This window comes from Brumicola blandensis, assembly GCF_031846165.1.
In the GTDB taxonomy this organism is placed as follows: Bacteria; Pseudomonadota; Gammaproteobacteria; order Enterobacterales; family Alteromonadaceae; genus Glaciecola; species Glaciecola blandensis.
Genome location: NZ_JAVRIE010000003.1, coordinates 115,343 through 230,685 on the forward strand (window position 1 = coordinate 115,343; position 115,343 = coordinate 230,685).

Genomic DNA, 115,343 nt, shown 5'->3' on the forward strand with positions numbered 1-115,343 from the left:
GCGGTGTCCTATGTGTCAGAACCAGAATATTGCTGATTCTGATGCGATGATTGCTCATGATATGCGTCGCAAAGTATACAACCTGTTGAAAGAGGGTAATTCTAAGCAAGACGTTATCGACTTTATGAAAGAGCGTTATGGCGACTTTGTATATTACCAACCGCCAGTTACACCAGTGACAGTATGGCTTTGGGCTTTGCCTGTGATTTTCGCCTTCGTGATGATGGGCGTGTTTATTTATCGTCGTAAGACGGAAGTGCCTCAACAAGATATCGCAGCGAAACTTGATGCTGCTGACAAACTTCTAAAGGATGAATAGTGAGTAGTTTCTATTTATATTCTTTTTTATTCGCTGTAATCGCACTGGGCTTTGTTGCCTACCCGTGGTTTAAGGATAGAAATGCCAAGCGTCGCTTTGAAATATCCAATGCGAACGTCATTAAACAACGTATCGAAGAAATTCAACGAGAGGCCAAAGAGGGTCTAATTGATGTAGATGAAATGCAAACTGCCATTGATGAGATGAAACTAGCCTTAGCCGAAGAATCAGCGTTTCAACAAGCTCAGCAAGAAGAAGCAGAAAAGACCACAATCGCAGCACGTTCGGCGAAAATCCCCTTAATTATAGGTGCAGTTCCCGCATTGTTAATCGGTGCATGGACTTATTACGATGCTAATCAGTTGTCGGGTTTGAAGGATTTAGTCGATGCTACCAACAATATAGAGGCACTTAGCCAACGTATTTTGGTGCAGCAAGCAAACGACGTGGCGGCGGAAGAGTTTAACAAGTATGCATTAGTTATCCGCCAGCAATTACGCAAAGACCCAAGCGATGTGAATGGTTGGCAATGGTTAGGTAGACTCAGAATGACCTTGGGTCAAGGCGAAGAAGCCTCTCAAGCATTCGATAAAGCCTTGGCGCTAACGCCAGATGACCAAGCTATGCGGATGAAATATGCGCAAGCGCTCATGATGATGGGTGAAGAAGAGAACTTACAAAATGCGCTTAGGCAGGTTGTTTATCTAACGCAAGTTGACCCTCAAAATAGGGATTATCGATTGCTGCTCACTGTGATAGCCGCGCAATTAAATGATGCAGACACCGCATTTGAGAATTTCGCTTTAATTAAAAACCAATTATCGGCTAACAGTACCCTCTACGTTTCCTTAGTGGAGCAGCTGAGAAAGATGGGGGCCCCTGAAACTCTACTAGCCTTGAATGGTGCACCACAAGGAGTTCAGGCCGCTGAATCTGCTGATAGCCAGTTAGATGTTCAAAGAGGGTTCAGAGTCGAGGTATCTATTGCAGACGCATTAAAAGCCAAGCTTCCTGATGATGGTTTTTTAATTGTTTTCGCTCAGGATGCAAATTCTGGCGCTAGAATGCCTCTAGCGGTTAAACGACTGCGATTGCCTAGCTTTCCAATCAGCGTAGATTTAACGACAGCAGATGCAATGATTACAAATTTTTCATTGAAAAATGCTGAACAAGTCACTATAACTGCCCGTATATCCAAGGACGAGGATGTGATGACAAGCTCTGGCGAGCTACAAGGTTCTTTGAGTAACCTGCCAGTCATCGACGAATTAAGGTCGATTCAATTAACCATTAACGAGGAAGTTCAGTGACAAATTCATTAAAAGTATTGGCCTTAGGCTTCGCAATTATTTTGGGCGGGTGTGCAAGCAGTGCCGCAGTATCAGAAGCCGATGAACCAATGCCAACTGAAGCGCAAGCAGGCGCAGTTGAAGTGCAAGACGAAGGTGGCGTTAGCGATCCTTTTGAGCCGGTTAACAGGGTTGTTTGGGACTTCAACTATGAAATTCTTGATCGCTTTTTAGTGAAGCCTCTAACCAAGGGCTATATTTATGTGACACCTCAGTTTGTGCGCACCGGTCTATTAAATGCGTCCGAAAACTTAAGTGAACCTGCGAGTGCTGTGAACAACTTACTGCAAGGCAAAGGCAATGACTCTCTGGTGAGTGTAGGGCGTTTCTTGGTGAATAGCACCGTGGGTATCGTCGGTATTTTTGATGTCGCCTCAGAGTTGGGTTTAGAGCGCAAAGAAGAAGATTTTGGGCAAGTACTTGGCGTATGGGGTGTTGGCACAGGTCCCTATTTGATGTTGCCAGCCTTGGGCCCAAGTGACTTTAGAAGCTTCACCGGTGATATTGTTGACAATGTTTATTGGCCAATGACAGTGATCGAAGACCCCTATGTTATTGCATCAAATGTAGTAAAGGTCCTTGAAACCAGAGCTTCGTTGCTGGACCAAGAAGAAACCTTGAATCGTTCATTAGATCAGTACTTATTCGTCAGAGACGCTTACTTCCAACGCTTGGAATTCCAAGTGAAAGACGGCAAAGTCAAAGCTAAAACCGAAGAAGAATTACAAGAAGAAGAGGACGATTTCTCGAACTTCGAAGACCTCCTAAAAGACATGTAAGAAAAAGGGGGTCAGAGTTAATTTAAAAAGGGGTCAGAGTTAATTTCGCAGTGCTCTTCCAAGTCTGAGAAGTCCTTTACCAATAGAAACGCGCTTTTCGGCATCCTGCCCGCTCCCAAACGGCATCCTTGCCGTTTGAAGGTTTCTATTGGCAAAGGCCTACTCAAACTGCGAGCACTAAGAAATTAACTCTGACCCCTTTTTAAATTAACTCTGACCCCTTTTTTGCTATTTATAACCGTTGGGGTTGGTCGACTGCCAGCGCCAGCTGTCTTCGCACATTTCTTTTAAGCCTTTGTTGGCTGTCCAGCCTAATTCTTCAGCGGCTAGTTTAGGATCTGCGTAACACGCAGCTACGTCGCCACTACGACGAGGGGTGATTTTGTAAGGGACCTTTTGGCCAGAAGCTTTCTCGAAATTAGTGACCATTTCTAAGACACTATAACCTTGTCCTGTGCCCAAGTTGTATGTCACTAAACCCGCTTTATCTGAAAGCTTATTAAGGGCTTTCAAATGTCCATTCGCTAGGTCATCAACATGGATGTAATCGCGCACGCCTGTGCCATCAGGTGTATCGTAGTCGTCCCCAAATACGCTTAAGAACTCGCGCTTTCCTGTCGCAACTTGGGTGATGAATGGCATAAGATTGTTTGGGATACCATTTGGATCTTCACCAATTAATCCACTTGGGTGGGCGCCAGCCGGATTGAAGTAGCGTAGCAATACGATATTCCATTCGCTATCAGCTTTGTATAAATCTTTGAGCATAAGCTCGACCATTAACTTTGATTGCCCATATGGGTTAGTAGGCGTTCCTGTGGGCAAGTTTTCGTTCAAAGGCAACACAACAGGGTCACCGTAAACAGTTGCAGATGAGCTAAATACAATGTTCTTAACGCCATGCTCAGCCATCGCTTTACATAGATTTAATGTGCCGTAAACATTGTTCTCGTAATACATCAGTGGCTTTTCTACAGACTCACCTACCGCCTTCAAACCCGCGAAGTGGATAACTCCATCAATTTTGTGCGAGGTGAAAATTGTATTCAGCAAGTCGGAATCTCTGATATCGCCTTCATAAAGCTTCGCCTGCTTTCCAGTCAGCTTTTCCACTCGCTTTAAACTTTCGTCAGAAGAGTTTGAAAAGTTATCAAGGATAATCACCTCGAAGTTAGCGTCTAGTAATTGGAGTACTGTGTGACTGCCAATATACCCTGTGCCGCCGGTGACTAAGATTGATTTCATATTTTGCTCCCTGATTAACGATTGAATCTTTATATTATCTGATAAATGTGACAAATGCGCTACTGTAAATATTTGGCACTAATAGAATATTGAATAGGTTTCACGAGTATTGGATATAGAAGCAAGATTAGCGCCGCCCAGACCATGGAAGTCCAGTCAGTCGATATACGCAATAGAAAGATAAACACAGGGATCAGTACGCATAGTTTTAATACGTTTAAGAGTGTTTTTTCCGGTACGCTCATTTTTTTAGCTGCGTCTTCTAACAAGGCCATCCTCTCAGTTAGAGGCTTTCCTTCAAGTTTTGGAATGTTTTTTGTGGATGTATAGATTTTCAATGGATGTACCTTCAGAAACAATGCTTGGTAAAAGTACTTTTATAGCGCTTTTATTGAAATAAGATCGTTGTTCTTACTTTGAATACCAGTAAGGATACATCAGACACCTGATTAATTGTATGTTTTAGGCACAAAAAAAGCAGTGTCGTTAAACACTGCTTTTTAATTCTTGTTAGCTTTTAGTTTTGTTCGAAAGTGTTAGCTGGCTTCTTCTTTCTCGGCCAACTTCTCCCATTTGCCTGTTTTCAGCGACAATAACAGCAATACAATGCCGATTGCCACACTGAAGTAAGTGATTTGTAAGTACAAACCAGGCATTTGGTCAACTTGTTCTGGGTCGAATTTACCAGCAAAGATACCAGCGATGATACTTCCCATTGAGTAGGTTAGAACGAACACGCCCATCATTTGACCTGCAAAACGCTTCGGAGATAACTTGCTCACAGCACTTAAAGCGACTGGGCTTAACCATAATTCACCCACAGTATGAAGGAAGTATGTTGCCACCAACCAGTAAGGAGCTACTTTCAGGCCGCTTGCAGCAAGCTGTGCAGCAAAGAACATGACGATGAAGCCAGATGCCATGATGATTAAACCAACAGCACACTTCACACTATAACTTGGCTCGATCATTCTCTTACCGAGTGCCATCCACATATATGCAAAAAATGGTGACAGTATAATGATGAAGATTGAGTTCGCGGACTGGAACCATGCAGGTGGAATTTCGAAATCGCCAATCATGCGTTGCGTATAATCTTGACCGAATAAATTCAGCGACGAACCTGCTTGTTCAAAACCAGCCCAGAAACACGTTGATGCTAAACAGATTAGGAATAGTGCTCCCATGCGCTTCTTCTCATCAGCGTTAAGATTACCGCCAAAATAGATGTACGCAAAATAAACTAAAAATATTGTTGTGATTGCCACGGCGACTTGTTTTGCGACAACAACAGGATCGAAACCAATAACGTTTGTGTAAATTAGCACTGTTAATACAGCCAAACCGATAATGAAGCCAACAATTGCAGTATAAGCTTTCTTTTCTGCTTGTGGGGTGAGGGGAACGACAGGTTTATCAGATACACCTTCGATGTTATTGAGTGTCAATTTGTATTGAATCAAACCGAGACCCATACCAACCGCTGCAGCACCAAATGCCCAGTGATAGCCCATGTTTACTTGTAAGTAACCGCACACACCGTAACCAATCAATGAGCCAATATTAATACCCATATAATAGATTGTGTATGCACTATCTCGGCGAGAATCTGTTGGTGAGTATAATTGACCAACCATAGCACCAATGTTTGGCTTTAAAAGCCCTGTACCTAAGACTACAAAAATTAATCCGATAAAAAATGTAGATTCAGAAGGGATTGCAAGAATAATATGGCCGATCATGATGATTATTCCGCCATAAAAAACTGCTTTTTGACCACCGATTAATCGGTCAGCTATCCAACCGCCAGGCAATCCAAAGAAATAAACTGCACCGGTATATAGACCATAAATTGCAGAAGCTGTTGCGACTGTTAAGCCCAAGCCACCTTCTTCCAAAGCCAACACCATGAACAGGACTAGCAGTGCACGCATGCCGTAGTAACTCATGCGTTCCCACATTTCAGTACCAGCTAACGTAAGCAGACCCATAGGATGACCCACAAAACGTGTGTCATTTTCTCTTTCTATCGTCATTTTTGTTCCTTGATAACTATTGTTGTTATTTTTATTTGTTCGCCCGCATTATGCAGTGATAGTCACAAGAGTTGCAAGTTTGTTAAAAAATGGCCTTGAATACGTAATCATTCGAAAAAGGGCCAAAAGTTTACGAATAGGTGTGACAATTCGTGTGGTTTTAAGTAGGATCTCGCCCCAATGGAAAAATCTGCAAGGTTGCAGGAATTTTGGAAGCTAGTTTTTAATGAAAAAAGTCCTTTGTGTATTCGGTACTCGCCCAGAAGCCATTAAAATGGCGCCCTTGGTAAAAAAACTTGAATCCGATCCTAGATTTGAATCAAAGGTTTGCGTGACTGCTCAACATAGAGAGATGTTAGATCAAGTTCTAGAGTTGTTCGAGATTACGCCAGATTATGATCTGGACCTGATGAAACATAAGCAAACATTGAACGATGTAACATCTAAAATTTTGTTACAAATGAAATCTGTGTTAAATGAATTCCAACCAGATGTAGTGTTGGTGCATGGCGATACAGCGACAACCTTTGCGACAAGTCTTGCGGCATATTATGAGCAAATTGCCGTTGGTCACGTTGAGGCAGGACTTAGAACTGGGAATATTTATTCTCCTTGGCCTGAAGAGGCAAATCGAAAGCTTACGGGAGCAATAACCACTTATCACTTTGCCCCAACAAAAGAGTCGGCTGAGAATCTGCTAAAAGAAAACTATCCTGAATCGTCAATTACTATTACAGGTAACACCGTCATTGATGCATTATTAATGGTGCGTGATAAGTTGAAATCAGACCTTTCAACACTGTCAAAAATGAAAGAAAAGTTTGCATTTTTAGATTCGAGCAAAAAATTAATTTTAGTTACCGGCCACAGAAGAGAAAACTTTGGTCAGGGTTTTGAGAACATTTGTCAAGCGTTAGCCACGACAGCGCTAAAGAATGCTGATGTTGAAATCCTTTATCCGGTACATTTGAATCCAGCAGTACAAGAACCAGTCAACCGTTTATTGTCGGAGATAAAAAACATCAAATTGATCGAGCCACAACAGTATTTGGAGTTCGTTTATTTGATGGATAGGGCAACTATTATTTTGACTGATTCTGGTGGTATTCAAGAGGAGGCTCCGTCGCTTGGTAAACCTGTTTTAGTTATGCGTGATACGACCGAAAGGCCTGAAGCTGTCTCAGCCGGTACGGTTAAGTTGGTTGGCACAGATTCTGATAAGATTTGTTCTGAATTGGAGTTACTATTGAATGATGAGGCGGCCTACAGGGCAATGAGTTTTGCTCATAACCCATATGGTGATGGCACAGCTTGTTTCAAAATAGTTGAAGGCCTTTCAACTGGAAGCCAGTAATTCTTTGAGATGTCCTTACCAGAGAAGTTGAGAAATGAGGTGTTTAGGCCTGTAAGGAATTGTTAAGTGCATGGAAACTCGACCTTAACTGTTGTTAATCGAATTCGCGATGTAACTTTAGACCACATTTTGCTGAAGGCATGAAACGTTCTAAATGCTACAAAATGTCAATGAAATAAGAATATTAAAGCATAAATAGCTTAATGTATGAGGAATTGAATTGTGTTAACTGATTTGTTCATAGGGAAAAATTGTTTGTCAAAGTTATTTCTGAGGACGTTTCTAATTGCTCTCGTATCAATGGCGTCTTTTTTGACCAAAGCCCAAGGATTTGTGCCATCTCAACAACAAATTGAGCAGTTTCGAAACTTGCCAAAAGCCCAGCAGGAGCAATTGGCTCGCCAAATGGGGTTTGATCTATCGATATTAGAAACTGTTAATAATTCAGAAATCAGCGGTGATCGGACTGATCTGATTGATTTTGTAGAGAGAGATATAGACGAGAAACAAGTATCTTCAAAGTTAGCAGAGCAAAGTAATGTTGAGAGCGAATCGGTTAAGCTTAGAGCCTTCGGTTACGACACATTTGGGAATAGAAAAACGCCAGCAATACCAAGCGAATATATGCCAGTACCATCCAACTATATCATCGGGCCCGGCGATTCAGTCCAACTTCAATTATTTGGCAAAGAATCAGGTGACTTTGAATTGAAAGTAAACAACGAAGGTAATATTGATATACCTGAACTAGGACCACTGAATGTGGCCGGAACAAGTTTCAATCAGTTGAAAGAGCTAGTTATACAAAAATATGAGCAACAAAAAATTGGAGTTTCGCCGTTTATCTCTATGGGCCAATTACGAACTATTCAGATTTTCCTAGTTGGCGAGGTCTATCGGCCTGGGCCATTAGTTGTAAATGGACTATCGACAATTACAACAGCATTGATAAACAGCGGTGGCGTGAATGAAATTGGTTCACTAAGAAATATAGAGTTGAAACGTAAAGGTATCACAGTTTCAAGTTTTGATTTATACGACTTGATTGTATTCGGTGACACATCTAAAGATATTAGACTTGAGCAAGGCGACGTACTTTTTGTTCCAACTGCCAAAACTGTCGTTTCGGTAGATGGGGAGGTTAGAAGGCCTGCAATTTATGAAATGGAGCAAGGTGAGACTGTTACTGATTTGTTAACCTTTGCGGGAGGTTTTTTACCCAAGGCAGACAAGAATTCCCTGCAGCTAATAAACAATTCGTACAACTCTGGCCTGACTATTCTGAATGTTTCAAGTGATAATAGCGCATCAATGAGTCATAAATTAAGAAATGGCGATTTTTTGCGCGTTCCTTCCGCACGTCAAGAATTTACTAACGCTGTAAGTGTCAGTGGCGCCATTAATTTGCCTTCAATCATCGCTGAAGATGGACTAAGCCTCAATAATCTAATTACAGAAAGAACTATATTATCTAACACTGATTTAACGTATGGCTTGCTAGTCCGGAAGGGGCGACTAGATGAGCAAACTCAGATTATTCAATTTAAGCCAGCGGAAGTCTTAAATGGTTCATTTAATATTGACCTTGAAGCTTTTGATGAAATCTTAATGTTCAATAAAGAAACAGCTAGCACAAAAGTTACTACTGAACCAGCACCCAATCAGGATTTAAGAACGGAAAAAGTTGGCTCGATAGAACACAATAGTGATTTTGTAACAGGAATAGAATCTGACAGGTTCACCACAAGTGTTTTTGAACGTTCAGATTCATCAAGATTTTCCCGACAAATCTTATTAGCGCCGCTAATTGCTAGATTGGAAAACGAGGCGAGTAGCAAGTCTTCTTTACAGTTAGCAGAAATTACAGGTCAAGTTAAGCATCCTGGAATTTACCCAATTACTAAAAATTACACGTTGAAAGAATTAGTTACTGCTGCTGGAGGGCTTACTGAATCGGCGTATTTAGGTGCGGCAGAGCTCTCTAGGGTAGACTTTACTGATGGGCTCTATAATATCAAACACCAAAAGGTCAATCTGCTTTCTGAATTGGAAGCGCCAAGAAGCGAACAACTGCAAATTCAGTCTAAGGATGTCTTGAATGTTGTACGTATTCCTCAATGGTACGAAGAAAATATAGTTGAATTAAGAGGGGAGTTTATTTTTCCTGGTCGATACCAAATAGCAGAAGGTGAAACACTTTCTAGTGTTATTGCTCGCGCTGGAGGATTAACCGTTAATGCTAGTCCGCTAGCCGCCGTTTTTAGCCGAGAAGAGCTGAAACAAAGAGAGCGTGACAATATCAACAAAACTGTGGAGAACTTACGTCAACAATTAGCGAATAATAATTTAAGCAATAGTCAATTCTCCAAAACAATAGACTACCAAAACGCTATGACAGTTCTAAATGATCTGAGCAGCGTAGAGCCAGCTGGCCGAATGGTAATTGACATACCAGCGATAGTAAAAGGTAATACGTCAGCTGATATTAAAGTGAAAAATGGGGATGTGTTAGTCATTCCGAATATTACTCCTGCCATATCTGTAATAGGCGAGGTCTTTGTGGCGACGACCAATATGTATGATCCAGATTTAGATGTGAATGATTACATTCAATTAGCTGGTGGAATACGAGAGTATGGAGACCAGTCCAAAATATACATTGTCAAGGCCAATGGTTCTATCAAAGTCCCGAAATCAAATTTTTGGTTCACTCAATCGGACAAAAACTTATTAGAGCCCGGAGATACCATTGTTGTGCCACGCGACGTCACTAATTATGACAATATTTCACTGTGGCAAGGGGCTACGCAAATTCTATATCAAACCGCTGTTGCTTTAGCAGCAATAGGGAGTTTATAGATGTTATCTAATTCTTCTACTAATATGACATATGAGTCTAACAAACCAATTTATAGCGATAGCTTTAATATCCAATTTTTGTTGAGGTCCTATTGGGCTAATCGCTTTTTGGTTTTAATCTGTCTAGCTTGCGGGACTGGTTTAGGTATCTTATATGCATTGGGGTTGCATAACGTATACGAGTCTAAAGCCGTTCTGATCCCTGTGCAAAGTGATAGCGATAGTCAGTTGAATAGATTAAATAGTCAATTCGGCGGTATTGCTTCCTTAGCTGGAATAAACCTTAGTGGCGGCAGTTCAGTGGATAAGGTATCGGTTGCTCTTGAAACTATCAAGTCTCGTAAATTCTTAGGAGAATTTATAAAGGAAAAAGACATTTTGGTTCATGTGATGGCGGTCAAGGGGTGGGATGTAACGAATAATGTGCCGATATACGATGATGAGGTTTACGACAAAGCATCTGACAGCTGGATTAGACATTATAAGTTTCCTAAAAGTCAAACGCCGACATATCAGGAAGCAGCTGAAAGATTTTCAAAGATGTTCATATTCAGTCATGACTCGGAGTCAGGAATAATTAACGCTTCCCTCCAGTTTTACTCTCCCAAGATTGCGCAGCAATGGTTAGTTCAAATTATAGAGGAACTAAATACAACGATTAAGAATATTGAGAAGAGTGAGTCTAATGACAGCATTACTTATCTGAAGAACCAAGTCGAGAAAACAAATATTACTGAAAATAAGGCATTACTCTACGAAATGATACAAGAGCAAACAAAGAAACTAATGTTCGCAGAAATTAGAGATGAATATATTCTACAAACTATTGATCCGCCAAGCATGCCAGAAGTCAAAGTAGGACCGAAGAGGCCGTTTATAGTGATATTGAGCTTACTTATAGGGTTATTAGTTTCGACAATTATAATAATATTAAAAGCTCTTATTTCTCCAATTTACAAAAAAAAATTATTAAAAAATTAGGGATCTTATGAATTTTTATCCAGATTTTAAAAAACTAGAAATAGTTATTGTCGGACTCGGTTATGTTGGATTACCTCTTGCAACCCATTTTGCAAAGAGCGATATGGTTGTAATTGGTTATGATACATCACAAAAAAAGATAGATGAATTTAGACGAGGCGTTGATAGTGCACAAATTTTAACAGTGGAAGAGCACTCTTTTCTATCCAGTATTGATTTTCGTTCCAATCTCACTAACGGAACAAATAAAAGGGTTTACATTGTTACCGTTCCAACACCTGTTTCGCGAGATAAGGTGCCTGACTTTTCTCCTTTGATTTCAGCCTCTAATTACATTGGTTCTATTCTAAATCCTGGAGATATCGTCGTGTACGAATCAACAGTTTACCCAGGAGCAACTGAATCAATCTGCGTACCTTTATTAGAGAGGAAATCGTCCTTAGTTTTTGGAAAGGATTTTTCTGTCGGCTATTCACCAGAGAGAGTTAACCCGGGAGACAAAACCCGCACTTTGGATAAAATTATAAAGGTCGTTGCTGGCTCTGATAAAGAAACAAGCTCTTTACTTTCGGATTTGTATGGGAAAATAGTTAAAGCTGGAACTCATATGGCATCTTCTATCGCTGTAGCTGAGGCTTCAAAGGTTATTGAAAATATTCAGAGGGATGTCAATATTGCATTGATGAATGAGCTACACAAGATTTTTGATAAATTACAAATAGATATCAATGAAGTGGTCGATGCAGCAAGCACAAAATGGAACTTTATGAACGTCAGACCGGGATTGGTCGGAGGGCATTGTATAGGCGTAGATCCCTATTACTTAATCCACAAAGCAAAAGAGGTTGGATTAAACCCAGAGCTGATAGAGTCAGCAAGGCTGATAAATGAAAACCACATTGAATACGTAATATCAAAACTTTTAAAGTTCGCAATTAGAAATAAGATATCACTTTCAGAATCTAAAATTCTATTCTATGGTCTTGCATTCAAGCCAAACTGCGAAGATTTGAGGAATTCAAAAGCTTTTGACGTTCTCAAATCTCTCAATGATTTGGGTCTGCAGCCAGCAGTTTTCGACCCTTTTCAAACTACTGATTTACGTCCTTCACAAGAGTATGATTTGATAATTTGTGTTACTAAGCACTCCTCTTTTCAGAGTGATATAAACTCATTAGTGTCAAATTCGAGCACTACTCTAATTTATAATTTAATATGATGGTAGAAAAATGAAAAAAGCACTTATTACTGGTATTACAGGCCAAGACGGAAGTTACTTGGCTGAATTTTTACTTGAAAAGGGATATGAAGTCCATGGAATGCGCAGACGCAGTTCACTATTCAATACAGCTCGTATCGACCACCTCTATAAAGACCCTAGTCAAGAGGCAACCAATTTATTCTTGCATCATGGTGATTTAACGGACAGCTCAAGTATTCAGAGAATTGTGGCTGAGGTGCAGCCAGATGAAATATATAATTTAGCGGCTCAGTCTCATGTCGCAGTTAGTTTTGAAGAGCCAGAATATACAGCTAACTCTGATGCACTTGGTACACTGCGTATATTGGAAGCAATAAGACTTCAAAACTTAGAGAAAAAATGTAAGTTTTATCAAGCTTCAACGAGTGAACTATATGGTCTAGTGCAAGAAATTCCGCAAACGGAGAAAACACCTTTCTATCCAAGAAGCCCTTATGCTGTAGCAAAAATGTATTCATACTGGATTACGATAAATTATAGAGAGGCATACGGTATTTTTGGGTGTAACGGAATACTGTTTAATCATGAAAGCCCCAGGCGGGGCGAAACTTTTGTGACCAGAAAAATAACTAGAGCTTTAGCTCGCATTAAGTATGGACTTCAAAAAAGGCTTCTGCTTGGCAATATGGATGCTAAACGAGATTGGGGTCATGCGAAAGATTATGTTGAAATGCAGTGGCTTATGCTGCAACAGGATAGTCCTCAGGATTTTGTTATAGCTACTGGTGAGCAATATAGCGTTCGCGAGTTTGTAGAGATTGCAGCTAAGTTCATAGATTTGGAAATTGAATGGAGAGGAACTGCAGAAGAAGAAAAGGGATATGATCAAAATGGTCGATGTATTGTTGCTGTCGATAAAAAGTACTATAGACCAACTGAAGTTGAGACATTGTTAGGTAACCCTAAACTGGCTAAAGATTTATTAGGCTGGACTCCGAAGATTAAGTTTAAAGAAATGGTTGAAGAGATGATGGAAACGGACCTCAATGAAGCAAAAATTGCATCGATGGTCAATGCCATGGAGAATGAACCAAATGAAAAGTAATAGTATTTCTTGGGCCAACATTAAGTATTTTGGAAATGAGCTAGAGTACGCCAAAGAAGCATTGGATTCTCGCTGGATATCTGGTGGGGACTTTGTGTCAAAATTTGAAAAAGAAGTCGAATCTGTATACCGAGGCAAAGCGTTTGCGGTCAGTAACGGAACAGCCGCGCTACAACTAGCACTGCAGGCATTATCAGTTACGCCCGGAGATAGAGTTATAGTTCCTTCGTTTTGTTTTCAAGCAGCGGGCAATGTTTTGCTTCAACTAGGAGCAGTGCCTGTTTATTGTGACGTTGAGCTCAGTTCATGGAATCAGAGCTTGGGAAATATACAAAAAGTATACGATAAATCTATCAAAGGAGTGCTTTTAGTACATAATTATGGTGGATGTCATGATATAGAAAAAATATCTAAGTGGTGTAAAGAAAAAAGCTTATGGCTTTTAGAGGATTGTGCTGAAGCTTGGTTTAGTATGTGCAGTGGTAAGTTATTGGGCCAATTTTCTGATATCGCAACCTTCAGTATGCATGCTGCGAAAACGATTACATGTGGTGAGGGAGGTCTCCTAATAAGCTATAGAGAGGATCTCAATGAACGAATTACTCAACTTCGAAGCCATGGGTTAGTAGGAGCCCCTAGGCCGTACATGAACCAATTAGCCGGAAATAACTATAGACTGTCAAATATTCATTCTGCGATTGCTTTGGGACAACTTGAAAAACGAACAGATATACTTGAATATCAAATTGCTAGGCAGAAAAAATATACTTCTATGCTGGGGGAATTAAAGTTTGGTCAATTGCAACATTGTATAGGTGATGGGATACAGCTCTGGGCTATTGGATTTCAGCTTTTTCCACATATGCTCACCATTAGTAGAGATGATATAATGGACCTAATGCAAGTTTCAGGAATTGCAACACGCCCAGGTTTTTACTCTACAGATAAGTTGAATTACCTAAACGATGAGAGTTCATACAAAAACTCCAAGTGTTTATCTGACGATATTATTGTTTTTCCATGTGGTTCAGATCTGACAATGACTGAAATTGAGCGGACGTGCCAAATATTTATTGAAATAGTAAAAAATAATACAAAGTATTCTGTGATGGAGCCTTCCTCTAGCGAATATATGAGCTTATTGGGTGAGCTGGTAGAGAATGTTAGGAGCACGGATGAATCTTTCAGATACTTTGATAGTCGAGAATTGTCAATCGTGGCTGACCATGATGCTAACTTTTTATTTAATTTACACGGGAAAGCTGTAGCATATGGACATCTCGAGTCTGAGGGGGCTGATACATGGCTCGGGGTCTGCGTTCATTCCGGTTATAGGAATCAATCTTTTGGTTCAACAATGCTAAAATTACTTCTCGCTACTGCTGTTCGACAAAATATTTCTGTTGTTTCTTTGACTGTAGATATCAATAACCCAAGCGCCATTCGGTTATATGAATCTTTTGGTTTTGTTGTTATTAAAGAAGACGATACATTCTATAAAATGCAAAAAGTGTTTTAATGAAAAAAAGAATACTGCTTATTTCTCCCTTCTCTGGAGATGAAAAGGCTGGTCATCCCAATATAGATGATCAGTTTTTTATTCAATTTTTAGAAAAAAATAGAATAAAGTCCAGGTATATTACGTCAAAACATGTAAGGGACTGTTTCGCTAAGAATCAAACAACTCAGATCAAATTTGAAGACAATGCAGAGCTGAACCCAAATTCATTTTTGAGCTGTTTAAAGTATCTACTCTCATTAAACAAAAAAATAGAAAATGATATTTACTTTTGTGGCTTTTCTGAAAAGCTACTTTTGGCTGCCTATCTAGTTTATTTTTTTAAAGAGTCAACGTTTACACTCATTGCTACGAATAATTTCGGTAAAAGACGTGTAAAAAAATATGGCACACTACTCAGCTTGTTTTATAAAATTTGTAGAAGGAAAGTTAAGCTAATAGTAACGCATTCCACATTTGAGAAATCTTTAGTTGAAAAGAAGTTTAAATTGCCTGCAATTATTAAGAGGCATCACCTATGTATTCCTCGCTCTTCTCTATCCCCAAATAGAAACGATAGCGTAATAACTTCTCTGAACGTTGGGTTTATGGGCCCAGATAAACTCGAGAAGCCGGTCGGTGATTTCTTAGGTTTAATCCTTGCAGACAAAAAAATGACCCACAACTATTTTATAGTTAATTGTAAAACTTCGGATATTCCGAACGAAATTTTATCTCGTAAAAATGTCGTTGTAATAAATAAATGGTTAACACCCAAAGAATATGATGAACTCTATTCTTCCTTTTCTTTCGCATTTATGGGACACGATGAAAATTTTGAAGGCAAGTTGAGTGGGAATTTGTGCGATTCTTTTGCATTAGCTGTTCCATGGATAAGTAAAAAAATTGAACCCTACATAGAATTATCGGAATTATTTGAACAACCAATTTGTTTGTTTTACGAAAGTGGAAACATGCTAAGTCTACTTGATGCTTTGGAGGAAAACAAAGTAGTTGAAATGAAAGGTTACCTTGCTAAAAAGTCTAGCGAGTACTTTAATGTTGATGCTGTTGAAAGCAGCTTGTCTCTAGTTTTTGCAGATTAGGTTATGAAAAGGATTTTCAGCAGCAGTGCTATTAGTTTGTTGGCAGCGCTAGTGAGCTATTTAATACTGGTCGTGATAAGTAGAAATTTTGAGCCTTTAGTTGTAGGTAAATATTTGTATTTAGTTTCAATCAGTATTTTTTTCTTGCTTTCTATCGATCTTGTTGCCGAACAGTGTTCAACGCACTTTGCAAGAAAATTTAATATTCACATCGAAGTTTTAACATATAACTTATTACTAATAAGGTTATTTCTGGCTATAGTTCTAATGACAGTTTTAATTCTCATTGAAACAGTTTTCGATTGGAATAAATTGAGTGGTCTTTTTTATTTTTTAATCCCGCTACTATATATCTCACCAGTATTTGAGTTTCATAGAAAAAACCATATATATGCGACCCTGCTATTATTTGAACGAGCAGTATTTCTAAGTTTTCTATTTTTATTAGTAATGCACGATTTAAAAGATATCCCAGAATATATTTTTGTTTCTTTGATGCTTTCAACTTTCTTAAGCTTCCTTTGCCAACTCATTTTAATTCGAAGATTTGATATAAAGCGCAGTTATAGATTTTGCGGTTTCGTATTATTAAAAACCTATGTTCTTTTATACCTTCCAGTATTCTTGATTGGTATTTTGCAGGCTACATATGGGCACTTCAATCGCTGGGTTATCGAAAGCCATTTCGGCTTGGAGGAGTTTGCTAAAGCATCAATCGGATTAAGTATTGTTAATTTATTTTTTATTATACAGAAACAAATAGACAAGCATTTTCGACAAGAAATTTTTGAAAATCATAGCCGGACTCACAGTAACAAAAAAGTTGTTTATAACTACTTAGTTTTCTTTACAGTTCCATTAATCTTTGTAATAGCTACAACGTTTGTGGTCGGTGATATTTTTATTTTATATGTATTTGGTGAAAACTGGATAGGCGTTAGTGAGTATTTGAAAATTCTTATTTTTTCCATAATACCAGTATCTATAATTCGCTTGACAGACATTTTTGTGATTACTCATGGTCTAGGCCGTAAAACTTTGAATATAAATATATCTATGTTTGTATTATTTTTAATAATTTCGTTTATTTACATCGACTATTTTGATGCCATTACATTTTGTGTTGCGGTTTTGTGTATCCAAGGTTTGCATGCTTTGCTTCAAAGTGCTTACGTTGTCATGAAGGTAAAGAAAATTGACATCAAACTATAAGTGTATTGATAAGAATTTTTATTTTTTTGCAGGCATTCTTGTATTTTTCAGTTGCCAACGTTTTTATTTTTCTGAGATAACTGCAAACCTGAGCATTATTCCATTAACGCTAATTCTGTTGTGTCGACTTCAGTCTAATTATCAGTTTTATTTATTAATATTAAGCTTAATTCTTATGATAGATAAATCCGAAGTAGCATATACTAATACGTTTGCTATTCTTAAGTACTGTATCTATCTAGCTTTTCTTGTTAGCTTGTTGTTTAAAGTGATAAACCCTTTAGCCTTCCTCTTATGGGCTGCATGGTTTACGTTTATAATATTTATAAGTATTGGGAACATTGAATATATTTCATTAAACGTATTTATTAGGGACCTTATTTTCATCCTTTCATTTATCGCGTTGGTAACTAGATATAGTTCGCTTAAAGATATGGAGTTTGAGAAATTAACAGATTTCATATTTTATGTCAGTCTTGCAATGTTATTATCCGAGCTTATAAATATAATGCTTTTCTATAACTATTTTGGAGGTGATTATCTTTCTTACTCTCCCATGAAAATTCTCGCTGTAATGGCCTCTTTGATTGCTCTAATTCGCAAAAGAGTGGTGATATTTCTTTTTTTATTGATACCAACTATTTTTGTATTAGTAAATTTCCAAACCAGAATGATTTTTGTTTTTTATTTGATTTGTATTGTTTTAATTACTATGCACAAAGCTTCTGGTTGGCTCAAAGTTGGATTTTTCGTTTCTGTCGCAGTGTTTTTAATACCAAGTGACCTATTTGCTCAATTCAGAGTCTTAAATATATTTTACTATTTATTAAATGGTGAAAGTTTTCTTAGCCTGCTGCAAGAACTGGACCCAATTCGAACAGCTGAGCACAAAATTATAGCTAATCAAAATATTTTCTCATTACTGTTCGGTAACGGCATTGGTGTCGGATATAGAGACTATTTAGGATTATTAGATTTTGTTGATATTAGTGATAGTGCTTTTTCTGAGGAAGAATTGAAGAATAAACTTTTTTTTAGACTTCACGATTCATGGATATACATTACACACTCCTTTGGATTGAGTGTATATTTAGGTTTAAGTTATTTATGTTTTCGTGAGATATTGGGGAAAAGCTCTGAGCAAAATAGTAGAACTATAAGTATCGTTTGCCTTTTATTATTAAACTTAAGCACATATTCAGCAGGAGGAGTTATGCTTCTTACGTTATTGTTAAGTGTTTTGGTGTACAAACCAGTTTCAAGTCCAAGTGAACGACTGAATTAGATAATAATGTAAATTTAGAAAGTGAGTTATTAAAATATGATAAATCAAATATCGGTGTGTATACCGATAAAAAATGATGCTAAAAACCTAGACTCTTTATTAAAATCAATCAGCGTATCTGATATCGACAACTTAGATTACGAAATTCTAGTATGTGATGGCGGCTCAGATGACGGCCCATTTGAAGTGGTAGATAGGTGGTCTAAAACTCTTAACATTAAATTTATTGAGTCTTTAAATGGTACTGCTAGTATCAATTTGAACAAAGGAATAAATGAAGCTAGATTCAAAGTTTTTTGTCGAATCGACTCACATTGCAAAGTATCTTCTAATTTCTTTTCGCTAGGGTTGAAGCAACTAAACTCTGATAGTGCGAATATTTGTGCTGTGGGACCTATAATTGATGTGACGCCAAGAAGAGTCAATAAAAAAACTGCTAATGCAATCAGTCATGCTTTTGTCTCTCCATTCTTTATGGGACCAAGTCGTTTTAAGGCTTCGAAGCTTTTTCAATCTGAAGCGCGTAATGTTGATACACTCTATCTTGGTTTCTTTTTTACTGATGACTTGAGAGCTATTGGAGGATTCAATGAATTAATTGCAAGAAAGCAGGATATTGATTTGCTTAAACGGTTAAGGTCATATACAAAAAAGAAATTACTACAGAGCACTGAACTAAGAATTGAATATATTCTTAAGCAAGATACAGTTCGAACAATTCTGAAACGCGCATATACTCAAGGGAAGCTGACAACGAAGTATTTAAACAATGTTAGACTTCAGCATTTGTTGCCTATCACTGCTTTTGGACTTTCGCTAATCGCAGCCATTCTAATCCCCTCATATGTTTTATTATTCGTTTGCCTTTACTTTTTTGTGTCAAGTGTTTTTTTATACTTTGAGTCAAGATCTGTATTTATCGCGTTCAGTTATAGTTTTCTTTTTCCAGCATGTCATAGTTGCTTTGTTTTAGGTAATTTTAAAGGCTTGGTTGACTTAGCTATAGAGAAGCTCCATAAAAAAAAGAAAAAGGTGAGTAATGAAATCTAAGCGGGTTTGTTTTCTTGTAGATCATTCTCTGGATCCGAGGTTGAGAAAAAGAGTATCGAGCTTTATTCTGCGCGGTTATTCTGTGGTAGTGTATTCAGACACGCAAAAGGGTGAATGGCTCGCAACCTCAGACTGGGCAAAAAACGCTGAGTTGAGAGAATATAAAGGATTAGGAACGGATTTGGATTTCTCAATTTTATATGTAAGTGGAGCGAAGGTATTTATTGATAAATTTTGGGTTCTACGTAGATTTAAAAAAAATTCCTATATAATATCAGAAATTCCAGACTTACCACTGCGATATAGCAATAATATGTTAAACGTAGCCGTGGGCTGGATATTTAGTTTGTTCGTTAGATCTGTAAGTGATTCAATTGTGTTGACTTCGCAAGGATTTATCGAATTTTTTAGAACCTTCAATAATGTGTCTTTTATTGAGAATATTCCTAACCGTGAGCTAGTTGAGTCTTTCAAGTTAGCATTTAATAAAGGCGTGAGTGAAAGTAAATGTAAGATAAAATTAGGGTATGTAGGGGCGATAAGATATTTAGAGCAACTTCATATGGTCTTGGAGTATTTGTATTCTTTAGGCGATAGTTCAAATATTGAGCTTCATATCTATGGAGGTCCAATTAATAAATTTGAGGGATTGGTTAATAAATACCCGCATTTTAAAAATATGATAAATAACAATGTATTTGTGCACGGACCGTATGATTATGAAAATGAAATTGTCCAAATTTACTCTAGTATCGATGTCGTTTTAGCGAATTATGATGCTAGTCAGTTAAACGTGCGGTTAGCCCTGCCAAACAAGTTATACGAGAGCTTGTTATCGCAGAAACCAATCATCGTGTCAAAAAAGACATTCTTGTCTGAGAAAGTTAAAGAACTCAATATTGGATGGTGTGTTGAATCATCCCAACAAAAGCAGACCACTTTTAATGAGCAAATGGATGCTATCGTTAAAGAGTTAAAATCCTCAGAGTTCACTTATCCGCAAAAAAGTTACTTCGATGAGTTGGAATTACAAGAGAGTCAGTTCTTTTCTAAGTTAGAAAGTAGCGTTTCTTTTTTCAATAAAAATGTATGAAGCGAAGTAGATGAGAATTCTAATTACAGGCGCAAGTGGGTACATTGGTTCTTGTGTTTTTGCGTATATGGAAAAACTTGGACATATTGTTCATGGAATAGCTAAAAGTCCTAGTAGCCACCCAAATATATACGCTATCGATTTAACGGATAAGACTAAAAATGATGAAGTTGCCATTCTACTGGGAAATGCTGACCTTGTTGTTCATTGTGCAGCATTACTACACAACAAAATTAAAGACGAGGCCGGCACGGCTGAATTTTACGAGACTAATGTCCTAGCGACAAAGCGACTATTTGGTATGGCGCAAAAGCTAGAGGTGAAAAAGTTTGTTTTTTTAAGTTCCGCTCTGTCTGTACTATCTCATTCTAGGTTCATAGTTGATGAAAAAACTCAACCAATCCCAAAAAGTGAGTTTGCAAAATCCAAATTGCAGGCTGAAATGGAAATATTAAACTTATACGAAGAAGGTCGAACGGAACCTATTATTTTGAGGTTACCTCTCGTTTATGGCTCAAATCCGCCCGCGAATTTAAGGCTTTTGGAAAGGTTAACTACGCTGAATCTGCCCATACCTTTGGATGCCGTTGAAAATAAACGAAGTTATATTGGTATGGATAATCTATTGGATTTATTAGCATATCTTGTTGATGCAAAAATCACACGCCTTGACTCATATCCAGTTTACTTCGCCACTGACGGGAGTTCGCTCTCAACGAGGAAGTTAGTGCGCTATATCGCAGCGGCTAAGAATAGTAAAAGCGTCTTTTTAAAGGTTCCGAAAAGCCTATTGAAATTGGGTTTGTTGTTAATTGGAAAGCGAAATATGATTCCGTCGTTGTTGTATGATTTAGAGATTGATGACAGTAAAATTCGAAAATTATTAAATTGGAGTCCGAAGTATACTCCGCAGCAGCTATTTGAAATATATTTTAAGGAGCAACAAAGTAATGATTAGAACTTTGGATTTGATATTTTCCTTTTTAGGATTAGTATTCTTACTTCCCGTAATGGCTATTATTTCTATTTTGATCATGGCATTTGATGGGCCTGCAATATTTTCTCAGAAACGGTTAGGCAGAAATAAGAGGGTATTTACTCTTTATAAGTTTAGAACAATGAAGCTAAATACTGAATCTAAGGCAAGCCATTTGGTCGCTTCCTCCTCGATAACCGGAATTGGGAAGTTTTTACGAAAAACTAAGCTGGATGAATTACCTCAACTTTTTAATGTGTTGACTGGTGAAATGAGCCTAGTTGGGCCGAGGCCAAACTTAGAAAGCCAAAAAGAGTTAATAAACGAAAGAGATGTGAAAAATGTTTTTAATGTGAGACCTGGTATTACTGGCTTGGCACAGATTAATCATATTGATATGTCTAACCCGAAGAAACTGGCGACAACTGATTCCGAAATGATTGCTAACCTCACAATAAGGTCATATTTTTATTACATCTTGAAGACAATCACTGGAGGTGGAGCTGGGGACGCGGTAAAGTAGTTTGGAAATTCATGAGCTATATTTGAAATATATTGTCTTTAAGGCGTTAAATGAAAAACAGCATAAACAAAATTTTTAATTCCTCGAGAAAATCAAAGCGGTTTATTACGTTGGTAGTGGACTCTATTTTTATTGTAATTTCGTTCTGGTCGGCTTTAGTAATCAGGCTTGATAATCTATCGGCATTTTCAATTGCAAACTATTGGCTAATTCTATCAGGATTGTTACCTATAAGCCTTTTAATATTCATTAAACTTGGCTTATACAGAGCGGTACTTCGTTACATGAGCTCACAAGCTGTATGGGCTGTCGTTGCTGGAACGATGCTATCCACAGCGGCTTTAGTGCTTATCGCATTCTTCTCTACAACAACAGTCCCAAGAACAATGCCACTGATCTACTGTGCATTGATATTGCTAACAGTGGGCGGTGCAAGACTATTAGTTAGAGCTCTGGTAAGTCAATTCACGGGCACAAATAAACGACCAGTAGTAATCTACGGGGCCGGTTCCGCCGGTCGACAATTGGCTACTGGAATCGCAATCGGCCCTGAATATTATGTGTCGGCATTTATTGATGACGACGCGACAAAGTACGGGTCTGTAATACAAGGGATCCCTGTAATTTCATTAGTTGAGCTAAAAGCCCTAATTGATGCTGGTAAAGCTATCAAGGTGCTACTTGCCTTGCCCAGTGCGTCCCGCTCTGAAAGAAATCGAATCATCAATTCACTAGAGAAGTACCAGATAAAAGTACAAACAATTCCAGGAATAGCCGATGTAATTGAAGGGAACTTCAATGCATCTGAGCTCATTGATGTCGAAATTGAAGACTTACTAGGTCGGGAACCCGTCACACCATTGCCGCAGCTAATGTCGCAAAACATTACTACAAAAAATGTAATGGTTTCCGGTGCTGGTGGTTCCATAGGGTCAGAGCTTTGTAGACAAATATTAAAATTTAAACCAGCTAAATTAGTCCTGTTCGAGCTAAGCGAATTTGCGCTATATCAGATAGAAAAAGAGCTTGGTGAATACATTAAAATAAACGGTCTAAAAACTAAACTATTGCCATTGATGGGCTCTGTACAACGAATCAATCGAGTCGAAAATGTCATGAAGGCATTTGAGATAAATACGATATATCATGCGGCAGCATATAAACATGTACCTCTAGTTGAACATAACGTTGTCGAAGGCATTAGAAACAATGTTTATGGTACATATTACACAGCAAAGGCGGCGATTAACGCTGGCGTTGAAACATTTGTTCTGGTCTCTACTGACAAAGCGGTAAGACCTACTAATGTTATGGGAGCTTCTAAACGCATGGCTGAACTTGTTCTCCAAGCATTATCTGAAGCTAAATTTAATAAGTCGACACGATTCTGTATGGTCCGGTTTGGTAACGTGCTCGGGTCTTCGGGGTCTGTCGTTCCCTTATTTAGAAAGCAAATTCAAGAAGGCGGACCAATTACGCTAACACATGAAGATATCACCCGTTTCTTTATGACTATTCCTGAAGCCGCTCAACTCGTTATTCAGGCGGGCGCGATGGGTAAAGGTGGTGATGTTTTCGTATTGGACATGGGTGAATCAGTCAAGATCAAAGATCTTGCTGAGAAATTAGTTCGTTTATCTGGTTTAGAAATAAAAGATGATCAGAACCCTAACGGTGATATTGAAATTCAATGCACAGGTCTTAGACCTGGTGAGAAATTGTATGAAGAATTATTGATTGGCGAGAACGTACAAGAGACATACCATGAAAGAATAATGACAGCTAATGAAGCGATGCTTTCATGGGAAGATTTAGAACCATTGCTCGATAAGCTAGACAAAGCCTGTCACGATTTCGATCATGAAAAAGTTCGCAGCATACTTTTAAACGCACCTACTGGTTTTAATCCTACTGATGGCATATGTGATTTAGTTTGGGCTGCTCGAAATGAAGATGAAAAAGTAGAAAAGCTTCCCGCACAGGTGATAACCTTACCAAGCACGAAATGATGAGTGGGCTAAAAAAATATTTCGGTAAATGAACGAAGAGAAGCTCTCTTCCGTTCAATTTTAGAAAAACAAGGAAAAGTAATGAAAGTAACAGTCTTCGGCATCGGCTATGTCGGCCTAGTCCAAGCAGCAGTGCTAGCGGAAGTTGGCCATGACGTTGTTTGCGTCGATGTTGACCAAAACAAAGTAGATAATTTAGAAAAGGGAATCATCCCAATCTACGAACCGGGACTGACACCATTAGTTACATCTAATTTCGAGCAAGGTCGTGTAAAATTCACGACAGATGCTGAAAAGGGTGTCACTCACGGCGAAGTCGTATTTATTGCTGTCGGCACACCGCCAGACGAAGATGGCTCAGCAGACCTCAAATATGTGCAAGCAGTCGCCAAAACGATAGCAACGCACATGCAGAAGCATAAAATCATCATCAATAAGTCTACCGTGCCTGTTGGCACTGCTGACAAGGTTATTGCAACTGTATCTGAAACCTTAAAAGAGCTAAATAAAGACCTCACTTTTGATGTGGTCTCAAATCCAGAATTCCTAAAAGAAGGTGCTGCAGTCAACGACTGTATGCGTCCAGATCGAATTATCCTAGGTACCGAAAGTGAGTTTGCAGAGAAGAAGCTTCGCGAGCTATACAGCCCATTTAATCGCAATCATGACAAAATTATAGTCATGGATGTGCGCAGTGCTGAACTAACAAAGTACGCGGCAAACTGCATGCTAGCAACCAAAATTAGCTTTATGAACGAGATGTCCAACTTAGCGGAACTCATGGGGGCAGACATCGAGAATGTGCGTAAAGGCATCGGTAGTGACCCTCGTATAGGCTATCAGTTTATTTACCCTGGTTGCGGCTATGGCGGCTCGTGTTTCCCCAAAGATGTGCAAGCGCTCGTTCGCAGTGCAAACGGTGTTGGTTACAAAGCAAAGATACTCGAATCAGTTGAAGCAGTTAACTACCGTCAAAAAGAGAAGCTATTTGATTATCTTATGGACTTTTATAAAGGTGATCTCAAGGGAAACACAATCGCTTTGTGGGGCCTTTCATTCAAACCAAATACGGATGATATGCGAGAGGCTTCTTCACGAGTATTGATGGAGAAGCTTTGGGAGCAAGGAGCAAAGGTGCAAGCCTTTGACCCTGAGGCTATGGAAGAAACTCAGCGTATCTATGGCAACCGTAGTGACTTATCACTAATGGGGACCAAGGAAGCTACCTTAAATAATGCAGACTGCTTAGTCATTTGTACTGAGTGGCAAGCTTTCAGAGCGCCAGATTTTGAGTTGATCAAATCAAGTATAAAAGACCCTGTAGTATTCGATGGAAGAAATTTATTTGAGCCATCGCTAATGTCGGAATACGGATTGCATTACTATGCCATCGGCAGAGCGCTATCAGTTAAAGCGCACTAAGTAAGTAAAGGAATTTAAAGCAAATGAGTCAAGTAAAGAAAGCAGTTATCCCAGTAGCAGGTCTCGGTACCAGAATGCTTCCAGCAACAAAGGCAATTCCAAAGGAAATGCTACCTGTCGTTGATAAGCCACTTATTCAGTATGTAGTAAATGAATGTGTGCAGGCTGGTATAAAGCAAATTGTATTGGTAACTCATGCGAGTAAAAACAGTATAGAGAATCACTTTGATACATCATTTGAATTAGAAGCGACGCTTGAAAAACGTGTAAAACGCCAGTTGCTTGAAGCTGTTCAGGCTATATGTCCAAAAGACGTAACTATCATGCATGTGCGACAAGGTGTTGCGAGTGGCTTAGGGCACGCGGTAATGTGTGCGTATCCGTTAATTGGAGATGCGCCTTTCGCTGTAGTCTTACCAGATGTCATTATTGACGACGTGGCAAGTAACCCGAAAAAGGACAACTTAGCGGATATGGTTGCTAAGTTTAATACAAGCCGTGTTAGCCAAGTCATGGTTGAACAAGTTGCTCAGGAAGATGTATCCAAATTTGGTATTGTCGATCTTGAAGGCAAGGAACTAGCGCAGGGTGAGTCAGGTAAGATGCATAAGATGGTTGAAAAGCCAGACTTGGAAGATGCACCCTCTGATCTAGCTGTGGTTGGGCGTTACGTATTGTCTGAAAAAACCTGGGATCTACTAAGAAAAACACCACCGGGGGCGGGCGGCGAAATCCAATTGACAGATGCTATCGATGCGCTAATGGAGCATGAGCAAGTTGATGCCTATTATATGAAAGGTAAAAGCCATGACTGTGGTAGCAAACTTGGTTATATGAAAGCGAATGTTGAATATGCGATGCGTCATCCTGAGCTGGGTGAAGAATTCACAGAGTATTTAAAGTCCCTATAGCTCGACTATAACTGTTTGACTAAACCCCGATAGTAAAAACTGCCGGGGTTTTTTATTGAGAATAAATCCTAAACCTTAACCATCTCGCTGATCTTAGCGACCATCTTCACTCCAATACCTTTCACATTGACCAACTCATCAACGCTTTTAAATTCGCCATTCAACTCTCGGTATTTCACAATTTCTTCAGCTTTTTTCTGCCCAACGCCAGGCAGGGCCGTTAACTCACTCGCATCAGCTGTATTAATGTTAATTTTGTATTCCATACTCTCACTTGTAGCAATCATTGTTCGAGCGCTAAGAGATGAAGTATCACCGGGTCCGAATGAAGCAACTGCTGGGTTAAAACTGAAAGCAGAAGCTAGAGCAATACTTGCAAGTATTAATTGAAGGTTTTTCATGGGTAATTCCTTTTATATTTAAAAATTCTAAATCGGTGTGCACGTGCACAGATTCATCATATGAGAGCTAAAAGCTTCACGAAACTGTCTACCAGAATGGTTTTTAAAATAGCCTGTCTGTTTTCTGTTCGTCAAAACGGTGACCCCGATTATCTCTAGTTTGTTCTAGTCCATAGACTTATGCCTGATATTTGACGCTCACATCTATCACTACAGCTCTATTGGTCTATATAGTGGCAAGATATTTACATTTTATTGGTATGGAATGTGCTACAACTAACCAAGTTTACATTGAAAAAGCATAGAGGTAGGTGAATGATAAGGATTAACAAAATCATCGCCGCAGGAGCTATATGAGTAGTACAAGTTTAAAAGAAAAGGTAGTGCATCTATTGATAGTCGCAATAGGGCTGATATCTAAAAATACTGCTGTTGCTACTTTTAGGTTAACAAATGCGATTAGACTCGTTCCCCTAACGTGGGTGATTGCTTACCTTGGAAAAAAGGTTGCCAAACGTAATATAAAACAGTACATCGACATAGGTACTAACGATGGTTACGAACTTAAACAAATAGTAAAAAGCATTGGACCGTTTCGCGAGGTTCATTGTTTTGAACCTAACCAGACGATTGCAGCAACACTAAAATCGGAACTCAAAGATGTACATGTTCATGCTATTGCGTTGGGGAAATCATCAGGCGAAGCGTTTCTTAGCACTCCAATAAAAGAGGGTGGAGAACATCAATCAAGAGCAGCCTCAATAGTGCTGGATCATGAAAACAATACCTTTGGTAATGATGTCCAAAAGGTGATTGTTAAAAACCCTAGAGATACAACAGTTAATTGGCATATTCCTTCGCTAATTAAAATCGATGCAGAAGGATCGGAGCTAGAGATATTGAATGAGCTGATCGACATTATCGACGAAAACAGTGTTGTTTGTATTGAGGATCATTGGGCTATTTTGGATTTTTCAGAACAAAAAGCATATAAGGCTTCTTTAGCCCATATTATTACACGCCTAGAAGACAATGGCGTTCATGTTCTAAAGTGGATGTGATTATGTTGATGTCTGATGTTGATTTTTCACTGAAAAGTGACTGTTGATGCTTAAAAGTGATTCGATAGAAAGCGTACATTTCATTGAGCCTGGGAAGTCTTATCTCCCAGAGTTAGACGCTTACACTGAATTCCTTACAATGCGTGGCATAGGAGTTTCACGCCATACATCGATCGATACGGTGCCGAGCAATGCCGGTGTCATTTGGGTTATTTGCGGAAGCGCCCCTGCTATTCCAAGCCGTTTCAAAAAAGAACTCATTGTTGTGCATGAATACGCTTCAGCTAGTGTGGGGTGTTTAGCGTTCTTGAAAGATAGATTTAAGTGTTTGTTTCACTCTAAACCCACCTATAGAGTTTTTTTAAATGAATGGGTAGAAAGACAATTTAATTTTAAAGATAATGTACCCTCCTTTTTGAGAGATATGGGTGTTCCCCATTATTTCTTTACTACTGAGCCCTCTGACAAGCGCTTCGACTATATATATGTGGGCGAAACAAGTCGCCTATTGGCTTTTCGTGATGAGCTTTCAGCTTTGAGCCTAGCCGGTAAATCCCTAGTTATTATAGGTAGTTATAGCAAGAAATTAGAAAATCTTGTTTCTACTTTACCTAATGTAAATTTGCTTGGTCGTAAAAACCAATCTGATATTCCATACTTTCTTTCTAAAGCCAAAGCGGGCTTAAACCTGATGCCGCTGCAAAGGCCCTATATATATCAGACTGCCACTAAGGTTTACGAATATTTGGCCGCCGGTTTACCTGTTGTGAGTAACAGCTATAAATGGATTGATAATCTCTCAAATGAACATGAAGAGGCTATTTTTGTGAGGAATAAACTAAGCAGTCCAGAGTGCTGGAATGAAGTCGAAAATGAGTTAATAAACCATCATGCTGAAAAAGACAGGATTGAAAAATACTCTTGGCAAACGCAAATGAGTTCATTTGGACTTTTGCAAGCATTAAACCTTAAACCTTGAATGAAATGAACGGTCAAAATTGAGTATACAATGGGGAGCCTGAAAGTGTTAATTACAAAAGTAAAAACGAAATTTAAGCAGTTTCTGCGTAGCTTAAAGCTCAATAAGCCAGCTCATAATCAGTTTATTTTTGGTCAAAAACTACTATCTGATATCGCCCTCGATTTTACAATTAAGAATTTGGCGTTTAGCAGCGTTTTAGATATAGGAAGCGGGGCGGGGGTTCATGCAGATATCTTTGCCTCAGAAGGCAAAAGTGTCACGCGCTTTGATTTTGGTAAATCGAGAGCATACACAGACAAAAATGATGTAATTGTTGGTGACTTCGTCAACTATGAATTTTCTGATAAATACGACCTAGTTTGGGCTTCCCATGTTTTGGAACACACCATCCATACACATGAATTTTTGACTAAACTTTTGGCAGTGTCGAGTAAAAATGGCTTTGTCGCAATAACTGTTCCTCCAGCCAAATCTGAGTTTGTAGGTGGTCATGTCACACTCTGGACACCCGCCTTACTTTTGTATCGTATGGTACTGGCCGGTTTTGATTGCAAAGAGGCAGTGGTCCTAAACTACGGTTACAACATTTCTGTTATTTGTCCGGCCAAGCGAAATCAGATGGAAATGAATGATTTGGCATGGGATTTTAATGATATAGAGCGACTGAGTGAATGGTTGCCAGACGATATTGTGCCAAGAATGGATGGTGCTAGGTATGGTAAAACTTATCGTAGCACTGAAACATATCTGTTTTAGTGAGCAATTCAAGGTCACTTACAAAAAAGGTAGTCTTATTTCAATGACCCGCGCAATAACAAATACTGAAGGAATTGCTGAATTCAATATTCCTGCGTCTCTGAATCGCCCCAATGGCTTATCTGCGATGGTTCGAGTGAGAAATGAAGAACTTATGTTGAAAGAGTCTATTGAATCGATTCAAGGCTACTATGATGAGATTGTGATATGTATTCAACCATCTGATGACAATACATTATACGAAGCGCAACAGTTGTCGTTACGTTTTGATAACGTCGTTTACTTTGAATATCCATTTTTGTCTTTACCAAACGGTTCAGGCTATCGCTACCAGGATGATAACTCCGTTTTTTCAAGAACTTACTTCTATAATTGGTGTTTGAGCAAGTGCAAGTATCAAACCGTCACGAAGTGGGATGCTGACATGATTGCATTGCCAAGTTATGCCCGTTTAATTGAAATGCTGAGAAATGGCGCTCAATTTATCATTGAGTACGGTATTGATCTTGCCTTTGACGGGCAGTATATGACTCAAAAAAAATATACTGGCAGCGAAATACGGCACTTTAATGCTCTTAAATCTACCTTTATTAATGGTGATATGTGTGAAGTACTTGGAGTGGACAGTCCCATTGGATCTATCTTTGGGAAAATACTTAGAAAGCAACAAACTCGCTTTTTAAACGAACCTACATACCTGCATTTTAAATGGTGTAAACCGCTGTATTTATCCACTCAAGCTTGGCCGAAGGATTGGAAAGACAATGAACACTTTCAACACTTGGTGAAAAGAACAAATAACCTAATAGAGAGAACCGCGCGCTTCGATTCCGACATAGAGAATACTATTAGCCAAATTTGTCAGAGGATGGCTCGATGAACTCAAAAGTAGCCTTAGGTGTAGGCCTTCCATTCTTCACTTTACTCTCTCTTAGTCGACATTATCGGATGTTAGTTATTCCAATACCGATGACGAAGTTCAGTCGGATGGGTTTTAGCAATCGTTGGGTCAAAAAAATCGTAGCTTGGTGGGGCAACCGACTAATATTTACATGGGGGGCTAGACTGCATGATTTAGATTTATCAATGTCTTCCATTATCGCCTTTGAGGATGGCTTTTATCGTTCCAATGATGTTTGGAAGAAACAACCCGTTCCAGAGAAAATTACCTACGAATTTGGTTACCCATATTACTGTTGCAAAAATGATAGTCGTCTAGCTATTGGCCTGAAATCTTTCGCCAAGTTGGACTCATTACCCAATAGCATTCAAGAAAAAGTAGATAAAGAAATAGGGGCAATTAATGCAGGTCGATGTAAATATGGGTGGAAAAGAATTGGACAAATTGAAGAGTCGATCGCAAACAAAACAATCATGGCAATGCAAACAGAAGGTGACTTCTCCATTACATACTCTCCAAATAAGAATACAAACTTCAAAGAATATGAAAAGGCTTTATCCAAGCATGATGCAGCTCTTATAAAGTTTCATCCGCTAGATCCTAATCGGTCAAATGCGTTGTCAACAATGACTATACAAGAGTTGGCAGCATCTAAAATAAAGTGCTTGTGTGTTTATAATAGCACTTTAGGTTTGGAAGCAATTGCTTGCGGAGTGCCCGTAACATATTATGGAGAAACACCCTTAGAGAATTTAATTGTCGCAGATTCAATTCATTATCCAGTGACGATTTTGCCAAGTGCGGATAACATTCAAAGGATTATTGCAGCATGCTACGTTTGCTATCCCACAAGCTTATAAGAAGCAAAATTAAACGTTATTGCGACATGCATATCTTAGATAACAAGACTGGATTGTTATTCGTAGAGAACCCTAAGGTTGGTTCTACCTTTCTACGCAACATTCTTTATGATAATTACCTTGAAGGAAATGCATCTGCGAGTAATGTCGATGTTCGCAAAATCACGCGGGCTAATTATTCAGTATGTGCTAACAAGTATAATTTCTGTGACTTTTTCTTAAAGTTAAAAATGAAGAAAGACAGTGTTCAAGTAGTTATGTTTCTGCGCGATCCTCTGATGAGACTCAATAGCGCGTACAACGACAAAATAAAGTCTTTTTCTAGCAAGGAATCAGAAGAATCAAAGGCTATCTTTCTTAAGTTAAGAAAGCGATATGAGAATTTTCTCGTTCAAAACAAAGTGAATGATCAATTGGAAAGCTTTATAAATTGGTGTGTGCTTCCAGAAAACGCGAATCCACATTGGGATTTTCAGTATGAAATTGCTCAAAAAGCTTTGTTAAAGCCGACTAAATTGGTGCCGCTGAATAAGATGTCTTCATTTCTATCTCATTACTACACGGTGATAAATCGAGACCCTATTAATCAAAGTAAAAATACGACTGAATGCCTAATCTCGAACGATTTATTAAGTGAGTTAGCGTCAAAGAAGCTCTTAAATGAACAGGAATACTATGAAAAGGCACTTTTATATGCAAAGTGATAACTCACTCAGTGCCGTAATAACGATGGCCTTCAATCAATGATAAAGTTTGCCTTCCAGTCTTTTGCGTCCTTAAAGTTACCGGTCATTCTTTCGTTTGGAAAATACTTGCCGCTAATGATGGCTCTTTTCTATTTTGGTGGGCTCGAGGAGAAAGGAAACCTATTGCTGCTAGTCACACTATTCGGATTGTGCAGAGTAGTGCCGACCCTCCCGATAGGTGGTTACATTATCCGTTGTGCAGTTGATAAAAAGTTAATAGGGCTGCCCATAAGCTACTTATTTTCTTCTCTGATCGTTTTATTTTTGATAAACATTTATTTTTTTGTAATGCATCCAGCTTTACTTAAAGACATCTTTGTTTTTACGCTTTTGGGTGCCTTAGCAGCAAACTACAATATATGTGTTGGCATTTATCAATCGGACATTGATGAGGGAAATACAAGGCAGCAAACAATTTACTTCTTGTTCTTGGCTTTTTGGTCTGTTGCTATACCCGCTCTAACTTACTCAATGAGTAGCATAGAGACGAGTGTTTTCTTTTACTTTATTTGTGTTGTCACTCTGTGCCAATGTTTTAGCTTTTATAAAGTGTTAAATGTTCGGGAGCTTAAAGCATATTTTCAGCAAACATCATCGCTGCTGGGCTTAACAGTGATTGCCCAATTTATCTACAGTATGGGTATCTTTGCATGGATTTCTGTAGATCGTCTGATTATATTAAAGCAAGGCCCAGACTTAGCAGTTAGTCAAGATCACTATGCAATGGTATCGGTTTTCGCTTCAATTTTTGCGGGAGTTGCTAGTACAGTGATAATCGCTAGTCGCAGTCGCTTTTTAAGGGTAGCGCGCCAATCAAATGTGCAAAAAATTTGTTATGCGATAGGTGGCACTATTATCGCTATTTCTGTTGTCACATATATCATCAACCCTTCAGCAATAATTGCGTTTCCTATTTCTCTAAGCCTTCTCGGTATCGTGCTTAGCTTTCTGATGATTAAGGCTCTTGATACAGAACACTCAATGCTTCTTAGTGGACTAATTTTATTCGGTTTTTCAGTATTGGTGTTTATCTTGCTAGAGTATATCTCGTTGGCAAGTGGGATGTTGATAATTTTAGTTGCGAAGTTTTTACTGCCGCTATTTGTCGATAAAGTATTACTTTTTTTGAAATCACGAAAGTAAAAATTAAGAATATAAAAGAGCACAGCCTTTAATGAAAATAGCACAAGTAATTACGCGTTCAGACACCCTTGGCGGGGCGAGCGCGCATGTAAGAGACTTGAGCAATGCGCTAATTGCTCAAGGTCATGAAGTGTGCGTGTTTGTTGGAGGCGATGGTCCTTTAAATGAGTTGTTTGAAAGAAATAAAATTCCAATCAAAAGTGTTACTTCACTAGTACGAGAGCTTTCTCCAGCAAATGACTTCAAAGCTTACTTCGAGTTGAAGAAATTATTGGCAGACTATTCTCCAGATATAGTTGCTTGTCATTCTGCCAAGGCTGGATTGTTAGGACGCTTGGCTGCATCAAAGTTAAACCTACCGGTAGTTTACACAGCGCATGGTTGGCCTTTCACCGAGGGTGTACCAAACCTACGGGCTTCTATCTACAGATATGTAGAAACGTTCATGGCAAACTTTTGTAATAATATAATTACTGTCTCGGATTACGATAAAAAGCTGGCTGTAAGACATGCTGTAGCTGATGAATCAAAAATCCGTGTTATCTGGAATGGTGTGCCAGAAGACTCCTTGATTCAAAATCGAGAGTCAAAAGATAGTGCTACGTTAATCCCAACCATTCTGATGATCGCAAGATTCGAGCAACCTAAAAACTTCTCTTTATTACTTAGAGCGCTGAGTGGACTTACCGATTTAAAATGGCAGGCAAAGTTTGTTGGTGATGGACCGGACTTAACTACTGTAAAATCGCTCTGTGATGAGCTAAGCCTCAATGAAAGAGTCTCGTTTTTAGGTTGGCGAAATGATATTGCAAACCTTCTCTCTGAAGCTGATATCTTTACTTTGATTTCTGATTGGGAGGGCTTGCCACTCAGTATCTTAGAAGCAATGAGGGCAGGTCTACCTGTCATTGCTAGCGATGTGGGTGGCGTTAAGGAAGCTGTTGAGCATGAACAGTCTGGCTTACTTGTTTCAAATAAACAGGTAGAAGAAATTACCACTGCGTTACAGCAATTACTAACGGGTAAGGCTTTACGTAAAGATATGGGAAATAAAGGCCGTGAGCGGTTTAATACTTTCTTTACAGTCGAGAAAATGACAGAAGCCACTCTTAGTGTTTATCAACAAGCAATTGCATTCGAGAAAGGCGAAGGCTAAATCTCACCGTTCAAAGGTTAATCAACTTTCTATTCAAAAAAAACAGCGCTTGGCCCAGTTTTTGCGTTCTAATCCATGAGGAGCGAAATCAAACTAGATTTTTCTATATTTTCATTAAAGGTAATCGCGGTTTCTACCGATAAATCACTATAAGATAAACACTGGAACTTAATCATGAACAAATCGCAGACAATATTCGTTACAGGCGCGACTGGTTTCGTTGGACGGCATTTAGTTGCCGCATTATTAAGTAATGGGTTTAAAGTAATCGTTGGTGTCCGCGACACAAGCAACGTCGATCCGCGTGTCGAAACAAAAAGGTTCGTCTTAAATGAACATACTGATGTTGATTTAACCGGCGTTGACTGTGTTATACATTTAGCAGGGCTTGCACACACCGTAAATGCGAGTGCCGAAAAATTAAATGAGATTAACCATGTGGGGACACAACGTATTTCTCAACTCGCTGCGAAACAGGGGGTTGAAAAGTTTATTTTCTTGAGTTCAATTGGTGTGAACGGTTGCTCAAATGAATCGCCTTTTAATGAAGACTCTGCCGCGAACCCGTTTAACGATTATACGGTTTCTAAACACTACGCTGAGCAAGCGTTAACTGATGCAACAACAAGCTCAAAAATGCAAAGCTTTATTATTCGTGCACCGTTGATTTACGGTAAAGACGCACCAGGCAACTTTCAAAAGCTGATTAAGTTCGCTAACTCAAATATTCCTTTACCATTTGGGCGAATTCAAAATGAGCGCAGTTTGTGCAGTATTTCCAACTTGTGCGACTTCATCATGTGTTGCTGTACAACTACGAATACGGATCTTAAACAGATTGAGAACTTTGTTATCGCAGATAACGAGCCAGTATCGACCTCTGCGTTATTTACTGCAATTTCAGGTGCGCTTGGTAAAACACCGAGATTGGTTGGTGTTCCAAAAACATTGCTAAGGGTCATTTTCAAAGCTACTCGTAAGCAGCAACTAGAAACAAGCTTAATGCATGATCTTACGGTAGATAATACATATGCAAAACGAAAGTTGAATTGGGAACCTCGATTAACACTTATGCAAGAGCTATCAGGACTTAATTTACAAGAACGTTAATAAAAAAGCTCAACAATCAAATGTTGAGCTTTTTTAATTCATTAGTACTAGGTTGTTAAAGAAACTTATTTAAACCTACAACCTCTCCAAAACCGCATCAGTAAACTCAGTAGTTCCGTGCTCACCGCCTAAATCACGGGTAGTGCGGTCACCAGATTCAATCACGTCTTTCAATGCGTTGCGAATGCGCTCAGCTTTGTCTGCCATATTCAAATATTCAAGCATTTGGATAGATGCTAAAATAACAGAAGTAGGGTTAGCTAGATTTTTACCTGCAATGTCCGGCGCTGAACCATGAACAGCTTCAAAAATCGCACAGTCTTCACCAATGTTAGCACCAGGTGCCATGCCTAAACCGCCAACTAAACCTGCACATAAGTCTGACAAAATATCACCAAACAAGTTTGTGGTCACAATGACGTCAAACTGGTGTGGGTTCATAACCAATTGCATACAGCAATTATCAACGATCATTTCATCTGATTGAATATCAGGATAACGTTCGCCAACTTCTCTAGCTACTTTCAAGAACAAGCCTGATGTAGATTTAAGGATATTAGCCTTGTGGACAGCCGTTACTTTCTTGCGGCCTTCACGACGCGCCAGCTCGTAAGCGAAAACAACGATTTTTTCTGCGCCTTCACGAGTGATTTTACTCATCGCTTCAGCTTCAGTACCGTCTTCAGATACAACTTGTCCTAAGCCACTGTACATGCCCTGAGTGTTTTCTCTCACGGTTATGATGTCGATGTCTTCGTAACGCGCTTTAGTGCCTTTAAATGACAGTACAGGGCGCAGGTTGGCATACAACTTAAACTGCTTACGCAAACTTACATTGATGGAAGTGAAACCTTCGCCTACCGGTGTCGTTAATGGACCTTTGAGCGCAACCTTATTCTTTGCAATTAACTCAAGTGTATCGTGAGGAAGAAGTTCGCCGTGATTTTCAAGGGCCATTAAACCGGCATCTGCATAATCGTAGGCGAAGTCGCAGCCGACTTTGTCTAATATTTTGGTCGCTGCATCGATAATATCCGGGCCAATACCATCGCCGCGTATTACGGTAATTCGTTGTTGAGTCATTTGAAAAGCTCCGTTGTTCTGTCGTTGTAGTGTTTTCTAGTCGGAATGTCAGTGGGGTTATTCACTGTGCGAAAGACTTAGTTCTAAGGCGTGGATTTTACCTTAAGGTGATAGGCTTAGATAGTGCCTATCACCAATATTCATATGGCTTATATTACAAACTGACTCGGTAGCACGGTTCGTACTTTGAGCCTGGAAGTTTCATTCGGCCTTGTTCCACAAAAGATGTCAGGAGTACGTCCATTTTTTGCATCAGAGCTGCGTCACCGCTAAGTTCAAAGGGCCCATGATCATGGATCTCTTTGATCCCCTCTGCTTTTACATTCCCGGCAACAATACCAGAGAAGCATTTTCTTAAAGTGGCAGCAAGTGCGGCTTTGGGTTGATCTAGGTGCAAGTCCAGAGTGCGCATGTTCTCATGGCTGGGTACAAAGGGCGTTTGAAAATCTTCTGAGATGTGTAGCGTCCAGTTGAAGTTAATTGAATCGCCATTATCTCGACGATAAGCCTCAACGTTTGCTTTCTGTTCAGATAACAGGGTCGCTACTTTGGCAGCATTACCGACAACAATCGTGTACTTTGCCTGCGCTTCTGGACCGAGTGTGTCACCAATGAACTGATCTATCGCTTCAAAATAACCTTTGCTATTTTCTGGCCCCGTCAGAATGAGCGGTATTTGCTGGTCTTTGTTCCTGTCATCCATTAACAAGCCTAGTAAATATAGGAGCTCTTCGGCAGTGCCCGCACCACCTGGGAAAATCACTATGCCATGCGCGATACGAACGAAGGCCTCAAGACGCTTTTCGATATCAGGCATAATAATCAATTCATTCACAATAGCATTCGGTGGCTCGGCCGCAATGATGCTGGGTTCGGAAATCCCTAAGTATCGACCCCCTTTATTTCGCTGTTTTGCATGGCCAATAGTGGCACCTTTCATTGGTCCTTTCATAGCACCGGGACCGCAGCCTGTGCAGATATTAAAACCGCGCAAACCTAACTGATAGCCCACGAGTTTCGTGTATTTGTACTCTTCGCTACGAATAGAATGACCGCCCCAACATACCACCATATTAATCGGTTGATCCTGGAGGATGGCATCCGCATGCCGGAGCATATCGAAGACGACATGAGTCGTGAGATTGGTCGGTGCATCAATAAGGTTTTTGAAGGCCTCACTGTGCTTACTGCCCATGTATAGCATATCTCGCAGCACGGCGAATAAATGCTCGTGTACGCCCTTGATCAAGTGCCCATCGACGAAAGCAACTTCGGGAGGGTTAATCAGTTCCATTTTTACGCCACGTTCGCGACGTATCAAACGCACATCAAAATCACCATAGGGTGCAAATAAATTATGGTAGTTATCTTCTTCAACGCCGCTATTGAGAACGGCTAAACAACAATTTCGAAAAGTATCGTACAATTCACTTTCTGTAGATTGCTGGAGTAAGCTGACTTCGAGTTGTGATAATTGACTCATCCAACCAACGGGATTGAGTTGCACTGTGGTCATTAAGTGTCCTTATAAATAGTTTTGTTTCGGCCTGCTTCTTTGGCTTTGTATAAATAGGTATCTGCCTGCTCAAAAGCCTGCTCTAGAGTGATTTTGTTTCCGATCTGACTAAGGCCGCAAGAAATAGTGACCGACACTCTTTCTCCTTTAAACTTAAAAGGGAGTCCAGCAACTTTTTTGCGAATAATCTCAATTTTTTCATAGGCTTTTTCAAGCGAAGTGCTTGGCAGAAGTAGCACAAACTCTTCTCCGCCCCAACGGGCAACAAAGTCATCAGCGGGCAAATACTGGCGAATATGCTTGGCAATCACTTGAAGGGTCTTGTCGCCAACCGTATGGCCATAGGTATCGTTAATTTTCTTGAAGTGATCAATATCCATAATGCCAATGCAAAGGTCGTGGCCTTTCTCTTTGGCTTGTTGTACCTCTAGTTGTACTTTTTCTTCATAGGCCATGCGATTCGGAAGCTTAGTTAATTGATCGGAAAGCGCCGCCGAACGCTGGGTAAATAGCTTCTGTTTGTGTGTCACCGCTTCCGCTTCTAATTCTTCTACGCGCTGTTGCATTTGCTTCATCAGCACAATAGTCGCCTTTTGTTCTTGTTGTTCGGCTTTTGCAGATTTGGCCAAAGAGACCTGCATTTTCTCCAGGTGTGCTGTTGCTTGAAGCTTTAAATCATCCAGAGCGTCACTGTCTTTAACCACACCTTCCATGACTGATATTTGTTCATTAATATCAGCATTGTATTGCTCTCTTTTTTCTTGACGCTTTTCTGAATCTGAAATCGTCGTTTTGATGTTGTCGTTAATACTCGTTAGTGATTTGTGAAGCGTGTTGATTAGGCGACTTGTTGCACTGGCTTCTTTAATCACATCACGGATCACAAAACGAATAAGGACTAAACAACACTCCAAAAGTTCTTTCTGATCAAGACCTTTGGTTAATTTTTGATGAATTTCTTTTAGGTTTTTATCTGTTTTATTTGCCACATAAAAAGGCGCTATCAGCTCTTTGAGTTCCTGCGTTATTCTCTCATGCAGAGCAAGTTGCTCTGATGATAACGTAGTGCTACCCGTATCATTGTTTTGTAGCGCTTTGTTATATAAGCCCAATGCTTTCTCAAACTGAGCAAGAGGCGCGACAACTGCGTTTTTGTCCGGAGATAAGGACAAAAGGAAGTCGCTGACTTCACTGCGTACGTCTGGTGAAACACCTTTTAAATTGCTGAGTTTTTTGAGTGCATTTTGAAGGTGTGATACCGAGTCTAAATTGCGCTGTTTAAAGAATTTTGTATCTTTCTTCAGGTTAGCGTTTAGTTTGCTGGTAATTTCTGTAGCTGCATCATAGTTAGGCTTCCCAGATAACTGCTTTTTCAGTAGCGAAAGCTCTTCATCTAAACGAGGGTTAGCGCCTTGATAGAAGTTCGCCATGCTCACAATAAAAATAGAAAGCTTGTCTAAATACTGACGAGCAATCATCAATTGTTTTTTAGGCGAAACTTCGGTCATAACAGTAGCCTTATTGTCTAGCCAGCCTTGCATCAGCATAGGTGGTTTCAAAATTTGAACGGAAGGGGTTAATATCTAAGCCACCTCGACGTGTATAACGAGCATAAACCGTTAGCTTATCTGGTTTACACATTTGAAGTATGTCGTAATAAATACGCTCTACACATTGCTCATGGAATTCATTGTGTTGTCTGAATGAAATCAAATATCGTAGCAAACCTTCTTCGTCTATCTTGTTGCCGGCATACTTTATCAAGATGCTACCCCAATCGGGTTGATTGGTAATTAAACAATTTGACTTTAACAAGTGACTCACCAGAGTCTCTTCAACAGCGACGTTTTTAGTACTCAATAAATTCGGGCTGATATCGAAATCAGTTATTTCAATATCCAAATCATCGATGCACTTACCTTCAAATAGACCAAATTCGATGCTTGAAAATTTCGAAGAGGGAATAACAACGACATCAACCTTCTCTCCAGCACACTGCGATAAGTCGCTCTCTATCGTTTCGGCAACGAGTTGCAGTGAGCCAAACTTACTTTGGTTAAAGCTATTTAAATAAAGCTTAAATGATTTTGATTCAATCAGATTAGGTGAAGTGACAGGGACCTCACAACGCAAGATGGCAACTTGCGGTTTACCCTTTAGGTTGAGCCATGACAATTCGTAGCCATTCCAGATATCGCTTCCATGAAAAGGCAGCTCTGATGGTAATTTAATTGCATCACGGCTCAGTGAGCGAGGTACAGCTTGTAGTAAGCTATTATCATATTCTTGTGAGTATGATACTGATTTCCCCAGTGTTAGGTGGTCCAAAGATGTCTCCTATTGGCAGCTTAATTTTATGAGTGTTGTGTACTTAAAATCCGATTCGCTCTGTCTGACAAAAGGTAAATTAGCTTTGTATGACAATATTGTCGGTGTACTTAAGATTACGTGTAATTTATCATAAATGCTCAATATCATTAACTATGGCAACAAAAAACGATGTCTACGAATTCTGCTGATGCACTCATTTCTTCGCTTGAACAATTTCATACTGCTTATATCGACCTAATAGGCAATGGCGATAGTCTAATGATGACAGAGTTTGACAGTGATTGGTTATCTCCTTGTATACAACTCAGTGAAGAATCATTAGCAACAATGGCAGATGGTTCAGAAGTGCCTTGGAAACCGGTGAAAAGAGATGCGAATTTGAATTTAGATAACCTCGCCAGTGCCCTTGAGATAGACATCGATCCTCAACTGTCTGCTCTTTTTTGTAGCTACTTTAGCCACGATTTGCCAGCGAGGGCACAGCGTGGTGATTTAGATATTATTCAAGTTTGGAATGAAGATGACTTTGAACGCTTGCAAAAGAATCTGATTGCCCATGTGTTGATGAAAAGAAGACTCAAGCAAGACGACACTTTGTTCTTTGCCACTACTGATCAGGAAGAATTCATTATTAGCCTAGACGTAAAAACGGGAAATGTCATGCTAGAGCAGGTGGGCAAAGTACCACAAGAAGTATTGGCACCAGACATTGCTACCTTTATTTCTGGCCTAACACCGCGACCTGTTGTTGCAAGTCTGTAACTTGGTCTTGCAATGTTTCAATTGTTTCGTTTCCTTGCTCAACTTGCGTCGCGAGCTGTTTAACTAACAGCTCAAGCGTTTTTAACCTCTCTGCGGTATCTTTATTAGATGATTGCCCACCTTTGATTTCATTGGTGATCATGACTTTTTTTAGCGAATCTTTGTTTTCTTTCCAGTAACTTAAGCCTTTGATTATCAATGGGATAGGTAGGGGAGTTGTTGATTTGGCTTTTATCATACCGACACTCGGTTGCTTTCCTTTTTCACTAAGTTCGATGCAGATATTAACGACCATTTGTATATCAGAATTCATTCTTTGTTTTCCCGGGCGAATAAGCCTTGAATATCATTAAGGAAATAAACCAATCTGTTAGCGAGTTTGACGAATATTTAGGGTAATTAAAAGAGTTTGTTCAGGCTGAATTCATAAAATTTAGCGTAAGCTATTGATGATGTTGGCGATTTACTTGTTGGTCCAATATTTGTTTAAGAGAATTCTATAAAACTAATTAACGTTCAAAATTGAACGTTTTACAAAACAAACTCAAAAGGATGAAAAAATGAAAGCACTTCTTCTTTCAAGCATTATGGCTAGCTCTTTACTTCTTGGCGGATGCGTAATTTCGATAGGCGATGATGAGGGGGGTTATTCTTATGGTTCAAGCTGGGAAAAGCGTGAAGCAAAGAACCGCAACTACATCTCTGAACTAGACTTAGGCGTGTCTAAAGAGCGTATCATTGACACCTTAGGTGCAGCAGACTTTACAGAACTGACCACTAGCAATGGTGAGAAAGTACAAGTTTTATACTATCGAACTCAACGTATACATGATGACAGTATGACCACGAAAGACGAATGTACACCGCTTGTTTTTATTAACGGTGAACTTGTTGGATTTGGTGAATCAGTCGTCCAAAAATACATTTAGGTCCTCGGACCCTTTCCCGCATGATGGCCAATTGGTCATCACACCATGGCTTTGTACATGCAATGCCGATAGAGCGTTTCGCTCTTTTGCCCTCAGCTTCCCTTGCTTGAGGGCTTTTTTCTTTGATGTAGATCGTTTTGCATTCACTTTCTCATCGTATTGTTAAATAAATGTTAGCGTAATTCCCAAAATGTTTTATTGTATAAGTGTCAGCAGACCGAAACGATATAAAGGAATGAAGTATGACAACTGCCGCTTACAAGCCCGAAATAGATGAAATCAGAGCATGTTACCTAGGCGCCGACGACCTAAAAGTAGCTGCGTCGATTCTATACAATGCTTATTTTGACGATCCTCTCTTTAATGACATTTTTGAAGTTGAGAGAGAAGGTTATGAGAATCGCTTACGCTCAGCCATACGCGAAGAGCTGAATGCTTTTTGGGATGGTAAGCAGCCTATGATTGGTTTGTTTGAACATGGGCGTCTGCTAGCGGTTGCATGCTTAATCAGTCCGGATGCTGCTTTTGGTGCAGGTCGTTATTGGCACTGGCGTTTGAAGATGCTACTCACTGCCGGCTTCCTTGGCACCAAGCAAATGATTTCAAAAGAAGAAAAAGTACGGGAATGCATCCCTGCGAAAGATTACCACATGCTTTCGTTTATTGGTGTTCACCCAGATCATCAAGACATTGGTCTTGGGCATATCTTGATGCGCGGGATTGTTGGTTTGCTTCAAGAAGACAATAAAACAGAAGGCGTTGGCGTATTTGTGACCCTACCTAAATGTCTTTCGTTCTTCGTTGATGGCCAGTTTGAGTTAGTAAAAGAACTAGAAGTGGGCGATATCACTGGCAAAGTGATGTTCCGTAAAAAACTTAAGGGATAAAAGGTGATACTGCTTGTACGACATTTCTTACAAGCGTGTGAGCGAAAGTGCTTTTGTACTACATTCTTTTTCTGCAGCCGAAAAATTAACGCATATAAAACATGGGGTTAAATTTGTCAGTATAAAAAATAAACGACCGGAAATGTAAATATTTTATTTCATCGATAGTAAAAGAAATCCCCCTTGCTAATATAAACCCACCTCAAGGAGACGAGTTCAGGAAGAAATCGTCAAGGTAATGGAAGGTTTCAGGAAGAAACTCTCAGGATAGGGAAGACAAAGGACAACTTCAGGACGAAGATTTTACGTAGGAAGGACTTACGTAACAAACGGATATCATGGAAAAAGGAACCTACACAAGGAGTGTAGCCTGCTTAGGATGAGTGGGAAAAAATGGAAAGGGGTGTAAAGGATTTTATCTGGATGATGTTTTAGCAACGGAACGCTGAGAAGGAAGCTCGAAATTCTTGGAAAAAGGTGAAAACCGGATGTTTTCACCTTTTTTTATGCCTGTAACAAATAGTTTGTTACTTTGGCTTTCAATATACTTAATTTTTAGGTGTGATCCGAAAATTATTTTGTAAGCTGTTTTTACCTTCTATTTCAACGCGAATCTCTTTGGCGTTGGGTCTAATCACGTCGTAGCCCACACTATCAACCTCAATAGTATATTCACCCTCTGGTAGATCAACGAATCGATATGACCCCGTTTCATCACTCAATACAGAAATGCTGGACGTCTCTGATATGCGTATCGATACCTTGTGGTTCGCTAAGCCTCTTACGCCATTCTCATCTTGTATTCTGATATTGCCCAATATTCTAAAAATAGAACTGACTTCGACCGTTTTACCTATAACATTTGTATTTGCGGGCACCGATACCGATATTCTAGAATTTGAAGTCGCTTTCACTTTCCAATCAAAAATAGGTTTGAGTGTATAGTTTCCGGGTAGGATGCCTCTAAAGGTAAACTCTCCATATTGGTCGCTGGCAACAACATAACGTGTTTGAGTCCCTTGCATTAATACCACTGCAGTATAGCCTGCGCCTATTTGATCTCCTTGGTCGCCTATCTTAACCACAACCTCACCACTCAGTGTGCTATTGGAAACTTCTGGCTCAGGTCCTGTCGGTAGGATCTCGATTGGATAGAAGAGCTGCCTATCGTTGCGGCTTTCACTGCACTGCGAAAGGCGCAACGGGATTTCATGTAAATAAGCCATTGAGCCGTAGGTAGGCTGATTCACTTCCATACATAGCTCTTCCCCAAAGGCTGTTTTTATCTTGTATTTGCGCTGAGTAGATTCTCCAACAATGTTAGATTTATCAATATTAAAATAGCTTTCTTCAATATCACAGCTTCCTAAGCCAATAATCCTATCGCCCTCTCGTGCCGTGTAGTTGAAATAATTAACTCTAATATTTGTGCTAACCAAGCATTTTTCTTGACCATTCTTTTGATAAGTAAATTGCCATTGGTTTGCGCTGTTCTTTTGTGACATAAAGCCAAGGCTTGCCGCAGCGGGCAAATTAGTCTTCAGTGAATTGCAACTGGTCGCTGCAACTTCAAAATTGTTTGAATTGCTTGGTATTCTCTGGATGCAGCGGCTATTGTCGAAATTTTTCCATGCATAAATAGTTCTGTTGTTCTCACTCAATAGCTTTGGCTCATGCTCAGCAACTCTGACAGGCCAACCCGCCGTCATTACCTGACGCGCCTTATTACTTTCGTTACACTCCTTCAGCACTAGTGCATTTACACCATTTAAGCCATTCCAAGTAGCGCATAAGCCGGTGTCCGTTGATTTTAAGCGGAAGTAAGAAGGCCCACCTTCATCTTCTAGTTTCTGCCAATGTTGAGAAGTATCTTTACTGATACAAGGAGTCGCTTCGACCACTGGATCGTCTACAGGAGGAGCAAAAGCGTGAGGTACTCCCAAGCAATATGTAGCAAGCGGGCTCTGCATGCTTTGCGCCGTGGCGACTCGAGTAATGCCGTCCTCGTCTTCAGGCTCCCATAACCAAAATTGGTAACGCAAGTCCTCCACGATTCTTTGTTCATATGTCACCGCGTTAATACGGATTGTATCTAACAATTGACTGCCTGCATTTAGATTGGTAGCCACGCCAGACTCTACATCCTGTAGCACCTGTTGCAGCCCCTCGTGACAATCGCTAACAAATAATGGGTTTTTGTTATCAGAGCGATAAAAGCTTCGTAAGCACTTGTCAGAATATGGTAATACCATAATGGTCATTTCAGTAGTACTTGACCACGGTTGATTCAAACGATTTAGTAGGGCAGTGATGCCAGCCAGATAAGCTTCTTCGACCTTTTTTGAGGCATTGCCTACTAATCCGATTACATCAATATCAGGGTGCATAGCGCTGCCCTCTGATACCACTTTTACTGATTCATTGAAAAAGGTTTCAATTGCAGTTTCCGCTTCGCTTACTTTTTCAGTAATTTGTTGAAGAGATGCCTCATCCGTTTCGGCTTTTGCTTCTAGCATTCGCAGAGATAGTTCCATTTTGCCCTTCAAATCAGCCAAATATCGAATGTTTCTTGTGATTGCTTCAGTTTGCAAAGTAACCAGCTGCTGGATTGAATTGGCATTTGCCGTTCTCATATTGCTCGCTATGGTCCCAACTGAATTTAATGCGCCATGCAATTGATTATAGGTAAGATAATCAGTGGCTATGGAGTTGTTATGAGTGACTTGTATGCCGAGTGCTACGGCAGCTTGCATAGAGTCGACAACTGCTCTTTGTTTTTCGCAACGGAAACCGGGGTAGTCAGCATTCGGATCGAAATTACTGATTTCCGCCCAGCTTTTTAAGCGAGCAAGGGTCTCTTCAACACTTAGTGCATGTATGTGAGCGCGTTTGCGCAGTTTGTTTTCGCGTTTGATTAGTTCCGAGACAAGTGGCCATGTATTTGTATATAAGGTATTTGTCGTGAACGGTAGTCCGTTCACGTTAGCTTCATGATAGCCGCGAACATATGCTTGGGTTAGCTCACTATCAATTCGTAATGCAACTTGGTTCCAAGGCTCTGAAGCATAGTATAGGGCCTCGAGATCACTACGCATTCTATTTCTGACACTAATATCTAGATCTTGTATTTGTTTGGCCTCTGCACTGCCTTTCCAAATTTCAGCAAAGGGCGTCCATAGCGCTTTTGCTCGCAAGCTGCTCTCAGGCGCAATATTGTCATCACGCATATTTTCTATTAACACGTTGCAATAGTTTCGGCCCGAGCCAAACCAATTACTTAAAGCACCAATGCCTGCGTCTGCAAAGTTTGCAACATTAGCAAATTGGTCTAATGCCGCTGCACCTAATCCACTGGCAAAGGCTGATGGATCGCCACCTAGTAATGCCAGCGCACTTCCAGCTAATTGAGAAGCTGCTTGAATTGCTTCTGCAGCTGCCTGCGCAGCTATTTGATTGGCTAAATCTAAGCCGGGAATGTCCCCTGCAAAATCAGCGACTTGATCTAAACCATCCCCAAGATATCCAGTTCCAGGAATGCTGTTGATAACATCATTCGCTGTATCATTTACATTCTCAATTGCATTAGCTGTTATTCCTAATGCTTCTTCTACCGCAGCGACGCCTTGGTATAGTTGGCGAGTTGCTTCATTGTCAGGTAGTTGATCTAATAGCATTTCACTCGCTTGAAGCACTGCGCCAGCAGCTAACATAGGTGTTGCCGTTGGGTTATCTCTAAAATCTTGCCAAATTTCCAACATTGACTCGGGGCAGGTGAGCAGATCAGCTGCGCTTGGTAGTTGGAATTCAGAGACTGTTAGTATCTTTGATGCGTCGCTCGCTTTGGTAACATTGAACGAACCGTCCAATGCGATAGGCACATCTATGCAACCTTTTGGTGAACTGTAGACTTGAAGTTGACTGCCGCTAATTTTGAAATAAGCTTCCCTCTCGATAAGACCTCCCCCTATTTTTATCGCCGCGTTTACCTCAGTATCAGCACTAAAATCACTTCGCTCAAAATCGAAGTGGCCTTCAGCTAAAACAGGAAAACCAGAGAACAAAGAGTCCGGTAGTTGAAGGTTTCCGGCTAGTCTGAGGGCTGCAGGGGAAAAGGTGAGTATTGATTGTCGACCGGTCACACTTAAAAATGAATCACTGAATGGTGCCGGTGGTGTAATCTCTCCACTGATCAAATAGCCATCTTTTAAATTGATCCTATATTCACCGCTAGCAAGCTCAGCATTTATATTGCCAGCATGCAAGACCATATCACCAAACGCAATCAGTCCGAGACCAAGTGGCGGTCTCTCTACACCTTCTCGTGCAGGTAAACTATTCCCCGGTGTTACAAAATAAATATTCGGGTTTTTAATACCAATCATTCCAAGGGGTGAATGTTTGAATGCATTCACCATGCTGTCAGATGTGCGTCCAATTTTGTTAGAAAGTGATACTAACGCATCAACTGAATTTAAAATTGTATTGCTGCCTTGTCCTATTGGCCCGGGTATTTGGAAGGTTTCTGACTCAAGCACTGAGAAAATATTTTCCGCTAATGACGAGCCACTTTTCAGTGCGACTTGGAATATGCTATTCACTATTTCTGCTTGAATGATAGGCGAAATAATTAAATCACCTTCCATTGAAGGCGATTTGGCAAATTGAACAGAAAGCTGAGAGGGAGCACCACCAACCCACGCGGTGTCCAAATCAAAAACAAAACGTTTGTCTTTAAAAACAGCTTCTTCGCTGTTTATCGCGACGGTTGTTCCAGTGCCAGCTACACCAATGGAAACCGAAGTGTTTGTGAGTGCAAAATCTTGAAAGCCCATTGGATTTAGCCATTCACCTTCAACCATGGCTTGAATACTGAGACTGCCTGCTGTATCGCCGCCCATGGCATAACCAACACCAATAGTTGTATCAATGCTCTCGCGTATACCAGGTTTGTCTATACGTGGCATTTTCAGCGTGGCTTCTGTACTCAATGTTACTTCGGTTTCTTGACCAGGACCTAGGTTTGTCATTTGAAGTTCTACATCGGCATCCTTGATTTCGATGATTTCTCCCGCAAAATCAGGTAGGGGAGCATCAACCTCACCAAGCGCTACATAAAGATTGATTGAAGGTGGACCGCCAAACACGCCCCCCAAACCACCACCGATAATAAAGTCTCCAGAAATACCAAAGGTTTGCACGGCCTGTTTTATGCCAGGAGGCAATTCATCTGTGTTGGATTTACTTAACAAAGTAATGCCATCTGTTACTCTCAGTTTCTTACCTTTTTCAGGAGAAATGAGACCGCCAAATATGTCATCAAATACTTTAATAGGTAGGTCACCTAAATCAAAATCATCATCTTGTTGTGTACTAATCGCAAAAACGCCTTGAGGCAAAGTGATCTGATCTAAGGGAGGAAGCGGCTCAGTTAACATGTTTCCAATGCTTAAAGGCTGATTGTTTCTGATAAAAAGAGCAAATTGGTCGCCGTCGAAAGCGACCGCTGCTGAACCAACTAAGCTAGTGGTGTTTGCAATATTAAGGTCAATGTTACCCGCCATTGCCTTGTTAGAGATTAGAATTTCACTCATTGCAACATCACCGACGGTATTGAGCAATTGCTCCAAGGCTAGTTCCTGATCCTCTTTCGAACCAGAACCGGTGTAGTTGTCAATGAACCCAGTCGCTTTGCGAAGTAGGGTTGAAAAACGAACCTCATCTTCAACATAAATGATCGGGTCGTAATTAGGATCCTCCAGAGCCATTGATAGTTCACGTCCACCGCAGAGGTCTACTGCTATTTTTGCTTCTACTTTGTCTACTTTGCTTTTTCCTACTAAAGAGCATGTGTACGTATTTTCAACGTTATTACTCGCGCTTACTAGAATTTCGCCAGTGAATCCAAGGTCGCTGACCTCTAAATTAGGAATTAAGGGTGGGTTTTTCCAAATACCTTCAGAAGAAATTTTGTAGTCTGTTTCCGCGTTATCAATCACCATTAGGTCATATGAAATTAATGTACCATCTTGATTGTCTTCAAAGGAAATAGAACCTTTCATAGGTAAACTCAGATCCACTGGAAGTGGTGGCGTCACAGTGGCGAATGACGATATTGTGGCCACGTTGTTTTCTATATTGTTCAGATTGATTGCTGCTGACGTGAAGGTAATGCTAGTGCTTGGAATATTAGGAATTTCCAACGCGCCTAGGGTAAATTCTGCCTCTGAAATTAGTTTGTCATCTGAAGCTATTTCGAAAGTGCCAGACATCAGTAGGCTTGAATCTGTGATAGCGACCACTTCAAAAATAGGCGCCAGAAGGTCTGATTCTTTCAATGTGTCAACATCGCTTAAGCCTAATAAAGTTAGACCTTTAACGACTTTTAAATTTGCATCTAAGGGCAATAAAGCTTGCTGTTGATATTCACGAATAGATTGGCTATCGCCTAATAGCATTCTTTGCAATGGTGCTGGAAGATCTGCGTTAATTGGCAGTATATTACTTGGTGTCTTTGGTTGATATGCAACGAAAGCAGGCGACAACTGCTGGTCAATATGACTCTTTGCCAAATCAGTGTATAACATCGATGGTGTAAGGTAATCAACTCGCCCTGACAGTTGCATATTCCCAGCGAAGTCTTGTTGCAAGTATATAATGCCGCCTGTTCCCTGTTCTGGCCAAGACATTTGCGCGGTGATGCTATTCGGTTCAAAAACTAGGTTGCTCAACTCCCATTGTTTAAGCACTGGTAGCTCACCTAGACCGGGCAAACCACCGACCAAAACTGGCCCTGGCGCTCTGAACTGCCAATCATCATCAACGATATTTCCTTCGCTATCATTGGCGAATTTTCGATAGCCGAACATTTCAATTTCTTCACTGCCTAACGTAATTTTGGCGCTGGTCTCCAAGCCAAACTCACCATTATCAAATGTACTAATCAATAACTTGGATGGCCCAAATGTAGGCTTAATACCGAGTACGTCGATTGTCGAGTTCGGCGCAATTACCTCAGTTGCAGCGGTGAAGCGAGCCTCATAATTTCCGTTGTCGTGCTGTTCGATAGCCCCAATCATTGAAATAGGCGCAGTTAAACCAATCGTATCGAAGATCGCACTAATGTCAGCGCTAAGAGTGCTATTAGGATCAAACATGCTGAAGACTGTCATACCCTTCGCTAACACTGCGCTTTCGTTCAGGTCTAATACGCTCAACTTTTGGCTAGGTATTGCTGAGTCGGGTGTGCCGGTAAATAAGCGACTTAACATAGTAGGTTGTTGTTCGTTTAGGGTAAAATCTCTGCGCTCCAAGTTGCTCAAAGCGATAACGACCGGACCTAATTGCTGTTCCCATATTGAGCTAGGAATACCGGCAACTTCCACTAGGCCATCTATTTTATCAACGCTAGTTTCGAGCATACTTAAATTAAATTGGTCTAGGCGCGCGTATAGTTCAAAGGCAGTACCCTGTATCGGACTTTCAGAAGTTGGTGGACTTTCTTGGTTGGTGTTTTCCACAGTCGATTTAACTACAGAGGTTTCTGATTCTGGTGTTACCAGATAGAATGCGCCTCCTGAATTTTCACTTTCCCAGTCAAGGTTGCCGTAAAACGCTTGTGTCGAAATATACATATCTCGTAAAGACATTTCGCTTGCCTTCGGGACTTTTTCTAGACCGGGAAGTTTAGAAATAAAAACAGGTCCTGGCACGCTAAAATATGCATCTTCAAAATCATAGCCGTCTTGATTTGCATTTAGACTGAGCGTGACTGCACCATCGGCACTTACCGCTTGTTTCCCTATATAACCGACGCCGAAGAACTTCGAAGTGAGCATCTCGGGTGGCGTATTGAGATTACTATCGACTGCGATCGAAAACTCCGTGGTGAATGCTGTTTGCAGAAGGGTAAATTGTGGAATCCCAAAAACATTCTGCCAACCTGCTTGTAGTTGGGGGTCAAAATCAGGGGTTGCGTCGGCTTCAGGTAAGCTGGCCAATGCACTTAATCCGAGTTCCCGTGCCGAATTTCTATCTACAATTGTCGAACCAGCAATTGACACTGAGAGGGCCTCTTCATCCCAGCCTAGCTCTATGGCCCCTAGCATTGCTAATGCGATACCAGGATCTTCTTCCACCGGTAAGCTCACTTCCATACCAGTTATAAGTCTTGCTCGGAAGTTCTCACCACTACGTTGTATGTTAATAGCAGAATTACTAAGGCTTAGCACAGAATCAAGACGAGGTATTTCAACATTTGAGACTTGAAACTCAATCTCAAAATCAAACTTTGGGAGAGCGGCGAGAACATCACCGAGATTTTCCGCCTTGTTCGCCGAAGCGCCGATTTCTGTATCAGAACTAGCGTTATCTTCTGGTTGATTCGTTTCCTCATAAATCGCTTGTAATAACATGTCAGCATCGAAGTAAGCTCTCGCTAAGTAGCCTTGTTCAGGCACACCTAAGGTGCTCAATGCTTCCTGAGTTTCTTCTGTGGCTTTGTTCTCACTATTTGGGTCATGAAAAGCGATAGCACTAATGCCGTCCTCAATGGTTAAAGGAAATAAATCAAAATTGCTTTGAAGATAAGGCCTCAAAATATCCGGCAGATCTTCACGTGTTTCAAATACTTCTCCATCGTCGTTTCCTTGTCTTCCAAATACAACCGATTGGCTAAACAAAAGGCCAGCAAAAGGCGTGTCATTTAACTCGGGCACGTATGTTTTAATTGCGAGGTCCTCATGCATCAGTGCTACAAGCGGCGAGCTAAGTGAATCATTGGCAAAACGGGCAACTTTTACATTTTTACCATTTATTTTTACAGAACCCATTAATAAGTCTGAGCTGAGTGTAATATCTCTTAATTCAATATTGCCGAGCACGGGTATTTGTTCACCAAACACATCTGCTAAGGTTAACCCCGTTTCTAGGTACAAACTCGGGATCACAGTGCTGTTGTTTTTGGCGAGTGCGAGCTCTACTCTGAGTTTTATTTGGCGTTCGAGATCTTGTGCAGACTTAAACTGTCCGAAGCCATCTAAACTGAAATGACTCTCAGTCTGGTCGTCTGATTCAAAGAAATACTCACCATTGATATCCAAGTCGGCAATCGCAACAGCGTTGTGACTAGCCACTTTAGCAACTTCATTGGCATTCACACGGCCTGTGATCACAAGGCTTTTTTCAGCATGTTGATAGCGGACGATTGAATCACTAACAATACTTTCATTGCTGCCTTCTACAGGAAACGTAAGCGCAGAAATAAACGAAAGACTCACGTTATCATCAAGAGACAATTGCCATTCAGCATTAGAAATAACAGCAGGGCCTATTTTTTTATTTTCTAAAGCTTGTGCACTGGCGTACAAGGTAATGGGCTGTTTTATTTCTTCGCCATAAAGTCGAACAAGATCGTCAACGGTACGCTCTGAATCTGAAACAATAGGAGCGGCTGGTGACTCGCTGTAAGTGACATTAGTGAACAGAGTGTTTGGTAACCCGGTTTCTATCGTTAATATTAAGTCGCTGAGTTCAAAAAGATTTGCAAGGCTCGAGCCCTCGGGTATAGCCTGCAAATCGAGCTCACCTATTAATTCAAGGGAGGTAAGTGGAAGATGAGTTTTGAGCTTTTCATTCTGGAAATAGGAGGCTAAAGTGTCTGCTGCAGATTGCGCTGGCAATAGCTCGATGTTTTCATTCGGAACCCACATTATGACTGCATTGAGAATACGCCCCAAATCGGACACACCAGAATCTTGTAAATCAGGTACGTAATCAGCGATCGAAAATGTGTCGTGCCCGAATAAAAGGTTGGGGACATTAGCATTTGAAGGAGTGTATATAGCCAGTTTTGTTGGCAGCCCATTAAGCATCGTTCGACCGACAGTCACGCCATTACTATTTGAAATATCGCTCACGGGAATGTCGGCTAAGGTTTCGGGGAGTTCGTAGTTGTCACCCAAAATCATTTGTAAGGTGTATTGCTCTTCACCGTTATTGTCGTCAGTTGTTATTGTGCGAATAGGAGTTAACGTGGATGAAATTAACCAGTTAAAACTGTTCACTCCCCAGGCAACATCGTTTTCGCCCGCGGATATGTTAAGCGCTCTGCCAACAACGCTGGACCAAATGCCGGTTATTGGGTTACGCCGAGAAATTTTACCACCACCTAAAGTGGCATCTTCAGGGCTTATCACGACATACACGCTACCATTTTTACCGGCTCCTACATCGATACCGGAGGGAGATAGTGGGGTTTGCCTCCATTGTGCATCTGCAAAATAAAATAGCTGATTGTTAGCATCTAAACCCCATAGCGTAGCGTTTCCATCTGAGTCGAGTCGTTCGAGCTGTCCTTCAATGATTTGCCAAGAAATTGCCTGACTCAGTTCGCCATCGCTTATCATTCGTTCGCGCAATTGGCCACTGAGCACAGAGTCAAAATATTCTGAATTATTCGCACCAGCCAGCCAAATAAAACCGCCACCTAGGCTAATATCACTCGCAGTAATATTTAAATCTGTCCAAACAGCGGTATTAGAAAGTGACAAGTACACCTTTCCGTTCGTTGCAATTGCCGCTACATAGCCGTTGTTAGCATCAATACGAGAAAGTTGACCAATATTACCAAAACGTTTCCACTGACTGTTTGCACTGTCCCACTTATATGGGTAGCCATCAAGCCCGACCAACCATGATCCTCCATCATGAGAAAGTGATATATCAACTGCCTGTGGTGCATTGTCTAAAAGCCAATCAGGTGCTTGCGCAAACGCGTTTTGCATCAATATCAAACATAGTTGTATTGAAAGTACTAGTGTTACAAAAACTAGTTCGATTGGATTGCGTCGCTTTATCATTTCTTGTTCTCACTGCGCTTTGAGTCTGTTTTTTGTTTTATCTTTTCTAAGCGTTTTGCTCGCTCAATCCGTTTTTTCTCAACAATGCTGTTCTTCAATATTTCTTCGTTTTGACTTTGTGTTTGCTGAAGCCTTTTACTACGCTCATTCGATTTTTTATCGATATTTGAGGGCTGCTGTTGTTTACGTTCAGCGAGACGTTTTGCACTCAGTCTGTTGGACTGCAGTGTTTGTACACTAAGTTTATTGGCTCTAAGTTTTCTTGCTTGTAATCGTTCAGTCGTCAATGTTGTTGGTTTTAGTGCCTTCTCTTCCTGCTTGTTATTTAATTCGACAAGCTCTTGATTCTGATGAACCACAAAGCCACCATTAGTTAAGTTCTGGCTTTGAAATGGGTTTCCTAACGAGGAGTTATCAAGTTGGTCATCTTGTGGCTGGTTGGTTTCGCTTAAACCTAAATTACTTTCTTCGGGCGAGCTGGTCTGTGGGTTGTTCAATGATTCAGAAAGAATTTCTAAATCTTGCTCTCTGGTTTGACCAATATCATTTGGTAAATCAAAGTCGGGTTCAAGTGCTATTGAGCGATTGGTGTTGTTTAGCAGGCGTCTAGGCTCACTTCTCACTTGGCCTTGTATCGCATTAGTTCTTTGCTCTTCGATAGAAGGGACAACAGATTTTACATTTGAATCGAGAGTCTCAATGTCATTTACGCTATTTTCTCTTTTTTTAGTGTCTTGCATATTGAGTTCAACGAATGTCGGCTCATCAGTACTCTTGATGATGAGCACTTCTTCAAAAGATTTACTCTTGTTATTCAACTCTTGAGATTGTCTATTGCTACCTGTGGAAAACTTCCCCTTATGTTCTTGTGATTTATTTATTACTTCTCTGTCTGGGGATGCATTTAAATCAGTAACCTGAAGTTCTATCGGTATTACAAGGTCTTCAACTTGGTCAGCAACGGTGCCTGTTATTGTCGCTTGGATTTCACCTGTACGCACGATGCTAGTTGCATCGTTGCAGTTGAATTCTACTCTCATGAACTGAGTGTCAGACAGTCCGCCGGGGCTAATAATAAAGTCAATGATGGAATTAAAGTCATTGCTGATAGTGATATTTGATAGTTCAAATTCCTCGTTAGAACTCACATAAATTTCAATATCAGCAAGAACCTGAGGGCATGAACTCTGACCTACTTCGTGTATTGCGTTTATTGATGAAACGCTTGTTATCACCGTGAATATTTCTGGCTCGACGGTAAGGGTAATAGGAATCGTTACGGGCGCAGATACGCCGGTTTCGGGATCGGTGGCGGTGGCGCTTACGCTGCCATTACGCACACCCGCAGTGGCGTCAGCGCAGTTAAAGCTTACATTTAGGGTTTGTGTTGCAGCGCTTCCGCCTGGTGAGACAGAAGCATCAACGACCGATGCCAATTCACTGCTAAGCACGATATTACTCAAGGTAAAGTCGGCACCAGAGCTAATGGTGGTGGCGATGCTAGCTAAGTCCTGTGGGCATGAGTCAACTCCCACTCGATGAGTGGCGGTAATATTGAGGGGGCTCGCGATCACGCTGAACTCTTCGGGCTCGACGGTGAGGGTAATAGGAATCGTTACGGGCGCAGATACGCCGGTTTCGGGATCGGTGGCGGTAGCGCTTACGCTGCCATTACGAACACCCGCAGTGGCGTCAGCACAGTTAAAGCTCACATTTAGGGTTTGTGTTGCAGCGCTTCCGCCTGGTGAGACAGAAGCATCAACGACCGATGCCAATTCACTGCTAAGCACGATATTACTCAAGGTAAAGTCGGCACCAGAGCTAATAGTGGTGGTGATGCTAGCTAAGTCCTGCGGGCATGAGTCAACTCCCACTCGGTGAGTGGCGGTAATATCGAGGGGGCTCGCGATCACGCTGAACTCTTCGGGCTCGACGGTGAGGGTAATAGGAATCGTTACGGGCGCAGATACGCCGGTTTCGGGATCGGTGGCGGTAGCGCTTACGCTGCCATTACGAACACCCGCAGTGGCGTCAGCGCAGTTAAAGCTTACATTTAGGGTTTGTGTTGCAGCGCTTCCGCCTGGTGAGACAGAAGCATCAATGACCGATGCTAGTTCACTGCTAAGCACAATATTACTCAAGGTGAAGTCAGCGCCGGAGCTAATAGTGGTGGTGATGCTAGCTAAGTCCTGCGGGCATGAGTCAACTCCCACTCGGTGAGTGGCGGTAATATCGAGGGGGCTCGCGATCACGCTGAACTCTTCGGGCTCGACGGTGAGGGTAATAGGAATCGTTACGGGCGCAGATACGCCGGTTTCGGGATCGGTGGCGGTAGCGCTTACGCTGCCATTACGAACACCCGCAGTGGCGTCAGCGCAGTTAAAGCTTACATTTAGGGTTTGTGTTGCAGCGCTTCCGCCTGGTGAGACAGCGGCATCAACAACCGATGCCAATTCACTGCTAAGCACGATATTACTCAAGGTAAAGTCGGCACCAGAGCTAATGGTAGTGGCGATGCTAGCTAAGTCCTGCGGACATGAATCAACTCCCACTCGGTGAGTGGCGGTAATATTGAGGGGGCTCGCGATCACGCTGAACTCTTCGGGCTCGACGGTGAGGGTAATGGGAATAACAAGCTCACTGGTGAGTGTTGTAACCTCATCGTTTACTATTAGGCTTATTTCCCCTAATTTGTTTCCTACACTAAGTTCTGAACAGTTAAAGGCGATAGATAAGGTTTGTTGATTACCGCTTTGAGAGTTTTCAATACTAATATCCAGGAGCCCGACAAGTGTATCGTCGATGCTTATATTATTGATGGTAAACGGGAAACCGGTGTTAGTCGAAACAAGTACAGTACTCGCTGTTGAAGGACAGGAATCAACTACAAGCTGATGATTTAAAATGACTTGTTCTGGAATAGCATTGATGATTAATGGAATAATATTGGTTTGAAGTGACAGTGTTATATTGACTTCTTCTATTTCGCCAGAGCTAACATTCTTTGCTATAAAGGTCAGCTTACCACTAATATCACCAACACTCGCTTGTAAGCAATTACCTCTCAATCGAATTGTTTTCTTTGCAGAGTTTTCTCCATTGAGAACATCCACTGCGACCAGTTCGTTTAACTCAGTACTTAGGTTCACTGAATCTATAGCCAACTCGTTTCCGTTCAATAGACTAATGTCGATTTCACCAAAGAAAAAATCGCAAGTATCAGAACCTATCGTTCTAGTTAGCGCTAATTCGGTGCTCGAAACCAGTAATTCTAAGCCCGGGTTTTGGTCATTTGGGACTTGGTCTTGACTTTCATCTCTCTGAAAAAATGTGCTTGGTAATACTTGGTTATTTTCATCGATAATCCAGGGTTGGTCATTGGGACCAAGCGCTACTCTTCTCGTGTTTTCAGTTCTTATAATTTGAAACGTACTCGATTGACTTGCGCGTCGCTTTAGCATGCCAGCAGAGTCTACAATAAATAAACTGCCACCGGGGCCATAAGCAAAGTCAACAATATTTGGTGCTATTGCATTACAATTACTGTCGAAGTTGCATTGAATAAGCTGACTATTTGATAAATACCAGTATTGCTGTTGATCATGAGAAATTTGAAGGTGACTACCTGAGCCAGCGAGTATTTGTGGAGTACTTGAAGCACTATTAAAGTAGTACAATTGCTTGCTGCTTGTACTTACGCCGAGTCCGCTATTATTGTTAGCGCTAACGCTTTCTAAGTTACCAATGCTCGTTAGCGATTGCCATTCACCGAAGGACGATACAACAAACTGCTTGAACTCATTAATGCCAATCAATTCACCATTTGGCAAAGCAGCTATATCTGAAAATTGGCGCCCTAAAGCGTAAAAATTATTTTGTAAATTGGACCACCTTGCTACGCTTTCATCGCCATTCAGTATATAGATAGAACCATCGCTTCCGACAGTAATGTCTTGAGCTGTGCCAACCGACGGTAAAAATTGAATGTTGGTTTCATCTACAATCTCAGCGGGATCTGTGCTTCCATCACCGTCGCCCCCCTCGCTGATAGATACATCTTCAGCTAAACCGCTAATATTCCTTCCGAAAACAGCATTACCGCTAGTGAGTTTCCAAGCGGAGTTCCCATTTGAATAAACAATTGCTCTTATATCGGTAAGATCAGAAACTGGCAGCCATGCTGCTGAGTCAGGGGACCAGTTTGATACTCTACCGTTATTATCAATAAGTTGAACCAGTCCATCTGATGAGAGGCCTATATTTAGTGCATTTTCTGCCAAGCCATACCACGCCCCATCAATATATTGGCTAAGCACTCCTGACGTTGAAACTGACCATACATCGCCATTGGGTCTTATTATTGCGGCTCTCGCTTGCTCACCTAAGTTTTCCCACGTACTTCCATCATTTCTACTTATCGCCACAGTAGATTGGTTTGTAGTAACAACTACGTTACCGTCACTTCCGGAATAAACTGTGTTCGCGCCATCCGCTACTTTTGTCCATGATTGAGACATAAAGTAGCCTAATTCTCCTGTTTTCTTAACGGCCCAAATACGGTTTTGGTTGTCGACATGAACATCAATATACTCGCCGGGCATGATTGATTTTTGTAAATCAAAATGTGAAAGTTTTACAAGCTGGTCTTCTAGATCGATATAAAAAAGATCGCCAAGTTCATTACTCGCAATGACCTTAGCCTCGACATTGGCGTTTCGCCATTCAACGTTCACATTTAAGCTTTGGGATTGAGCACTGCTAATCCAACATAGCATGCTAATGCAGGCTAGTAGATGTAATGAGCGAACAGAAAACAACATAATTGGACTACTTCTGTACTGTTATTCTAATAAAATAAAAAGTCTAAGGCGTGCTTCAATCTGTCGCTGTGCGTATCTCTGCGGTGCCAACTTTCCAGTTCAAAATCGCCTGTTTTAAAGTCGGTAAATAAGCGGTTTTTATTGGCCATGGTTAAGACATCTGAGATAGTAGACCTGGGCATAAAGTAGTTTTGGAAACGATTTTCATATGCCCGCACTGTTTGCTCAAAGTCACTCAACTGGGCCTGCGCAGCTAATATGTCGCCTTCATCTCTATTAACATAGTGGGTTCTTCTAGGTGTGAGTAGAATGATGACTGATTTTCTAAATTCTCTCGTACCTTGTTTGGCAAAGAAGTATTGAAGGCCGGGAATATCGCCAAGGAAAGGCACGCTATCTCTTGATTCTTCACTTTCCTCTTCTGATAATCCACTGAGCACCAAGGTTTCCCCAAATTTCATTACAACATTGGCATTCACTGTCGTTTTCGATGTGTCTAACCTAAATTCAAAAACTACTGAGCTACTGGGTGTAGTTAAGAAGGTACGTTCCGCTTCAACTTCTAAACGGACTCTATCACCCTCTAAGAACTCGGGCTTTACTGCTAGCTTCACACCAATTTCTTTACTGATTGAAACGGCTGAGCCATCTCCTCCAGATACGGCTGCTGCTACAACATCTACACCTGAAAAGAACTCCGAAGTTTTTCCTTGTAGAGCCACTAGAGAAGGGCGAGCTAATATTTCATTGCGACCAGCTAAGGTGTTAAATATATTCAATGAATAATTCACACTTGGCATAGAAATTAGCTGCGTAATTGCGCTTGAGTCGGAACCTGAATCACCAAACGTTTTGAGCCTGTCGTAAGCAAACCCTGGTGTGTTGGAAAGAGGGTCACCAAACTGAAGTTGCAGTCCAGATAATATGTTAAAACCTTTGGTTGTGCTGACATCCTCTTGTGTACGTATAATAACAACATCCACAACAACCATGTCACTATCAAAGCCTTCATTGTTTTCATTCATTTTTGCCTTACGGCTAGGTGATGCTCCAGGTATAAGCGTATCTTGTTGAGCAACTTTGGTGAGACCAGAACCTCGATAGTCAGAGGATTGCGCAGTGTAAACCTGGTCCCATGAAGATAACCTGTTGCTTAGCTGACTTGCATGAATATCACTGGAGTACTTGCGATAATCAGACAAATAAACCTGCGCGGTTTTGTCCTGGCCCAATGCTGCGTTAGTGATGGCTGCTGCGCGCAACGTTCGTGGAGTATTCGCTTCTTCGGGGAATTCCTTGATTAATTTTTCAATTGCACTATGCGCAATAACAGGGTCTTGCGCATAGTAAGCACTTCTGGCCAAGTCATATAGTATTTCAGGATCGGCATTGTTCATCATTGCCGCTTCCATTAAGTGCTTCTGCGCTTGCTTGAAATTGCGCTTATCTAATTGTGATAACCCCAGGTAATACTTTGCCAACCAATTTGACTCATCAAATCTTAAGGCCATATTGTAACCCTGCTCGGCTAGCTCAAATTTCTCCGCATCTCCCTGAATGGCTTGTAAATGATAGGTAATTGCATTCATGAATTGAACGTACGAATTTGTCAAATCCAAACGGAGCGCTGAGTTAAAATACTCGGACGCTTTAGTGTAATCGCCGCGCTCGAGATAGTTCACGCCTTTGGCTGTAATCTGCCGGGTAACTGAATCTACGTTTTGATTAGCGATATACTCACTGAGGTTTTTGGTAAACGTTATTTGTTGAGAGGACTTTTGAGAGTACTCATCACTCAAAAACGCAGAACTTGTGTTGTCAGTCGTTTGGCAGGCAGAAAGAGCGATTGTGACACAGGCAGTGACAAGTAGGCGATTGAATTTCATTGATTTTTCCTTAGCTGAAATTTACTGAAATCATTCTCCTACACTACCTGATACAGCGATAAAAAATATTGTACAAACGTCGCAAAAATTTGCACTTTTGTTGTAAGCTATAGGAAATTAAAGGTTTTTCTTGAAATTATGTTTTTGTATCGTTGAATGTATTGCGTTGAAGTGATGTGTAAATCGAGTCTTAATCAATCTTATAAACAGGTAGGTTCATTTCGATTACTCGGTTTCCAAAACTGGTCATCGTACCGATGTACGCGTCTTCATGATTACTACTGAATTCCAGTTGATAAACGACTTTCCAGTCTAGCTTCCCTCTGAATGTTGAAATGCGTGTAGAACGCCTCGCTAATGATAGGAACTGAAGGTCATGTTGGTCACAGTAACGTTTTGCATGAGCCATACTGAACTCAGCCATACCTCGTAAGCGCCAAAACTGGAAGGCTATCCAAGAAATACTGAGCAAGATAACTAAGGAGCTTAAGGTCATTAACTTGCACTCTTCAGCATACTCGCGTTTTCATATAGCGTGGCTATGGCTTGCGCTAATGGTTCTGGTAGATCATTTCTACGCATAAGGCTAAGCAAGGCAAAGCGTGTTTCGGGAACCTGCACTAAATCCGTATATATCCCTCTGAATAACTGAAGGGCAGGATCGCTTTCAATAACCTTTACTAAATAATCGACTAACAGGCTGTCATCTGAGAGTTGCCTAAAGTGTCGCCCAGCAATTATCACTAAGCATTCCACATCAGGTTCGCCTTGGGCGATCAGTTCATGTAAGAACTGTTTGACAAGATCCCTTGCAATACTGTTTTTTAGACCTCGTAGCACCATGTGTTGTATTTCAGCAAACTCCGCATTCTCAAATAGTTGAATGAGCCTGTCAGTCAATGCTGCATCAATGCGAATATTCTCAAAACTACTGCAAAGTGCAGTAAGGACCTGGAAAGGTAGTTTATCTAAATTATTATGTAGGGCTTGTTCAATATCTTTGCGTTCAATATGCACTGCTAAGTCTGCAATATCTTGCAAGGCAAGCTCTTCCCACGGCAAAACTGAGGGCGCTTTTAGGTAGGCGACAGCTTTACTTAGGCCTAAACGAGCAGATAGTAAAAGTTCTTTACGGATTAGCGCATTAAAATCTGCGAGTTGTTGTTGTGATGGCGTAAAAATATATGGGTTATCAGGAAGTTGGGCACCTGTTTCCTTGGTCCTTTCTAGGTTATTTCCTAAGGCGGTGACAACAGCTTCTAAAAACTGATTGCGCGCAGCTTGTGATAATAATGAACGTTCGTCGATTGGAATCTTCACAAACCATATGTATTGTTCATGGCTTAGTTGCTTGTTCCAGAAAACCACGCCAAACCAAGCCTGACCAGCGCGAGGACAAGGCACGGGCATCAAATTATTTTCAAGGTCGACAAAGGTTTGGTTATCTAATTTTTCGATGCCACGACCCATATCATAAACGCGATACTCTGTACCTGCTTGAAGTAAAAATTCACGTATGGTGTTAATTGTCTGTGCAGTCATAGTTCATCTACTTTAAAATGGGCGGATAGCATACTTTCAGCGCGCGCATTGTATCAAGATATCTAGCTTGTACCAATGTATGAAAGGTAAATAAAAATCAATTACGGAAACAGACACTTTTGCTGAACATTTTATTCCAAGATGAACATATTGTCGTTGTGCATAAGCCAGCTAATATGCTGGTACACAAGAGTATGATTGACCGTCACGAAACAGTATTCTTGATGAAGTTATTGCGGGATCAAATAGGGCAATATGTATACCCAGTGCATCGGCTGGACAAACCTACGTCAGGCGTTTTGTTGTTCGCGCTATCATCTGAAGTTGCCACTCAATTGGCTAAACAGTTCGAAGCGCATACGATTGAAAAGGAATATCATGCCGTCGTTAGAGGATTTGCGCCAGAGACGGTGCATATTGATTACGCTCTGAAAGAAAAGCTAGATAAAATCGCTGATAAACAAGCAAAGAAGGATAAACCTGCTCAAGAAGCGGTGACGGATATGGTGAAACTTGCTGAGCTGACAGTAAATGAACCCGTCGGACGCTATGAGCAAGCTCGGTTTTCTTTGGTGAAGCTGACACCAAAAACGGGAAGAAAACATCAACTAAGACGCCACATGGCCCACATCCGGCACCCCATTATTGGCGACACAACACATGGTGACGGTAAGCAAAATAGATTTGCTCGCGAGCATCTTCAGTTTTCAAACCTAGCATTGTGCGCGACTAAATTGGCCTTTTTGCATCCTATCGAGAATAGGCCAATGTTAGTGGCAACGGAGTTTGAAGATAGTATGCAAGCGCTAGTTAACCGTTTTAAGCCGTAAACAAACATTCACTAAAATAAATGATGAATTTGAACAATTTGTCCCCATTATCCCTTATAACTTTGCAATGCCTTGGTCGGAAGAGTAATAATCCCGATATTGAGGTCTGTAATTGAAAAAAACACGAATAAAGTCGAGGAGAGTTGAAGTATGCGCAGGATAAGCATTTTTGCTGGTTCAGTTTATGGTAATGCACAACATGTGGCTGAAGAAGCACTTAGCATGTTTGAAGGAAAAGGGATTGAGGCTGAAGTGTTCTCGGATCCGGAAACATCCGATTTTGCAGATGCTGATGCTGTTGTTGTAATCACTTCTACTACAGGACAAGGTGATGTTCCTCCAAACTTAGAGATGTTTTATAGCGATTTGCGTACAGAGTTCCCTCTGATGAATAACAAACCATTCGCTGTTGCCGCGCTTGGTGATAGTAGTTATGGCGATAGTTTTTGTGGCGGTGGTCGTCAATTCCAAGAACTCTTATTGGAGCTTCAAGGCAAACCCGTCGCCGACATGTTGGAAGTAGACGCCATTGAAACCTTAGCTGCAGAAGACGATGTTGTGCCATGGCTCGAAGGTTTAGCGTCTAAACTAGCGGACTAAGCAGACATAGCAAAAAAGGGGTCAGAGTTAATTTCTTTCCTCTCTTGATCTGAGCAGGCCCTCACTAATATAAACCTTCAAACGGCATGGATGCCGTTTGGGAGCGGGCAGGATGCCGTAAAGCGTGTTTATATTAGTGAGGGCCTGTTTAGATCTAGAAGAGAGGAAAGAAATTAACTCTGACCCCTTTTTAGTTAGTTATTCAGCGCCGCGCAAAATGTCGTTGATACCCACTTTCGCTCTAGTTTTAGCATCAACTCGTTTCACGATGATTGCTGCGTAAAGGCTGTGTGTACCACATTTGCTTGGTAAACTACCTGACACAACAACTGCACCTGCAGGCACACGTCCATAAGTGATTTCACCGGTTTCTCTATCGTAGATACGAGTACTTTGACTGATGTAAACACCCATAGAAATGACAGCGCCTTCTTCAACCACAACACCTTCTACAATTTCAGAGCGTGCACCGATGAAGCAGTTATCTTCTATAATCGTTGGGTTAGCTTGAAGGGGTTCAAGTACGCCGCCGATGCCAACACCACCTGATAAATGCACGTTCTTACCTATTTGTGCGCACGAGCCGACTGTTACCCACGTGTCTACCATTGTACCGTCATCCACGTAGGCACCAATGTTTACGTATGATGGCATGACGACAACGTTGCGACCAATATAAGATCCGGTGCGAACAGCGGCTGGTGGCACGACGCGCATGCCTTCTTTTGCAAATCTTGCTGCCGTGTAGTCAGTAAATTTAAGAGGTACTTTGTCGTAATAGTTGGTTTCTGCACCTTCTACTAGCACGTTGTCATGTAGTTTAAAGTACAACAATACTGCTTTCTTCAACCAGTCGTTTACTTGCCATTTTCCATCTACTTTTTCAGCAACACGTGCTTCACCAGAGTTGAGTAGTTCAACGCTATCAGTTACTGCTTGTCTAACTTCAGCGCTGACAGTTTCTGCTGTAAAGCTATCGCGAGTATCAAATGCGTTTTCGATAATTGTTTGTAGTTTGTTCATATTGCTGGATTCACTTCTGGTTGGTCTAATTTTAAAGTTAATTGTTTTTTAAGAATAATTTCTTGGTCTTGGCTTAGCGCTTTGCCTTCCTCATTTGAAACGATAAAAACATCTTCCGCTCGTTCACCTATGGTCGTGATTTTTGCGAGTTTCAAGGTTAAGTTGAGGTCAACAAATAAGTGGCCAATTTTGGCTAATAAGCCTGGCGCATCTAATGCTTCAAGCTCTACCAAAGTGGCGTCTTCGGTGGAAGAATAAAAGCGTACTTTCGTTTTTACATCTAATTGCTTCATTTGGCGAGACATCTTACGCTTGTTGGCGTGAGAGCGTCCCGGCTTCATCAACTGCGAGCGTACTGCATCAACTAAATTGTTTACGTGAGACTCAGAGCTAATGCGCTGGGCGTCTTGATCCAATATGATCATACTGTCGAACACATTGCCCTTATCAGTGACTGCTATTTGAGCGTCGTGGATAGAGCAATTTCTGCTGTCTAATACAGAAGCAATTTGTGCGAATAGTGCAGGGCGGTCGCTACAGTATATCAGTAACTCAGTACCTGCTTTTGAGGTCTTATTACTGGCACTAACAATAATCTCCTCAGGCGCAAGAGAGCCCGCTCCCACGATCGTTTCTGTGTGCCACGCAATTTGATTTGGCTTGAAACGAGCGAAATAGTCTTTCTTCATTTGGTCCCAAAAAACTGCTGCTTTTTCCTCATCTATACCCTTAGATTGTAGGATAGTTGCTGCTGCAGTTTTATGCGCTGCAATCCGTTGATCTAGGGTGATTTGACACTCTAGACCATTGTCGAACGCTTGTTGAGTGAGCAAATATAGCTCCCTTAGTAGTGACGCTTTCCAATCGTTCCACAGGTTGTCATTTGTTGCTCTAATGTCAGCTAAGGTGAGTGCGTAAAGCAGATTTAATTGATCATGGCTTTTCACTGTTGTAGCGAATTGGTTGATCACATCGGGATCATAAATATCTCGTCGCTGCGCAACAACCGACATTAATAGGTGGTTTTCGACCAACCATGCAATAATCTGGGCATCGTCTTTGGGTATATCATGCTGCTCACAAAACCTCATTACGTCTACCGCGCCTAAGGTCGAATGATCACCGCCTCTGCCTTTTGCGATATCGTGAAAGATAGCAGCAATAAAAATGATTTCAGGCTTATCAAGGTTCTTGACGATACGATGGCACCGGGGGAAGGCCTTTTCGCTCACGAAGTATCGACAAACGTGCTTTACCAGTCGGTGGGTGTGTTCATCAACTGTGTAGGCATGGAACAAGTCGAATTGCATCATACCAACAATTTTGTCCCACTCCGGTAGATACGATTGTAAAATACCGTACTTATACATGGTGTCCCAACCGAGGCCAAAAAACGACGGTTGTTTCATCAGATTAACGAAGCGCTCTCTGCACTCATGTATCTCATGATAATACTGGTCTTGGAATTTACGACGTGCGTTGCGAACTTGTCTGATACAGTCAGCATCTAGTCCTTCAATATTGTCGTGATGACAAAAGAGATTTAGGAAGTCGAGAATATCTGCAGGTTTGAAGAAGGTATCTGCGTGTATAGGAGAAATTAAGCCATCTTTGAGCGCAAACTTGTCATTCAGTTGAATTTCATTTTTAGTTTTTTGACCCAGAACATCGTCCTTGAAACGCAAGAGAAGCATGCTATTGAGCTCAGAAACCCGCCTCACGATCCTAAAGAAGGCCTTCATCATTTGTTCTACTGATGACTTACCTTCGCCATAACCGAGCAATTGAGCGATATCGGTCTGATAGTCGAACAAAAGCCTGTTTTCGCTTCGGCCTGCTATTAAGTGCAAGGCAAAACGAATTTTCCAAAGGTGAGACCGACACTCGATAAGCTCAGCATGCTCGATTTCTGTGAAATAGCCATGTCCGATTAGGGTCATCCCATCGTATTCTTGAAAGTGCTTTTTCGCTACCCAGCCAATCGATTGGATATCTCGTAAACACCCAGGATTCTCTTTGATATTGGGTTCGAGATTATAAGATGTGTCGTTGAACTTACGATGTCTGGTTTGTTGCTCTTCTAGCTTGGCGAGGAAGAAATCCTTACTCGACCATACTTTTTGGGTATTCACTTTGTCGATAAGCTGTGTGAATGTCGCATCACAACCGCATAAGATTCTTGCTTCGACGAGATTGGTCGCAATGGTAATGTCAGATTTGGCCAACTGAACTGTTTCTTTTACGGTACGAACGGATTGACCAATCTCTAGTTTGATATCCCAGAGCAGGGTGATAAACGACCCGATTTTTTCTTCTACCGGTTTACTGATTTGTTTCTCACTGAGGATCAGTAAATCGATATCTGAATATGGCTGTAGTTGCCCACGACCATAGCCACCGACAGCACACAAAGCCAGCTTACTTTCTTTGTTCAAGCCTAACAATTGCCAAGCATGACAAAGAAGCGCATCGGTAAAATCAGCGCGCGCAACAACCAAGTGGTCTACCAAAGCTTCGTTAAATGATGCCTCTAACCACTCATAATTCTTTTGTACCGCAGCTTTGAACGCACCGATATCGTTAACATCGGTGATTTTCTGCAAATCAGCAATTTGTGCTTGTATAGGCACGAGGACTCCTTATTTATTCCAATTTTCCAGTACTGATTCTGTCGTCAGTGCAATGTTAGGTGTCCAGTATTGCTTAGTGATTAATCACTCTTGGTATATTTTCTTCTTCTCGTAAAGTCAGGATTTCAACGCCTGTTTCAGTAACCAGTAGGGTATGCTCCCATTGTGCACTTAAGCTTCTATCTTTGGTTACTACTGTCCAGTTATCAGGCAGTATTTTTGAATGACGTTTTCCCGCATTTACCATCGGCTCTATAGTAAAACACATGCCTGCCTCGATTACATCGCCAGTACCTGGTTTACCATAGTGAACAATCTGTGGATCTTCGTGGAAAACGGCACCGATACCGTGACCGCAATACTCACGCACGATTGAATAATTATGTGATTCAGCGTGTACCTGACAAGCATGACCGATGTCACCTAGACGAATACCAGGTTTAACAATTTTAATTGCGTTGTACAGACACTCTTGTGTCACTTTAATTAAGCGTTCAGCAAGGATAGATGGTTTGCCAACGACAAACATTTTCGATGTGTCGCCATGATAACCATCTTTAATAACGGTCACATCAATATTGACAATGTCGCCGTCTTTTAGCTTCTTATCACCAGGAATGCCGTGACAAATCACGTGATTAACCGATGTACATATGGATTTTGGAAACGGGGGATTACCATAGTTCAAAGGCGCAGGGATAGCTTTCTGCTCATTCACGATATAATCGTGACAGATCTTATCCAGTTCACCTGTGGTGACTCCTTTCTTTACATGCTGTCCTATCATCATCAGGACCTCTGAAGCGAGCTTACCCGCGACACGCATTTTTTCCATTTCTTCTGGTGTTTTAATTGTTCCAGCCAAGACAAACCTCGTTTATGAATTCCGCTACGCGCACAAGTATACCAAGATAGAAGTTTCGACACTATGCCCACTTTTATATATCTAATAAATTTTCACTGTGAGCATCGGCTTGATGCTACATTTCATGAAATATAAGTGAACAAACGTTTACACTTTGAAAGGCGCTTCAAGCCCATCATGGGCCGCTTGTCACTCGACATCTATCTCGAGCTTGGCGCTTTTGAGGTCCCTTCATGAAATATAAGTGAATAAACGTTTACACTTTGAAGCGTCTTTTATTTAGGTAAAGGCTGTAGGCTGTTAGTGCTTTTGGGATGTTGGGTTATCAATGGGCTAGCAATCGGCAGGACGCCGATTGCCAAGTGTCCCATGGATGGGCTTGAAGCGTCTTTTATTTAGGTAAAGGCTGTAGGCTGTTAGTGCTTTTGGGATGTTGGGTTATCAATGGGCTATCAATCGGCAGGATGCCGATTGCCAAGCGTCCCATGGATGGGTGAGATATAGGAGTTTTCTGTTCGAAAAAGTTGATTGGATAGCGGTAAAATGGTATAAAGCGCGCGCTGTTTGAGAATGTTGAAAAACGTGTCTCTGTAATACAGTATAAATTAACTTAAAACACACATATACCGACACTGCTCTCGGGGTGTCTAAAGTATTGATTATTCAAGGCTTTGGATCGAGAAAAGGGGTATATGGAGGCCTAACCCCTAAATAGGAAAATATATAATGGCAAACGTATCAATGCGTGACATGCTACAAGCTGGCGTACACTTCGGTCACCAAACTCGCTACTGGAACCCAAAAATGGCTCAATTCATTTTTGGTGCTCGTAACAGAGTTCACATCATCAACTTAGAAAAAACTGTTCCTTTATTTAATGAAGCCTTGAACTATCTTTCAAGCGTTTCTAATAAGAAAGGTAAAGTTTTGTTTGTTGGTACTAAGCGTGCAGCAAGCGAAGCGGTAAAAGAAGCTGCTGAAAAATCTGGTCAATTCTACGTAAACAAGCGTTGGTTGGGCGGAATGTTGACTAACTGGAAAACAGTTCGTCAATCAATCAAGCGTCTTAAAGATTTAGAAGCTCAAGCATCTGACGGTACTTTCGACAAGCTAACTAAGAAAGAAGTTCTTATGCTTCAGCGCGAAATGACTAAGCTAGAAGGTAGCTTAGGTGGTATCAAAAACATGGGCGGTCTTCCAGACGTGATCTTTGTTATTGATGCTGATCACGAGCACATTGCTGTAACTGAAGCTCGCAACTTGGGTATTCCAGTTGTGGGTGTAGTTGATACTAACTCAAACCCTGACGGCGTAGATTACATCATTCCTGGTAATGATGATGCTATCCGTGCAGTTCAGCTTTACACAACTGCCGCTGCTGATGCGATCAATGAAGGTCGTAATCAAGACGTTGCTGTTGCAGCTGAAAAAGACGACTTCGTAGAAGCCGCAGAGTAAGTAATAAAACTTAGCAAATCAAAGGGGGCGATTGCCCCCTTTTCTAAATATTTATATTTTTGAGGACAAGAAAATGGCAGTGACTGCAGCACTGGTTAAAGAATTACGCGAGCGCACTGGCGCTGGCATGCTAGATTGCAAAAAAGCATTGGTTGAAACCGATGGTGATATCGAGCTAGCGATTGAAAATATGCGCAAATCAGGTCAAGCAAAAGCGGCTAAAAAAGCAGGTCGTATTGCAGCTGAAGGCGTTATCTTAACTAAAGTCGAAGGTGGCAAAGCTACTATGATGGAAGTTAACTGTGAAACTGATTTCGTTGCACGTGACGAAGGTTTCCTTGCTTTTGGTAACAAATTAATTGACGTAGCAGCAGCAAATAACATTAATGACATGGACGCACTAAATGCGGCTGAGTTAGAGGGTTCTACAGTAGCGACTGTTCGTGACAACCTAGTTGCTAAAATTGGTGAAAACATCAGTGCTCGTCGTGTTGTGAATGTTGAAGGCTCAAATCTTGGTGCCTACGTACACGGTGGTCGCATCGGTGTCATCGCAATTTTGGAAGGTGGTGACGAAGAGCTAGCAAAAGACATTGCTATGCACGTTGCAGCGGCAAGCCCTCAGTTTGTTAAGCCAACTGATGTTCCTGCTGAAGTTGTTGAGAAAGAAAAAGAAATTCAACTCGACATCGCTGTTCAGTCTGGTAAGCCAGCTGACATCGCTGAGAAAATGGTTTCTGGCCGCATGAAGAAATTCACTGGCGAAATCAGCCTAACAGGTCAGCCTTTCATCAAAGATCCTTCACAAAGCGTTGAAGCTCTTTTGAAATCTAAAGGTGCAGACGTTATTAACTTCATCCGTTTTGAAGTGGGTGAAGGTATCGAGAAGAAAGAAGAAGATTTTGCTGCAGAAGTTGCTGCGCAAATGGAAGCAGCTAAGAAATAAGTGCTTCGATTGCTTTTGCAATCACCGATTCTCGGATAAACTACGAAGCACCTCAATTGAGGTGCTTTTTTATGAACAAATGAGTTTGTTTTTAATAATGCTTTTAGTGTTCTTCCCTCAAAGCATTATTAAAAAGGCTCAAAGGCTCAAAGGCTCAAAGGCAGCAGGCCGTGAGTGCTTTAGAGTTGTAAAATGCCACATTTTGATTACGTCACACTGAAAGGATAAACAATGAGTATTACACCAAAGTCCGCGTATCGACGCATATTGTTAAAACTAAGCGGTGAGGCCCTAATGGGCGAAGAGAATTTTGGTATTGACGCCAAAGTGCTTGACCGTATGGCTCTTGAAATTAAAGAACTAGTAGAGCTTGGTGTGGAAGTTGGTCTTGTGATCGGCGGTGGTAACTTGTTTCGTGGTGAAGGACTTGCAAAGGCCGGTATGAACCGCGTTGTTGGTGATCACATGGGTATGCTTGCGACTGTGATGAACGGTTTGGCTATGCGTGATGCACTACATAGAGCGTTCGTTAATGCTCGATTGATGTCTGCTATTCCACTAAATGGTGTTTGTGACCCATACAACTGGGCAGACGCCATTAGTTTTCTCAAATCCGGCCGAGTTGTGATATTCTCAGCAGGTACGGGCAACCCTTTCTTCACTACCGATTCAGCGGCTTGTTTACGTGGTATTGAAATTGAAGCTGATGCGGTACTTAAAGCAACAAAAGTTGATGGCGTTTTCAGCGAAGACCCAGTTAAGAACCCAGATGCAGTGCTTTTGAAACGCATTAGTTATCAAGAAGTGCTAGAAAAAGAATTAAAAGTAATGGACCTTTCCGCATTTACACTTGCACGTGACCACAACATTCCAATTCGTGTGTTCAATATGAATAAGCCGGGTTGTTTGAAGCGAGTTGTTTTAGGCGAGGATGAAGGTACAATTATTTGTCATCCAGAAAAAATAGAAAAATAAGGATTCTGTCGTGATCGATGAAATTGAATTAGACGCAAGTCAACGCATGGAAAAAAGCATTGTTGCTTTGAAAGGCCAACTAAGCAAAATTAGAACTGGTCGTGCTCACCCGAGTCTACTCGACAATATTATGGTGCCATACTACGGTTCTAATACCCCTTTGAAGCAGGTTGCTAACGTCGTTGCAGAAGACAATAGAACGCTCGCGCTTTCAGTCTTCGATAAAAGCATTATCCAAGCTGTTGAAAAAGCAATTATGCAATCTGATTTGGGCCTGAACCCAATGAGCGCTGGCACAACGATTCGCATCCCAATGCCACCGCTAACTGAAGAGCGTCGAAAAGACCTCATCAAAGTGGTTCGAGGCGAAGCAGAACAGGGTCGAGTCTCTGTTCGAAATGTGCGTCGTGATGCAAACAGTGACATCAAAGAGTTGTTGAAAGAAAAAGAAATCAGTGAAGACCAAAGCCGCGCTTCTGAAGAAAACATTCAGACCCTTACTAACGATTTTATTAAGAAAATTGACAGTATCTTAGCGGATAAAGAAAAAGAACTAATGGAAGTATAAAATTTGAGTTCTGATAGTGCCTCGCATGCATCTTCTATCCCCGAAGATGCAATGCCTCAACACGTTGCGATCATTATGGATGGCAACGGTCGTTGGGCTCAACAACAAGGAAAGTTGCGCACTTTTGGCCATAAGGCGGGCGTAGAAGCGGTACGCAGTTCTGTTCGCTATGCTCGTAAACATGGCATCAAAGCACTCACGTTGTTTGCCTTCAGTAGCGAAAACTGGAAGCGTCCGAAAGACGAAGTGAAAATACTGATGCAGCTTTTCAATCTCGTATTATCGAGTGAAGTTAAAAAGCTGAATAAGAATAATATTCGCTTGAGAGTGGTCGGTGATTTATCAGCCTTTGATGAAAAACTAGTCACTAAAATCCGTAAAGCAGAAACTCTCACAGAGAATAATTCATCCCTAACCCTGAATATCGCCGCTAACTATGGTGGTCGTTGGGATATCGTTAATGCTGCCAAGATGTTGGCTGAGGATATCGCTGAAAGCAAGGTCAATATTGAAGATATTGATGAGGAACGCTTTCATCAGTATACCTGCATGTCAGATCTTCCTCCTCTAGATTTGATGATCCGTACCGGTGGTGACCATCGGGTTAGCAACTTCTTATTGTGGCAATGCGCATATGCAGAGTTCTATTTTTGTGAGACACTTTGGCCCGATTTCAATGAAAGCAAGTTTGAAGAAGCTGTTTTTGATTTTTGTCAGAGACAAAGACGCTTTGGACAAACTGGAGAGCAGGTAAGCCCTGCAAATCAAGGTCAGGGTTAATGTTAAAACAAAGAATAATAACTGCACTCATACTTGCCCCTTTAGCCATTTGCGCAATACTATTTTTGCCAGTGGAGCACTTTAAAGTAGTCATTGCAGGTGTGGTAGCACTTGGCGCTTATGAATGGGCGAATATGTCAGGCATCAATGGCAGAGTTGCCAAAGCCACTTTCATGACCCTTATTCTGCTCATTTGCGCGATTCTCATTTTCGCTGTCGACGGCCAACAAGTCTGGTACCAAGGCGAACTTAACGGTATTTACAAGTTTATATTGGGCATTGCTGCTGTTTGGTGGGCGGTGTCTTTAGGTATGATTTTAACTTACCCAAAGTATAGCTCAGCATGGACAGAGAATGTGCCCATCCGAGCAGCATTTGGTATTCTTACCCTCATCCCAACATGGGTAGCGGTTATCAGTCTCAGAACGAATTTATACGAAGTCGATCCATTTTATGGTGCTTCACTCATTTTCTATGTGCTTGGTATTGTTTGGGCTGCCGACATCGGTGCATTCTTCGTAGGGGTCAAATTTGGTAAACATAAATTACGCCCTAACGTTTCCCCTGGTAAAAGTATTGAAGGCCTGCTTGGCGGTGTAATGGCTTCTTTAGCGATTATCGCATTTGCTGCCTTGCACTATCAGTTTGAAGCTTCACGCATTGGCTTGCATATCGTTATTGGTGTTATTACCGTAGCTGTTTCTGCATTAGGGGACTTAAACGAAAGTATGTTTAAACGTTGTGCTGGCATTAAAGACAGTGGCAAGCTCTTACCTGGTCATGGTGGTATCATGGACCGCATTGATAGCCTTACAGCAGCGTTCCCAGTATTCGCGTTTTGTTATGTCGTTTGGATGGCCTAGGTTGTGTACATGCTTTTCTATCAAACACGGATTAGGTACTGAGTCGCTATTGTGAAAACTATTACCGTCCTTGGTGCGACTGGTTCCATCGGTCAAAATACACTGGATGTGATCGCCAGACATCCCCATGATTTTCGTGTGTTCGCTATCAGTGGACACGCCAATTTACCCTTGCTAGTGACATCCGCAGTCGCGTGTTCTGCTAGATATATTGTTATTTCAAATGAAAGCAGCTATGCCGCATTAAAAGACCTCATGTCAGAGGCGAATTGTCATTCTGAAATTTTAGTTGGAGCCAAGGCACTCGAGCAAGTCAGCTCAGCGCCAGAAGTTGATACCGTGATGTCCGCTATCGTAGGTGCAGCAGGCTTACTTCCAACATTAGCAGCGGTTAAAGCTGGTAAACGTGTGTTGTTAGCGAATAAAGAGTCATTGGTCATGTCCGGTGAACTATTTATGAATGCAGTGCGCGAGCATAAAGCTGAGCTACTGCCGATTGATAGCGAGCATAATGCTATTTTCCAATGCTTACCTGCTAATTTTGAATATGCAGAACTACAACGTAGTGGTATATCCAAAATATTGTTAACTGGCTCAGGCGGCCCTTTTAGAACCAAAGATTTAGATACTTTTGAGTCCATCACTCCTGATCAGGCCTGCGCTCACCCAAATTGGACAATGGGACGCAAAATCTCAGTTGATTCAGCATCAATGATGAATAAGGGATTGGAGTTTATAGAGGCCAAGTGGCTATTTGGTTTGAAGGAAAGTGATATCGAGGTGGTTATCCATCCACAAAGCACCATTCATTCCATGGTGCAGTATGTTGATGGTTCTGTTATTGCACAGTTGGGTAACCCAGATATGCGCACACCGATCGCTTACGGTTTGAGTTTTCCAGAAAGAATCGAGTCTGGCGTTGAGCCGCTAGACTTTGCAAGCTTAGCCGATTTCAGTTTCACAAAGCCTGAAAAGCAACGTTACCCTAATTTGTACTTAGCGATTGACGCGTGTAAACAAGGTCAGTCATCAACGACGGTATTGAACGCAGCAAATGAAGTCGCAGTGCAGGCCTTTTTAGATGCTAAGATTTCTTTCTTAGATATCGCTAGAATTAACCAAGAAACTCTGCAACAGCTTGAATATATTGAACTCGACTCTATTGCTCAAGTCATAGAACATGATAGCTTGGCTAGACGAATAGCCAATACAATCTTAGGAAAACTTTTGTAGTGTTTGAAATTATTCGAAATTTAGGCGCGTTTATTGTTGCGCTAGGCTTGTTAGTTGCCGTGCATGAATGGGGACACTTTATTGTGGCCCGAAAGTGCGGTGTAAAAGTGCTGCGTTTTTCCATCGGTTTCGGTAAGCCAATTTATAAAAAAGTGACATCCACTGGCATGGAGTTTGTCATTGCGGCAATTCCGTTAGGTGGCTACGTGCGCATGTTAGACGGTCGTGTTGACGACGTTAGCGAAGAAGACAGAGCTGTATCCTTCGATCATCAAGCGGTTTGGAAACGTTTTGCGATTGTAGCCGCAGGGCCGGGCATTAACTTTTTATTCGCAATTTTAATCAGCATGTTGGTGTTTATGATTGGGCAAGACACACCAAAACCTTTCATTGGAGAGATAAAAGCTAATTCTTATATTGCGGCGACAGGTGCCGAAGAGGGCGACCGTTTTATCGAAATTGATGGGCAAGAGACGCTCACATGGAAGTCAGTTAATATTGAGCTGATGTCGCATATTGGCGATGACATCATTCCCTTCACTGTCATCAAACCGACGGGCAAAACAGCCAGTTATCAGATGAAAATGCCAAATTGGGATTATGATCCAGACCAACAATCCATTTTTGAGTCCATCGGCTTTGAAGTCTACCGTCCAAAGTTGTTGAAAGTTATTTCAGATTTAGTGCCTGATAGCCCCGCACAGAAAGCGGGATTGCAACAAAATGATGAAATAATGAAACTAAATGGAACTCTTATTGAAGATTGGGGACAAATACAGGACTACGTTGCGGCGAAAGCTAATCAAGCAGTGACGGTTGAGTTCTTGCGAGACGGAGAGCTTAGAACCGTTGATTTAGTGTTGGGTGAACGTGATACGCCAGACGGTAAAACGGGGTCTATAGGGATTTATCCAAGTCAAGAGACTTACCCAGAGACGCATTACTTCAATTATCAATCTGGACCTTTTGAGGCTTTAGTCAATGGAAGTAAAGAAACTTGGCGTTTAATGACCTTAACTGTGCAAATGTTAGGCAAATTTGTGACCGGAGATGTTGCGGTTAAAAATTTGAGTGGCCCGATTTCTATTGCACAGGGCGCTGGAATCAGTGCAAGTTATGGAATTATTGCTTTTTTAGGGTTTTTAGCCCTGATCAGTGTTAATCTAGGCATTATAAATTTGTTACCATTACCCATGCTCGACGGCGGGCATTTAATGTATTTTACAGTGGAATGGATTACCGGCAAGCCTGTCCCAGAGTCAGTTCAGGAAATAGGTTTTAGGATAGGCGGCGTGTTGTTAATCTTGCTAATGGTTACTGCCATTTTCAACGACATCAATCGCATTACATAATAATAGTTTTATAAAAAACGTGTTTTGGAAGAATATCAGTTAATGAAGTGTAAACAGTTAGTTTTAGTCGCCCTAATGGCATTTACGTCCTTATCATTTGCACAAAGTAAATCCGAATTTGTTGTTGAAGATATCCGTGTAGAAGGTTTGCAACGTGTTGCCTTAGGTGCAGCGTTAACTTACCTACCGGTGCAAGTCGGAGACGAGCTAAACGCTTTCCGAGTTAGTCAATTAATTCGCTCACTATATTCATCTACTCACTTTGAAAAAGTCGAAATTCTGCGTGACGGCGGCGTGTTAATTGTCCGTGTCGCTGAACGACCTACTATCAGTAATATTGTATTCGAAGGTAATGACGATATTAAAGACGAGCAATTGACTGATAGCCTTGAAGGTTCAAATATCCGTATTGGTGAGCCGCTTGACAGAACCGTGCTTACCTCGATTGAAAACGGTTTGAAAGACTTCTTCTATAGTATTGGTAAATACAATGCTGACGTGTCGGCAATTGTGACTCCATTGCCACGTAATCGTGTTGATTTGAAGTTATTGTTCGAAGAAGGCGATGCCGCCAAAATTAAACAAATCAATATCGTTGGTAATGAAATCTTTAATGATGAAGAATTATTCAACATCATGGAACTCAAGTTTGATACACCTTGGTGGGACTTCACGTCTGAAACACGTTATCAGCAACAAACCTTAGCGGGTGATTTAGAAAATCTCACTAGCTACTACAAAGACCGCGGTTACTTGCGATTCGCAGTCACTTCAACTCAGGTATCGATGACGCCTGAAAAAGATGGTATTTACATTGGTATGAATGTGAACGAGGGTGAGCAATATACTGTATCAGAAGTGGAGTTAGTGGGTGACCTGCTCGGCTTCGAAAACTTCCTAAGTCAAGTATTACCGCTGCGTACCGGTGAACTATACAACCAAGCAACGGTGACTTATACAGAAGAGTTCATTAGCAAGTATCTGGGCCGCTTTGGATACGCTTACCCTACAGTAACAACAATTCCAGACATTAACGACGAAGACAAAACAGTAAAGTTGGCCTTATCTGTCGACCCAGGTAAGCGCATCTATGTGCGCAGAATTAACTTCGAAGGTAACGTGATTACGTCTGACGAAGTATTACGTCAGAACGTAAGCCAGTTGGAAGGAACATGGTTGTCTGATCCTTTGTTAGAGAGCTCGAAAGCATCTTTGTCGCGTCTTACGTACATGGAAACGGTTGAATTTGAAACAACGCGTGTACCAGGTGAAGACGATAAAGTGGATGTTGACTTCAAAGTAAAAGAACAAGCATCAGGTTCATTCCAAGCGGGTATTGGTTACGGTGACAACACGAAATTGAGCCTACAAGCTGGTATTCAGCAAGACAACTTCTTGGGTACAGGTAAACGTATCGCGCTTAACTTAAATACGGTTTCTTACCAACAATCAGCTCAGCTAAGCTACACAGACCCATACTTCACCATTGACGGTATTAGTCTAGGTGGTTCACTTGGTTACAGTAAGTTTGATGGTGGTGACTTTGGTGTTGTTCAGTACGACAGTACGCGTTATCAGATTGGTGCTAATATTGGCTATCCTATTAACGAAGTAAACCGAATCAGTTTCGGTCTAACTTACGCAAACGTCGAGTTATCAAGTGATAATACGAGTTTTGAACAGACTTCTCGCTTCTATGACCAATTCAGAAGTATTGATGACCCAGACTCGGCAATAAAGTACGAGAGCTTCTTGGCCTCTGCTAGTTGGACTCGTTCTACTTTGAATAGAGGTTTGTTCCCGACTGATGGTTCTTCTCAAAGAGCATCTATCAGCGTTACAACGCCTAATTCAGACGTAAACTACTTCAAACTAATCGCCGATACCAAGTTCTATTTTCCACTTAGCCGAAATCAACGTTGGTCATTACTAGCAAGACTTCGTTTAGGCTACGGTAATGGTTATGGTGATAAAAACGGTACAGAACAAATTCTTCCGTTTACAGAAAACTTCACAGCCGGTGGTGCAGATACCTTGCGTGGTTTTGAAGACAATACTGTTGGTCCGCGTGGTGTACAAAGGTTCACTAGCGTTATTGGTCAAACTCCCTCAGGTACACCTATTTTCGGTGGCCCAGACCAAGATAACATTATTGTTTCATCGCGCAGTTTAGGTGGTAACGCAATGGCAATCGGTGGCTTAGAGTTAATTGTACCGACGCCGTTCATCGAGACTGAATTTGATAGTTCAGTACGAACATCATTTTTCTTTGATATAGGTAACGTGTGGGATACTGAATTTGATTACGATTTGTATAAAGATTTAGAGTTCACTGCTCGCACAGGTGAAGGCCAACCGCTAGCCCTGGGTGACTATAGCGATTGGACGCAGTTTAGAAGTTCAGCAGGTTTATCTGTACAATGGATTTCACCGATGGGGCCGTTAGTGTTTAGTTTCTCGAAAGAAATTAATTCACGAGACGGTGACAACCCTAAATTCTTTACTTTCAACATAGGCTCAACTTTCTAAAGCGCTTTGAAAGTAGTATTATATTAACAACAAAATTTTAACCCTATTATAAGAACTGAGCGCTAAGACGTTCAGCAAGAAAACGGAACAGACTTAAGGAGTTTCCATTGAAAACATTTACTAAAACACTTATCGCTGGTGCGATGTTAAGCACTGCATTGTTAACGACTGCTGCTCAGGCTGCTGAACAAAAGATCGGTGTTGTTGATGTACAAGGTATTGTGCGTTCACTTCCTCAATATGCTGAAATAGCTCAACTTGTGACTGGTGAGTTTAAAGACCAGATCCAAGAAGTGAATAGCCAAACTGAAGAATACAACTTCTTGTTGCAAAAGTTTCAACGCGAAAGCGCAACGATGAGCGACGCTGAGAAGAAAGCATTAGAAGATCAAATAATCGCGCTTCAAAAAACCTTGCAAGAAAAGACAGGTCCATTACAGCAAGACATGCAACGTCGCGAACAAGAAGAGCAAAGAAAATTGTTCGGCTTGGTAATGCAAGCTGTTAATAAAATTGCTGCAGACGGCGAATATGATGTTGTTCTTAACCGCGGAACGACTCCTTTCGTGAAGCCAGAGTTTGATATTTCTGAGCAAGTACTAGAGCAAGTTAACAAAGCTCAGTAATACTGACTGTAATTCGCTTGGTTTTTCACCAAATCGAATAAACTGCATCCTATCAGGCCAACCAATGTGTTGGTCTGATTTGTTTTTGTCGGTTAAAAGCGTATCTTATGAAGCCTTATTTGACAGGCAATACAACAAAGTGACAGCATGGAGGCGAAAAATGCCTTTTTGCGGTAAAGGAGAAATTTTGGCTAACTCACTCAACACCATCGATATAAAAGAAATTATGGAATTATTACCTCACAGGTATCCATTTTTACTTGTTGATCGCATTACAGACTATGAACTAGGTAAATCGATTAAAGGCTACAAAAACATTACCTTTAACGAACCTTGTTTTATGGGGCACTTCCCAGGTCAACCAATTTTCCCGGGTGTTATGATATTAGAGGGATTGGCTCAAGCTGCTGGTGTACTTGGTTTTAAAACCATGGGCAATAGCGACCAGTTGTATTTGTACGCAGGCATCGATAAGGCACGTTTCAAACGCCCAGTGGAACCTGGTGACAAACTTGAATACACAGTTGAGCTCATCAAGGAACGCCGAGGTATCTGGAAGTTTTCAGGTCTTGCCACAGTAGACGGCAAGGAAGTGTGTAGTTCTGAATTTATGTGTGCAATGAGAGATATGTAATATGATCCATTCTTCATCAGTGATAGCTGAATCTGCAAAAATCGGAAAGAACGTACAAATTGGACCGTTTTGCTACATAGGCGAAAATGTCGAAATTGGTGACAATTGTGTCCTTACATCCCATGTTGTTGTAAAGGGCGATACCAAAATCGGTCGCAATAACGTGTTCTTTCAGTTTTGCTCTATCGGTGAAGATTGCCAAGATAAAAAATATGCTGGTGAAACAACCTACCTAGAAATTGGTGACGATAACGTATTTCGTGAATCTTGCACTATCCACCGCGGTACGACGCAAGATCAAAGTATCACCAAAATAGGCAACAGAAACTTGTTGATGGTGAATACTCACCTTGCACATGATTGCATGGTAGGTGACGACAACATTTTTGCCAATAACTGCACTGTAGCTGGCCACGTTCACGTCGGCAATCAAGTGATTCTGGGCGGCATGACAGCAGTTCACCAATTTTGTCACATCGGGTCTCACGCTTTTACTGGCGGCGGCGCAATTGTGTTAAAAGATGTTCCTCCATATGTCATGGTTAGCGGCATTAAGCACATTCCCCAAGGTATTAATAGCGAAGGCTTGCGACGCAGAGGCTTCACTTCAGATAGCATTATGGCGATAAAACGCGCCTACAAAGTTATTTATCGAAATGGAAATACCACAGACCAAGCATTACCTTTACTCAACGAGATGGCAGAGACTCACGCAGAAGTGAAGATATTGGCTGATTTTGTTGCCAGTTCAAAACGCGGGATCGTGCGTTAAATAGCAATTACTTGCAGGTCTAGTAAACCAATGACAACACAAAAACCGCTCAAAATTGGGATTGTGGCAGGCGAGCCCTCTGGCGATACGCTTGCTGCTGGTTTTATGGCGCAGTTACAAAAACGATATCCAGATGCTATTTTTGAAGGTATCGGCGGTAAAAACCTAAAAGCGCTTGGTTTGCACTCTCTTTTCGACATGGAAGAACTGTCAGTCATGGGGCTTGTAGAAGTTTTAAAGCACCTTCCTCGTTTATTGCATATCAGAAAAACAGTGACCCAACACTTTATCGATAATCCGCCTGATATTTACATTGGCGTGGATGCGCCAGACTTTAATCTAGGCGTGGAAACCAAACTAAAACAAAAGGGCATTAAAACAGTTCACTACGTCAGTCCAACTGTTTGGGCTTGGCGCGAGAAGCGTATTCATAAAATAGCCAAAGCCACGCATCTTGTGCTTGGTATTTTCCCTTTTGAAGCGGATATCTATAAGAAATATCAAGTGCCTTACCAATATGTTGGACATACCATGGCAGACAGCATTGCCTTGGAGCCAAACCAACAAGTTATGCGAGAGCAATTTGGCCTCAGTTCTGAAGATCAAGTCCTAGCTATTCTTCCTGGTAGTCGAGCGAGAGAAGTGGATAGCCTTCTTCCTGATTTTATGGCTACGGCAGCCCTTGTTAAGCAAGATATACCAGAGCTTAAGGTAATGATTCCTGCAGCCAATGAGGCCAGAGAGAGACAGATAAAAGACTTACTCGTTTCCTTAGATACGAAGATGGAATCTATTGTCACAAGCTCCTCTGCTCGTGACGTCATGATAGCTTCAAATGCGGTATTACTTGCGTCAGGCACTGCGACTTTAGAGGCCATGTTGTGTAAAAAGCCAATGTTAGTCGCGTACAAGATGTCGAAGCTAACGCATATGATCATGAAGCGTTTATATAAGCCAGATTACTTTTCTTTACCTAATATCCTCGCGAATGAAGAACTGGTTACCGAGTTGTTACAAGAAGATGTGAATCCTGAAAATATGGCCTCATATATTTCGGCCTTATTGAAATCAGACAACAGTGCACTCATAGCCCGATTTACAGACTTACACCGCAACCTGCAATTACATGCTGATGAGCAGGCGGCGAAAGCGATTGCGGACCTGATTGAAGTATGAAAAAACAGCAAGATTTAGCTGCTCTGCAAACATCTTTGGCACCCTATAAATTCATTGCAGGCGTAGACGAAGTCGGACGCGGTCCCTTGGTGGGTGCCGTTGTTACAGCGGCGGTGATTTTAGACCCTAGTAAGCCCATTATCGGCCTAGCTGATTCCAAAAAGCTCAGCGAAAAAAAACGTACTGAATTATCCGCACTAATTAAACAAAACGCGTTATCATGGAGTATCGGAAGGGCAGAAGTTGAAGAGATAGATCAACTTAATATTCTGCATGCCACGATGCTTGCAATGGAACGTGCCGTAGCGGGTCTGCATGTGCAACCCGAGCATGTGCTAGTCGACGGTAATCGTTGCCCTAACTGGTCTTATTCTTGCGATGCAGTAATAAAAGGCGATGCGCTTTTTCCGCAAATATCTGCAGCATCTATTATTGCCAAAGTTGCGCGAGATGAAGAGATGATTGCATTAGATCAGCGCTATCCGAACTATGGTTTTGCGGCCCATAAAGGCTATCCGACCAAAGCGCATTTAGCCGCATTAGATGAACATGGCCCATTGTCATGTTACAGAACAAGTTTCAAGCCTGTGCAAAACGTGCTTTTACGTTGGCAAGGCGAATTACAGGATGAGGTAAAATAAGTGTCAGCACCTTTTGTACACTTAAGAGTTCACAGTGACTTTTCAATGCAAGACGGTTTGAATAAAGTAAAACCGATCTTAGCAAAAACCAAGGCCTTAAATATGCCTGCGGTAGCCATCACTGACCAAATGAACATGTGTGGTCTGGTAAAGTTTTATTCCACTGCATTTGCGGAAGGTATTAAGCCGATTATTGGTTGCGATATCTGGTTGCTATCTTCTCAATTCCCAGATGAAATAACCCGTTTAACTTTGTTGGCGAGAAGCCTTGAAGGTTACAAAAACATTACTGAAATCATTTCTAAGGCATACAAGCAAGGCCATGTACAGTACAAAGTAGTGGTTCGAGAAGAGTGGTTAGCTGAGCATGCTGAAGGGATAATTGTTCTGTCAGGAGCGCTCGCGGGCGATCTTGGTATTGCTCTTACTAAGAATAATACAGCAATAGCTGAGAATATTACGGCATTTTTCCAGAAGCATTTTCCCGATCATTATTATATTGAATTGATTCGAACAGGCCGCGATGGCGAAGAGGATTATATCCATCGTGCTGTAGAGTGGGCTGAGCAGCATGACTTGCCGGTGGTTGCCACTAACGAAGTGTGTTTTAACGATCATGAGGGTTATGAGCCACACGAAGTGCGCGTTTGTATTAGTGAAGGTTATACATTAGAAGATAAACGACGTCCTAAGAGGCACAGTGACCAACAGTATTTGCGCAGTGCAGACGAAATGGTTGCGTTGTTTAGTGATATACCGTCGGCTATTGAGAATACGATCGAGATAGCCAAGCGTTGCAACGTTGAACTGACTTTAGGTGAGTACTTCTTGCCGCAGTTTCCAACTGGCGATATGACGACTGAAGACTTCCTAGTGAAGGTGTCTCGTGAAGGTTTAGAACGGCGTTTATTGAAGCTGTTCCCTGATGAAGACGAACGCAAAGAAAAGCGCCCTGAGTATGATGAGCGTTTAGAAATAGAATTGAAAGTAATCAACCAGATGGGTTTTCCTGGGTATTTCTTGATCGTCATGGAGTTTATCCAATGGAGTAAAGACAACAATATCCCGGTCGGGCCTGGCCGTGGCTCTGGTGCTGGCTCCTTAGTGGCTTATGCACTCGATATCACAGATCTTGACCCATTAGAGTTCGACCTTCTTTTTGAGCGATTCTTAAACCCTGAACGGGTATCTATGCCTGATTTTGATATCGATTTCTGCATGGATCGTCGTGATGAGGTGATCGATCATGTTGCTGATATTTATGGACGAGATGCAGTATCACAAATTATTACTTTTGGAACGATGGCGGCTAAAGCGGTTATTCGTGATGTCGGTCGCGTCTTAGGGCATCCCTATGGCTTTGTTGATCGAATCTCTAAACTCGTGCCACCCGATCCTGGCATGACGCTCGAGAAAGCCTTTGCTGTAGAACCTCGCTTGCCCGAGTTATATGATGCCGATGAAGAAGTTAAAGACCTGATAGATACTGCTCGAATACTTGAGGGCGTGACCCGAAATGCAGGTAAACACGCTGGTGGTGTGGTTATTTCACCCACCACTATCACAGATTTTTCGCCCTTATACTGTGACGATACAGGTTCAAACCCAGTTACCCAATTTGATAAAAACGATGTTGAAACTGCCGGCTTGGTGAAGTTTGATTTCTTGGGCCTGCGCACATTGACTATCATTCAATGGGCTATTGATATGGTAAAAGAGGTACAGGGCAAAGATATCGATATTACCCAAATTCCTCTTGTCGATGCGAAGAGTTTTAGAGTATTGCAAAACGCCGAGACAACAGCGGTTTTCCAGCTTGAATCCAGGGGGATGAAAGATCTGATTAACCGCCTGAAGCCAGATTGTTTTGAAGATATTATTGCTTTAGTTGCTTTGTTCCGCCCTGGTCCATTGCAATCAGGCATGGTAGACAACTTCATCGACAGAAAACATGGCCGAGAAGCTATTTCTTATCCTGACGCTGAATATCAGCACGAATGTCTACAGGAAATCTTAGAGCCTACGTATGGCATTATTTTGTATCAAGAACAGGTGATGCAGATTGCTCAGGTTATGTCTGGCTATTCGCTCGGTGGTGCTGATTTGTTGCGTCGTGCGATGGGTAAGAAAAAGCCGGAAGAAATGGCAAAACAGCGAGCCTCATTTGAACAAGGTGCTGCAGACAATGGCATTGATCCCGACCTTTCTATTAAAATCTTCGACTTGGTTGAGAAGTTTGCCGGTTATGGCTTTAACAAATCACACTCTGCTGCTTATGCACTGGTGTCCTACCAAACGCTTTGGTTGAAAGCACACTATCCCGCAGAGTTCATGGCTGCTGTAATGTCAGCGGATATGGATAACACCGATAAAATTGTGACTTTGGTCGACGAATGTGGTCGCATGGGGCTAGATATTCTGCCGCCAGATTTGAATGCAGGTCAGTATAAATTTACGGTAAATGCTGAAGGTCAGATTGTGTATGGTATTGGCGCGATTAAAGGGGTAGGTGAAGGCCCTGTCGAAGCAATTATCGAAGCAAGAGAACAACAAGGTCAATTTAAGGACCTGTTTGATTTTTGTGCGAAAGTGGATGTTAAGCGAGTCAACAAAAGGGTGCTTGAAAAATTAGTACTCAGTGGCGCAATGGACAACTTAGGTCCACATCGTGCGGCTTTAATGGCCAGTATTAAAGATGCGCTTGACGCAGCATCTCAACACGCAAAAGCAGAGTTGGCTGGGCAAGCCGATTTATTCGGGGTGCAGATTGAATCCGATGAAGATGTAAGCAATGCCTTTGCTAATGTGCCTGAATGGTCCGAGAAAGTCTGGTTAGATGGTGAAAAAGAAACCCTTGGACTATATTTAACCGGTCACCCGATCAATCAGTATATAAAAGAGATTAGACAATACTCAGATGGCCGCCTAGCAGATTTAACGCCAACGAATCGTGACCAGTTTGTTAGCACGGTAGGCCTTGTATTAGGCGTGAGAGTCATGACTAATAAAAAAGGTCGCCGATGGGGAATTGTGACATTAGACGATAAATCAGCCAGAATGGATGTCAGGTTTTACCCCGATATGTATGAGCAGTACGAATCGGTGCTTGTTTCAGACAATTTATTGTGGGTTAAAGGACAGGTCAGCTTTGATGAATTTTCCGGTGGCAATACAATAAACGCTAAAGAAGTGTTAACGATTGTTCAAGCGCGAGCAAAATACGTCAAACAATTGAAAATTAGTATCCCAGAAAAGTTGTGTACTTTGTCAACAGTCGCTAAAGTGCAAGGTATTATGCAAGATTACAAAAATGGGACGTGTCCTTTGCACATTCATGTAGAACATGAAGATGCAGAGGTAACCATTGCAGCAAATGCGCAATGGTACATTGAACCAGATGAACAATTACTAGTTGAACTGCGCCATGTACTGGGCAGTGAACGCGTTAACTTAGAATTTAATTAAAAGTATTGTAGCCATTAGGCAATGCTTTATAAGGTGTTAGGATAAAACATGACAGGACATTTTTTGGATTTCGAAAAGCCGATTGCAGAGCTAGAAGCCAAAATAGAAGAGTTGCGCATTGTTAACCAAGGCGGCGAATTCGATGTGAGCATTGAAGAGGCGATTGGAAAACTGAAAGAAAAATGTGCAGAACAGACAAAGAAAATCTTTTCTAACCTAGGGGCTTGGCAAATTTCTCAAATTGCTCGTCATCCAATGCGCCCTTATACCCAAGATTATATCAATAAAATGTTGAATGAGTTTGACGAGCTAGCGGGTGACCGAGCTTATGCAGACGACAAAGCAATTATTGGCGGCTTGGCGAAGCTTGATGATGTACCTGTCATGGTTATTGGTCATCAAAAAGGCCGAGATACACAAGAAAAGATCAAACGAAATTTTGGTATGCCAAAGCCAGAAGGCTACCGTAAAGCCTTGCGTCTTATGCGCATGGCCGAGCGCTTTAAATTACCCATTATTACTTTCATTGACACCCCAGGTGCCTATCCTGGTGTCGGCGCTGAAGAGCGTGGACAAAGCGAAGCAATTGCGATGAACCTAAAAGTGATGGCCGAGTTGACTGTACCGATTATCTGTACTGTTATTGGTGAAGGTGGTTCTGGAGGTGCTTTGGCTATTGGTGTTGGTGATAGAGTAAATATGTTGCAATACAGTACTTACTCGGTTATCTCGCCAGAAGGCTGCGCTTCGATTTTATGGAAGAGTGCCGACAAAGCGTCTGTTGCTGCTGAAGCAATGGGTGTAACCGCACCACAAATTAAAGAGTTGGGTCTAATCAATACCATTGTCGAAGAGCCTCTAGGTGCAGCGCATCGCGATCATGATGGTATGGCGGCTAATTTGAAAGCAGTGCTCAAGCAACAATTGGCACAACTTCAGACTTTGCCAACAGAAACGCTTTTAGAAGAACGCTACGAACGATTAATGTCGTTCGGGTATTGTTAAACGATCCTTCTATGACATCGAATATGACTCAAGTAGGCTAGGGAGCTAAACGCCATGTCTTCTTTGAGTCATATCGAAAGCGTCCTTGCTGACTTTCTATTCGGCAAACTTCACCATAAACCACAAGATATCACTGTCGCCCTAAGTGGTGGTGTTGATTCTGTCGTCTTGCTATACGCCTGCTGCAAATTAAAACAAACAAACCCGCAGATAAACATAGCCGCAATTCATATTCATCATGGTATCAGTGCCAATGCAGATGATTGGTTAGATTTCTGTACAAAGCTTTGTAATGACTTATCGGTTTCATTGCAAACTGCGCATGTGAGCGTTCAGAAGCAGCCTCGAAAAAGTTTAGAGTCACTTGCTCGTGACGCACGTTACGCGGCAATTAATCAACTCGCGAAGCCTGGAACGATAGTGCTCCTTGCGCAACATGAAGATGATCAGGCTGAAACGGTATTACTTCAACTGAAGCGCGGGGCAGGACCAAAGGGGCTCAGCGGAATGGCTGAGGCCTTCACCTTCACTCTGTCACGTGATGGACTTACTGTAAATACCTTAGAGACCGCTCAGAATTCACCTAACTCAGTACAGTACGCTCGTCCTTGGCTAAACAATGGTGTGTCGAAATCCCATATTTTAGATTATGCACAGGCTGCAGGTTTAGAATGGGTAGAGGATGAATCAAATCAGGATATCTCATACGACCGTAATTTTTTGCGCCAAAAGCTGATGCCTTTACTAACAGAGAAGTGGCCTCAAATTACTCATACGATTGCGCGCAGCGCTCAGCACTGTGCGAGTCAAACTGAACTAGTCGAAGCAATGGCAGCAGAGGCTCTTTCAAATGTGTTGAGTGAAGAGGGAGGACTGCAATGTCGAGCCCTATTGGTCTTACCTATTGCGATGCAAAGAGAAGTGCTGCGCCTTTGGTTATCTCGTTTTTTGAGTCAAAGCCCTAGCGCAATGCAAGTGACAGAGATCCTGAAATTAGCACAAGCCAATGAAGATAAAAATGGAAAAGTGCTGTTAAAAACGCATCAATGCAGACGTGATCGCATGATACTACTCATGATTGCTAATCATGAGATCATTGAGCAAGCGCTACCCACACTGCATTTGTCCGTTGTAGACTTAAAAAAAGAAGATAAACAAGTGGGGGATCTACGCTTTTCGATTCAGGAAAACACCTTGATGATTGCTTACCTTTCCTTTGCACGAACTGGCAGTGATTCACAAACCTGGCACCTTGAGTTACCTGTGACAAGTACCAAAGTAACAGTGAGTTATGGCGACTTATCTCGCCGCTTTAAACCAAATGCTCAACGTCCGAGTAAAACGCTGAAAGCATGGATGAAAGAAGCCAAAGTGCCAGAATGGCAGCGACTAGGTGTGCCGATTGTCGAATTTGACGGAGATATAGCGGCTATCCTTTTATAAAGCCCTCTTGTCCCTACATCATTGAAAATTAGCACATAATTTTCGATTGAATAATCTCGGCATATATGGGTAACATAGGCTGTCTTAGTTTGTTTACACTAAACAAAACGACAATCAAAAAGGAAGATGTAAATGATAAAGTACGATGAATATAAAGTGATTCACGTTGTTGAAGGCGGTTGCGGTACAATTTTCTTAGGCTCAAGTGGCTTACCCTTAAAAAAACTTGAATCAACTTTAAATGCTGAAGCCGCTGACGGCTGGCAGTTGGTTTTCCAAGTTGTTGAAAACAAGCGTTTCATGCTTTTCTGGAGTAGAGAGGCAGTGATCTTAACTTTAGGTCGTTCGAATGCTTAAGCAAGCTGCTTTGAGTGCCATTCGCTGGTATCAGCGAATGGGGGGCTCGAAGCAATTGTTTCGTATTGAATGCAACTTCACCCCCACTTGTTCCGAATATACGCATCAAGCAATATCGAAATATGGGGTGATGAAGGGCACCAAATTAGGTTGGCAACGCATTAGACGGTGCTCAGATCCAGACTGTATTTGTATCAAGCCAGATCCTTTAAAATAATTACTATTAGGCCACTACTCATGAACATGGAAGAACTCAAAGCAGAAGAGAATAGTCTACGCAACAATGTGGCAGAGTTGCATCCTGAAGATAAGAAGCTTTACTACCAAATTGAACAAAAATTAGTGAAAGATCCAGATACCTATGCAGTACTAAATTGGTTTTTACCAGCAGGTATTCATCACTTTTATTTAGGTAAAACAGGACGTGGCCTACTTAACCTTGTCGTGATGCTTATAGGTTTAGCGACCATATCAACAATCGGTATTTTCATCATTATACTCGTCGTGTTGATTGAGCTTCCACAGCTATTTAGAAGCCAGCAAATTGTTTATGAATATAATAACAATGTAATGAAACAAGCATTGGCAGAAGTTTACGATCAGAGTAGCCATATTGAATTCGAACCAAGACGCTAAGAACTGGCTATACATTAGCCTCAGTATCGTTGTAGTCATTGCAGTATTGGCTTATCAAACGGTATTTGTCATTGTCCCTTATGTATCTACTGAGCTCGCGAAGAAAGTGCCACCAAGCATTGTTGAGTTTTTGGATGAGATGACCCTAGAAAGTTTGGACGAGGAGGGGTTTTCACCTTCCGACATTCCGAAAGAAACGCAAGATAGATTAAGGCATTTATTTACAAGCTTAGTCGCGGAGAATGCTCAATCCGGACGCGCCTACCAACTCGTGTTTCGAGCATGGGACGGTATTGCAAATGCAATGGCCCTGCCAAATGGTACAATCGTGCTGACAGATAGACTCATTGAACTTGCCACTAATGACGAACAAATCGCAGCTGTGTTATTGCATGAGATAGCACATGTAGAGGAAAACCATGGCTTGGAAGGTCTTATCAAGTCATCGTTGCTAAGTGTATCGTTGAGTGCACTGTTCGGCGATGTAGGCGCAATGGGGGAGATTTTAGTTCAAGGCGCAGTTTTCGGCACTGACCTGAAATATAGTAGAGATGCGGAACTAGAAGCTGACGCATTTGCAGTCAATGCCTTATTGCAAGGGTCTAAGGATCCAATGTCATTGGAAGAAATCCTAAGCAGCATCAGTGGCGATGCGGACAATGACCAAATGGGCAGCACATGGCTAAGCAGTCACCCTGATTTACCTCAACGTATTGAGCAAATACGGCAAATCAAACTCGCGATGTAGGCAAGCATTTGCCACGCACTTGCTGCTCAGCAATAGCAGCCTTAGGCTGCTTTAAACAAGTTTTTACCCAAGCCTTTCGCATCAATCAGAGCCATATCTGCACGTTTAAATAAACTGTCTTGCGTATCGTCTGGGCGGAAGGTTGTTGCCCCCACACTACTAGACACATCAAGATGAGATAACATTGGGTTCTTTTTAATGGCTTGTTGAATTCGTTTCGCAACACGTTTGTTCGCGGCACCATCGCTATCTAGCAGCAAGCAACAAAACTCGTCACCACCAAAGCGGAAGGCATGATCAGATTCACGTAAGCAAGATTGTAATAAGTCTGCAAACTCAATAAGGACATCGTCACCACGTTGGTGGCCATATTTGTCATTTACTTGTTTAAAGTTATCCAAATCCAGAATTAATAAACCGAAGCCTTGCTCGCTGCGCAAGCTCATACTCATTAGCTTTTGAATAGAATCATTGAAGTGAGAGCGATTATATAAGCCCGTCAACATGTCTTTCGTTGCTAACTGTTTAATTCGGTAGTACTCCAAAGCATGCTTTAAACCCATTGCATAGATTGCGTGTACTTCAGACAAAAGTTTGCGCTGAACGGGCGACAAAACCTTGGAAAATACATATGCGAGTTGTGCATGCTGAGGAGCACCGAAAGGATGGCCGTAGTCGAGAGATATCTTCATACTACGAGCGGTATTCGTGCTTTTGCCAAAAGACAATACTTGATTGGCAAAGCTAATTTTTATCGCTGTGCACGGTAATTTTGTTTTTAATAAATCAAAATAGCTATCAACTAACTCATTCAAGTCAATTGACTGCAACATAGTGCGCATTATATTCGACGATTCAATGGTAGATAACATAGGACTTTCTCTTTCGCCATCAAACTCGAAGGTCTTTACGGCGCGCGTTTCTATCGCTGGACTATCCTTAGTTCCATTAGTGTCTTTTACTGCAAGGATATCCATTGTTTACTCCAAATAGATCTCTTTAAATATGAATACTTCATGATCAATACACAGTGTTTTTCAAACTTTCGTCAGCTTATTGACGGATAGATTGATTTAATCGCTATATTGGGTATGTTTTTTGTGCCAATATCTATGATGCTTGCTCTGTAAGCCGCGATATGCCGTTTTAACTGCTGTGCTAATCATACTTAAGTAGAGTAAAGCAAACTTTGTGCCTATTTTTAAACGTGCTGTTTTTTTCAGCTGAAAAGCCACAGTACAGTTTGATTGTTAAAGGAAACTCATTTGGATTCGACGTTTATTAATGTCATTGCGCTGTTGGCTTTGTCCGTACTTTTGGTATGGAGCTTTAAGCGCATCAATTTGCCCGCTATCTTGGCCTATCTAGCCGTTGGGGTAGTGGCTGGCCCTCAGGTCCTTTCAATGTATTCAGATCCTGAACAAATGCATCTCTTGGCTGAGGTTGGTATTGTATTCTTGCTATTTTCCTTGGGGCTGGAGTTTTCACTACCTAAGCTTGTCGCCATGCGCAATCTTGTATTTGGGGTGGGAGCAGGACAGATGTTGATCACGACAGTGCTGTTTGCTGCTATCGCACTCGTCTTTGGGCAAACACTCAGCACTGCGATCATTATCGGTGGCATGGTTGCTCTTTCTTCTACCGCAATTGTCATTAAACAAATTGATGATGCGGGACGATTAAATACGCCACGCTCGCAAATGGCAGTCAGTATATTGCTATTTCAGGACTTAGCCGTTGTCCCTTTTTTAATCGTCATTCCTCTACTGGCTGAAAGCGCTGAACAGAGTATCGGCGCGGCCATGCTTCTGGCTTTATTTAAAGGTGTTGTCGTCGTTGTATTGCTGCTGTCGATGGGGCGTTGGTTATTACCAAAACTGTTTAATGAAGTTGCTCGGACCCGCACGGACGAGTTATTTGTGTTAACGACGATATTAGTTGCATTGTTAGCTGCTGGGACGACCTATGCGTTTGGTTTGTCAATGGCACTAGGTGCTTTCCTTGCTGGCATGATGCTCAGTGAGTCGCAATACCGTCATCAACTCGAAGCAGATATAAGACCATTCAGAGATATTCTAATGGGTCTATTTTTCATTACTGTCGGGATGAAGTTAGAGCTGAATGTTTTCATTAGTCAATTTCATTGGGTCATTGTTGGCTTGGTTGTACTCGTTGTATTAAAGACGGTGGTTGTATGGTTTAGCGCTATTCTATTCAAGAGTAACAAACAAGATGCTTGGGCAGCAGGTATGAAGCTAGCGCAACTTGGGGAGTTTAGCTTTGTTATTGCGGCTTTAGCGGCACAAAACGGCGTGATTACCAGTGAACAGTCTTCTATGGTCATCAGTATTGGACTGCTAAGTATGGCTATTACGCCTTGGCTGATTACTCAAAGTGGTAGGTTCGCGAACTGGATTGCCCCTAACGATGCACTTGTTCATGCTCAACAAGTACAACCGAACATCAGTTCTGAGAGTTTATCAAATCATGTCTTAATTTTGGGCTTTGGTCGGGTGGGGCAGTCTGTCGCTAGAATGCTGAAGTTAGAAGGTATTAAGTACATTGCTATCGACTTTGACCCTGTTAGAGTGCATGAAAGCCGTTCTGCGGGCGAAAGTGTCATGTTTGGTGATGCTTGCCAGCGAGACTTACTAAAATCTGCGGGTATAGCTAAGGCGCAACTTGCGTTAATTACTTTCGATCAACACGACAAAGCGCTGAAAGTCGTGAATGTTATTACCGATTTAAAAGCGGGCCTACCCATAGTCGTTAGAACGCGAAAAGATTATCAGTCTGAAGATTTTTATGCCGCAGGCGTACTTCAGGTCGTTCCTGAAATACAAGAAGGTAGCTTAATGCTTGTGTCTCAAGTCTTGCATAGCGCAGGAGTCCCGATGTCACGCATTCTAAAGCGTGTGCGCAATGAACGGAAGAAAGGCTATCAGCATATGCATGGCTTTTTTCCAGGTGAAACTACCGAAATCACTTACGGTACAAAAGACAAACTTGAATTCATGCATGCGGTCGCGATTGGCAGCGATGCTTATGCGGTGAATAAAACACTCAGTGAACTAGATATTGAGCGTCGACGCGTCAAAGTGACAGGACTTCGGCGCAATAATAACGAGATTGAATCACCGGAAGCCGACACGCTGATCGTAGCGAATGACGTATTGGTTATTTCTGGGAAGCCAAGACGGGTTGAGCGAATTGAGCATTATTTGTTATATGGCAAATAAGCGCGATGTTTTATAAATCGGCCATATGATGCAAAATTTTCCAATAATCCTATTCAAATAAAGTAAACTACGCCCATTATTCATTAGTGAGGAGATTTTCCGTGGCGGTTCATTGGTTCCCAGGGCACATGCACAAGGCGCTTAAAGAGATTAAAGAGGCCTTAAGCCAGGTTGATATTCTCATTGAAGTGTTAGATGCACGAATTCCATATTCTAGCGAAAACCCTGAAGTTGCAAAGATTAGGGGAGATAAGCCCGTTCTGAAAATACTCAATAAGTCAGACCTTGCTGATCCCGAGATCACCGCTAGGTGGCAGGCTCATTTGGAGTCTGAAAGAGGCGTCAAAACATTTACAACCTCTACAGATAATACAGCTAAAACCAAGCAAATAATCGAGTTAATCCGCAAAACCTGTGCTCAAAAAGATGCATCGGTAAAAACGATCAATGCCATGATTATGGGCATACCAAATGTAGGAAAATCGACGCTGATCAACATCTTAGCTGATCGTGTTATCGCGAAAACCGGCAACGAGCCTGCAGTGACCAAAAATCAACAACGTATCAATCTCGGGAGCGGCATCGTTTTATACGATACACCGGGTGTACTTTGGCCGAAGCTCGAAAATCCGAATACCGGTTATCGCTTAGCAGCATCGGGTGCCGTCAAAGACACTGCAATGGAATACGATGACGTAGGCTTTTATGCGGCAGACTATTTGATAAAAGCTTATCCTGATTTGATGCAAGACCGCTACCGCCTCGATTTTGTGCCAGACACCGAACTAGCGTTCTTAGAGATGGCGGCATCGAAGCGCGGCGCGTTGATGGCAGGTGGTCGTGTTAATTTGCATAAGATTTGTGAAGTACTTATCAATGAGTTGAGGTCGGGAAAACTGGGCCGTATTACCCTAGAAACGCCTGAGATGCTGATTGAAGAAAAAAGAGAGATGGCAGAGGTAGCCGCCAAAAAGCTCGCAGACAAAGAAAAACGAAAGCAGCGTTTCAAGGATGGCTCGCTGACGCCAGATAAAAAAGATAAAAAAGAAAAGCGTGAAGAAAAACGAATGGAAAATAGAGCGCGACGAAAAACGTAATGACAGTTAATCAGTCGCGCAATGGTGTGTTAGAGCAGGGCGTGGTTGTTGATAGATACTAAGACAACTGGCTCAACACGTGCTCGATTGCCCCAGTAATGGCTGCGACCTGCGCTTTCGCACATATTTCGTCGTTAGCGTTTGGACTGTCAGGATAAACTTCAGTTGTGCTAACGTAAGGCGCATCTGTAAAACCACCACATAAGTGTAATGACTTTTTGTCATAATTAATCACACCATGCTGTTCTACATCAGCCCCAATAATTTTATTGTCTTTATCTGCTAAAGCAATGTGGGTAACTGACTCAACAGCCTTTATGATAGCGCGTTGAAAGTCAGGCTTGGGTCGACTTGTATCTCCGACAGTGTAAAAACCATCAGGAATGTCCCACACCTTTTGTTCAATGGCATCACGTGCTGCTAACGCCGGACGAAATTCTGTATTGTCAGAGTCGGTAGTTTCGTGCAAGTCAATGTGCATACTGAGTGGAAGTTCTAAAGCTGCAACGCACGCCATAGCCAGTTTTGCTTCCTGGCTTGGACTATTTTCAATAAAGGAGCGATTAGGATCTAGTGCAAAAGGGTTCCAACGATTAATCGTTTCATATCCCCAAGGGCTTAGGCATGGCAAGACAATGATATTTGCTTTTCCTTTGTACGCTGAGGCAGCATCGCGAATAAAAGCAATTGCACCTTGCACCCCACTGGTTTCATAACCATGAACACCGCCGGTGACTAAAATATTGGGTAGTCCAACTTGATGCTCACCGATAACAGCGCAATACAATGGATAATCAGCATAGGCACTTCCTTGGTTTGCTCCGTCACTTAAGCTCAACGATTGATAGTGAAGAGTACCGTAGTTTATTAACTCATAAATTAAGCCTTCACTTCTCAGTTGGTTTAAGGGGTCAGCGACCTCATCAAAGTAAGAACGCTTTTGGTATTGTTGATCTAACCAAGCTTGCTTATCTTTCTCTGTCCAAGGTTTACCAGGCGTGCCAATCGAGTATTCAGGGTATGCATCAGTCATTTAAGCGGCAGGATCCTTTCTTAAGTTTTCAAATTCTTTGTTCAATGAGTATTTTTCGTCAGTCACAATACGCTCTAGGGTAGCGATTCGCTCGCTCATCACCTCAATTTGACTGAGCAATTCATTTTTTTCTTTCTTGCTGAGCGCGCTGGCTTCTTTTTTCTTTCTGTCGGATAGGGTTGAGATAATACTCGTTATACCACCGACACAAATGGCAACAATAATAATAGCCGTTAAGTTCATCTTGTTTCTCCTTAAAATAGTCAAAGTATACCGCGCTAGCTAAAAAGCGCGCCACGCGAAATTGTACCAACAAGAATGTTTAGCAAAACTAACATTCCAAAATATGGCTGACAAGCGAAAGCAGTAATAGCTCGCATATCTTTTTATTCTTTGTCTCAATTTCGTCTTTTGTGTGTTTTCAAATCTTAGCAAGCAAAAGTTTTGCCAAAAGAAAAGTTAAGTAATAACAATGGCTTATATTTTCAGTGGTTCGTTTCTATTGGGTTTATTGGTTAAATTGACCAAAAAGGAGTTAGATGTACAAACTAAGGCATAGGATGTTAAACGATATATTGTGCGTTTCGTAATAGCTCTTATTATACGTTTTATTATTACAACACCGAGTAATTCGCTATAATCAGCGCTGAGCTTCAAATTCATCTCACAAAACTAACATTATTATATTTATATCAAGGGCTTATGAGCGAAATTCAAGCATTAAATCAAGACGAAGTGTTTATGGCTAGAGCAATTGAGCTTGCCGAAAAAGCAGAAGCTATCGACGAAGTCCCAGTAGGGGCGGTGATTGTCTTGGACGGTATCATTATCGGTGAGGGTTATAACCAGTCCATTTCATTAAATGATCCAAGTGCGCATGCTGAAATGATAGCCCTACGCGAAGCCGCAGTAAATGTGAATAACTATCGTGTGCTTGATGCTACCTTGTATGTAACGCTGGAGCCGTGTCCGATGTGTGCGGGGGCTTTAGTGCATGGCAGGATTAAGCGCCTTGTTTTTGGCACTTATGATATGAAAACAGGAGCAAGCGGTAGTGTTATGGATATCACTAATCATGCAGGTTTAAATCATCAAGTGTTGGTCGAAGGTGGTTGTTTACAAGCCGAGTGTAGTGCGCAGATATCTGCTTTCTTCAAGCGTAGAAGAGCCCAAAAAAAGCAGCAAAAACATCTAGGTGAGTGAGGTGGCCTATGTGCCAACTTGACTACGTTTCAGGTAGCCATTGGCATTGAGTTTACTGGCGGCAAGGGCACTAATGTTAGCAGTGCCGAATATCTTTGAATGAGAGTACTTTGAATGAGAGTAAGTGGGCGCTAGGATTAGCAGGCTTCACTCCATTGTTCAGCAAGCTCGGTGATGGCAAATTGTTTACGACGTTGCATGACTTTCTGATGCATTCTCTTTAATAGCATTCTACGTTGGTTACTTGCTCTTAATCTTCTACCTGAGCTAAAGCTTTTGTTTCTTTTCATATTGTACCTCTTTTCTGTCTTGTCTGAAGTTCCGACGACTTCAGTAGTTTTCTTTTATGTTTTAAAAATTCTTTTAAATTCGTGCTATTAGAACGCACTAGGCGTTAATAAGTTTCATTTATTTCCAAATAATGTCATTTGCCTGTTCAATTCTATTTCCAGACTATTTGTTTCTTGCCACAAATAGCTCGTCTCTCATATTGGTCGTTGTGACTTGGTTGTTGCGACGAATACTCGAAAGATATAAGCAAGTTATAGTCCAAGTTGGTGACAATTTTGTGACCATATAATTAAGCTTATATGAATGAGGATGCGCTCGCGATTTTCAACAGAGCGCCAAAGAATCTCTTTTGACGTTTATCAATTGGACGAAGTTGAACTATCTGAATCTGTTTGAGATTGAGCGTCGCTTCCACTCTCAGTTTTCTGGCTTGACGGTGGTGAATTGATTTCAGGTGGCAATTCTGGTGCGATCTCTGGCAATTGCGTCTGATCCTCTAACCACACTAGAGTATCATAGTAACGACGGATGTTGTCAACATAGTTAACTGCCTCATCACCGCGAGCATAACCATAGCGTGTAGATTTATAGAATTTTTTCTGGCGAAGTAAGGGTAAGTGCTTCTTCACATCTACCCAGAGGTCAGGGTTATAGCCCTGTCTTTCTGTGATTTTTCGAGCGTCTTCTAAATGCCCCAATCCGACGTTATAAGCAGCAAGTGCCATCCATATGCGATCAGGTGATTGAATCCTAGCGGGTATACGCCGGAGTAGACTGCTTAAATACCGAGCTCCGCCACTGATACTTTGCTCAGGATCCAGTCTCGATTTTACTTTCATGTCTTTCGCTGTCGCTAAGGTCAGCATCATTAGGCCGCGAACACCGGTGGGTGATTTTGCTTTCGGGTCCCAATGACTTTCTTGGTAACTCATTGCGGCTAATAAACGCCAGTCATTATCACCAGCATATGCCTCAAATAGTTCCTTGTAGGTTGGCAGCGTTTTATCGACTGCACGCATAAACGCACGGGTATCAACGTAGTCAAAGGACTTTACGTGACCAAAGTATTTGTCTTCTAAAGCACTTAACTGACCGTTTGCTTGAAGCGAGCCAAAGTATTCGATTAGCGCAGCACGCAATGAGTCATCGGTATCTTTATTTAATAGCCAACCTATTTGCAGGGTATCTGTTACTGAAAAACCTATCCCTAAATTGGGGTACCGTCGTCTAGCCACGGCTAAAATATTCGAATCTGAGATGGTGTAATCTAACTCGTCTTCAGACACCATTTCTAAAAGTTCTTCAATATCTTTTTCGTCGGTTTCCTGCCAGAACGGAAGTTCGTCGCTTTGCGTAAAGACGCTTAAGGGTTCGCGATAAAAATCATTTGCCACAATGGTCAGGTCACCCTCTAATTGCTGGATGTCACGAGGGCGGTTTCGTCCTTTTCGATAAACCAGTTCGAAATTCACCGACTGATAAGCTGGGCCAAAACGATAACGCTCTTTGCGTTGTTCTGTCATGGTAACGTTGGCAGCAATCAAATCGACTTGTTTGTTTTCTAACTGGGGTAGAAGTTCACGATAAGAATAGTAAGGATAAACTTCTAATCGTACACCAAGGTAATCAGCGAAACCTTGAGCGAGTTCATACTCAAAGCCTTCGGGAGAAGTGGAACCATTATAATAAGTTGTTCTGCCATACACTGAGCCCACTTTTAGTACGCCAGACTGTAAAATACTGCTGAGCGAGGACGCATGCTGCGGTTGAGAGCAACTGCTCATAAAAAGAAGCGTTGAAAAAGTGATACATAATCTCAGGCAATATTTGCCGAACGCATTTATCTTACGAAATTCAGGCACAGAATATGAAGACCACTTTAGGTGTGGTTTAGAGGGTATTCTGGGTGAGCTAAATTTCTTCATAAGGCCATTGTGACTAAATTTTACTGCGGCATCCAGTAAGTTATTGCAAAAAAGCAAAATTCTCCTCTGTTAATCACTTATCAAGTGCCGCATTTTCCTCTATAATTCTGCGCCAATTGCTGTCCTTAGCCTTTGGTTGCATTACCACACGTGCAACCCTAATAATTGGTATCTACTATGTTAATTCTTCGCGGTTCTTCTGCTCTTTCATCGTTTAAACAAGAAAAGTTATTAGCGCAATACGCTAATCTTGGTCTGCCAGTGCAGAATGTAAGCGCACAATACGTTCATTTTGCTGACGTTGAAGGTGAATTAGACGCTGAGGAATTAGGCGTTCTGGAACAATTACTTACTTACGGACCAAACTCCGAAAAGTTAGACCTTGCTGGTCGTTTAGTTATTGTGACGCCTCGTCCGGGTACCATTTCCCCTTGGGCTTCAAAAGCAACAGATATTGCCAAAAATGCCGGCTTGACCAAAATAAAACGATTAGAGCGTGGTATTGCATTTTACGTATCGACGCAAAGCGAATTGGAAATAACGACATTAGCTTCACCATTATATGACCGTATGACGCAGTCTGTATTTAATGATTTGGAGAGCGCTAGTGTCTTGTTTGCTCAGACTGAAGCGAAACCTTTCACATCAGTTCCTATTCTAGAACAGGGTAAACAAGCCTTAATTGATGCCAATATTTCTTTAGGCTTAGCACTGGCGGAAGACGAAGTAGATTATTTGTTTGATAGCTTTACTCAATTGGGTCGCAACCCGAACGACATTGAGCTTTATATGTTCGCACAAGCAAATAGCGAACATTGTCGCCATAAAATCTTTAATGCAGATTGGACGATTGATGGCCAGAAGCAAGAAAAGTCATTATTTAAAATGATTAAAAACACTTATGAAGTGTCAACAGACTTTGTCCACTCAGCTTATAAAGACAACGCTGCTGTGATGGAAGGTTGGCATGCCGGTCGTTTTTATCCAAACGCGAACACCGGTGAATATAACTATCATCAACAAGATATCGATATTCTCATGAAGGTTGAAACGCATAACCACCCAACTGCGATTTCGCCATTTCCAGGCGCAGCGACTGGCTCGGGTGGTGAAATTCGTGATGAGGGCGCAACGGGGCGAGGTTCAAAACCAAAAGCAGGTTTGGTTGGTTTCTCTGTTTCAAACTTGAATTTGCCCGGTCTCTCACAACCTTGGGAAGTCGCTTACGGTAAACCTGAGCGGATAGTGACTGCTCTGGATATTATGCTCGAGGGGCCGCTAGGTGGTGCCGCTTTCAATAATGAATTTGGACGCCCAAATATTCTAGGTTATTTCCGCACATTCGAACAAACAGTTGATAGTTTTAATGGGAAAGAAGTACGTGGTTATCACAAGCCGATCATGCTCGCAGGCGGACTAGGTAATATTAAAAAGGACCACATCCAAAAAGGTGAAATAACGGTTGGCGCAAAACTTATCGCCTTAGGCGGCCCAGCAATGAATATTGGTTTGGGCGGCGGCGCAGCATCCTCAGTTGCATCTGGACAAAGTAACGCCGATTTAGACTTTGCATCTGTGCAACGTGAAAACCCTGAAATGGAAAGACGCTGTCAAGAAGTGATTGATAAATGTTGGCAATTAGGTGACGAAAATCCGATTCAATTTATCCATGACGTTGGTGCAGGTGGATTATCCAACGCATTCCCTGAACTCGTTAATGATGGTGAGCGCGGCGGTGTGTTCGAACTGCGTGAAGTACCAAATGATGAACCAGGTATGTCGCCATTAGAAATATGGTGCAATGAATCACAAGAACGTTATGTAATGTCTGTAGCGCCTGAAAACCTAGCAACATTCGAAGCGATTTGTAAGAGAGAGAGAGCACCATTTGCGGTTGTAGGTGAAGCGACAAGAGAGCAGCACTTGACTCTCAGTGATGCAAAGTTTGGCAACAAACCGATTGATATGCCGCTTGACGTGCTTTTAGGTAAGCCACCAAAAATGAGCAAAGATGTGGAGAGTTCTACAGCAAATGGCGACACTTTCGATACACAGAATATTGATTTAAGAGAAGCGATAGAGCGCGTGCTTCAACTACCAACGGTTGCTGATAAAACGTTTTTGATCACCATTGGTGACCGTTCTGTTACGGGTATGGTATCCAGAGACCAAATGGTTGGTCCATGGCAGGTTCCAGTGTCTGATGTCGCTGTCACAACGTCTGCATTCGATACCTACTCAGGCGAAGCGATGAGTATGGGGGAGCGCACACCGGTGGCATTGCTTAATCATGCTGCGTCGGCCAGACTCGCGGTTGCCGAGTCATTAACCAATATTGCAGGTACTGATATTGGTGATATGAAGCGAATTAAATTATCTGCTAACTGGATGTCCGCTTCAACTCACCCTGGTGAGGACGCTGGTTTATATGCTGCAGTGAAGGCGGTCGGTGAAGAGCTATGTCCAGAGCTTGGTTTGACTATCCCTGTTGGAAAAGATTCGATGTCGATGAAAACGGCATGGCAAGACAATGGTCAAGATAAGGCGGTCACGTCTCCATTATCACTGGTCATTACCGCTTTCGGTGCAGTAAAAGACGTACGCAAAACGGTGACGCCAGAATTGCGAGAGACCGCTTCTGAGTCTAGCTTGTACCTTATTGACTTGGGCAATAAGCAGAATCGTATGGGTGGTTCGTGTCTAGCTCAAGTCTACGGAAAGTTAGGTAAAGACGTGCCAGACGTAGATGATCCTGCCAAACTAAAAGCCTACTTCTTATTCATGCAAGAGCTTGTGAGTAAGGGTTTAATTGCTGCTTATCATGACCGTTCTGATGGCGGGTTATTTGTGACGGCAGCTGAAATGGCCTTTGCGGGTAAAAAAGGGATTGAGTTAGATATTAGCGGTTTAGGTAACGACGCTGCGTCTATTTTATTTAATGAAGAGCTTGGTGGTGTAGTGCAGGTTCGAGAAACTGATTACGAAGCATTCAATTCAGTAGCCCAGCAGTTTGGTCTTGAGGGCTGTATTCACAAAGTCGGTGAAATAAACGATGTTGACAATATATGTGTCAGCAAAGATGGTGAGTTGTTAGTTAAAAACACGCGTACTGTTTACCGTCAATTGTGGGCAAGCACTACTCATGCAATGCAAAAGCTGCGTGATAATCCTGATTGTGCTGACCAAGAGCACGAAGCCAAAGGCGATTCTGAAGACCCAGGTTTACACAGCCTATTACATTTTGATATCAATCAAGATGTGAGCGCCCCCTATATCAACACAGGCGCTAAGCCTGAGGTCGCTATCTTGCGTGAGCAAGGTGTGAACTCCCATGTTGAAATGGCTGCGGCTTTTCACCGGGCAGGTTTTACGCCAATCGATGTGCATATGAGCGACATGTTAAATGGGCGCTCATTGGATAACTTTGCTGGCTTGGTTGCCTGTGGTGGCTTTAGTTATGGTGACGTCTTAGGAGCGGGAGAAGGTTGGGCGAAATCAATTTTGTTCAATCCAGAAGTGAAAGCAAGTTTCAAAGCTTTCTTTGAGCGAAATAATACTTTCTCGTTGGGTGTGTGTAACGGTTGCCAGATGCTATCCAATCTGAAATCACTCATTCCTGGTACAGAACATTGGCCACATTTCGTGACTAATCAGTCTGAACGATTTGAGGCACGCGTAGCGATGGTCGAAGTGGCTGATTCGCCTTCGGTTCTTTTATCAGGTATGCAAGGGTCAAGAATGCCCATTGCCGTCTCTCATGGCGAGGGTCGTGCTGAGTTTAAAGCTGACAATCAAATAGCCGCGCTGAAAAATGCCAGTCAAATAGCACTGCGCTATGTTAATAACTACGGCAGAGTGACCAGCGACTATCCGGCAAACCCAAATGGTTCCCCACAGGGCATTACAGGTTTAACGTCGGTTGATGGACGAAGTACGATCATGATGCCTCACCCTGAACGTGTGTTTAGGGCGGTTAGTAATTCCTGGCGACCAGATGACTGGAAAGAAGATAGCCCATGGATGCGCATGTTTAGAAACGCGCGTGTATTTGTTGGCTAAAACTAACCGCGGCGGTTTCGCTCGCGGTTAATCAGTTTTTGATTGGGATGTTTTTTCAGCAGCACATATACTGAAGCTAAGCCACCGTGATGTTTCTGTGCTGTATGAAACGCTATTACCATGTCAATTTGACGCAGCCATTGGTTTACATAGCTCTTCATGAAACCAGGGAAGGGTTTACTTTTCAACCCGAGTCCATGTTGTAATAGTAGAGTGCGAACCCCTTTTTCATGACACTCTTTAATGGTTTTATAGAGTGCTATTCTGGCCTCGTCTAACTTCATATGAGTGATGTTTAGCGAGGTATCTATTTGGTATTTCCCTAGTCGCAAGTTTTTATATACGCCGTCCTGTACACCATCTTGTTTGTATTCAATAAAGTCATGAGGATCAATCGGTGTGACTTGCTCTACCGATAAACCATTGTCGTCTTTTTCGACTTCAGCGATCAATGCCTCACGCTTTAGCTTTTGAGCAAGTGTTTCCTGGCTTTTGTTATTCAGGGCAATTGTATTGCTACTTGCTAGAGGTTTTACATCACTCATTTCGTCGAAGAATGAAAGGTCATCAGGTACAGAATGTGACATAAGTGACTCCTTGGTTGCGACTAGCTTTAATGCCGATATACTCTAAATCGATTTGAGTATCTGTGGGTTATACGCCAGAATCTCAAGCTTAGTCCAGAATTTATTTACGGAAATTATCATGACCCTGCCACTTATCGCAATTCTTCGAGGTGTAACACCAGAGCGTATTTTATCTGTTGCAGACATTCTGTTATCAGAAGGGTTTCACATGCTTGAAGTCCCTTTGAATAGCCCTGACGCGTTGAACAGTATTCAGATGCTTGCCGATAAGTATTTGCAAGAGCCGAATCAAGCTGAGCCAAGTGAACAACTTTTGTTGCTAGGTGCTGGTACCGTAGCTACGCACAAGCAAGCTGAGGCTGTTGTAGATAGCGGGGCAAATCTTGTGGTATCACCGAATTTTAATAGTCAGGTGATCAACATTGCGAAGCAAGCTCAAGCCTATATGTGTTGCGGTGTATTCACCCCAACTGAAGCATTTAATGCGATAGAAGCTGGCGCAGACTGCTTAAAACTATTCCCTGCCAATGTACTTAAGCCTGGCGGCCTAAAGGCTTTACGTTCTGTATTGCCAGCTCAAACACAGTGTTTCCCGGTGGGAGGCATTGAGGCCACGGAGCAGTCAATGATGCCTTTCTATGAAGCCGGAGCCAATGGCTTTGGCGTAGGCTCAGCACTATTTCATCCCAGTATGAGTGATGATGATATTCGGCGAAAGGCGAGGGACTTTGCTAGTGTTTGGAGAGGTTTATCAAACTAGTTAGCCCATTGAGTTATTTTATTATAAATTAATTGGCCTTACCGCTTGACAATATGTCCGATGGTGTTAATTTATTGTTAAATAAACGTGGTGTTTGTGAAGATTTGGCTTTATTAGTCACTTAATCGGAGCAGCCAGCCCGTCTTATCTACACAACAATAAAGGAAGACACTGTGACTACAACTAAAAACTTTAAACTCTCCACTTTAGCTATAGCGCTTGCTGCGCTTGGCGGGGCGTCAGCATCTGGCTTTGCGTTGGCACAAGAGGAAGAGGCAAGCAATGACAATAATGTCGAGGTTATCGAGATAAAAGGAATTCGCTCGTCGTTGACTAAAGCACTTGCAGAAAAGAGAGCTTCTAGCAAACTTGTTGAAGTTATTCAATCAGATGATATTGGCAAGCTACCTGACCAAAATCTGGCTGAAGTATTAGAAAATGTCACAGGGGTCCAGATCACCCGAACAGCGGGTGTAGGTACGGCGGTGCAAATTCGCGGTACAGATGAAAACCGAGTGGAAATCAATGGCGTTTCCACCGTTGGCTCCGGTTCGGGGCGCGGAGGCATCAGTTTTGAAGACTTGCCGGCAGCGCTCATTTCCTCAGTTGAAGTTACCAAAGCACCCGAAGCGAAAACCATTGAGGGATCGGTTGGTGGCACTATCAACTTACGCACTTTGAGGCCACTTGAATTAACCGACACCGTCTTTGCTGTGCGTGGCAAGGTGCAAAATAGTGACTTGGATGTTGACGATAATTATTCCCCAATACTTTCGGGTACTTTCGGCGATAATTGGTCAACTGACAATGGTGAGTTTGGTATTGTCATCAGCGCGAGTTATGCCGAACAAAACGTTTCCGCTTTTAGGCCGCGAGCTGACCGTGACGGTTTAGTCACAACAGATCAAAACTACGATGCCGATGGCCGAGCGGGTGAGCCAAGTGATCGCATCATTGGTAGTGCAGAAGATTTTGATTTTTTGAGGATCCAGTTCTTCAATCAGGACTACGATATTCTTGATTATGAAACCACGAACTTTTCTGCTTCTTTTGAATGGCAGCCAAACGACAAGCTGCGTCTGTATGTCGATGCCCTAGTGAATGATCAGCAACGTACACAAGAGAGCACAGAGATTCAATTTTCAGGTGTGTCAGACATTGACGTTGTAGATATTACGACAAACACCTCATTCGAGACTGTAAACTTCGGTTCTATTGATACGCCTAGCGGTATAATCAATATACCGTCGATTCAAGCCGTCACCTCCGGTGTTTTATTACCAGATGCTATTTTGGCAAGTGGGTTGAATCCGAATATCAGGACTACGACAAATACCGGCGCGAGACTTACCGACAGTTCGGTGATACGAATCGGTGGTGAATGGACCGATGACAAATATGTACTCAGTGCTGAATATGCAGTTTCGCAATCCGATACAGTCACACCAAACTTTGCAACTCGTTTGGATTTTATTAACCCTAACTCTGCACAGCCAGTATTAGGTGGAAGCGTGGATAATGGTACGCCTGTAGAGTTTGATCTACGAGGCGGCACCTTGCAATTTGGTATTGCGCAAGGCTTAGCAACATCTCCAACGACAGCGCAATTGCTTGACCCTGCAAATTATGCTTTGAGTCAGGCTCAGCAGGTACGCGACCTATCTGAAAATGAAGAAACTGCTTTTAGATCAGACTTTACCTATTTTCTTGATGGAGCAATTCCTTTTGTAAGCTCGATAGATGTTGGCTATCGCTACAATGAGTCTTCAACGCTTAATAACGATTTCAATAATTCTCGTGTAAACCTAACAAGCTCATCCTCTGAGTTTGACCGACCTAGAGCGAGTCTATTTTCAAACATAGTGGTGCCTGGCTCACCTAACTTTAACGCTGCAGACGGAAGACGTTTATTTGTACGAGATTTTCTGATTATTAATCCAGGATTATCCTATTCAGATCCAGATGCAGTTGCTCAAGCAATAAATAGCGCGATTATTTCGGCCTCAGACGATCCAAATAACCCAGGTGAAACCTTAGGTGCATTGGTGCAAGATGAGTCGGCTTTCTTTGACATATCAGAAGAAACCCATGCACTTTATGCCCAAGCAAACTTTGAAAGCGATATCCTGCGTGGTAGCGTGGGTTTGCGTTATGTCACTACTGAACTCACGTCCATAGGCTTGGTTGAAAACAATGGCTCGTTTGAACAGTTAGTTGAAACGGGTGACTACGACTTTGTACTTCCACGTTTAAACCTTGTCGCAGACATCAATTCAGATGTCGTGCTTAGAGCATCATTAGGTCGAGATATTAACCGCCCTGATTTCGATAATCTGTCGACTTCTACTCAGTTTACTGTCAATGCCAACGCGCCTGTAGTAGCGGGAAATCCCAATCTAGTGCCAGAAGATATTTGGTCTGTGGACTTAGCTGTTGAGTACTATTTTGCTCCATCAAGTGTGTTGAGTGCAGGCGTTTTCTATAAGAAGCGTAAAGACCTATTTATTCCATTTACTGAAGATCCTCCGGGTAACGTGGTCGACGGCGTCTTAAACATCGATATTACTGCGCCGTGTGAAGACGGCGGCATTTTTAACCCTGTCGCCGATAGAAACATCAACAACCCAAGCCCTGGTGAAGGTATTTGTGTTCCTTTCCAGTCAACCTTTAACGGCAATGGAGACACCACACAAAAAGGTATCGAGCTAGCATTTCAATACGACCTTGCGGGCTTCGAAGATGACCTTGGTTGGGCTTCTGGTTTTGGTGTAATCGCTAACTACACATATCAAGATGCTAGCAGTGGTGATGATTTCCGAAGCTTCAACAGTCGTGGTATCGCCATTTTAGAGGCTCTGGGTATTGCAGAGGAAGACGCTCAAGACCGTGTTGAGTTGCAGAACTTATCGAAAAACGCCTATAACTTTACATTGTTCTATGAAAAGTATGGCATATCAGCACGTGCTCGATATACCTGGCGCTCTGCCTACATTGCTACAGATGCCTTTCAATTTGGTTTACCACGCGTGAATGAAGCTCGTGGCCAACTTAACGCAAGTATTAACTATGATGTAAATGAGAACCTGAGCTTCGGTCTTGAGGGAATTAATATTACACAAAGTGATGCGGAACAATCATGTGTCAATGAAGGAGGTTTATTATGCTTCCAAGGTCTAACTGACCGCAGAATCCTTGTTGGTGCAAGCTATAGGTTCTAACTGGCTCTGTTACATATATTTATGAAGGCTGCTTGCAGCCTTTTTTTATGCCTATGGTTTTCATTAAAACCATCCTTTACACCAGTAGTTTCATCTATTGATTCATAGCACACTGAGCTCTCAAGCTTGAGATGGGAGGGTGAACATACATAGTATTTTGTTCATCACTTTATTGGACTTGGTGCTTCGAAACTAAGTCACTATAGATAACAAGGATGTAAAAATGAGAGAAATTAACGACGTTGAAATTGGTTTGATTAGTGGTGCTGGCGATGCAGCAGATGCGGCTCAAGGCGCTGTTGCTGGTGGGTCGTACGCAGCAGGCGCGATTGGTGTCGCTGTAGCTGTTGGCGCAACTGTGACAGCACCGGTCACCATTGGTGTTATCGCGGTTGCTGCTATTGCTGGTGCCGCTTATGAATTTTTCACAGATTAGAGGGAACTAAAAATGAAAGAATTAACGACATACGAGTTAGCGCAGGTATCTGGCGCAGGTGTTTCTGGTGGTGATGTAGCAGAAGCCGCTGGTGCCGGCGCTGCTGCTGGAGCCGGAACAGGGGCCGTTGTTGGCGCAGCGGTAGGCGGGCCAATTGGAGCTGGCTTTGGTGCTGTTGTCGGCGGCTTGGTTGGCGCTTTGGCATTTGGTGTAGATAGCATCGTGGATCAGATTCAAAACGATGGTGGGAGTGTTTCTTAACACTGCTAAAATTTATCGGCCTACACTGTAGGCCGATTCAATTAAAACTAATTCAAGGAAGAAAAGTGAAGAAAACATACATTTATATTGCGGTATTCTCATTTTATAATTTCGCTTTTGTCGCAGCCAATAACGCCTACATTGTGTTGAGCCTTTGTTTGTTACTCGTCCCAAGCTATGTGTCAGCGCATGCTTACAAGTACTTCAAAGGAGCTAACATAGTGCTTGAAGCAGAGCGCTTGCCTATATTGAACGTTCTTAGTCGCCTGATTAATGACCGAAAGGTGAAAACACAGCAAAGTGATAGCTCATTGTTTGTCGTCATGACAATTAATGCAATGTCGCTTTCATGCGCGGTTTGTATTTTATTTGCGAGAGACAACTTATCTCTTTGGATGATTGGACTTGCTTGTTCAGCTTTTTCAGTCCTATTCGCTCTATTGATGAGGCGTCATTTTAGCTTGAAACTAACACATCAACGTAAAGTTAATGCTCGCTAGATCAATAAAATGTAAACACCCAACGGTCTTTTTCTCTGGCAGGGTAAGCATGACCAATCTTTTGTATTTTGGAGACCATATTGGCAGACAGGCTTTCAGCTAAAAAGATCTCTTTAGCACTGGCTTTCTGATACAAACGACTCTGAATAAACTCGGCTCTGCCATAAACGAGATCGTTGGTGGTAAAATGCTTGGCAACCGAAGCATTAGCTAATGCTAATGATAGTGATGTATGTCCCTTATTTCGGCTTTCTTCAATGTGTTTGGGAGAATGTGCGTTCATATCACTTAACTTTAGTAAGGCCAGTATACTTCCCTGATTTGCTGCTTGTGTTAGGTATTGATACTTGGATTTTTCAAACGCATCTCTGGCACTAATATATTCATCTCTTGGTAGCTCTTCTAGTTTCATATACTCCATATATTGCTTTGATGGGATACTTCCTATCACCTCCAACGCCGGTGTGAAGCCATCTTTCGAGAGTGTTATAAAGCGTGTTAGATGCTGTTCTCGCATCTCCTCAGGCACTCCTTGGCAAAAGTTGTAACGTTGAGTTAATCGCTCTGCTAAATCGGCTTCACCGGTTTCAATAGCGAATTCAAATTTCTCTTCGAGATCTGCTTTGCTCGATGGTGCCTTGTTACACCTTGATAAGTACGCGGCGATAACGAAGCCTGCTGCCTTATCTCCGTTCTGATAAGCCAATTGCAGTGCAGGTAATTTATCTGTAAGCAGGCCGTCTAGTTGCCAAAAAGGCCGGTTGAGCCAAACCAGCTCGGGAGGATTATGCGGCTTAGCATCACTTTGCTCTTTGACTGCCATGACCGGCTCATATTGATCTGACTCTGGAATGGTGACTAGATTCTCAAGCTCAGAGTTTGGGCTTGTCGAATGAGATTGTTGGCGAATGTTAGGCTCAAATTGTACAAGCCAAATCGCAATACTTGAGAATATAATAATTAGGCTCACTATTATGAGCATTGGCAAAATACTGTGAATATTGGCTTTGGTCATCCTTTTCACCCTTTTCCTTTGGTGCAGATGCATAATAACTAATATAGTTTGAATCACAAGTTGATTCAGTTGGTATTATTTTTCTGTTTGGCATTGTTTTTGTATGTACACTATAAGACTTGTTAAAAGAGACCTAGTATTAATGGATTCTATCGCTAAGAAACTAGTACATTTTTGTACTCAAAAACCGAAAATTGTGTATGTTGTTTTACTGCTATTAACACTCGGTTTTATGGCCCAAATTCCACGCATACAAATTGATACAGATCCAGAGAATATGCTGGATGCAGAGCATCCTGCTAGAGTATTTCATAATCAAGTTAAAACCACCTTTGCAATGTACGATGCTATCGTCGTTGGCGTCGTCGATAGTAGTGACCCAAATGGGGTATTCACCCAATCATCATTGACTGACATTTCTGTCATAACAGAGTCAATAATGTCAATAGATGGTGTAGTTTCTGCTGATTTAATGTCCATATCGACTGTCGATAATATTAGCCAAACATCGACTGGTACGATTCGTTTCGAATGGATGATGCCATCACCTCCTGCGAGCACAGCTGAAGCGCTTAAAATCCAAGAAAATCTTGCTCGCCTGCCGTTACTGCAAGACACATTGGCGTCGCAAAATGGCAAAGCTGCAGCGATATATGTACCAATACTCGATAAAAATGAAAGTTATAATATTGCTGAAAAAATTCGTAGTGAAATTTCGCAATTAAATGGCACCGCCGATTGGTATATAACCGGTTTGCCTGTGGCTGAAGATCAATTTGGCTTTGAGATGTTTATTCAAATGGGGATATCAGCACCGCTTGCAGGCTTAACGATTTTTATCCTACTGTTTTTATTCTTTCGCAATATTCCATTAATTATTGCACCTATGATTGTTGCGATGGCAACTGTTTTGATTACGATGGGTGCGTTGATTGGTTTAGGCTTTACCGTGCACATTATGTCGTCAATGATTGCGATATTCTTGATGCCTATCGCAGTGGTTGATTCTGTACATATTTTATCTGAATTCAGCGACCGTTATAAACCGGGTAAAAGTTTAAACGACACTATTGAAGAGGTAGTCGGGCATTTATTCACACCAATGTTATATACCTCTGTGACCTCATCGGTAGGCTTTTATTCATTGATGTTGACCCCAATCCCTCCAGTACAAATTTTCGGAGCATTTGTAGGCAGCGGGATATTACTTGCTTTCATTATTACTATCGTCTTCATGCCTGCGTACTTATCAAGGATGAATGAGACTTCACTCAATAAGTTACAAGAAGTTATGCATTCACAGCAAGGCGGTAGCAAAATAGCATCGTTTGCAAAATCTCTCGGCAGTTTTGCATTGAACAATCGGTTTGTCTTAGTGGCAAGCTTTGCCGTGGTATTCGCAGTCTCGATTTGGGGGATCAATCAAATACAGATTAATGACAATCCTGTCCGTTGGTTCAAGCAAAATCATGAAATTAGAGTGGCAGATAAAGTCCTAAACGAAAACTTTGCCGGGACTTACGACGCTTATATCGTGCTAAGTACCAGCGATACTTTACCGCCTGTCTCAGACATCATATTCAATGATTTACCTGAATCTCTATTGCCATGGGCCAAGGAAAGAGTCACAGCGTTTGGCGACCAAGCGCCAAGTGAGCAGTATCAGCAACTTATTATCGATAGCGAAGATAAGTTGTTTGCTGATGTCAGTGAGGAAGAAGATGCCTATCTTTCAGGGTTAATCACTATTTTAGAAAAAAACCTTAGTAGCTCGAAAACTTTTCAGTCACCAGAACAACTTGCTTATATCAGCTCTCTGCAAACACACATGCAAGAATCGGGTTTAGTGGGTAAATCGAACTCCTTGGCTGACGTAACAAAAGTCGTCAATCGTGAATTGCGTTCTGGCTCGGCAGAAGACTATCAAATCCCTAATTCATCGCAAGCTGTTGCACAAACGCTCTTGCAATATCAGTCTAGCCATCGTCCAAACGATTTATGGCACTTTGTCACTCCCGATTTTCAGCAAACGCTTGTTTGGCTGCAATTGACGTCGGGAGATAATCAAGACATGACGAAGGTTATCGACTTAGTAGACAACTACGTGGCGGATAATCCATTACCACAAAACATCGAATTAGGTTGGGCAGGCAAGGCTTATATAAACGTAGTTTGGCAAGATAACATGGTAGCTGGCATGCTTGATAGCTTGATTAGTGCCTTTGTTATTGTCTTTATTATGATGGTTATTTTGTTCCGTTCTTTGGTCTTTGGTGTGCTAGCAATGCTTCCACTCACTATCACTATCACCTTTATTTATGGGCTTATTGGCATCATTGGTAAAGATTATGATATGCCAATTGCGGTACTATCAGCGCTAACTTTGGGGCTGTCAGTCGACTTTGCAATCCACTTTTTAGAGCGAGCTCGTGAAACGTATAAGCAGACACAGAGTATTTCAGACACTTTTTCAATTATGTTTGATGAGCCTGCAACGGCAATCACTCGCAACGCGCTAGTCATCGCCTTAGGTTTCACCCCTTTATTGTTTGCCCCGCTTGTTCCTTACATTACCGTGGGCGTATTTTTAGCCAGTATTATGGCGATATCAGCCTTAGTCACGCTATTGATATTGCCTTCAGTCATGACCATGGCAAAGAAAATAGTTTTTAAATAGTAGATTCGAGGAGAATATAAATGAAGCAGAAAACAAGTTTTGTTAGTTTTATTGGATTGTTGTTACTCGGTGCTACTAGCGTCAGCAATTCTTTCGCACAGGAGCTTGACATTGCAGCGATCGTGAAGGAATCTGAAAAGGCAGCTTATTACGCTGGCGATGATGGCCGTTCAGATGCTCGAATGATGATTGTAGATAAACAAGGTCGCAAACAAATGCGCCAGTTTACTATTTTGCGTAGAGACATAGCAGACAATGGCGATCAACAAATGATGGTATTTTTTTCCCGACCATCTGATGTAAAAGACACCGTGTTTCGCGTAGAGAAACGGGCAGATTTGAGTGTAGAAGACGACAGGTGGTTGTACTTGCCGGCGCTTGACTTGGTGAAACGAATTTCTTCTGGCGACAAGCGAACCTCGTTTGTTGGTTCTCACTTTTTTTATGAAGACGTGTCAGGGCGTGCAATTTCAGAGGATAACTTTGAGCTTAAGTCACAAAGTGAGGAACACTATATTTTGTTAGCACGGCCTAAGGCAGCCGATTCAGTGGAATTTGCGTATTACGAAGTGACCATTGATAAAGCAACGAAATTACCAATCTTAATTAATTTCTACGATAACAATGATCAAAACTATCGTCGGGTTGAAGCGGTAAAAATAGATACTATCCAAGGTCATCCAACAGTAGTGCGCTCAAAAGTCAGTGACTTGGTCGGTGGCGCTTATACTTTAATGGAATTTCGCAATATTCAGTACAACATTGGATTAGATGATGAGGTGTTTACTGAAAGAAGTTTGCGCACACCACCTCGGCAATGGCTAGACTGATATGATTCGACTCAAAGTGACTCATTCGAGTGAAAAAAGAAGGCCCAATATCAGGCTCCTTCCTAGTTTCGGTCTGATATTCGTGGCGATGAGTGCCAATGCAACAGCGCTGGAGGATAGATCTTACCAGCAGGATACGATGGCACAAGAAGACGAATGGGATATGGGTGAATGGGAAGTGGAAGAGGATAAACCCTATCAATTTACAGGCTTTGCTGAGCTTGCTGCGGGAAGGCGAGTATCAAGTGATAGTCTATTGGGGACTGACACAACTTTATCCGATGCTCGTGTCCAGTTTTCGTTTGACTACGACCTCAGTCAATCTCGTCTATCCATCACCACCGATGCCTATTATGATGGTGTTAAGGATGAATTTAGACTGCAGGTGAGGGAAGCAGCGTGGCAAGGTAACTTGTCTAGTCTTGGCGAGTGGGGAAAGCGCTTTGATCTCAAGCTTGGACAACAAGTACTGACTTGGGGGACCGGAGACTATGTGTTTCTCAATGACTTATTTGCTAAAGACTTTCAATCATTTTTTGCCGGTCGCGATGACGAATATTTAAAAGCACCATCACTCTCAGCGAAACTATCTGGTTTCTTCGACGCCTTCAATGTAGATTTTGTTGTCACACCAGAATTTACGCCAGATAATTTTATCAATGGTGATTATTTCTCGTTTTTTTCACCGCTTGCGGGTCAACAAGTTGCACCTGCTTTTGATGTCGAATCGGCGCTTCAACCCAGTTCACCTGAATACGCATTGCGCTTATACAAGAGCATCGATGCAACAGAGTTCGCGTTTTATGCCTATAAAGGCTTTCATAAGTCGCCAAATAGCTTCAACGACGCTTTTTTACCAAGCTTCTCAGCGTTAAATGTATATGGAGCGAGCGCAATAACGACCTTAGGGCCTGGTTTAGTGAATGCTGAGTTTGCTTATTATGATTCAAAGCATGATGCTGACGGCAGCAATCCACTGATACCTAACAGTCAGACTCGGTATTTATTGTCATATGAGCAAGAGCTAGTGACTAACTTGACTGGAAGCGTTCAGTGGTATGCAGAACGTACTCAAGACTACGATGAACAATTACAAAGCTCTCTAACCCCAGAGTTTGAGACAAGTCGCACGCGCATCTGGTTAACTCAACGACTGACTTACCGAGCGTTGCAGCAAACGCTAAGCATTAATGCCTTTCATTTCTATTCTACGTCTGATGATGATGGTTACTTTAAGCTGACAAGCGACTATAGCCCGGTGGATAGCTGGCGCCTGTCAGCAGGATTAAATCTTTTTTACGGCGATAAAGCATATACCTTCTTTGGGCAGTTTGAAGATGCAAGTAATGCATTTATTCGTTTTAGATATTTTTACTAATAGGGCTAGTTGAAAGTTGTTTCCGATAGGCGTGGTCAGCTTTCACAATCCCACTTATATTGAGGAGTTTTTTATGTCTGCTGAAAGAGCATTGACTGCATTTGCAGGGTTCATGGTATTGTTGTCTGTCGCACTCACCGTATGGGTGCACCCTAATTTCGTATGGTTCACAGTGTTTATTGGCGCCAACCTTTTTCAACAAAGTTTTACGGGCTTTTGTCCAGCAACCATCATATTGAAAAAAGTCTTTGGCTTTAAAAGCGAGAAAGAGCTCGCAAATATGTAAGACAGAGTTGACTGAGCCTTGTCAATTATGACATTGGCTCATTTAGTTCTTTCAATGCTAAAATTAAAATATTCAATTAAAACAGTTGGATAGCATATAAACTAACTTGGCACGTCTTTTGTTAACACTCTTGTAACAAATCAGTATTTTTAATACGAGTGACTACAAAAGGATATCACTATGGCTAAGGTTGTTGTGTTAGGTGCAGGAACAGGCGGCATGCCCGCAGCTTATGAAGCAAAAGAAATATTGGGTAAGGACCACGAAGTGCTGGTGGTCAACGAACGACCAGACTTTCGATTCGTCCCTTCAAATCCATGGGTTGCAGTTGGCTGGCGAGAGCCAGAGGCGA

Annotated in this window: 92 protein-coding genes (2 of these 92 running past the window's edge); 68 read left to right on the forward strand and 24 right to left on the reverse strand. The window is 41.7% G+C overall.

The window, feature by feature from the left end; translation table 11 throughout:
• The 3 genes in view from RM544_RS09005 to RM544_RS09015 are tightly spaced (each overlapping or abutting the next) and all read left to right on the forward strand, a layout consistent with a single transcriptional unit that may run on beyond the window.
• Positions 1 to 319 carry the 3' portion of a cytochrome c-type biogenesis protein gene (locus RM544_RS09005; protein WP_311361457.1) on the forward strand. The gene continues 206 nt to the left of window position 1, outside the view, so 319 of the gene's 525 nt are visible here — the last part of the coding sequence; its start codon lies beyond the left edge, outside the window; it ends in the stop codon at positions 317 to 319.
• Complete coding sequence (ccmI, locus tag RM544_RS09010) at positions 319 to 1,629, forward strand: c-type cytochrome biogenesis protein CcmI (RefSeq protein ID WP_311361458.1); 1,311 nt, start codon at positions 319 to 321, stop codon at positions 1,627 to 1,629. Before RM544_RS09005 ends, ccmI begins: the two co-directional genes overlap by 1 nt.
• Positions 1,626 to 2,447 carry an MlaA family lipoprotein gene (locus RM544_RS09015; protein ID WP_311361459.1) on the forward strand — a complete coding sequence of 274 codons (822 nt, stop codon included), beginning with the start codon at positions 1,626 to 1,628 and terminating at the stop codon, positions 2,445 to 2,447. The genes ccmI and RM544_RS09015 overlap by 4 nt, the downstream gene beginning before the upstream one ends.
• A gap of 228 nt (positions 2,448 to 2,675) precedes the next feature.
• Here the strand turns inward: RM544_RS09015 and galE are convergent, their stop codons facing one another.
• The 3 genes from galE to RM544_RS09030 all read right to left on the reverse strand — a co-directional run bounded on the left by galE (position 2,676) and on the right by RM544_RS09030 (position 5,728).
• On the reverse strand, positions 2,676 to 3,692 hold the full coding sequence (gene galE / locus RM544_RS09020) for a UDP-glucose 4-epimerase GalE (RefSeq protein ID WP_311361460.1): 1,017 nt from the start codon (positions 3,690 to 3,692) through the stop codon (positions 2,676 to 2,678).
• Between the two features lie 59 nt (positions 3,693 to 3,751).
• The gene (locus RM544_RS09025; protein ID WP_311361461.1) at positions 3,752 to 4,030 is read right to left on the reverse strand and encodes a DUF6170 family protein; all 279 of its coding nucleotides are present in this window, start codon (positions 4,028 to 4,030) and stop codon (positions 3,752 to 3,754) included.
• A 198-nt stretch (positions 4,031 to 4,228) separates the two neighbouring features.
• Positions 4,229 to 5,728, reverse strand: a complete 1,500-nt coding sequence (locus RM544_RS09030) for a peptide MFS transporter (RefSeq protein WP_311361462.1) — start codon at positions 5,726 to 5,728, stop codon at positions 4,229 to 4,231.
• Between the two features lie 226 nt (positions 5,729 to 5,954).
• On the opposite strand from RM544_RS09030, the gene wecB reads away from it, so the two are divergent.
• The 16 genes from wecB (at position 5,955) to galU (ending at position 26,313) form a co-directional block, all read left to right on the forward strand.
• Positions 5,955 to 7,082, forward strand: a complete 1,128-nt coding sequence (gene wecB / locus RM544_RS09035; RefSeq protein WP_311361463.1) for a non-hydrolyzing UDP-N-acetylglucosamine 2-epimerase — start codon at positions 5,955 to 5,957, stop codon at positions 7,080 to 7,082.
• A 312-nt stretch (positions 7,083 to 7,394) separates the two neighbouring features.
• Positions 7,395 to 9,941, forward strand: a complete 2,547-nt coding sequence (locus RM544_RS09040) for an SLBB domain-containing protein (RefSeq protein WP_311361464.1) — start codon at positions 7,395 to 7,397, stop codon at positions 9,939 to 9,941.
• Positions 9,942 to 10,922, forward strand: a complete 981-nt coding sequence (locus RM544_RS09045; RefSeq protein ID WP_311361465.1) for a Wzz/FepE/Etk N-terminal domain-containing protein — start codon at positions 9,942 to 9,944, stop codon at positions 10,920 to 10,922.
• 7 nt (positions 10,923 to 10,929) lie between these two features.
• On the forward strand, positions 10,930 to 12,141 hold the full coding sequence (locus tag RM544_RS09050) for a nucleotide sugar dehydrogenase (RefSeq protein WP_311361466.1): 1,212 nt from the start codon (positions 10,930 to 10,932) through the stop codon (positions 12,139 to 12,141).
• A gap of 10 nt (positions 12,142 to 12,151) precedes the next feature.
• Positions 12,152 to 13,228, forward strand: coding sequence for a GDP-mannose 4,6-dehydratase (gmd, locus tag RM544_RS09055; protein ID WP_311361467.1), 1,077 nt, complete (start codon positions 12,152 to 12,154; stop codon positions 13,226 to 13,228).
• Positions 13,218 to 14,747, forward strand: coding sequence for a GNAT family N-acetyltransferase (locus RM544_RS09060; protein WP_311361468.1), 1,530 nt, complete (start codon positions 13,218 to 13,220; stop codon positions 14,745 to 14,747). The genes gmd and RM544_RS09060 overlap by 11 nt, the downstream gene beginning before the upstream one ends.
• Positions 14,747 to 15,832 (forward strand): hypothetical protein, encoded by a 1,086-nt coding sequence (locus RM544_RS09065; RefSeq protein WP_311361469.1) that lies wholly within the window; start codon positions 14,747 to 14,749, stop codon positions 15,830 to 15,832. Before RM544_RS09060 ends, RM544_RS09065 begins: the two co-directional genes overlap by 1 nt.
• A 3-nt stretch (positions 15,833 to 15,835) precedes the next feature.
• Complete coding sequence (locus tag RM544_RS09070) at positions 15,836 to 17,044, forward strand: lipopolysaccharide biosynthesis protein (protein WP_311361470.1); 1,209 nt, start codon at positions 15,836 to 15,838, stop codon at positions 17,042 to 17,044.
• A complete protein-coding gene (locus RM544_RS09075) occupies positions 17,028 to 18,329 on the forward strand; it encodes a hypothetical protein (protein WP_311361471.1) in 1,302 nt (433 codons plus the stop codon). The genes RM544_RS09070 and RM544_RS09075 overlap by 17 nt, the downstream gene beginning before the upstream one ends.
• 36 nt (positions 18,330 to 18,365) lie before the next feature.
• Entirely contained in the window at positions 18,366 to 19,379 is a 1,014-nt protein-coding gene (locus tag RM544_RS09080; RefSeq protein WP_311361472.1) for a glycosyltransferase, read from the forward strand.
• Entirely contained in the window at positions 19,369 to 20,472 is a 1,104-nt protein-coding gene (locus tag RM544_RS09085) for a glycosyltransferase (RefSeq protein ID WP_311361473.1), read from the forward strand. Before RM544_RS09080 ends, RM544_RS09085 begins: the two co-directional genes overlap by 11 nt.
• Before the next feature lie 10 nt (positions 20,473 to 20,482).
• Complete coding sequence (locus RM544_RS09090; RefSeq protein ID WP_311361474.1) at positions 20,483 to 21,430, forward strand: NAD-dependent epimerase/dehydratase family protein; 948 nt, start codon at positions 20,483 to 20,485, stop codon at positions 21,428 to 21,430.
• On the forward strand, positions 21,423 to 21,971 hold the full coding sequence (locus RM544_RS09095) for a sugar transferase (protein ID WP_311361475.1): 549 nt from the start codon (positions 21,423 to 21,425) through the stop codon (positions 21,969 to 21,971). Before RM544_RS09090 ends, RM544_RS09095 begins: the two co-directional genes overlap by 8 nt.
• 50 nt (positions 21,972 to 22,021) lie before the next feature.
• Positions 22,022 to 23,980 (forward strand): polysaccharide biosynthesis protein, encoded by a 1,959-nt coding sequence (locus RM544_RS09100; RefSeq protein WP_311361476.1) that lies wholly within the window; start codon positions 22,022 to 22,024, stop codon positions 23,978 to 23,980.
• An 81-nt stretch (positions 23,981 to 24,061) separates the two neighbouring features.
• Positions 24,062 to 25,402, forward strand: coding sequence for a UDP-glucose dehydrogenase family protein (locus RM544_RS09105; RefSeq protein ID WP_311361477.1), 1,341 nt, complete (start codon positions 24,062 to 24,064; stop codon positions 25,400 to 25,402).
• Between the two features lie 23 nt (positions 25,403 to 25,425).
• Complete coding sequence (galU, locus tag RM544_RS09110) at positions 25,426 to 26,313, forward strand: UTP--glucose-1-phosphate uridylyltransferase GalU (protein ID WP_311361478.1); 888 nt, start codon at positions 25,426 to 25,428, stop codon at positions 26,311 to 26,313.
• A gap of 68 nt (positions 26,314 to 26,381) precedes the next feature.
• Here galU and RM544_RS09115 read toward each other — a convergent pair whose 3' ends face one another.
• The gene (locus RM544_RS09115) at positions 26,382 to 26,714 is read right to left on the reverse strand and encodes a ComEA family DNA-binding protein (RefSeq protein WP_311361479.1); all 333 of its coding nucleotides are present in this window, start codon (positions 26,712 to 26,714) and stop codon (positions 26,382 to 26,384) included.
• A gap of 353 nt (positions 26,715 to 27,067) precedes the next feature.
• On the opposite strand from RM544_RS09115, the gene RM544_RS09120 reads away from it, so the two are divergent.
• From RM544_RS09120 to RM544_RS09160, 9 genes are all read left to right on the forward strand, one after another.
• Positions 27,068 to 27,775: an FkbM family methyltransferase gene (locus tag RM544_RS09120; RefSeq protein ID WP_311361480.1), complete on the forward strand. Its 708-nt coding sequence runs from the start codon at positions 27,068 to 27,070 to the stop codon at positions 27,773 to 27,775.
• A gap of 46 nt (positions 27,776 to 27,821) precedes the next feature.
• Positions 27,822 to 28,754: a glycosyltransferase family protein gene (locus RM544_RS09125; protein ID WP_311361481.1), complete on the forward strand. Its 933-nt coding sequence runs from the start codon at positions 27,822 to 27,824 to the stop codon at positions 28,752 to 28,754.
• Between the two features lie 45 nt (positions 28,755 to 28,799).
• A complete protein-coding gene (locus RM544_RS09130; protein ID WP_311361482.1) occupies positions 28,800 to 29,513 on the forward strand; it encodes a class I SAM-dependent methyltransferase in 714 nt (237 codons plus the stop codon).
• The gene (locus RM544_RS09135) at positions 29,473 to 30,393 is read left to right on the forward strand and encodes a hypothetical protein (protein ID WP_311361483.1); all 921 of its coding nucleotides are present in this window, start codon (positions 29,473 to 29,475) and stop codon (positions 30,391 to 30,393) included. The genes RM544_RS09130 and RM544_RS09135 overlap by 41 nt, the downstream gene beginning before the upstream one ends.
• Positions 30,390 to 31,274 (forward strand): hypothetical protein, encoded by an 885-nt coding sequence (locus tag RM544_RS09140; protein ID WP_311361484.1) that lies wholly within the window; start codon positions 30,390 to 30,392, stop codon positions 31,272 to 31,274. The genes RM544_RS09135 and RM544_RS09140 overlap by 4 nt, the downstream gene beginning before the upstream one ends.
• A 26-nt stretch (positions 31,275 to 31,300) precedes the next feature.
• Entirely contained in the window at positions 31,301 to 31,978 is a 678-nt protein-coding gene (locus RM544_RS09145) for a sulfotransferase family 2 domain-containing protein (protein ID WP_311361485.1), read from the forward strand.
• 306 nt (positions 31,979 to 32,284) lie between these two features.
• The gene (locus RM544_RS09150; RefSeq protein WP_311361486.1) at positions 32,285 to 33,163 is read left to right on the forward strand and encodes a hypothetical protein; all 879 of its coding nucleotides are present in this window, start codon (positions 32,285 to 32,287) and stop codon (positions 33,161 to 33,163) included.
• 31 nt (positions 33,164 to 33,194) lie between these two features.
• On the forward strand, positions 33,195 to 34,319 hold the full coding sequence (locus RM544_RS09155) for a glycosyltransferase family 4 protein (protein ID WP_311361487.1): 1,125 nt from the start codon (positions 33,195 to 33,197) through the stop codon (positions 34,317 to 34,319).
• A 174-nt stretch (positions 34,320 to 34,493) separates the two neighbouring features.
• Positions 34,494 to 35,429, forward strand: coding sequence for an NAD-dependent epimerase/dehydratase family protein (locus tag RM544_RS09160; RefSeq protein ID WP_311361488.1), 936 nt, complete (start codon positions 34,494 to 34,496; stop codon positions 35,427 to 35,429).
• Positions 35,430 to 35,504: 75 nt separating this feature from the next.
• Here RM544_RS09160 and RM544_RS09165 read toward each other — a convergent pair whose 3' ends face one another.
• From RM544_RS09165 to queF, 4 genes are all read right to left on the reverse strand, one after another.
• On the reverse strand, positions 35,505 to 36,512 hold the full coding sequence (locus tag RM544_RS09165; protein WP_311361489.1) for an isocitrate dehydrogenase: 1,008 nt from the start codon (positions 36,510 to 36,512) through the stop codon (positions 35,505 to 35,507).
• 154 nt (positions 36,513 to 36,666) lie between these two features.
• Positions 36,667 to 38,028, reverse strand: coding sequence for a nucleotide 5'-monophosphate nucleosidase PpnN (gene ppnN / locus RM544_RS09170; RefSeq protein ID WP_311361490.1), 1,362 nt, complete (start codon positions 38,026 to 38,028; stop codon positions 36,667 to 36,669).
• The gene (locus tag RM544_RS09175) at positions 38,028 to 39,536 is read right to left on the reverse strand and encodes a diguanylate cyclase (protein WP_311361491.1); all 1,509 of its coding nucleotides are present in this window, start codon (positions 39,534 to 39,536) and stop codon (positions 38,028 to 38,030) included. Before RM544_RS09175 ends, ppnN begins: the two co-directional genes overlap by 1 nt.
• A gap of 10 nt (positions 39,537 to 39,546) precedes the next feature.
• Entirely contained in the window at positions 39,547 to 40,356 is an 810-nt protein-coding gene (gene queF, locus RM544_RS09180; protein ID WP_311361492.1) for an NADPH-dependent 7-cyano-7-deazaguanine reductase QueF, read from the reverse strand.
• 171 nt (positions 40,357 to 40,527) lie between these two features.
• Between queF and syd the strand changes: the two genes are divergently transcribed.
• Positions 40,528 to 41,121 (forward strand): SecY-interacting protein, encoded by a 594-nt coding sequence (gene syd / locus RM544_RS09185; RefSeq protein WP_311361493.1) that lies wholly within the window; start codon positions 40,528 to 40,530, stop codon positions 41,119 to 41,121.
• Here syd and RM544_RS09190 read toward each other — a convergent pair.
• A complete protein-coding gene (locus RM544_RS09190; RefSeq protein ID WP_311361494.1) occupies positions 41,078 to 41,434 on the reverse strand; it encodes a hypothetical protein in 357 nt (118 codons plus the stop codon). The genes syd and RM544_RS09190 overlap by 44 nt on opposite strands.
• 247 nt (positions 41,435 to 41,681) lie before the next feature.
• Here RM544_RS09190 and RM544_RS09195 point away from each other — a divergent pair, with 247 nt between their 5' ends.
• Positions 41,682 to 42,050, forward strand: coding sequence for a DUF3192 domain-containing protein (locus RM544_RS09195; RefSeq protein ID WP_311361495.1), 369 nt, complete (start codon positions 41,682 to 41,684; stop codon positions 42,048 to 42,050).
• Between the two features lie 242 nt (positions 42,051 to 42,292).
• The gene (locus tag RM544_RS09200) at positions 42,293 to 42,937 is read left to right on the forward strand and encodes a GNAT family N-acetyltransferase (protein ID WP_311361496.1); all 645 of its coding nucleotides are present in this window, start codon (positions 42,293 to 42,295) and stop codon (positions 42,935 to 42,937) included.
• A 548-nt stretch (positions 42,938 to 43,485) separates the two neighbouring features.
• On the opposite strand, the gene RM544_RS09205 is transcribed toward RM544_RS09200, so the two are convergent.
• The 5 genes from RM544_RS09205 to RM544_RS09225 form a co-directional block, all read right to left on the reverse strand.
• Entirely contained in the window at positions 43,486 to 53,793 is a 10,308-nt protein-coding gene (locus RM544_RS09205) for a tectonin domain-containing protein (protein WP_311361497.1), read from the reverse strand.
• Entirely contained in the window at positions 53,790 to 58,613 is a 4,824-nt protein-coding gene (locus tag RM544_RS09210; RefSeq protein WP_311361498.1) for a hypothetical protein, read from the reverse strand. Before RM544_RS09210 ends, RM544_RS09205 begins: the two co-directional genes overlap by 4 nt.
• Positions 58,614 to 58,639: 26 nt before the next feature.
• A complete protein-coding gene (locus RM544_RS09215) occupies positions 58,640 to 60,499 on the reverse strand; it encodes a hypothetical protein (RefSeq protein WP_311361499.1) in 1,860 nt (619 codons plus the stop codon).
• Between the two features lie 190 nt (positions 60,500 to 60,689).
• A complete protein-coding gene (locus tag RM544_RS09220) occupies positions 60,690 to 60,995 on the reverse strand; it encodes a DUF3301 domain-containing protein (RefSeq protein WP_311361500.1) in 306 nt (101 codons plus the stop codon).
• Positions 60,995 to 62,041: a DUF3549 family protein gene (locus RM544_RS09225; RefSeq protein WP_311361501.1), complete on the reverse strand. Its 1,047-nt coding sequence runs from the start codon at positions 62,039 to 62,041 to the stop codon at positions 60,995 to 60,997. The genes RM544_RS09220 and RM544_RS09225 overlap by 1 nt, the downstream gene beginning before the upstream one ends.
• Positions 62,042 to 62,160: 119 nt before the next feature.
• On the opposite strand from RM544_RS09225, the gene truC reads away from it, so the two are divergent.
• Complete coding sequence (truC, locus tag RM544_RS09230; protein WP_311361502.1) at positions 62,161 to 62,871, forward strand: tRNA pseudouridine(65) synthase TruC; 711 nt, start codon at positions 62,161 to 62,163, stop codon at positions 62,869 to 62,871.
• Between the two features lie 150 nt (positions 62,872 to 63,021).
• Entirely contained in the window at positions 63,022 to 63,471 is a 450-nt protein-coding gene (locus tag RM544_RS09235) for a flavodoxin domain-containing protein (RefSeq protein ID WP_311361503.1), read from the forward strand.
• Between the two features lie 198 nt (positions 63,472 to 63,669).
• Here the strand turns inward: RM544_RS09235 and dapD are convergent, their stop codons facing one another.
• From dapD to map, 3 genes are all read right to left on the reverse strand, one after another.
• A complete protein-coding gene (gene dapD / locus RM544_RS09240; RefSeq protein ID WP_311361504.1) occupies positions 63,670 to 64,494 on the reverse strand; it encodes a 2,3,4,5-tetrahydropyridine-2,6-dicarboxylate N-succinyltransferase in 825 nt (274 codons plus the stop codon).
• Entirely contained in the window at positions 64,491 to 67,124 is a 2,634-nt protein-coding gene (gene glnD, locus RM544_RS09245; RefSeq protein WP_311361505.1) for a [protein-PII] uridylyltransferase, read from the reverse strand. The genes dapD and glnD overlap by 4 nt, the downstream gene beginning before the upstream one ends.
• A 73-nt stretch (positions 67,125 to 67,197) precedes the next feature.
• A complete protein-coding gene (gene map, locus RM544_RS09250) occupies positions 67,198 to 67,989 on the reverse strand; it encodes a type I methionyl aminopeptidase (protein ID WP_311361506.1) in 792 nt (263 codons plus the stop codon).
• Positions 67,990 to 68,715: 726 nt separating this feature from the next.
• Between map and rpsB the strand changes: the two genes are divergently transcribed.
• The 21 genes from rpsB to RM544_RS09355 all read left to right on the forward strand — a co-directional run bounded on the left by rpsB (position 68,716) and on the right by RM544_RS09355 (position 90,196).
• Complete coding sequence (gene rpsB / locus RM544_RS09255) at positions 68,716 to 69,447, forward strand: 30S ribosomal protein S2 (protein ID WP_311361507.1); 732 nt, start codon at positions 68,716 to 68,718, stop codon at positions 69,445 to 69,447.
• Between the two features lie 73 nt (positions 69,448 to 69,520).
• Entirely contained in the window at positions 69,521 to 70,393 is an 873-nt protein-coding gene (gene tsf, locus RM544_RS09260) for a translation elongation factor Ts (RefSeq protein ID WP_311361508.1), read from the forward strand.
• Between the two features lie 231 nt (positions 70,394 to 70,624).
• Positions 70,625 to 71,368 carry a UMP kinase gene (pyrH, locus tag RM544_RS09265; RefSeq protein ID WP_311361509.1) on the forward strand — a complete coding sequence of 248 codons (744 nt, stop codon included), beginning with the start codon at positions 70,625 to 70,627 and terminating at the stop codon, positions 71,366 to 71,368.
• Between the two features lie 10 nt (positions 71,369 to 71,378).
• A complete protein-coding gene (frr, locus tag RM544_RS09270; protein ID WP_311361510.1) occupies positions 71,379 to 71,936 on the forward strand; it encodes a ribosome recycling factor in 558 nt (185 codons plus the stop codon).
• Between the two features lie 51 nt (positions 71,937 to 71,987).
• Complete coding sequence (gene uppS, locus RM544_RS09275; protein WP_409220067.1) at positions 71,988 to 72,716, forward strand: polyprenyl diphosphate synthase; 729 nt, start codon at positions 71,988 to 71,990, stop codon at positions 72,714 to 72,716.
• Positions 72,716 to 73,579, forward strand: coding sequence for a phosphatidate cytidylyltransferase (locus tag RM544_RS09280; protein ID WP_311361512.1), 864 nt, complete (start codon positions 72,716 to 72,718; stop codon positions 73,577 to 73,579). Before uppS ends, RM544_RS09280 begins: the two co-directional genes overlap by 1 nt.
• 51 nt (positions 73,580 to 73,630) lie before the next feature.
• Positions 73,631 to 74,812 carry a 1-deoxy-D-xylulose-5-phosphate reductoisomerase gene (gene ispC, locus RM544_RS09285; protein ID WP_311361513.1) on the forward strand — a complete coding sequence of 394 codons (1,182 nt, stop codon included), beginning with the start codon at positions 73,631 to 73,633 and terminating at the stop codon, positions 74,810 to 74,812.
• Positions 74,812 to 76,164 (forward strand): sigma E protease regulator RseP, encoded by a 1,353-nt coding sequence (rseP, locus tag RM544_RS09290; RefSeq protein ID WP_311361514.1) that lies wholly within the window; start codon positions 74,812 to 74,814, stop codon positions 76,162 to 76,164. Before ispC ends, rseP begins: the two co-directional genes overlap by 1 nt.
• A gap of 42 nt (positions 76,165 to 76,206) precedes the next feature.
• Positions 76,207 to 78,693, forward strand: a complete 2,487-nt coding sequence (gene bamA, locus RM544_RS09295) for an outer membrane protein assembly factor BamA (protein WP_311361515.1) — start codon at positions 76,207 to 76,209, stop codon at positions 78,691 to 78,693.
• Between the two features lie 107 nt (positions 78,694 to 78,800).
• Positions 78,801 to 79,319, forward strand: a complete 519-nt coding sequence (locus RM544_RS09300) for an OmpH/Skp family outer membrane protein (protein WP_311361516.1) — start codon at positions 78,801 to 78,803, stop codon at positions 79,317 to 79,319.
• Positions 79,320 to 79,506: 187 nt separating this feature from the next.
• The gene (gene fabZ / locus RM544_RS09305; protein WP_311361517.1) at positions 79,507 to 79,953 is read left to right on the forward strand and encodes a 3-hydroxyacyl-ACP dehydratase FabZ; all 447 of its coding nucleotides are present in this window, start codon (positions 79,507 to 79,509) and stop codon (positions 79,951 to 79,953) included.
• A 1-nt stretch (position 79,954) separates the two neighbouring features.
• Positions 79,955 to 80,725 (forward strand): acyl-ACP--UDP-N-acetylglucosamine O-acyltransferase, encoded by a 771-nt coding sequence (lpxA, locus tag RM544_RS09310; RefSeq protein ID WP_311361518.1) that lies wholly within the window; start codon positions 79,955 to 79,957, stop codon positions 80,723 to 80,725.
• Positions 80,726 to 80,755: 30 nt separating this feature from the next.
• Positions 80,756 to 81,901: a lipid-A-disaccharide synthase gene (gene lpxB, locus RM544_RS09315; RefSeq protein ID WP_311361519.1), complete on the forward strand. Its 1,146-nt coding sequence runs from the start codon at positions 80,756 to 80,758 to the stop codon at positions 81,899 to 81,901.
• Positions 81,898 to 82,542 carry a ribonuclease HII gene (gene rnhB / locus RM544_RS09320; protein ID WP_311361520.1) on the forward strand — a complete coding sequence of 215 codons (645 nt, stop codon included), beginning with the start codon at positions 81,898 to 81,900 and terminating at the stop codon, positions 82,540 to 82,542. The genes lpxB and rnhB overlap by 4 nt, the downstream gene beginning before the upstream one ends.
• A gap of 45 nt (positions 82,543 to 82,587) precedes the next feature.
• Positions 82,588 to 86,007: a DNA polymerase III subunit alpha gene (gene dnaE / locus RM544_RS09325; RefSeq protein WP_432264481.1), complete on the forward strand. Its 3,420-nt coding sequence runs from the start codon at positions 82,588 to 82,590 to the stop codon at positions 86,005 to 86,007.
• A 48-nt stretch (positions 86,008 to 86,055) separates the two neighbouring features.
• On the forward strand, positions 86,056 to 87,012 hold the full coding sequence (accA, locus tag RM544_RS09330) for an acetyl-CoA carboxylase carboxyl transferase subunit alpha (RefSeq protein WP_311361522.1): 957 nt from the start codon (positions 86,056 to 86,058) through the stop codon (positions 87,010 to 87,012).
• A gap of 54 nt (positions 87,013 to 87,066) precedes the next feature.
• A complete protein-coding gene (tilS, locus tag RM544_RS09335; protein ID WP_311361523.1) occupies positions 87,067 to 88,455 on the forward strand; it encodes a tRNA lysidine(34) synthetase TilS in 1,389 nt (462 codons plus the stop codon).
• A gap of 132 nt (positions 88,456 to 88,587) precedes the next feature.
• Positions 88,588 to 88,812, forward strand: a complete 225-nt coding sequence (locus RM544_RS09340; RefSeq protein WP_311361524.1) for a DUF4177 domain-containing protein — start codon at positions 88,588 to 88,590, stop codon at positions 88,810 to 88,812.
• On the forward strand, positions 88,805 to 89,029 hold the full coding sequence (gene yidD, locus RM544_RS09345) for a membrane protein insertion efficiency factor YidD (protein ID WP_311361525.1): 225 nt from the start codon (positions 88,805 to 88,807) through the stop codon (positions 89,027 to 89,029). The genes RM544_RS09340 and yidD overlap by 8 nt, the downstream gene beginning before the upstream one ends.
• Before the next feature lie 20 nt (positions 89,030 to 89,049).
• Positions 89,050 to 89,448: a TM2 domain-containing protein gene (locus RM544_RS09350; RefSeq protein ID WP_311361526.1), complete on the forward strand. Its 399-nt coding sequence runs from the start codon at positions 89,050 to 89,052 to the stop codon at positions 89,446 to 89,448.
• Positions 89,426 to 90,196 carry a M48 family metallopeptidase gene (locus RM544_RS09355; RefSeq protein WP_311361527.1) on the forward strand — a complete coding sequence of 257 codons (771 nt, stop codon included), beginning with the start codon at positions 89,426 to 89,428 and terminating at the stop codon, positions 90,194 to 90,196. Before RM544_RS09350 ends, RM544_RS09355 begins: the two co-directional genes overlap by 23 nt.
• A gap of 41 nt (positions 90,197 to 90,237) precedes the next feature.
• Here RM544_RS09355 and RM544_RS09360 read toward each other — a convergent pair whose 3' ends face one another.
• Positions 90,238 to 91,173, reverse strand: a complete 936-nt coding sequence (locus tag RM544_RS09360; protein WP_311361528.1) for a GGDEF domain-containing protein — start codon at positions 91,171 to 91,173, stop codon at positions 90,238 to 90,240.
• 288 nt (positions 91,174 to 91,461) lie between these two features.
• Between RM544_RS09360 and RM544_RS09365 the strand changes: the two genes are divergently transcribed.
• The gene (locus RM544_RS09365) at positions 91,462 to 93,435 is read left to right on the forward strand and encodes a monovalent cation:proton antiporter family protein (RefSeq protein ID WP_311361529.1); all 1,974 of its coding nucleotides are present in this window, start codon (positions 91,462 to 91,464) and stop codon (positions 93,433 to 93,435) included.
• A 101-nt stretch (positions 93,436 to 93,536) separates the two neighbouring features.
• Positions 93,537 to 94,532 carry a ribosome biogenesis GTPase YlqF gene (gene ylqF / locus RM544_RS09370; RefSeq protein ID WP_311361530.1) on the forward strand — a complete coding sequence of 332 codons (996 nt, stop codon included), beginning with the start codon at positions 93,537 to 93,539 and terminating at the stop codon, positions 94,530 to 94,532.
• 58 nt (positions 94,533 to 94,590) lie between these two features.
• Here the strand turns inward: ylqF and RM544_RS09375 are convergent, their stop codons facing one another.
• Both RM544_RS09375 and RM544_RS09380 read right to left on the reverse strand, forming a co-directional pair.
• Positions 94,591 to 95,565 carry a M14 family metallopeptidase gene (locus RM544_RS09375; protein WP_311361531.1) on the reverse strand — a complete coding sequence of 325 codons (975 nt, stop codon included), beginning with the start codon at positions 95,563 to 95,565 and terminating at the stop codon, positions 94,591 to 94,593.
• On the reverse strand, positions 95,566 to 95,808 hold the full coding sequence (locus tag RM544_RS09380) for a hypothetical protein (RefSeq protein ID WP_311361532.1): 243 nt from the start codon (positions 95,806 to 95,808) through the stop codon (positions 95,566 to 95,568). It lies immediately after the preceding gene.
• A gap of 459 nt (positions 95,809 to 96,267) precedes the next feature.
• On the opposite strand from RM544_RS09380, the gene tadA reads away from it, so the two are divergent.
• Positions 96,268 to 96,768 (forward strand): tRNA adenosine(34) deaminase TadA, encoded by a 501-nt coding sequence (tadA, locus tag RM544_RS09385; RefSeq protein ID WP_311361533.1) that lies wholly within the window; start codon positions 96,268 to 96,270, stop codon positions 96,766 to 96,768.
• A gap of 137 nt (positions 96,769 to 96,905) precedes the next feature.
• Here the strand turns inward: tadA and RM544_RS09390 are convergent, their stop codons facing one another.
• Positions 96,906 to 97,058, reverse strand: coding sequence for a hypothetical protein (locus RM544_RS09390; protein WP_311361534.1), 153 nt, complete (start codon positions 97,056 to 97,058; stop codon positions 96,906 to 96,908).
• A gap of 360 nt (positions 97,059 to 97,418) precedes the next feature.
• Complete coding sequence (gene mltF, locus RM544_RS09395; RefSeq protein WP_432264482.1) at positions 97,419 to 98,921, reverse strand: membrane-bound lytic murein transglycosylase MltF; 1,503 nt, start codon at positions 98,919 to 98,921, stop codon at positions 97,419 to 97,421.
• Positions 98,922 to 99,161: 240 nt separating this feature from the next.
• Here mltF and purL point away from each other — a divergent pair, with 240 nt between their 5' ends.
• Entirely contained in the window at positions 99,162 to 103,043 is a 3,882-nt protein-coding gene (purL, locus tag RM544_RS09400) for a phosphoribosylformylglycinamidine synthase (protein WP_311361535.1), read from the forward strand.
• Between the two features lie 2 nt (positions 103,044 to 103,045).
• Here the strand turns inward: purL and smrA are convergent, their stop codons facing one another.
• On the reverse strand, positions 103,046 to 103,630 hold the full coding sequence (smrA, locus tag RM544_RS09405) for a DNA endonuclease SmrA (protein ID WP_311361536.1): 585 nt from the start codon (positions 103,628 to 103,630) through the stop codon (positions 103,046 to 103,048).
• A 118-nt stretch (positions 103,631 to 103,748) separates the two neighbouring features.
• On the opposite strand from smrA, the gene RM544_RS09410 reads away from it, so the two are divergent.
• The 5 genes from RM544_RS09410 to RM544_RS09430 all read left to right on the forward strand — a co-directional run bounded on the left by RM544_RS09410 (position 103,749) and on the right by RM544_RS09430 (position 108,805).
• Complete coding sequence (locus RM544_RS09410) at positions 103,749 to 104,390, forward strand: 2-dehydro-3-deoxy-6-phosphogalactonate aldolase (RefSeq protein WP_311361537.1); 642 nt, start codon at positions 103,749 to 103,751, stop codon at positions 104,388 to 104,390.
• Between the two features lie 173 nt (positions 104,391 to 104,563).
• Entirely contained in the window at positions 104,564 to 107,608 is a 3,045-nt protein-coding gene (locus tag RM544_RS09415) for a TonB-dependent receptor (RefSeq protein WP_311361538.1), read from the forward strand.
• 223 nt (positions 107,609 to 107,831) lie between these two features.
• On the forward strand, positions 107,832 to 108,044 hold the full coding sequence (locus RM544_RS09420) for a hypothetical protein (RefSeq protein ID WP_311361539.1): 213 nt from the start codon (positions 107,832 to 107,834) through the stop codon (positions 108,042 to 108,044).
• A gap of 12 nt (positions 108,045 to 108,056) precedes the next feature.
• The gene (locus RM544_RS09425; RefSeq protein WP_311361540.1) at positions 108,057 to 108,305 is read left to right on the forward strand and encodes a hypothetical protein; all 249 of its coding nucleotides are present in this window, start codon (positions 108,057 to 108,059) and stop codon (positions 108,303 to 108,305) included.
• Between the two features lie 65 nt (positions 108,306 to 108,370).
• Positions 108,371 to 108,805, forward strand: a complete 435-nt coding sequence (locus tag RM544_RS09430) for a hypothetical protein (protein WP_311361541.1) — start codon at positions 108,371 to 108,373, stop codon at positions 108,803 to 108,805.
• A 1-nt stretch (position 108,806) separates the two neighbouring features.
• Here the strand turns inward: RM544_RS09430 and RM544_RS09435 are convergent, their stop codons facing one another.
• Complete coding sequence (locus RM544_RS09435) at positions 108,807 to 109,820, reverse strand: hypothetical protein (protein ID WP_311361542.1); 1,014 nt, start codon at positions 109,818 to 109,820, stop codon at positions 108,807 to 108,809.
• A 142-nt stretch (positions 109,821 to 109,962) separates the two neighbouring features.
• On the opposite strand from RM544_RS09435, the gene RM544_RS09440 reads away from it, so the two are divergent.
• The 5 genes from RM544_RS09440 to RM544_RS09460 all read left to right on the forward strand — a co-directional run.
• Positions 109,963 to 112,497, forward strand: coding sequence for an efflux RND transporter permease subunit (locus tag RM544_RS09440; protein ID WP_311361543.1), 2,535 nt, complete (start codon positions 109,963 to 109,965; stop codon positions 112,495 to 112,497).
• Positions 112,498 to 112,517: 20 nt separating this feature from the next.
• The gene (locus RM544_RS09445; RefSeq protein WP_311361544.1) at positions 112,518 to 113,327 is read left to right on the forward strand and encodes an outer membrane lipoprotein-sorting protein; all 810 of its coding nucleotides are present in this window, start codon (positions 112,518 to 112,520) and stop codon (positions 113,325 to 113,327) included.
• Position 113,328: 1 nt separating this feature from the next.
• Positions 113,329 to 114,705, forward strand: a complete 1,377-nt coding sequence (locus RM544_RS09450; protein ID WP_311361545.1) for a DUF1302 family protein — start codon at positions 113,329 to 113,331, stop codon at positions 114,703 to 114,705.
• A gap of 73 nt (positions 114,706 to 114,778) precedes the next feature.
• A complete protein-coding gene (locus tag RM544_RS09455) occupies positions 114,779 to 114,991 on the forward strand; it encodes a YgaP family membrane protein (RefSeq protein WP_311361546.1) in 213 nt (70 codons plus the stop codon).
• A gap of 180 nt (positions 114,992 to 115,171) precedes the next feature.
• Positions 115,172 to 115,343, forward strand: the beginning of a protein-coding gene (locus tag RM544_RS09460; protein WP_311361547.1) for an NAD(P)/FAD-dependent oxidoreductase. Its footprint extends 1,100 nt past the window's final position; the window shows 172 of its 1,272 coding nt (coding positions 1–172); it begins with the start codon at positions 115,172 to 115,174; its stop codon lies off the right edge, out of view.

What these genes read in the sequence shown, in the direction of transcription:
- galE (WP_311361460.1), bottom strand. Translation starts at nt 3,692, where the DNA reads ATGAAATCAATCTTAGTCACCGGCGGCACAGGGTATATTGGCAGTCAC.
- RM544_RS09030 (WP_311361462.1), bottom strand. Translation starts at nt 5,728, where the DNA reads ATGACGATAGAAAGAGAAAATGACACACGTTTTGTGGGTCATCCTATG.
- wecB (WP_311361463.1), top strand. Translation starts at nt 5,955, where the DNA reads ATGAAAAAAGTCCTTTGTGTATTCGGTACTCGCCCAGAAGCCATTAAA.
- RM544_RS09045 (WP_311361465.1), top strand. Translation starts at nt 9,942, where the DNA reads ATGTTATCTAATTCTTCTACTAATATGACATATGAGTCTAACAAACCA.
- RM544_RS09050 (WP_311361466.1), top strand. Translation starts at nt 10,930, where the DNA reads ATGAATTTTTATCCAGATTTTAAAAAACTAGAAATAGTTATTGTCGGA.
- gmd (WP_311361467.1), top strand. Translation starts at nt 12,152, where the DNA reads ATGAAAAAAGCACTTATTACTGGTATTACAGGCCAAGACGGAAGTTAC.
- RM544_RS09060 (WP_311361468.1), top strand. Translation starts at nt 13,218, where the DNA reads ATGAAAAGTAATAGTATTTCTTGGGCCAACATTAAGTATTTTGGAAAT.
- RM544_RS09065 (WP_311361469.1), top strand. Translation starts at nt 14,747, where the DNA reads ATGAAAAAAAGAATACTGCTTATTTCTCCCTTCTCTGGAGATGAAAAG.
- RM544_RS09070 (WP_311361470.1), top strand. Translation starts at nt 15,836, where the DNA reads ATGAAAAGGATTTTCAGCAGCAGTGCTATTAGTTTGTTGGCAGCGCTA.
- RM544_RS09080 (WP_311361472.1), top strand. Translation starts at nt 18,366, where the DNA reads ATGATAAATCAAATATCGGTGTGTATACCGATAAAAAATGATGCTAAA.
- RM544_RS09085 (WP_311361473.1), top strand. Translation starts at nt 19,369, where the DNA reads ATGAAATCTAAGCGGGTTTGTTTTCTTGTAGATCATTCTCTGGATCCG.
- RM544_RS09090 (WP_311361474.1), top strand. Translation starts at nt 20,483, where the DNA reads ATGAGAATTCTAATTACAGGCGCAAGTGGGTACATTGGTTCTTGTGTT.
- RM544_RS09095 (WP_311361475.1), top strand. Translation starts at nt 21,423, where the DNA reads ATGATTAGAACTTTGGATTTGATATTTTCCTTTTTAGGATTAGTATTC.
- RM544_RS09100 (WP_311361476.1), top strand. Translation starts at nt 22,022, where the DNA reads ATGAAAAACAGCATAAACAAAATTTTTAATTCCTCGAGAAAATCAAAG.
- RM544_RS09105 (WP_311361477.1), top strand. Translation starts at nt 24,062, where the DNA reads ATGAAAGTAACAGTCTTCGGCATCGGCTATGTCGGCCTAGTCCAAGCA.
- galU (WP_311361478.1), top strand. Translation starts at nt 25,426, where the DNA reads ATGAGTCAAGTAAAGAAAGCAGTTATCCCAGTAGCAGGTCTCGGTACC.
- RM544_RS09115 (WP_311361479.1), bottom strand. Translation starts at nt 26,714, where the DNA reads ATGAAAAACCTTCAATTAATACTTGCAAGTATTGCTCTAGCTTCTGCT.
- RM544_RS09120 (WP_311361480.1), top strand. Translation starts at nt 27,068, where the DNA reads ATGAGTAGTACAAGTTTAAAAGAAAAGGTAGTGCATCTATTGATAGTC.
- RM544_RS09125 (WP_311361481.1), top strand. Translation starts at nt 27,822, where the DNA reads ATGCTTAAAAGTGATTCGATAGAAAGCGTACATTTCATTGAGCCTGGG.
- RM544_RS09135 (WP_311361483.1), top strand. Translation starts at nt 29,473, where the DNA reads ATGGTAAAACTTATCGTAGCACTGAAACATATCTGTTTTAGTGAGCAA.
- RM544_RS09140 (WP_311361484.1), top strand. Translation starts at nt 30,390, where the DNA reads ATGAACTCAAAAGTAGCCTTAGGTGTAGGCCTTCCATTCTTCACTTTA.
- RM544_RS09145 (WP_311361485.1), top strand. Translation starts at nt 31,301, where the DNA reads ATGCATATCTTAGATAACAAGACTGGATTGTTATTCGTAGAGAACCCT.
- RM544_RS09155 (WP_311361487.1), top strand. Translation starts at nt 33,195, where the DNA reads ATGAAAATAGCACAAGTAATTACGCGTTCAGACACCCTTGGCGGGGCG.
- RM544_RS09160 (WP_311361488.1), top strand. Translation starts at nt 34,494, where the DNA reads ATGAACAAATCGCAGACAATATTCGTTACAGGCGCGACTGGTTTCGTT.
- RM544_RS09165 (WP_311361489.1), bottom strand. Translation starts at nt 36,512, where the DNA reads ATGACTCAACAACGAATTACCGTAATACGCGGCGATGGTATTGGCCCG.
- ppnN (WP_311361490.1), bottom strand. Translation starts at nt 38,028, where the DNA reads ATGACCACAGTGCAACTCAATCCCGTTGGTTGGATGAGTCAATTATCA.
- RM544_RS09175 (WP_311361491.1), bottom strand. Translation starts at nt 39,536, where the DNA reads ATGACCGAAGTTTCGCCTAAAAAACAATTGATGATTGCTCGTCAGTAT.
- syd (WP_311361493.1), top strand. Translation starts at nt 40,528, where the DNA reads ATGTCTACGAATTCTGCTGATGCACTCATTTCTTCGCTTGAACAATTT.
- RM544_RS09190 (WP_311361494.1), bottom strand. Translation starts at nt 41,434, where the DNA reads ATGAATTCTGATATACAAATGGTCGTTAATATCTGCATCGAACTTAGT.
- RM544_RS09195 (WP_311361495.1), top strand. Translation starts at nt 41,682, where the DNA reads ATGAAAGCACTTCTTCTTTCAAGCATTATGGCTAGCTCTTTACTTCTT.
- RM544_RS09200 (WP_311361496.1), top strand. Translation starts at nt 42,293, where the DNA reads ATGACAACTGCCGCTTACAAGCCCGAAATAGATGAAATCAGAGCATGT.
- RM544_RS09205 (WP_311361497.1), bottom strand. Translation starts at nt 53,793, where the DNA reads ATGATAAAGCGACGCAATCCAATCGAACTAGTTTTTGTAACACTAGTA.
- RM544_RS09210 (WP_311361498.1), bottom strand. Translation starts at nt 58,613, where the DNA reads ATGTTGTTTTCTGTTCGCTCATTACATCTACTAGCCTGCATTAGCATG.
- RM544_RS09215 (WP_311361499.1), bottom strand. Translation starts at nt 60,499, where the DNA reads ATGAAATTCAATCGCCTACTTGTCACTGCCTGTGTCACAATCGCTCTT.
- RM544_RS09220 (WP_311361500.1), bottom strand. Translation starts at nt 60,995, where the DNA reads ATGACCTTAAGCTCCTTAGTTATCTTGCTCAGTATTTCTTGGATAGCC.
- RM544_RS09225 (WP_311361501.1), bottom strand. Translation starts at nt 62,041, where the DNA reads ATGACTGCACAGACAATTAACACCATACGTGAATTTTTACTTCAAGCA.
- RM544_RS09235 (WP_311361503.1), top strand. Translation starts at nt 63,022, where the DNA reads ATGCGCAGGATAAGCATTTTTGCTGGTTCAGTTTATGGTAATGCACAA.
- dapD (WP_311361504.1), bottom strand. Translation starts at nt 64,494, where the DNA reads ATGAACAAACTACAAACAATTATCGAAAACGCATTTGATACTCGCGAT.
- rpsB (WP_311361507.1), top strand. Translation starts at nt 68,716, where the DNA reads ATGGCAAACGTATCAATGCGTGACATGCTACAAGCTGGCGTACACTTC.
- tsf (WP_311361508.1), top strand. Translation starts at nt 69,521, where the DNA reads ATGGCAGTGACTGCAGCACTGGTTAAAGAATTACGCGAGCGCACTGGC.
- pyrH (WP_311361509.1), top strand. Translation starts at nt 70,625, where the DNA reads ATGAGTATTACACCAAAGTCCGCGTATCGACGCATATTGTTAAAACTA.
- uppS (WP_409220067.1), top strand. Translation starts at nt 71,988, where the DNA reads ATGCCTCAACACGTTGCGATCATTATGGATGGCAACGGTCGTTGGGCT.
- RM544_RS09280 (WP_311361512.1), top strand. Translation starts at nt 72,716, where the DNA reads ATGTTAAAACAAAGAATAATAACTGCACTCATACTTGCCCCTTTAGCC.
- bamA (WP_311361515.1), top strand. Translation starts at nt 76,207, where the DNA reads ATGAAGTGTAAACAGTTAGTTTTAGTCGCCCTAATGGCATTTACGTCC.
- lpxA (WP_311361518.1), top strand. Translation starts at nt 79,955, where the DNA reads ATGATCCATTCTTCATCAGTGATAGCTGAATCTGCAAAAATCGGAAAG.
- lpxB (WP_311361519.1), top strand. Translation starts at nt 80,756, where the DNA reads ATGACAACACAAAAACCGCTCAAAATTGGGATTGTGGCAGGCGAGCCC.
- rnhB (WP_311361520.1), top strand. Translation starts at nt 81,898, where the DNA reads ATGAAAAAACAGCAAGATTTAGCTGCTCTGCAAACATCTTTGGCACCC.
- dnaE (WP_432264481.1), top strand. Translation starts at nt 82,588, where the DNA reads ATGCAAGACGGTTTGAATAAAGTAAAACCGATCTTAGCAAAAACCAAG.
- accA (WP_311361522.1), top strand. Translation starts at nt 86,056, where the DNA reads ATGACAGGACATTTTTTGGATTTCGAAAAGCCGATTGCAGAGCTAGAA.
- tilS (WP_311361523.1), top strand. Translation starts at nt 87,067, where the DNA reads ATGTCTTCTTTGAGTCATATCGAAAGCGTCCTTGCTGACTTTCTATTC.
- RM544_RS09340 (WP_311361524.1), top strand. Translation starts at nt 88,588, where the DNA reads ATGATAAAGTACGATGAATATAAAGTGATTCACGTTGTTGAAGGCGGT.
- yidD (WP_311361525.1), top strand. Translation starts at nt 88,805, where the DNA reads ATGCTTAAGCAAGCTGCTTTGAGTGCCATTCGCTGGTATCAGCGAATG.
- RM544_RS09350 (WP_311361526.1), top strand. Translation starts at nt 89,050, where the DNA reads ATGAACATGGAAGAACTCAAAGCAGAAGAGAATAGTCTACGCAACAAT.
- RM544_RS09360 (WP_311361528.1), bottom strand. Translation starts at nt 91,173, where the DNA reads ATGGATATCCTTGCAGTAAAAGACACTAATGGAACTAAGGATAGTCCA.
- RM544_RS09375 (WP_311361531.1), bottom strand. Translation starts at nt 95,565, where the DNA reads ATGACTGATGCATACCCTGAATACTCGATTGGCACGCCTGGTAAACCT.
- RM544_RS09380 (WP_311361532.1), bottom strand. Translation starts at nt 95,808, where the DNA reads ATGAACTTAACGGCTATTATTATTGTTGCCATTTGTGTCGGTGGTATA.
- tadA (WP_311361533.1), top strand. Translation starts at nt 96,268, where the DNA reads ATGAGCGAAATTCAAGCATTAAATCAAGACGAAGTGTTTATGGCTAGA.
- RM544_RS09390 (WP_311361534.1), bottom strand. Translation starts at nt 97,058, where the DNA reads ATGAAAAGAAACAAAAGCTTTAGCTCAGGTAGAAGATTAAGAGCAAGT.
- purL (WP_311361535.1), top strand. Translation starts at nt 99,162, where the DNA reads ATGTTAATTCTTCGCGGTTCTTCTGCTCTTTCATCGTTTAAACAAGAA.
- smrA (WP_311361536.1), bottom strand. Translation starts at nt 103,630, where the DNA reads ATGTCACATTCTGTACCTGATGACCTTTCATTCTTCGACGAAATGAGT.
- RM544_RS09410 (WP_311361537.1), top strand. Translation starts at nt 103,749, where the DNA reads ATGACCCTGCCACTTATCGCAATTCTTCGAGGTGTAACACCAGAGCGT.
- RM544_RS09420 (WP_311361539.1), top strand. Translation starts at nt 107,832, where the DNA reads ATGAGAGAAATTAACGACGTTGAAATTGGTTTGATTAGTGGTGCTGGC.
- RM544_RS09425 (WP_311361540.1), top strand. Translation starts at nt 108,057, where the DNA reads ATGAAAGAATTAACGACATACGAGTTAGCGCAGGTATCTGGCGCAGGT.
- RM544_RS09435 (WP_311361542.1), bottom strand. Translation starts at nt 109,820, where the DNA reads ATGACCAAAGCCAATATTCACAGTATTTTGCCAATGCTCATAATAGTG.
- RM544_RS09440 (WP_311361543.1), top strand. Translation starts at nt 109,963, where the DNA reads ATGGATTCTATCGCTAAGAAACTAGTACATTTTTGTACTCAAAAACCG.
- RM544_RS09445 (WP_311361544.1), top strand. Translation starts at nt 112,518, where the DNA reads ATGAAGCAGAAAACAAGTTTTGTTAGTTTTATTGGATTGTTGTTACTC.
- RM544_RS09450 (WP_311361545.1), top strand. Translation starts at nt 113,329, where the DNA reads ATGATTCGACTCAAAGTGACTCATTCGAGTGAAAAAAGAAGGCCCAAT.
- RM544_RS09455 (WP_311361546.1), top strand. Translation starts at nt 114,779, where the DNA reads ATGTCTGCTGAAAGAGCATTGACTGCATTTGCAGGGTTCATGGTATTG.